The sequence below is a fragment of the Agrobacterium sp. RAC06 genome, from assembly GCF_001713475.1.
Classification (GTDB): Bacteria; Pseudomonadota; Alphaproteobacteria; order Rhizobiales; family Rhizobiaceae; genus Allorhizobium.
On record NZ_CP016499.1, the window covers coordinates 3,882,499 to 3,994,655 of the forward strand.

A 112,157-nucleotide genomic window follows, 5' to 3' on the forward strand; every position below is an offset into this window, starting at 1 on the left:
TGGCGGCCGGCGCATATCCATTTCTCCATCTTCGGCCATGGCTTCTCGCAGCGTCTGATCACCCAGATGTATTTCGAGGGCGATCCAATGATCTGGAAGTGTCCGATCGTGCTGACGATCCCGGATCGTGCGGCGATCGAGCAGCTCGTCGCTGCTCTCGACTGGTCGGCGACCATCCCGATGGATGCGCGGGCCTACAAGTTCGACATCATCTTGCGTGGACGGCGTTCCACCCTGTTTGAAAACCGGATGGAGGGGAACTGATGGTCCAGGATCTCGGTTACCTCAAGGAAAGCGCCTCGCAGACAGCAGGCCCTTACGTCCATATCGGCCTCACGCCGAACTTCGCCGACATCAAGGGCGTCTATGCTGTCGACCTCGGCACTACCATGGTCAATGACAAGACGCGCGGCGAGCGCATCACCTTGACCGGTCGTGTCATCGATGGCTCCGGTACGCCGCTCAGGGATGCGCTCATCGAAATCTGGCAGGCGGATGCCGACGGTCTTTACAACAGCCCGTCCGAGACGCGTGGCAGCGCCGATCCGAACTTCACCGGTTGGGGACGCTGCCCTTGCGATCTCACGACGGGTGAATACCGGTTCGAGACGATCAAGCCGGGCCGCGTGCCATTCCGGGATGGTCGCCTGATGGCGCCGCATATCTCCTTCTGGATCGTCGCGCGCGGCATCAATCTCGGCCTCAACACGCGCCTTTATTTCGGCGACGAAGAGGCGGCCAATGCCGAGGATCCGATCCTCGCGCGCATCGAGCACCGCGTGCGCGTGCCGACGCTGATTGCGCAGCGTGACGGTTCGACCTATCACTTCGACATCCACCTGCAGGGTGAGAAGGAGACGGTCTTCTTCGACATCTGAGAAGGGCCTTGAGATCAGCATGACCGTATCCGTCTTCGACCATCCGATACTATCAGGCCTGTTGGGCGATGAGGAGATCGGCGCCCAGTTTACGGCTTCAGCCGAGCTTTCAGCCATGCTCGGTTTCGAGGTGGCACTTGCCGAGGCGGAGGCTGCAGAGGGTCTGATCCCTGCCGAGGCTTCACACGCAATTGCGGCTCTGCCGGAGGCGTTCCTCGCTGATCTTGATGCCCTGAAACAGTCGATCGGTCGCGATGGGGTGATCATTCCCGATCTCGTGCGGCAATGGCGTGCCGCTCTCGGCGAACACGGCAAATATCTGCATTTCGGTGCCACCAGCCAGGATGCAATCGATACCGGCCTGATGCTGCGACTGACGACGGTGCTTTCGATCCTTGATCAACGACTGGCAGCCGTTGCCACAGCACTCGAGGGTCTGGATACGCGTTTCGGTGCGAAGCCGTTGATGGGCCGCACGCGCATGCAGGCGGCGATCCCGATCACTGTTTCGGACCGCCTGACGAGCTGGAAAGCGCCGGTGGTCGCTCAGAAAGCGGCCGTTCAGGACATGCTGAAATCGAGTTTGCCACTACAATTCGGCGGGGCTGCCGGCACGCTCGAAAAGCTCGGCGACAAGACGCTTGCCGTGCGCGCCCGGCTTGCCGATCGGCTCTCGCTCGCTGACCGCCCGCAATGGCACAGCCAGCGCGGCATCATCGCTGAACTCGGCGGTCTATTGGCTCAAACCACCGGCAGTCTCGGCAAGATCGGACAGGATCTGGCGCTGATGGCGGATAACGGCACGGCTGTGATCGGCGGCGGCGGAGCTTCTTCCGCCATGCCGCACAAGCGCAATCCGGTCAAAGCCGAAGTCCTCGTCACGCTTGCCCGGTTCAACGCCGCGCAGATCTCCGGACTGCATCAGGCGATGGTGCATGAGCAGGAGCGGTCGGGAGCTGCCTGGACACTTGAATGGATGATACTGCCACAGATGGCGATCACGACGGGCGCTGCGACACGACTCGCAACGGATGTCCTTCAGTCGATCGAAGACCTTGGCGATCGCTGATCAGCGTTCATCCGGATCAGAGGCGTCGGTCGCGACATAGCGGCGGGTCGCCTTGCGCATCATCCCGATCTGCCGGACAAAGCCCGAGCAGGCGTCACAGCCGAAGAGATGCAGCCGCAGCCGCAAGGTCTCGCCAATCGACAGGCGTCGATCGAGTTCATCCGAGGCGAGTTTCGTGGCATTTTCGCACATCATGACAGGCTCTCCTCCGGTGCAAACCAGTGCCCTTCGAGGCAATTGCGCAGACGCAGCCTGGCGCGATGCATCAGGACATGCATGTTGGTGGTGGTGATGCCGATCTCGGCACAGATTTCTGGTGTCTCCATCTCGACGAACTCGCGCATCATGAAGACGCGGCCCTGGTCGGGGGGCAAATGATCGAGGCAGGCCTCGAAGACTCGCCAGAAATCCTTGCCCAGCAATTCTACCTCCGGATTGCCCCAATCGCTCGGCCTGTTTTCCGGCACCCAGTGGCCCTTGACGTCGAAATAGCGGGGTTCGTCTTCATCGGGGAAATGCCCGAGCGGCATCGCGATCATCTGCGATTGCTTGCGCTTGAAGCGGATCTGGTCGGCGATCTTGTTGCGCAGGATGGCAAAGACCCAGGTGCGGAAGGCGGAGCGTCCGGCAAAGGCCTTGGCGTTGCGCAGCGCACCCGCCAGCGCCTCCTGTACCGCATCTTCGGCGAGGCCGGGATCGGCAAGCTGAAGGCTCGCAAATTTCAGCATGCGCTGGCGCAGTTCCGCCATGTAAACAGCGTCGGCGAGAAAGGGCGCCGCAGCACCGTATCCGCCGATCACTTCCTCATTACCCATATTCCCCATCATGATCCCCCGGACTTCGTCCGCGCTGCCAAGATCTCGCGCGCCACACCGCACGCCGCCGTTTGTCGCGGCTTCTCGAGAGATCTTACAGCATGATACAAAAAAATCTCATGTCAGGATCATCACCACAGCATAGGCGGCAATCACCAGAAGCGTGACATTGCGCCGAAGCGCCAGATACCAATCGGGTTGGTCGCCTTTGCGGTGTATGGAAAGATCACAGGCAAGGAGCGCGAGAAACACGGCCATATGCAGCGCCATCGTCAGAGCCGGGACATAGCCGTGGAGCAGTAGCGCGCCGATGGCTGCAAGGGCCGCGACATTGCTGACGACGAGCATCAACTGTGGTTTCTCTGCCTTTATCTGTGCCTGGCTCCAGAGCGTTCCGGCCATAAAGCAGGCGATACCCGTGCCGTAGGCGACAAAGGCCTGAGCCGCGAGGGCCGGTTGGAAGCCCAGCACCTGGGCCAGCCCGAGCGCCCAGAAGGGGAGGGCGCCGGCATAGGTCAGAAGTTTGGTGAGCGCGGTGTCGCGGTACATCGGTCAGGCTCCTTGCAGACGGGCGATCAGCATTTCTGACAGGGCTCTTGCACTTTCGGCCGCCGCCTCGACGCGGTTGCCGAGGCACCAGTCGCCGCAGGCGCCGAGGCCAAGGTCATCATCGAAGAGGAAGGGTTCGCCGACTGCTTGTTCGACATTGGCGTAGCGCCAGCGGTGCAGGTCGATCCACGCCTCTGTCGACAGGTCTCGGCCGAGAAGCCGCTTGAGGGACTGGAGCATCTCGGCCTGTACCTCGCCGCGGTCGCGCTCGAGGTTGGCCTCGGCCCAATCGTTTCGGCTGTGGATGGTGAGCGCGGTCTTCTCGGATCGGCCCGGCTTGCTTGCCTCGACGGCAATCCAGCTGAGTACGGAATCTTCGATGCGCGCGGCGTCGAAGCCGAGGTCCAGCGGCACGTCGAGGCCGATCATCAGGGTGAAGCAGCCGCTCATCTCCACGGTCTTCAGGGCGGCATGGGCGGAAAAAGCCTCCGGCATGAGCCGGATGGTCTGGGGAGCGGGGGCGGTTGAGATGACAAGATCGAAACGGCCAAGATCTTTGTCTTCGTTGTCGGTCAGGACCCAGCCATCCCCGGAGGCAGCAAGGCGCGCAACGGTCGCTTCCTTGTGGATCTCAAGCTCCGCGGCCAATCCGTTGGCAAAACCGCTCATGGCGGGGAGGCCGATATAGCGCGGCTCGATCGGGCGGCTGTCTGTCACAAGTCCGTCTGCTTTCAGCGTATGAACTGCCTGTGGCCAGATGCCGGCATGACCCTGTGATACCGCCTGTTCCGCAGCCGCCTTGAAAGACGGCGAGCGGGCGGTAAAATACTGGGCGCCATGGTCGAAGGAAAACCCCTCGCGGCGGCGGTTTGCCATCCGGCCGCCAAGGCCCCGGCTCTTTTCAAACACGGTGATGTCGGCGTGAGCGGCGAGATTGCGGCCGAGCGTGATGCCGGCAATTCCGGCTCCGATTATGGCGATGGATGTCTTCACGCGGTCCCCTTCTCAAATGCTTGATGCGCTTGAGCTTTACGTTGTTCAGGCGCCAGCGGTTTTGCCGTCCTCGCTCGCTTCGAGCAGCGGCCGGATGAGCGGGTTCGGAAAACGCCGCTTCACGGTGACGGCAAAGAAGGATTCGATCATGCCGGGCAGGGCGTCGAACTCCACCAGCGTTCCGGCTTCGAGCTCGCCCTTCACGACAATCGGCGGGAGAACGGCAAGGCCCGCCCCTTCTCGCGCCAGAAGACGCATCATCGCCATGTCATCCACCTCAGCCGCAATCTGCGGCGTGATGCCGAGGCGTGCGACGAGGGCTTCGAATTGCGAGCGCACGCCGCTTTCGAGCGTCGGCAGGATGACGGGGTGCTCGGCCAGCAGGTCGGCGAGCTTCGCGCCCGGTTTGCCATAGGACGGTTTGCCGATCAGGCTGACCCGCTGCTGATAGACATGTTGGGCGATGAAGGGAGTTACGGAATCGGCCATCGGCGCCTGGTTGAGCAGGACGATGTCGAGGTTCAACGTTTCGAGCGCGCCGAGAAGCTCGCTGGTGCTGCCCGAGCGCAAGATCATGTCGACGTCGGAGCGTCCGAGGATCGGGCGCAGGAACTCCATCTGGAAGTTGCGCGACAGGGTGGCGAGCGCGCCGATGCGGATGGCGCGGCGTGTCCTTCCTGTCTCCTTCAAGGTTTCCACAAGTTCTTCGCCGGCTGAAAAGATCGTGTCGGCATGATCGAGCGCGATGCGTCCCGCTTCCGTGAGATAGAGCTGTCGACCACGACGCTCGAAGAGGGAATGGCCCAACCGCTCCTCCAGCTGCTTGATCTGGGTCGAGAGCGCGGATTGCGACAGGTTCAGCCGCTCGGCCGTGCGGGTCAGGTTGCCGTCATGGGCGACGGCGCGGAAATAGCGGAGGTGATGATAGTTCAGTTCGGACATTATTCTATTTTATAGAACGAATTTACAGAAACAATGAATTTTTCTTGCGATCACGCCGCTGATAACAGGTCCGTGAGATCGCCGCTGCCTCCTCCCAAGCAGCGGCCTAGACCGGAGACATCACGTGATCCACATGTTGCCGCTTCTTGCACCGCTGCTACTTGCCGGTGCCTCGCTCTATGCCTTTCAGGCGCCCGGCCTTCGCCCGCGTCAGGCGATCCGCATTGCCGAACTCGCGGCTCTCGGTTCGATCCTCGTCGCCGTGCTTTCCGCTGTCGTGCTGGTGCTGCAGGGGCCGGGCACGAGCCCGGCGATTGGATTTAGCTACTTTGCGCTTGCGTCACGGCTTGACCTTGTCAGCTTGGTGATGCTGCTGCTTGTATCCTTCATCGGCTGGGTGGTGCTGCGTTATGCCGGCACCTTCCTCGACGGGGAAGGGCGGCAGGGCCCGTTCACCGGCTGGATGACGGCAACACTTGGCGCCGTCCTTCTGCTCGTCCAGTCGGGCACGCTGCTGCAGCTCGTCGTCGGCTGGGTCGCCACCAGCCTGCTCCTGCATCAGCTGTTGCTCTTCTATCCTGAGCGGATCGTCGCCCAGCGCGCGGCGCGTAAGAAGTTCATCGTCTCGCGCATCGGTGATGCCGCCCTGATCGGTGCCGTCATTCTTCTCGCCATTTCCTTCGGAACCGGTGACATCGCGACCATTCTCGCCGCGGCCCGCGAGGGCGAGGGGTTGCCGCTGACAATCGCATCCGCCGCCCTGTTCGCCCTTGCTGCGCTTCTGAAGTCTGCGCAGTTCCCGACCCATGGCTGGCTAACCGAAGTGATGGAAACGCCGACCCCGGTTTCGGCTCTGCTGCATGCCGGCGTCGTCAATGCCGGCGGCTTCCTCTTGATCCGCTTTGCCGATGTCATGCTGCAGGCGCCGGTGGTGCTTGCGGTGCTGGTCATGGTCGGCGGCTTCACGGCGCTGTTCGGAAGTCTCGTGATGCTCACCCAGTCGGCGGTTAAGACCTCGCTCGCCTGGTCCACTGTCGCGCAGATGGGCTTCATGATCCTGCAATGTGGCCTGGCACTGTTCCCGATTGCGCTTCTGCACATCGTCGCCCATTCGCTCTACAAGGCACATGCCTTCCTCGCCTCCGGCTCGGCCATCGAAACGGTTGCCTCGATCAAGCGCCCCGGTCCGGTCGCGATCCCCAATGCCAAGGCCGTTGGCCGCGCCTTCCTGCTGGCATTGACGATCTATGCGGTGATCGGTCTGCTTTTCGGCTTTGCCGACAAGCCGCCGCAGGCGCTCGCGCTTGGGGCGATCCTGATCTTCGGCGTCGCTTACTTGATCGCTCAAGGGTTGGCGGATGCGGCTCCCCGGGCTCTGACCTGGCGAACCTCGCTCTACTCGATCTCGGCGGCGACGGCCTACTTCGCCCTGCAGCGCATTTCCGATAGTCTGATGCTTGGCACCTTGCCGGCGACCCCACAGCCCGGGCCGCTTGAGTGGACGCTGATGCTGCTCGCCGTCGTCACCTTCGGCGTGGTGGCGGTCGCCCAGTCGCTCTTCCCGCTCTGGGCCTATCATCCGGCGGCGGCAGGCCTCAGGGTCCATCTGGCCAACGGCCTCTATGTCAATGCCCTCTTCGATCGCCTGCTCGGTGGCTGGACGCTTCCGCGCACCACCTCCGCAACGCCTGCTTCAGTGAAGGAGTGAACCCGATGACCGAGATGACCACAGTGGACACCCTGCATGGTGAAGCACTCGTGCTGGCGGCGGATCAGGCCGTGCGGGCCATCCCGCCGGCCTGGCCGCTGACAGCGACCGTTGCCGTCAACCCCTTCCTAGGCCAGATCACCGAGACGCTCGACCAGACGGCGGCCCGGCTCGCCCGGATCGGCGGCGTCAGGCTGGCATTGCCGCGCAAGCATTATGCCGACCAGATCGCCAAGGGCGAGATCACGGATGAGGATCTGGTTGCAGCGCTCCAGTCGAGCGCGCTTTTCAACCGCATCGACCTGCCGGCGCTCAAGGCTGCCGTTGGTGAGGAGCTGCAGCCGGTTGTGGCACTCCCGACGATCGCGGAGCTTGCCGCGCGGGCCACGGGCAAGGATTGGCCGGGCCTCGTCTCCGAGCGCATCGGCACCTTTGCGGCCGGTTTCTTCGATCAGGGGCAGGCCCTTTGGGCCGCTTCCCGGCGTAACGGGCTCTATGCCGCCTGGCGCGCCTTTGCGACCCACGACCTGACGCCGGAAATCTTGGGCCTGAAAGGCTTCAGCATCCATGTCGACGAAACGCCGGAGACACCATATGCGGCGATCGAACGGGCGGCTGTCTCCCTCGGCCTTGGTGCCGAGCCCGGCACCTATTTCCATCAGCTCCTGTTGACCGTCGGGGGCTGGGCGCAATTCGCGCGCCACATCCAGTTCAAGGCCGAGGTCGAGGGCCGCACGGATACAACGGCGCTTGAACTGCTGGCGATCCGGCTCGTGTTCGAAGAGGCGCTCTATGCGCGTCACAAGACGGATATCGAGAGCGAGTGGCAGCAGGTGCGGCGCGCCCATGTCGAGCCGGTCAGCCCGGATTTCGATACCGTCATCGACGGGTTGCTGCAGGTCGCTGCCGAGCGCGCAGCACAGCGGAAGCTCGCGGCCACGCTTGCTGCACCCTCATCGATCAAGGTTGCCGAGTTGCGGCCAGTCCTGCAGGCGGCCTTCTGCATCGACGTGCGCTCGGAAGTCTTCCGCCGCGCGCTCGAAAGCGTTGATCCTGCTGTTCGCACACTCGGCTTTGCCGGCTTCTTTGGTCTGGGTGCAAGCCACAAGGGCTTTGCCTCCGACGTATCAGAGCATCGCTTGCCGGTTCTCCTGAAGCCTTCCGTCTTCAGCTGCAGCGCCGTCGATCACGATGAGGATGCCGATCAGCAGGCGCGGTTCAGCGCCCGTGCCACTCGCGCCTGGGGCCGTTTCAAGCTGGCCGCCGTTTCCTCTTTCGCCTTCGTCGAGGCGATGGGCCCCGTCTATGCCGGCAAGCTGATGCGCGACGGTCTCGGTTTCGGCAAGGGCAAGGGTCCGGATGCGGCCAAGCCGCGCTTTGCCCCGAGCCTTGATCTCGACACGCGGGCGGTGGTTGCTGAAACCGTGCTCAAGGCCATGTCGCTCACCGAAGGTTTCGGCCGCTTCGTGCTGATCTCCGGTCATGGCGCGAATGTGGTCAACAACCCCTATGCCAGCGCCCTTCACTGCGGCGCCTGTGGCGGCTATGCGGGCGACGTCAACGCGCGTCTTCTGGCCGATCTGCTGAACGACCGGGCCGTGCGCGAGAAGCTGGCGTTGAACGGGATCACCATCCCGACCGATACCGTCTTCCTCGGCGGCCTGCATGATACGACGACTGATACGGTGACGCTGTTCGAAGGCGACCTGGAGAACGACCTCGCAGCGGAGGATATCGTTCGCATCCGGCAGTGGCTTGCCCAGGCCGGCCGCCTGACGCGCGCCGAGCGGGCGCGGCGTCTGCCTCGGGCTTCAGCGGAGAGCGTCATCGAGCGCAGTCGGGATTGGTCTGAAGTCCGGCCCGAGCTCGGGCTCGCGGGCTGCCGCGCCTTCATCGCGGCACCGCGCACAAGGACGGCAGGCCGGTCGCTGGAAGGTCAGGCCTTCCTGCATGACTATGTCTGGAAGAAGGACGAGGGCTTCAAGATCCTCGAACTGATCCTGACGGCCCCCGTCGTCGTTGCGAGCTGGATCAGCCTGCAGTATTTCGGCTCGTCGGTTGCGCCGTCGCTCTTTGGTGCTGGCAACAAGCTGTTGCACAATGTCGTCGGTGGCATCGGCGTCGTCGAGGGCAATGGTGGCAATATGCGGGCTGGGCTCCCCTGGCAGTCGGTCCACGACGGGGAGAATTTCGTCCACGAGCCACTGCGTCTGACGGTTGCCGTCGAGGCGCCCAAGGAGGCGATCGCCGACATCCTTAAGCGGCATGCCCAGGTGCGCGCCCTGTTCGACAATGGCTGGCTGCATCTCTTCACGCTCGACGAGCAGGGTCAGATGGCCTGGCGCTATGCCGGCAATCTCGGTTGGACGGATGTCCGTCCGGGTGCGGCATCGGATGTCGAGCAGAAGGCTGCGAGTTGAGCTTCAAGACAGGACCGTCGGCTCCCCCGCCGGCGGTCCATATGCTCCGCGTCAGACGGCGTTCACCGCCGGCGGTCGCCATCCCTCGCCTTTTTGGGCAAGGGCGGTGCCTTTTGCGAGTAGACGCTCGGCCTCAGCCATCATCAGCGGAGCAACACCCTTGATGTCGTCGGGGCGGATGGCTTCGGTGAGGTAATAGGCAACGCTGCCATCGCGATAGATACCGTGGAAGGGGCCGAGGCCCGCGACACAGCAGACATTCTGCAACTGCCGCCGCCCGCCCTCGACAGGTCTGACTTCGAGATCTGCAAGTGCTTGAAGCGCTGACCGCCCAAGGGCCGCATGTCGGTCGATGCCGAGGCGCTCGGACTTCTGCAGGGCGTAGGCGAACATGGCCGTTGCCGAACTTTCGGGGTAGTTGTCCCTCGTATCTGGCGCATCGATCACCTGCAGCCAGCGATGATCCTTTGTCACCAGGGCGGCGAGCCGATCGTTAAGCGCTGCCAACCGCGCCGACAGGTCGCGGCGTATATCGCCCTCCGGCAGATGCTCGATCACGTCGACAAAGGCCATGGCCAGCCAGCCGATGGAACGGGCCCAATGCGCCGGCGACAGGCCGGTATTGGGATCGGCCCAGTCCTGCAGTCGCGACTCGTCGTAGCCGTGGCGATAGAGGCCGGAGGCTGTGTCGAAAGTCAGGTCGAGCGCCGTGTTGAACTGGGCGATAGCGTCGTCCATGAGGCTTTGATCACCCAATGCCAAGCCAAGCTCGACTTTGAACGGCATGGCCATATAGAGGCCATCCAGCCAGACCTGATGCGGGTAGCGCAGCTTGTGCCAATAGGGGCCGCTTGCGATGCGGGGATGATGAGTCAACTGGCGACCGAGCTGTCGTGCTGCATCCAGATAGCTGGCCTGGCCGGTCAGCCGGTGGAGGTAAAGCAGTGCATGTCCGGGTTGAATGTTGTCGATGTTGAATTCGGTGATCCTGTAGTCAGCAAGACCGCCGTCGGCATCCACCTGGGCGTCGACCAGACGGGTCAGGTGGTCGAGCCAGCGCCGGTCCCCCGTCGCTTCGTGCAGCGTGATGAGGCCACGATAGAGGCAGCCGTCCTCATAACACCAGGCACCTGCCTTGTAGGGTTCGTAGTCGCGGGCGTAGTCGTCGAAATAGGAAATTAGCATCGGTCTTCATGGGTCCGGGTGAATGGAAGCGGGTGAGAGGCGCGTCAGACGACTGAACCTCGTGTTTTCGGCAATGATGCCGGCATGGCGCAGCTCCGGCAGATGACAGGCCATCTCCGGCACGGCGGGTTTTGCATCGGCGCTATAGGCGATGCGCATACCGTCGATCGACACTGCGTCGATCGTCGATTCCGGAAGCCCGTAGAAGACGGCTGCCGCCGTTTCGGCGCCTGAAACCTCGAGATTGCGGATGTCGATCCCCTCGATCTTCGGCGTGGCGGCCGAGACGGGCAGGGCGGCGCGGGATTGGACGTAGTCGGAGCGGCCATCGGCATCGCAGAAGTAGAAGGCGTTGACGGCGATCGGGGTCGCGACATCCTCCATGCGGCAGTCATGGACGCTGATCTTGGAGACGCTACCGCCACGGCCACGCCGGGTCTTGATGCGCAGGCCCCGGTCCGTGCCGATGAAATGGCAGCGACTGATCGTGACGTTGCTGATCCCCTGGCTCATCTCGCTGCCCATGACCACGGCGCCATGGCCGCGCTGCATAAGGCAATTGCGGATCTCGACATTGCGGGTCGGCCGATCCGGGCCACCGCGCGGATCGCGCTTGCCGGCCTTGATTGCCACGCAGTCGTCGCCGACCGAAATGTCGAGGCCGATCAGGCGGATGTTCTGGCTGGATTCAGGGTTCAGCCCGTCGGTATTGGGGGAGTGCGGATGGTTGCGGATCGTCAGTCCCGCCGCGAGAACGTCCTCGCAAAGCACGGGATGGACAGTCCAGGAGGGGGAATTCTGGACGGTGATGCCGGCCATGGTCAGATCACGGCAGCCGGACAGGAAGATCGTGCGCGGGCGCCGGGCTCCGTCGCGGGTTTCCTTCGGCCAGGTCCACCAGTCGCCGCGATCGCCGCCGCCGTCTACGATACCCTTGCCGCAGATCGTCAGGTTGTCGCAATCGATGGCGTTGAGGAGGCTGGCGAAGCAAGCTTCCGCGACCCCTTCCCAGGTGCCGAGCACGCGTCCGTCCGGATGCCGGGCGGATAGAACCGGGCGTCCCTCGCGTGTGCCGATGTCCTGCAGAACCGCGCCGTCCTCGATCAGCAGCGTCATGTCACTCTTCAGGAAAAGCGGGCCTGAAGTCCAGGAGCCGGCGGGCAGCCGGAGTGTTCCACCCGCCGGCACCGCAGCGATCGCGGACTGGATCGCCGAGGTATTGTCGAGGCTGTCAGGGCTTGCGCCGTGGTCGCGGATATCGACCAGGGCCGGCTCGTCGGCTGTTCGGAAGGTCGTCCCACCGATCGCCGTCGAGAAGCGGTACTCGCTCTCCGATTCGAGACCGTCGAGGGACAGCACGACCGAGGTCGCGCTGCCGGTCTTGACCGTCGTGCCGTCTCCCAGCTGCAGCACCCAGGGCAACACCCGGTCGAGAGCGAACAGATGCGCGTCCGCCTCGATCGTGAGGGTTGCTGTCCTAGAAGTCCGGTGCAGCAGCTGGATAGGGCCGTCGGTCAAGATCGTCCTCCTCAGATGCCGGTCAGCGCGCTGTTGATGCCGTCGATGATCTCGGCGGCGGCGTCTTCGGCCGAAGCCTGGCCATAGGCGAAGGCTTCGAAGGTGCTGTCGAAGACATCTGTCACGCGCGGATGCTCGTTGAGCGGCGAGACGCCGACGCCAGCGCCTTCCAGCACGATCTTGTTGGCTTCGACCTGAACCGGCTTGATCGAGCCTGCCTTGGTCAGTTCGTCGAGCGCGATCTTGCTCGAGGGTACGCCACGGGTTGCTCCGAGGATCTTGATGGCTTCCGGATCGTTCAGCAGGCAGTTGACGATTTCGGCTGCCGCCTTCGGCTCCTTGCTGTTCTTCGAGATGGCGAAGAGCATGGAGGGCTTGCGGTAAACACCTTCGGTTGTTGCGCCTTCAACCTGAAGGAGCTTGACCGGCACGAGTTGCTGGCCGTCTTCCATCGGACCGGCGATCTTCCCGTAGGTGCTGTCCCACTGATAGGTGCCGGCGATCTTGCCGCTGGCCCAGGCCGGGTTTTCATGCAGTGGCGCATTGCCTCCGGCGGCGACGTCCTTCCAGGACTTGATGACACCCTGGTCGACCATGGTCTGGTAGAATTTCAGGCCATCGGCCAGCTCTTCTACCGTCCAGGCGACCTGGTTGGTGGCGGGATCGATCAGGTCCTTGCCGGTCTTCTGGGTGGTGCGCAGGATCACGACCAGACGGGCATCGAGGGCTGTGCCTTCGAAGGGATAGTAATCCTGGCCGAGCTTTTCCTTCATGGCCGGGGCTGCGGCGAGCAGTTCGTCCCAGGTGGTGGGGATGGCAAGGCCCGCCTTGTCATAGGTGGTCTTGTTGAACATGAAGACGCGACCGGTGGTCGAGACCGGCAGGCCGTTCAGCTTGCCGTCAACGCTGCCGCTCTTCAGATCCGCCTCTGCCCATTGGCTGAGGTCTATGACGTCCTTGAACTGGTTGAGATCGACGAAACCGTCGCCGTTCTTCGAGAAGATCGGCAGCCAGGGCCAGTTGATCTGCATGATGTCGGCTTCGGTGCGACCGGCGAGCTGGGTGGTGATCTTCTCCTGGTGGCCGGTCCAACCGGTGAATTCCGGCGAGATGGTATGGCCGAACTTGCCGCCGCAGAGCTTCAAGGCTTCCTGCGTTGCGATATGACGATCGTCGCTGCCCCACCAGGACATGCGAAGATCGGCAGCATAGGCAGTGCTCAGGCTGGTTGCCGCAAGAAGTGCGGCGGTCATGATCAAGGTTCTCATTCTGGCTCCTCCCAAGTTAGAACGATGACGGCTTCAGTCGGCGAGCGAGATGTTCTCGCCCGTCATTCGGTTGAAGATGTGCGTGGACCGGATATCCGGGCTCAGCCAGACGCGGTCGTCGCGGATGGCGGACCGGTCATATTGGCTGGAGGGCACGACGGCGATGAGACGTTCGCCGCCGATATCCACGTAGAGATAGACTTCGTGGCCCATGAACTCGACATGGCTGATGCGCCCCGACAGCGTGCCTGCCGTCTCGGGCGGCGCGATCCTCAGATGCTGCGGGCGGATACCGATGGTGACCTCGCGCGGTGCGTCCTGATGCAGCCGTTGCGCAAGGCCATCGATGATCGACAGCGTCTGGCCGGCGGTCACCAGTTCGCCGTTGCCGGAGAGTTCGGCCGCGATCAGGTTCATCTCCGGGCTGCCGATGAAGCCGGCGACGAAGGCGTTGGCCGGGCGGTTATAGAGTGTCACGGGATCGGCCACCTGCATGATGTGCCCGTCCTTCATGACGCAGATCCGGTCGCCCATGGTCATGGCCTCGGTCTGGTCGTGGGTGACGTAGATGACGGTGGCTGCCATGCCGTCGGCCTTCAGCTGCTTGTGCAGATCGGTGATGCGCACGCGCATGGAGGCGCGCAGCTTGGCGTCAAGGTTGGAGAGTGGCTCGTCGAAGAGGAAGACCTGCGGCTTCTTGATCAGCGCACGCCCGACGGCGACGCGCTGGGCCTGGCCGCCGGAGAGCTGCTTCGGCAGGCGGTCGAGCAGGGCGCCGATCTCCAGCGTGCCCGCCACCTTGTCAGTCGCCTCGTCGATTTCCGCCTGCGGGCGGCGCTTGAGGCGCATGGAGAAGGAGAGGTTTTTCTTCACCTTCATATGCGGATAGAGCGCGTAGTTCTGGAAGACCATGGAGATACCCCGATCGCCGGGGGCTCTGTCGTTGACAAGCTCTCCGCCGATGCGGATTTCGCCACCTGTGATCCGTTCGAGGCCGGCGATCATGCGCAGCGTTGTCGACTTGGCGCAGCCGGAGGGGCCGACCAGGACCATGAACTCGCCGTCTTCGACTTCGAGGTTGATGCCATGCACAGCACGGAAGGCGCCATAGTCTTTTTCGAGGTTTTTCAGTTGCAACCGGGCCATGAGCTTATCCCTTGATGCCGCCGGCGGAGATGCCGTCGATGAAGTATTTCTGGGCGAGGAAGAAGACGGTGAGAGCGGGCAGAAGCGTCAGCACCGACATCGCCAGCACCCGGTTCCATTCGAAGGCCTCTGTCGTGTCGATCGAGAGCTTCAGCGCCAGGGAAACGGGGAACTTGTCTACCGAGGATATGTAGATCAGCGGTCCCAGAAAATCGTTCATCGTCCACATGAACTGGAAGAGGCAGACCGAAATCAGGGCCGGCATCAGCAGCGGAATGACGATGAAGACCAGCACCTGCCAGGTATTGGCGCCGTCGACGCGCGCTGCTTCCTCCATGTCACGCGGAATGGCGCGCAGGAACTGCACCAGCATGAAGACGAAGAAGGCGTCGCCGGCGAAGGCGGAGGGGACCCAGAGCGGCAGATAGGTATCCAGCCAGCCTAGATCGCGGAACAGCAGGTACTGCGGAATGCGGGTGACGACATTCGGCAGGAGCAGCGTCGCGATCAGGGTTGCGAAGAGCAGCTTCTTGAACGGAAAATCGAAGCGGGCGAAGCCATAGGCGACAGCGGTGCAGGATATCGCCGTGCCGATGATCTTCGGCAGCACGATCCAGAGCGTGTTCAGGAAGAAGGTACCGAAGGTGTAGGGCGTCGAGGTCTGCCAGCCCCTGATATAGCCATCCGCCGTCGGGTTGTCCGGCCAGAAACCCGGGTTGGCGAAAATCTCCGAATTGGTCTTGAACGAAGCGCCGATCAGCCAGACCAGCGGATAGAGCATGATGAGGCCGACCAGTGTCAAAAGGGCATAACGGAACACGGTAGTCAGCTTCTGTCGGCGCAGATCGCGGCGATTGATTTTGTCGACTTCGTCGATGTCTGCGGTCACGTGGGGGAGGGCGTGGTCTGTCATGATCAGCTCCGCTTGTCGCCGGCGTAGTAGACCCAGTGGCGCGAGGACCAGAAGGCAATAAGGGTGAGCGCCATGATGATGAGGAAGAGCACCCAGGCGATGGCCGAGGCATAGCCCATGTCGAAGCGCAGGAAGGCCTCGTCATAAATGTAGATCGGCAGGAAATAGGTGGCTTTCAGCGGGCCGCCCTGTGTGATGATGTAGGGGCCGTTGAACTCCTGGAAGGCCTGGACCATCTGCATGATCAGGTTGAAGAATATGACAGGCGTGATCAGCGGCAGGGTGATGTAGACGAAGCTCTTCCACTTGCCGGCACCGTCGATCGCGGCGGCCTCGTAAAGGCTCTTGTCGATGCTTTGGAGTGCGGCGAGGAAGATCACCATGGCCGAGCCGAACTGCCATACGCGCAGCAGGGTGATCGTGAACATGGCATTGGTCGGGTCGCCGAACCAGTTGATCGGTTCGATGCCGATTGTTGCGAGGCCCATGTTGATCAGGCCGACATCGGCGAACATGTAGCGCCATAGAACGGCAATGGCGATCGAGCCACCAAGGATCGAGGGCACGTAGAAGGCCGTGCGGTAGAGATTGATGAACTTCAGCTTGTAGTTCAGGATCACCGCAATGAAGAGTGCAAAACACAGCTCCAGCGGCACCGTGACAAAGACATAGAACAGGGTGACGCTGAGCGACTTGATGAAGGTACGATCGCTCGTGAAGAGCCTGATGTAGTTGTCCAGGCCGGTAAAGATCGGCGCGCTCATCAGATTGTAGTCGGTGAAGCTCAGGTAGAGCGAGATGACGAAGGGCAGCGCTGTGAAGATGAGCAACCCGATGATGTAGGGCGCCAGATAGAAGAGCCCGAGATAACGGCTGTCTCCGCTCATGCTGCATCTCCTGCTTTGGCCAAGGTTTCAGGCAGACGATGCTGGGTGGCGGCGACCATTTCGCGGAAGAGGCGGGTTGCCTTTCCCTGTGAAAGAGCGGCGACGAGCGGATCCGAGACAAAGAGCGGCAAGAGCGCGTCGACATCGTCAGCCAGTACCGCCTCGACAAGCGCGGTTTGCCTGTCGGCATGGGGGCGGGCGAGCAGCTCGAGTGCCTGCGGCAATCGTCCGGCAACGATGGGCTGGATGCCAAGTGCACTGAAGCGGGCGTTTGTTTCGACGATCGTGCCCTCTGCAAAGCCGGCGAGTTGCCCGCGGTTCGGCAGGTTGACGTTGCTCACATGCTCGGGGCCGCCCATCAGAGCCTTGATCTGCTCGACGATGGCTTCATCCGAGGCGCGGGCTGGCGGCAGGTCGGCGCCCTTGTCCAGAGCATCGGCATAATCGACCTTTTCCTTTCGCTCGCGCATGCGGAACTCCACCGGGGTCAGGCCGAATTTCCATGCGGCGTGATCATCGAGATACCACGACTGGGGCAGGAACTCGACGAGATGGCGGTCGCCGGCAGCTGCCGCTATGCCGAAGCGAAGCGAGAGATCGAACTTCATGAGGAAGCTGTCGGTGAAGTAGCGATCGTGTTCGTTTGCAGGATCTAGCGGCGACTCCCGCCAGCCGGTCGCATGATGCTCTCTCGCGAAATCGAGATAGGCCGGCATCGTGTCGATACCGCCAACAGCGGCCCGATCAACGAAGGTGAAGTGGTTGATGCCGAGCACGTTCACCTTGGCATCGCGGTAGCCGTAGAGCACTTCGCCTGCCTGGCGGTTGGCGAGGTAGGCCATGATCTTGCGGGTCTTGATGACCTCGTGGCAGGACCCCCAGGCGCGGATCTCCGGAAAGACCGCGTAGAGCGTACCCGTTAACGCGGACATCGGGTTGGTCAGGTTGCAGACATAGGCTTCAGGGCAATGGCGGGCGATGGCGCGGCCGATTTCGGCGATCATCGGGATCGCTCGCATGGCGCGGATGAAGCCGCCGGGGCCGACGGTGTCGCCGACCGACTGGCGGATGCCATAGCGCTCGGGGATCGCAATGTCGTTCGCCATGTCCTCGAAGGAGCCCGGCAGGATCGAGATGATGACGATGTCTGCACCGGTGAGGGCGGCTTCAAGCGTGCGTTCTGCCGTATAGGTGACGGGCGCCCCGGCCTCGCTGCGGGCGGCATAGCGGGTGCCGATACGGGCGTTGCGCTCGGCGGCCGCATGGTCGAGGTCATAGAGCCGGACTGTCGCCGGCACCGTTCCATCCTGGGCGAGGTCGCCCATCAGCTTCGTGGCCCAATTGAGTGAGCCGCCGCCGATATAGGCGATGGTGACGGGGCGCGTGTATTCCGTTTTCTGCATCGCAATATGCAGGGTGGACGATGCGTCGACCGGCTACCTCCGTGGCCCGTCTCGCCGTCTACCCTCCTCCTCCTGATATCCTCCCCGGTCTTCCCAAGTCGACCGGTCCTGTGTCTAATATCTCTTTAGACGTCTCGTGCGGAAATCGACAAATAGGGGAAAAATGATGGACGAAACTGAAGGTAGTGTTCTCAGCGGCATTCCGATGCAGGCGCTGGCGCTCAACCTGACACGTTCGACCATACGCATGCAGCATTCGCAGACCTGGTCGATCGACAAATCGAACCGGGTGCATGATCTCGTGATCTGTCTGAGCGGTCGCGGGATCTATGAAGTCGAGGGGAAGACGGTGGAGATGGAGCCGGGTTCGGCGATGCTTTTGCCGGCCGATACGCGGTTCGTCGGGCGGTCGGCTTCGGTTGAGCCCTATACCGGGGTTGCGCAGCATTTCACGCTGGATCTCTTCGGTCGCCTCGACCTCATCGCCCAGATGGATCTCGCCTTGTCGGTGAAGCTCGCGCGTTGGGACATGCTGGAAAAAGTGGTCCGGCACTTTCGCGAGACGGCGCCGCCCTATTCGACGAGCCTGCAGCAGCAGCATGTCTTCATGTTCCTGCTGATCGAATATATCGAACAGGCCTTCATCGGTTGGCGTGAGCAGTCGGTCGGGACGGTCGCCAATCCCGACCAGCTGTCGCTGGCGATCATGGTCGCCGCCAGCCAGATTGCCGCCGATCCGCTGAACGAGGCGATCACCGTCCAGGTTCTTGCGGCAGCACCCTACAATCCGGATTATTTCAAGCGCGAATTCCGCAAGCGCGTCGGCTGGACCATGGACAAGTTCCAGGAGTTCAAGCGCATGGAGCGCGCCATGGGGTTGCTAGCCGGTGGATGTACGGTGAAGCGGGCGGCCGCTCTCTCCGGCTATGCGGACGCCTATTACTTCTCCCGCATGTTCAAGCGCTATATCGGGATCAGTCCGCAGGGATACAGGGACGCCGAACGGCGCAACCGGGAGGGCGCCTTTCCCAGGGGCGAAGAGGATGGCCAGGTGGCCTATCCGTTGCCGCGTGGCTGACAACCTGTCTTATGACTTTCTCATGGTGCACACACAGTCCGCTGTCGCGTGTCGCCTGATGAACGATTTTCTCCCTTGCCGCGCGATGCACAACATGTATGATAACTTCACATAACATGCATGGGAGGAATGATGTCGCACACCGATTTTACCAATCGCTTCGCCATCGATCCGTTGACCGCTGCCGGTTTCGGCACGGATGAATTGCGTTCGAATTTTTTGCTGCCGCCGCTCTTCGTGCCGGGCCGCATCCAGCTTCACTATACGAACTACGATCGCATGATCGTCGGTGGGGCCGTGCCGCTCGCCTTGGAACTGCCGCTCGAAACGATCAAGCCGGCTGGTACGCCGGAGCTTCTCGCGCGTCGTGAGATGATCGCCGTCAATATCGGCGGGGCAGGCGTCGTGACGGTTGACGGAGAACGGTTCGAAGCCGGCACCCGGGACATGGTGTATGCCGGTATGGGGTCGTCGGTCAGTTTCGCCTCCATCTCGGCTGATGAGCCAGCAAAGTTCTACCTGCTCAGTGCTCCGGCACATACCCGCCATCCGGCCCGCCACATCGGTATCGGTGACGCCAAGCGGCTCGATCTCGGCGCGCAGGAAACCAGCAACGAGCGCTCGATCTTCCAGTTCGTTCATCCCGAAGGCGTGAAGACCTGCCAGTTGGTGGTCGGCATGACGAGTCTGGCCAAGGGATCGGTCTGGAACACCATGCCCTGCCACATCCATGACCGCCGTATGGAGGTCTATCTCTATTTCGACATGGCGGAGAAGACCCGTGTCTTCCATCTGTTCGGCGAACCGGACGAGACGCGGCATATCATCATGAAGTACGAAGAGGCTGTCCTTTCCCCCGGCTGGTCGATCCATTCCGGGGCCGGCACGGCGAATTATTCGTTCATCTGGGCCATGGCCGGCGACAATGTCGACTATACCGATGTCGATGCGGTCGCCATCGAGGATATGCGCTGACATCCTCCTCTTATGGTCGGGAGACAGGCTTAAGTTGGGGCATGCGGGATCGTCCATCTCGTGTGCCCCTCATCGTGTGCGCAATCTCTATTTTTGGTTGTGGTCTGGCGGGTCGTTCGGATCGGTCTCCAGCACTGCCCATGCGCCAATCTGAGCGGTCTTATTAAACTCATATTAGTCTTCCTTGCCCATGCTTCGTCCGATTCAGACATGGACTTCGACGACAGCAAACTTTGCTCGTCGCCGATGTCGGAGGAGACCAAGACCGTGTTCATTGACCGTATATTGTCGCGCTTTAACATCCAGACGAAGGTGCTGATTTTCATTCTGCCTTTCGTCATCAGCATTTCCGCCGTCGGCTTTACCGGGCTCTATGCATCGGGACTGCTGCAGGGCCGCATCGAAATCTCGAACAGCGTACTCCAGTCCTTAAGCGGTTTCCGCGACGTCTCCGCCTCCATGAGCAGCTTTCTCGCCAATACGACCGAAGAGGCCAAGGCTGATCTGACTGGTCGCCTCGAGCAGCAGCGACGTGATCTGGACAGCACGCTTGCGCAGCTTGCTCCCGACGCCGATGGTCGTGGTGAACTCGAAGAGGCCGGCAAGCTGATCGATCAGGTCTTTGTCCATATCGACGATCTCTGGAGGCTCCATGCGTCCGAGACCGCCCTTGTCGAGACCCTGCAGAAGGGTGGCAAACAGGTCGTTGTCGCTCAGGGACGCGTCACGGCCGCCATGGCCACCATGGAGCGCGCTGTGCAGGCGGATGATGCATCGGCCAAGACTATGCTGCGAGACGCCGAAAGCATCCGCAGCACCGGTACCTTTCTGACGGAAACCAATTCCGCATTCACCAAGGCCAAGACGCCGGATGAGAAATTCGCCGTTATCGGGGAGCGTATCGACGAAATTATTGCCCGCCAGCAGGTGCTGGTGGAGGTGCTGCCGAAGGCGAACCTGTCGGCCGCCAAGACGCTGGAAAAGATCGGCGGTGACCTGAAGGCAGCGCTTGCCACCAATGACAAGTCCGAGGATGCTCTCAAGAGAATGGCCGGACAGCTGCGCAATTTCACGCAGCTCAACGCCTATCTCGGCCTCGCAGCACAGCAGAAGATGAAGGAAGCGACGATCAAGTTCGGCGAACTCGATGCGCCGCTTGCCAAGGCCCAGGCCGTCATCGAAGACGGGCGACAGGTCATGGCCGCCGGCTACGCCGTGCAGATCATGATGGCCCGTTTCCTGCTGGAGCCGACCGAGCAGAACCGGATGCTGCTAGAGCAGCAGTTCAACGCGGTGAAGAAGTTCCTTGGCGCACTGGACAAGACCGCTGCGGATCAGCCGATCCTGATGCAGGTGAAGAAGGATCTCGGCCCCGCTGTCGATACGATGATTGGCGCGAGTGCTGAACTCGTAAAGGTGAGCCAGGAACGGAAGGCAAGCTTCGAAGAGGCGGCCGCTGACCTCAACATCATCTGGCAGCAACTCACGACCTTCGCCGAAATGCAGAAGGTTTCGGCTGGGCAGGAACGTCAGGAAGCCAACTCGATTTCCATCAGCGCAACGGCACTCGGCATCCTGATCTCCATCTTCGCCGGCATCGGCCTTGTGATGACCTTCAAGGGGCCGATAGGCCAGATCACTGGCGCCATGCGTCGCCTGGCCGAAGGTGTTCTCGATACGAAGATCAACGGCGAAGCCCGTGTTGACGAGATCGGCGAGATGGCCCGTGCGCTCGGCGTCTTCAAGCAGAACGCACTCTCGAAGATCGAAATCGAGAGCCGCAGCGAAGCCGAGCGCGCTCAGGCGGAGGACGAGCGTCGTCGCAACGATCTCGAAAAGCAGGAGATCGATCGCCAGATCGACTTCGCCGTCAATGCGCTGGCCACCGGTCTCGGCCGTCTCGCCAAGGGCGACATCTCCGAAACCATCGACACGCCGTTCCACGGCCGTCTCGAGCAGTTGCGCAACGATTTCAACCAGTCGCTCGAGCACCTGCAGGATACGATGACGCAGATCCGCTCGAACACCTACATGATCCAGCGCAACGCCGCCGAGATGAGCAGTGCAGCCGACCAACTCGCCAAGCGCACCGAGCAGCAGGCGGCCTCGCTCGAGGAAACGGCCGCTGCCGTCGACGAGATCACGGTGACCGTCAAGTCGTCTGCGGAGCGGGCCGAGGAAGTGAACAACATCGTCGCTGATACCAAGGGCCGCGCGGACACTTCGTCGACGGTTGTCGGAAACGCCATCGACGCCATGGGCCGGATTGAAGATGCCTCGGGCCAGATCGTCCAGATCATCGACGTGATCGACGAGATCGCCTTCCAGACCAACCTGCTGGCGCTCAATGCGGGCATCGAAGCAGCGCGTGCGGGCGAAGCCGGCAAGGGCTTTGCTGTCGTTGCCCAGGAAGTGCGCGAGCTCGCACAGCGATCGGCGGGGGCTGCCCAGCAGATCAAGGACCTGATCCACAAGTCGAGCACGGAAGTCTCTTCCGGCGCCAAGCTGGTCCAGCAGACGGGTTCTGTGCTCGCCGAGATCTCGGCCAACATCATCACCGTCGCCGACCGCGTCTCGGTAATCGCCATGGCCAGCCGCGACCAGTCGAATGCGCTGGCCGAGGTCAACTCTTCCGTCAACGAGATGGACCAGATGACCCAGCGCAATGCCGCGATGGTGGAGGAAACCAATGCCGCGACCCGTCAACTAGCCGACGAGGCGGATGCGCTGATGCAGCTTGTCAACCAGTTCAAGCTGGCTCCCGAAGGCCGCCGTCAGCAGGCCACGCACACGCAGCATCGCGCCGCCTGATTGCCGTCGATCGCTGCAAGATCATGAGCCGCCGTTCCCTGTGGGTCGGCGGCTTTTTTGCGAGCAGACAGTCGCGCGTGCAAGCCGGCTTGGAAAGCTGCAGCCGGGCAGTTATCCTCGGGACGATGAGGAGCGCGCATTTGACGATCGGAATGGTACCACCCGCACGGCGATTGGCTGTGGCCCGGCGCATGATCATTGCGCTTGTCCTCGTACTGCTTGCCGCGAGCCTGGCGCTGATGACTGTCGGCAATCGGTTGATGACGCGCAAGGTCATGGACGAAGCGTCGCTGCAGGCCAACAGTGCGCTGCGCCTGGCGACTTCGGCGCTATCGGGCCATCTCAGCCGCTATGAGACCCTACCAGCGTTGATCGCCGACCATGACGACATGAAGGAGCTTGTGCTGGACCCGGGCAATCCGGCCCTTCGCGATGCGACCAATCGCTATCTCAAGGAGATCAACACGCTACTCGAATCCTCCGATATCTATGTGATGACGATGGATGGAAACACGATCGCGGCCAGCAATTTTGACGGTGAGGCGAGCTTCGTCGGCGAGAATTTCAGTTATCGCCCCTATTTTTTCGAAGCGGCTGCGGGCAAGCAGGCGCGTTTCTACGCGCTTGGCACGACATCGGCCAAACGCGGCTACTATTTCTCCTCGCCGATCGAAGTGAATGGCGTGGTTCGCGGCGTCATCGCCTTCAAGGTCGACATCGAAGATATCGAAACGTCCTGGCGCGGCGGTGAATACAAGATCCTGGTGCATGATCCCGAGGGGATCATCTTCATGACCGGCAATCCAGAATGGCTTTATGCCTCGGTGCTGCCGCTGACACCTGAACGTCTCGAACGCACCTCGGCCTCGCGACGGTATTCGGACGCCGTCCTGCGGGACCTGCCGATCAAGCGTGGCGCACTCGACGATCATGTGTTGATGACCATCAACCAGAGCGATGGAAATCGCGAATATCTCGTCCTGCAACACTATATGCCGGATGCCGACTGGACCGTGAAAGTGCTTTTCGACACCGGCACGATCCACGCCCAGGCGCGAACCATGCTGGTCGCCATCCTGCTGTTTCTCTGCCTCTTCGTTCTGGGGCTCGCCGTTGTCATCCAGCGTCGCGCCCGGCTGCAGGAGCGGATGCACATGCAGATCGAGGCGCAGGCCGAGCTGGAGCGGCGGGTCGAGGAGCGCACGGCCGACCTCGCGCGCGTTAACCTGCAACTGCGTCAGACCCAGGCCGATCTCATCCAGGCTGGCAAGCTCGCCGGTCTCGGCCAGATGTCGGCGGCTCTGTCGCATGAGTTCAACCAGCCGCTCGCGGCCGCCAAGACTTATGCCGACAGCGCAACGATGCTGATCGATCGCGACAGGATATCAGAGGCACGCGACAATCTCGGGCGCATTTCCAGCCTGATCGACCGCATGGCCTCGATCTCGCGTCACCTGCGCAACTTTGCCCGCAAGCCGAACGAGAAGCTTGGCCCGATCTCTATCGAAGAGGTGGTCCGCGAGACGCTTGAGATCGTCTCGGCCCGCCTCGGAACCGCCGATGCCAGCCTGTCTCTCAGTTTCGAGCCCGATCTGCCGGCCGTGCAGGGCGGCCCCGTGCGTCTGCAGCAGGTTCTGGTCAACATCCTCACCAATGCCTGCGATGCCGTGGAGGGGTTGGAGGACCGCAAGATCGAGCTTTCGGCGCGGAGCACACAGGGACGCGTGGTGATCGAGATCGCAGACCGCGGCCCGGGCGTCCCGCCGGCGATCGTCGAGCGCATCTTTGATCCCTTCTTCACCACCAAGGGCGTGGGCAAGGGGCTTGGTCTCGGTCTTTCCATTTCCTACAATATCATCAAGGATTTCGGCGGTAGCCTGACAGTCGGCAAACGGGAAGGCGGCGGCGCGTTGTTTCGGATCGAACTCCTCCAAGCGGAAGCATTGAACGAGGCAGCGGAGTGAATTCAGGACAGGTCTTGCTCGTCGATGACGAGGAGGAGCTGCGCTTCTCCACCAGTCAGGCGCTCGAACTGCACGGCCTGCAGGTCAAGGCCTTCGCCTCCGGAGAGGAAATCCTCTCGCGGGTCGGCTTCGGTTTCGATGGCGTGGTCGTGAGTGACATCCGCATGCCGGGCATGGACGGGATGACGCTTCTCCACCGCATCCGCGAACTCGATCACGAGATCCCCGTCATTCTCGTGACCGGACATGGCGAGGTGCAGCTTGCCGTCAAGGCGATGCGTGAAGGCGCCTATGACTTCATCGAGAAGCCGTTTGCCAGCCAGGCGCTCGCCGGTGTCGTGCGACATGCACTCGACCGCCGGTCGCTGGTGCTTGAGAACCGGCGTCTGAGGGCGGTCGCGGGCAAGCGCGACGATATCGAGACGCGGCTTCCGGGGCGCACGCCCGTCATGGTCGACCTGCGCTACCGTGTCCGCGCCATCGGCGCCACCGAGGCGGATGCACTGATCATTGGCGAGACGGGTGCTGGCAAGGAGGTTGTGGCACGCAGCCTGCACGATGTCAGTGCGCGGTCAAAAGGACCCTTCATTGCGATCAACTGCGCCTCGCTACCAGAGACGCTGATCGAGAGCGAGCTCTTCGGCCATGAGGCGGGAGCCTTTCCAGGCGCGATCCGTGCGCGCTACGGCAAGTTCGAGCATGGTCGCGGCGGGACGATCCTGCTCGACGAAATCGGCTCCATGCCCTTCGACCTGCAGGCGAAGTTCCTGCGTGTCCTGCAGGAGCGGACCATCACGCGGCTCGGGTCCAACGAGACCGTGCCGCTCGACGTCCGCTTCCTGGCCACCAGCAAGGTCGACCTCGAAAGCGAGGTGGCTGCCGGGCGATTTCGCGCCGATCTCTTCTACCGGCTGAACGTCGCGACGCTCAGGGTGCCGTCGCTTTCGCAGCGACGGGCAGATATTCCGCTCCTTTTCCTGCATCTGGTGCGCGAAGCATCCGCGCGGTACGGTCGCGATGACATGGAGGTTGAGCCGGAGATCCTGTCCGAAATCGCCGAGCGCCACTGGCCGGGCAACGTGCGCGAGCTGAGGAATGCTGCCGATCGTCTCGTGCTCGGCATTGAAACCGGGCTCGACGTCGCGACCGATCCTGATGCCGCGGCCACACGTCTTGCCGAGAAGGTGGCAGCCTATGAAAAGCAATTGATCGCCAGCGCGATTGCAGCCCATGGGGGTGCGTTGAAGCCTGTCTATGAACAGCTCGGCATCTCGCGAAAGACGCTCTACGAGAAGATGCAGAAACACGGGTTGGACAAGAATCTGGCTATCGACGGCTGAGGCTGAGGCCAAGATCGGTTCGGTTCCCGTCTGTGGGGACAATCAATGGGTGGCTTTCCACCCATGGACTCTTCGAAATGTTACGATTTCCCCCCATGGGCGGCGTGAAAAGCGTCGGGCGCGGGTGAGGGGCGACCACGCCACGTTGCCTCCGGCTTAAGCCGGCGCTTAGCTCGCGGAAGGTCCGGCCCAGAGGAGGCGTCGGACTCTGTCACGTCATAACATGTAGGGAGGACTTCATGAAAAAGTTCATGATCGCTATGGCTGGGGCCATGGCACTGACGTTTGCTGCATCCGCGTCGGCTCAGGACAAGGCCGATTGGCCAGGTAGCATGACTATTGGCACCGCCAGCCAGGGCGGCACCTACTTCATTTACGGCACGGGTCTTGCCGGCCTGATCACGGAAAAGCTGGGTGTGAACGCATCCGCTGAAGTCACCGGCGGTCCTGTGCAGAATGCAACGCTTATCGAGACCGGCGACCACCTGATGGGTCTCGTGACCATGGGCCCGGCTTATGAAGCCTGGACCGGCAACAGCGAGCTCGCACCGGGCGTCGAACACAAGAACCTGCGCGCCCTGTTCCCGATGTACCAGACCCCGTTCCAGGTCGTTGCACTGAAGTCGTCGGGCATCACCTCCGTGGCTGACCTCGATGGCAAGCGCGTGTCGGTCGGCCCTGCCGGCGGCACTGCCGCGACCTACTGGCCGCGTTACTTCGAAAGCGTTGGCGTGAAGCCGGTCATCTCGTTCTCGGGTGCAAACGATGCGACGAGCCAGGTCAAGGATGGTTTGATCGACGCCTTCGCCTTTGCCGCTGGCGTTCCGATTTCGGCCTTCGCGCAGATCGCGGCTGAAAACGATGTCAACATCTTCGGCTTCAATGCAGACGAGCAGAAGAAGATCCTCGACGCCATGCCGGAACTGGCAGCCTTCGAGGTGCCCGGCGGTCTCTACCAGGGCTTCCCCGATCCGCAGAGCACCGTCAGCCTCTGGAACTTCGCGGTCGCCAATGCCGAAATGCCTGAGACTCTCGCTTACGAGATCACCAAGCTGGTGATGGAAAACAACGAACGCATGGTGCAGATCCATGCCACGGCCTCCGAGACCATTTCCGCGAACATCGAGAAGAACACCTTCTTGCCGTTCCACCCGGGTTCGGTGCGCTACTTCGAAGAAAAAGGCATCACCATTCCCGATGCTCTGAAGGGCCAGTAAAGCCCGGAACCTGCGCCTCGCAGTGCAGGCAATTGGCGGCAGCTCTGGCTGCCGCCGTCCTTCGTGCAAGATCCGGCTTCCTTATCGGGACACATAACCATGACACAAGCTGACAACATCTCAGCGCAGCAAGCCGCTGGGCCCATCGTGGCTCAAAACGTCGATGACGAGCCGGTTGCGAGCAACCAGCGGCTTCATGCAAACTGGACTAACAAGGCGATCATCGTCCTCTGCATCGCTTATACCGCCTTCCATATCGGGGTGATGAACCTCTATCCGCTCGAAACCTGGACCTATCGCCTGATCCATGTCTGCGGCGGACTGCTTCTGGGCTTCCTGATCTACTCGGCCGTGCAATTGCCGGTCACTGTGCCGGACCGGGTGCGGCGCAATCCAATCGAATGGCTGCTTCTTCTGGTGGGTGTCGGTGGCATCGGCTACGGCTTTGCCATGATCGCCTATGCCTGGGGCGCCTACTGGGTTGCCGGCACTGCTCGCCCTCCGGCCTTCGTCTTCTCAACCTATGGTCTGCCGCTCATCGCCGGCACTGCGGCCGCCCTCCTGGCTGCCTGGTTCTTCCCCAGCCGTGACCGTACCCGCGTCGACTGGGCTGACTACGCGCTCGGCATCGCCTCGATCGCGGTCCTTGGTTATATCCTGTTCAACGTCGGGCCGCTTCGTCTGAGGGCCGGGACTGCGATGGCCCAGCCGGCGGACTTCTATGCTGCCCTCGTTGGCGTCATTCTTATCCTTGAGGTGACGCGGCGTGTCGCGGGCCTCGCCCTGGTGGTGATCGCCTCGATCTTCATCCTGTATTCGTTTGCCGGTCCTTACCTGCCTGGCTTCCTGAACCATCGCGGCTACGATGCCAGCCGCTTCTTCACCTATATTTTCACCGACCAGGGCATCTTGAGCGATCCTGTCGCGGTGTCTTCGACCTACATCATCCTGTTCATCACCTTCGCGGCCTTCCTGCAGGCCTCGAAGGTCGGCGACTACTTCGTCAACTTTGCCTTTGCGGCAGCGGGTCGTGCGCGCGGCGGTCCCGCCAAGGTCGCCGTCCTCGCCTCGGGTCTGATGGGGATGATCAACGGCACCTCGGCCGGCAACGTCGTCTCGACGGGCTCGCTGACCATTCCGTTGATGAAGAAGGTCGGCTATCCGCCCAAGACTGCTGCGGCAGTCGAGGCGGCTGCGTCGTCCGGCGGCCAGATCATGCCGCCGATCATGGGGGCCGGTGCCTTCATCATGGCGGAAGTCACGGGCATTCCCTATACGGACATCGTGATTGCGGCGATCATTCCGTCGGTGCTCTACTTCGCATCCGTCTACTTCATGGTCGATCTGCAGGCGACGAAACTCGGCATGAAGGGTCTTCCGAAGGAAGAACTGCCGGTCTTCAAAGAGCTGCTGAAGCAGGCTTACCTGTTCATCCCGATCATCATGCTGATCTACACCCTGTTTGCCGGTTATTCGGTCATCCGCGCCGGCACGGTGTCGATGATGGCCGCGGCCGTGGTCAGCTGGTTGACGCCGCACCGCATGGGACCGCGATTGCTGGCGAAGGCATTCGACATCGCAGCACGCATGTCGGTCCAGCTTGTCGCCGTCTGCGCGTGTGCGGGCATCATCGTCGGCGTCATCGCGCTGACGGGCGTGGGAGCTCGCTTCTCCAGCCTGCTCTTGGGTATTGCCGAGCAGAACCAGCTGCTGGCGCTGTTCTTCGCGATGTGCATTTCCATCGTGCTGGGCATGGGCATGCCGACGACTGCTGCCTATGCCGTTGCTGCAGCCGTGGTGGCACCCGGCCTCGTCAATCTCGGCATTCCGGTCCTCACCGCGCACTTCTTCGTCTTCTACTTTGCGGTGATGTCGGCGATCACGCCACCGGTGGCGCTCGCTGCCTATGCAGGGGCGGCGCTCGCGGGATCCGATCCAATGAAGACCTCCGTCGAGAGCTTCAAGATCGGCCTGGCGGCCTTCGTGGTGCCGTTCATGTTCTTCTATTCCCAGGCCATGCTAATGCAAGGTACCTGGCTGGAAGTCCTGCATGTGTTCGTGTCGGCAAGCCTTGGTATCTACATGCTGGCGGCTGCGGTCCAGGGATGGTTCTTCGGTGCACTCGGGGTGCCGCTGCGACTGCTCCTGCTCGTCGGGGCCCTCAGCATGATCAGTGGAGGACTGATCTCCGATGTCATCGGACTGGTGGTCGGGGGCTCGATCTTTGCTTACCAGCGTCGCTTCGTCACCACGGGCGCCATCGCTCGCGGGGCGGACTGAGCGTTCAGCCAGAAACACCGATTAGAGTTAATGAGGGCGGCGCCGACAAGGCGCCGCCCTTTTCATTGGGATGCTGCTGCTTTCAGGATCAAGGTACACCGGGCGCGAAGAGCGAGCTCCAGTTGCGAATGAACTCTTCCCGGGTCGCCCGATCCTGGGCGGCAAGCAGGGCCGGGCCAACGCGGATCGGTCTGCCAATGCCGGATTCAATCAGCGAGATCGGACCGTCGACGCCCGGGGGCAGGGGGGCATTTTCCGCAAAGTAGAAGGCTTTCTCCCGCGCCACCTTCTGGCCGCGCTCGGAAACCAGATAGTCGACGAAGCGGGCGGCGAGATCCGGCTGGGGCGACTGGGTCGGTATCATTGCGCCGCGGGTCAGGATCAGCGTGTAGTCGCGAGGGACGACCACGCGCATGTCATTGTTGCGCAGATAGCGTGCATAGGCATAGGAGCCGAGGATATTGTAGGCGATCTTCAGCCTGCCTTCCTCGATCAGATCGAGCACTTCCTTGTTGCAGCAGCTGGTCACCACCTGGGCGCGGCTAAAGCTTTCGAGAAGGCGGCCATAGCTCGTCGGTGCCTGCTGGGCATCGTGGAAGGCGAGGAGATAGCCGACGCCTGACAGCTGAACATTGTAGGTGCCGATCCGGGTCCAGTATTCGTCCGGTTTGCGGCGCAAGAGTTCGGCGATCTCGACATGTGAGCGCGGCACGTCCTCCGGTGGCACCTGGGAGGCGTCATAGACGATGACGGCGGGCTCGAAGGCAAAGCCGAAGATTTCGTCGCGCCAGTTGGCCCAGGCCGATACACGCTCTGTTTCCTCCGACTGGTGGGACCTGGCGCAGCCATCGTTGGCGAGCTTGACGAGATGGTCGACCGACGAGGAAATCCAGAGGTCGCCGTGACTCGTTTGCTGCCGACAGGCCAGTTCTGCCTCGCGGAAGAGATCGTTGCTGACATAGTCGTTGAATTCGACGGTCACATCGCGCGCCGTTTCCTGGAAGTCCCGGATCAGCGGCGCAATGACGTCGGCGTCTGTCACCCCGTTGATCACAAGTCTTGTCCGCTCCTGTCCAGGTGCGGGGAAGACAGAGCGCTCCCCCTCAAGAGCGAGAGCCGAGGTCGAAGCCAGGGCCGCCGTGACAAAGCCCGACACCACGGCGTGGAACATCGTCGACAGGTTCATGCGCTTGGCCTCGCATCGATCAGGGGGAGTTCAAGGAAGGTGGTGAAGCCTGTCCCGGGCGTCCGTTCGCGGAAGGCCAGCGCACCGTTCAGCGTTGTGGCCACCTCAGAGGCGATGGCGAAGCCGAGGCCGGAACTGCCTTCGCCTGACTTTGACGAGACGAAGCGTCGGGTAACTTGCGTCCAGTCCTGTGCTGGGATGCCCGGGCCATCGTCTTCCACCTCGACCAGAACGAAATCGCCGCGCCGGATCACCCGCACCGCAAGGCTCGACACCACACCATGGCGCAGCGAATTGTCGATGACGTTGACGATCGCTTCGCGCAGGCTCAAGCCATCGCCGAGCACCATCAGCGGCTCCGGCGGCGCCTCGAAGGAGACGACGATGTCAGGGTCGATGGTGATCGGAACGGCGGCGCGGAAGGCCTTGCGCGCGACATCGACGACGTCTATCGGCGAGAGTTGCACGGAATCGAACCGGTGGATGACCATGGCATGGTTGAGCAATTGCGTGGTGAACCGCGCAAGCTCCGATGCCCGGTTCTTCACCCGGTCGAGGTGACGGCGGTCATTCTCCGAAAGCGCTTCTTCGTTGATCAGGCTGACCTGGGCCGATAATGCCGTAAGTGGCGTGCGGATCTGATGGGCGCTGTCGGCGATGAAGCGCTGCAACAGCTGCAACCGGTCATCCAGTCGGCCCATGAAGTGGTTGATGGACTCCACGAAGGGGGCGAGCTCGCGAGGCACGTCGACGGCGAGCGGTGTTAGGTCCTGGCTGTCGCGGCGGCGAAGCGTGTCGCCGAGTACATCGAGCGGTCGCAGCGAGTAACGCACCGCAAGGATGGTTCCCCCGAGCGCAAGTAGGCTCATGACCCCGACCAGCGCCAGGGCACGCGTGGTCAATTCCGTTGTCAATTGCTGTCTCGCCTCTGTGGTCTGGGCGATGAGAACATTTGCCCAACCACCGATCGAGGGATCTGCAATCGCGCGGCTTGCGGCCACCATGCGCACCGGCTGATCGCGGAAGCGTGACGTCTGGAACAAGGCCTCGGTACGGGCATTGGCGATGTCGACCGGAAACTCCAGGTCTTCGTAGCCGGTGAGTGTCGAGGCGTCGGGTGCCATGACGCGGTAGAAGATCTTGTCCCTCGGTGCGAGGCCGAGCAGTTCGAAAGCGCTCGGCGGCAGGTTGACCGTGATGCGGCCTTCTTCGACCACCAGACCGTCAAGGATTTGGATTGCGGCACCCTGCAGGAGCCGATCATAGGCTTCGTCGGCAGCTGCACGGGCATAAAGCCACGCCGCTGTCATCAGCATCGCTGCGCCCCCCGCGAGCACCACGGCGACGCGGATGACGAGGCGTGCAAACAGTGAACGCCTAGTCCTCTGCATCGGACACCAATTGATACCCCACGCCACGCACGGTCACGATGCGTGCCCTGGCCCCTTCGAGCTTCTTTCTCAGACGTCCGACATAGAGCTCGATGGCATTTGGACCTGCCGGTTCGTCGAAGCCGAAGAGCTGGTCGAGCAATTGATCCTTGCTGAAGACGCGTCCCGGGCGGCTCGCAAGGATTTCGAGCAGGGTCATTTCGCGGCGCTTCAGCTGAACCTCGCGGTTGCCGACCTTGACCGTCCGCTGGGTGCGGTCGAGCAGCACATCGCCGCAGGCGATCACGTTGGTCGCCTCTCCGCCGGCATGTCGCCGCAGCAGCACACGGGCGCGGGCTTCCAGTTCGCGGAAGTCGAAGGGCTTTACCAGGTAATCGTCCGCGCCAAGATCGAGTGCGCCGACGCGATCGTCGATTTCCGAGCGGGCCGTCAACACGAGGACAGGCACGGTCGAGCCCTGGTCACGCATTCGCTTCAGAATTGAGAACCCATCCATGCCCGGCAACATGACATCCAGGATCACCAGATCATATTCGGTAAAATCGAGGATCTCGGAGGCCGCACGGCCGTTCGTCTCCCAATCGACCGTGTGGCCGATGGTTTCAAAGCGGCGAGAGATGGCCTCTCCGACGTCAAGCGTGTCTTCCACGAGCAGAATGCGCATGGCAGGACGCTCGCATGTCTGACTGCTGCGATCAAGGTGAGCCAGCACTTCCGTCGACCTTCGGGAAGCGAACTGAGTACGTTCCCATTCGGCTGCTCGGCCCTCGTCTCAGGCCTGTGCGTCCATGGATGCCATCGCGTCTGCAGACGGCGATTTCCTGGCTTCGATCAGCGATGCCATGATCGCAGTCCGAAGCGCGTAGGTATTTGCGGTAGTCTTCTTGTGGTCCAGTCTCTGCGCCGCGACGACCAGATTTGCGCCGTGCTGCATGACGATCTGTTGAGCCCGGACCATCGCCCAGGTCTCGATATCGGTCTGTTCCCTCATGTCCGCATCCCCAGCTAAGTCATTTAGCTCGTGAGGCTTTTTCGAATCAGCCTCATGTTCGGGGATATTCGATTATCTCGATTGGTTAAATCAGCAATCCAAAAAAGGTCATGAATAACGGAGCAAGACGGTTGCTTCCTCGGAAACTGGTTGCGTAGCAGCTTTCAAGCTTCCTTAAGACGGTTGTGTTTTGGTTGAGAAGCATAATTCAGGAGCCGCGATGACCTGCCAGGGTTGCAAAAATGGGACCGCCTTCGAGTCGCGATTTTCGATGGCATTTCAGCCGATCATCGACACCCGGCGTCGTGAAGTTTTCGCGCATGAGGCACTCGTTCGTGGCCTTGATGGCAGCGGTGCCGTATCGGTGCTCTCGCTGGTCGATCCCGACAATCGTTACGCTTTCGACCAGCAATGTCGGGTACGCGCCATCGAATTGGCCGCGAGCCTTTTTCCTCGGGACCGGATGCCGCATCTGTCGATCAATTTCATGCCGAATGCCGTGTACGAGCCGCGTGCCTGCATTCGCCAGACGCTCGAGACCGCGCGGCGGACGGATTTTCCGCTCGACCGCATCATTTTCGAGTTCACCGAGGTTGAGAAACTCGACACGGCGCATCTGCTCAATATCCTGAGAAGCTATCGCGAGATCGGCTTCAAGACGGCGATCGATGATTTTGGTGCCGGTTATTCCGGCCTCAACCTTCTGACCCGATTCCAGCCCGATCTGGTGAAGCTCGACATGGATCTTATCCGCGGCATCGACACCGATAGCGTGAAGCAGATTGTTGTCAGCCGTACGCTCGACATGCTGCGCGAACTTGGCGTTACCGCCGTCTGTGAGGGGGTGGAGACTGCGGGCGAACTTCAGATGTTGACGGATCTCGGCGTGGATCTGATCCAGGGCTATTATATCGCTCGGCCGACCTTCGAGGGCCTCAGCCCCGTTCCGGCTGCGCTCGCGGCCTGAGCGTTCTCGCCCCAAATACCAAAAGGGCCGCCCTCTGGAGCGGCCCTTCCTCGTTCATAGATCTTCGAAAGCTCAGAAGTCCATGCCGCCTGCCGGCATCGCCGGGGCTGCCTCCTTCTTCGGCTTTTCGGCGATCATCGCCTCCGTGGTGATCAGGAGGCCGGCAACGGAGGCTGCATCCCGCAGCGCGGTACGGACCACCTTGGCCGGGTCGATGACGCCTTGGGCGAAGAGGTCGCCATAGTCGCCGGTCTGGGCATTTCAGTCGTAGGCGAAGTCGGGCTTCTCACGCAGCTTGCCGACGATGATTTCTGGCGGACCAATTTGGATGGCGACCTGCATTCCGTGCGCTTCAGCCACAAGCGGCTGATCGGGCCGAACGAATGGCGCAAGGTGGACGGAGAATTCGACCTCCACTGAGGATCCCGGATCCACTGGGACGGCGGGAACAAGGCAGGCCGGTTGGCGTTGGTCCGGGTCGGACACCCCACCCTCAAGGATGCCAGCATGCCTCTTCCCGTTTCGACCTACCGCTTGCAGTTTCGCGGCGGCATGGATTTCGACCGCGCCATCGGGCTCGTGCCCTATCTGAAGCGTCTCGGCATCACCCATCTCTACGCGTCGCCCGTGTTTGCCGCGACCGATGGATCGACACACGGCTATGACGTCACGAATGCCAATGTCATCGATCCCGTGCTTGGCGGTCGTGAGGGGTTCGAACGTCTGGCTGCCGCGTTGAAGGCCGAAGGTCTCGGCCTGATCCTCGACATCGTGCCAAACCATATGGCGGCCAGTCTCGAAAACGCCTGGTGGCGCAGCGTCATCGAATGGGGCGAGGCAAGTAATTATGGGCACTATTTCGACATCGACTGGAGCCAGCGGCTGACGCTTCCGTTTCTCGGCAAGCCTTTCCAGCAGGCGGTGGTGGATGAAGAGGTCTCGCTCGCGCTCGATGCTGACCAAGGGGTGCTTGCACTCGCCTATTTTGACAGTCTCTACCCGCTGAACCCATCGACCTATCCGGCCGCTCTCGCCAATTGTGAGCATCCGATGGCCGCGCCGCTCTCGGATCTCGGGCGCAAGGCAAAAGCCGGTGAGGAGGCCGAATTCCATCAAGCCGTCGTTTCGCTTTGCCGCGAGCATGGCTGCGATGGGCTGCTTGAGGAGCTCCAGGTGAAGGCTGAGGAGCGAGAGTTTCTGCTCTTTCTCCACGACCTTCAGCCCTTTCGCCTGATGCATTGGACGGAAGCCGCCAAGGGCCTCAGCTATCGGCGTTTCTTCGAAATCGCCGGTCTTGTCGGACTGCGTGTTGAGGCCCTGGATGTCTTTGAGGCTGCCCATCGGACGGTGCTGGATCTGGTGCAATCCGGTCAGGTCGACGGCTTGCGCATCGACCATGTCGATGGTCTCGCAGACCCCGGCCGCTATTTGCAGGAACTGCGCGACGCCGTGGGACACGGTATTCCGATCTATGTCGAGAAGATCCTGGCCCGGGGAGAGGATCTGCCAAAGAGTTGGCCCGTGCAAGGTTCGACCGGCTACGAGTTCATCGCGGCCCAGGTGCCGGTTCTGCTCGATTCTGCGGGCTTCCTAGCCATGCGTCAGGCCTATGCCGCGATCGCGGGGCCACAGACGCCTGTTGCGGACAAGATGCGCGAGGCGAAGCTTCGGATGATCCGGGTGAACTTCGCCGGCGAGGTAAAGGCCCTGGTCGGGCAGGGCGCCGATCTGCTCGGGCTCGACGAGGAGACGATGAGCCGCGCCCTGGAAGAGCTTCTTCTCGCCTTCCCACGCTATCGGACTTATGCGGCCCAGGGAGACATGAGCGCCGAAGATCGGCAACTCGTTGATCAGGTGCTGAGCAAAGCAAAAGCGCGGCTGGACGAGACGGCGGCCGATGCGGCCTGGTCCATCGCCGATCTCCTGAAGGGCGAAGGGCGGTTTGAAGGTGGGGGCGTCGGATCCGATCTCTTCCGTCGCCGCTTCCAGCAGTTAACCGGGCCGCTGATGGCAAAGTCGCTCGAGGACACGCTGTTCTTCCGCCATGTCGAGTTCCTGGCCTTGAACGAGGTCGGCGGAGAACTGGAGCCGGAAGAGGGCGGACTCGAACACTTTCATGCCGAGATGCAGCGGCGTGCGCAGACGCAGCCATCGGGGCTTTCCGCCTCATCGACCCATGACACCAAGCGCGGCGAGGATGCCCGCGCGCGTCTCTTTGCGCTTGCCGAGGATGCGCCCCGCTTTGCAGGCCTGATCGACGGCTGGCGCAAGGCGCATCGGGGTGCCGTCGCAGAGGTCGATGGCAAGCCTGCGCCCGAAGCCGAGGTCGAGTGGATGATCTTCCAGGCATTGATCGGCCACTGGCCGGTCGATCTCACGGCGGACGACCGGGAAGGGATCGCCGATTTCGCCGAGCGTGTCTCGGCCTTCGTGGAGAAATCCCTGCGCGAGGCAAAGCTCAGGACTAATTGGAACGCGGTGAACGAAGCCTATGAGACTGCCGTGAAGGACTATGTCCGGACGCTGCTTCTCGACAGTCCTCAATTCATCAACGAGTTCGTGCGCGACATCCAGCCGCTGATCTGGGCGGGTCTGATCAATGGCCTCACCCAGACCGTGATCAAACTGACCGCGCCGGGCGTTCCCGACATCTATCAGGGAAGCGAAGCGCTCGATTTCAGTTTCGTCGATCCCGACAATCGGCGTCCGCCACATTTCGAAACCCTGTCCGCTTTCGATCCCACGGCGCCGATTTCCTTTGGCGACCCACGCGCACTGGCCGAGGGGTGGCTGAAACAAGCGGTCGTCGGACGCGGTCTGTCGCTTCGCAACCGGTATCCCCAGTTGTTCCTGCAGGGGCGGTATCTGCCGTTGACGATCGCGGGCCCCCGCCAGTCGCAGGCCGTGGCGTTTGCGCGAGTGCATGACGGCGTCGCGGTGATCACCGTCGCCTGTCGTCTACCGGTCGCCATGCTTCAGCAGGGCGAGGGACTGTTATCGGAACAGTTCTGGGGGGATACCGTCGTGCAATTGCCTGAGGCGCTCGCAGGGCATGGCTGGACGGACGTCTTGTCTGATCGGCAGATTGTTGCCGCCGAAGGCATCCTGCTGCGGGAGCTGATGGAAGGGCAGACGATCGCGGTGCTGACCTCGGGAGCCGCCTGAGCGGCTCTCCCCTTCGAAACTTATCCCGAGCGGGGCGGATGCAACTATCCGTCTCGCCCGCGCGCGTCATTCATTTGCTCCGGAATGTCAGGCGACGGCGGGTCTCGCTCTCGGCAGGAAGCTCACCATTTGCTTTTGCGGGTTTGAACACTGCCGCATGCCCGCTTCATCTGCCGCCGCGATGAAGGCGCTGCGTGCCAGCTCGGTTGCACGAGTGCCCCGCAGTGCCTTGCGGCAAAGCCGCAAGGCGCGTTCATAAGCAGGGCCGCGTCTCGTCGGCCACTCCGCATCGAGAAAATCCAGCGCGTCATATGCATTGAGAAAACGGCGCGTCAGCCCACAGGGCAGTTCCAGTTCGACGGGCACGTTCCAGGTGAAATCGGCTTCAGTCATGCCTTCCTCCGTTTGGCGCCCCAGCAACTCGGAGGATGGTCAGGAAGTTCCCGCAGGACGGTCAAATAAAGATGTTATGATATTGATTTTTCTGTTGCAGATCGCGTCTGGGCTTCACGCTTCTCAAGCCATGCGGTTGTCTCGTCGCCGGCAAGCTGGCTCGCCTCAACGGCGTTTTTCCCGCCCAGCAGGGCGTGCATAAGACTGCCGCTGAAGGTGTCGCCGGCACCGATGGTGTCGCGAACGGTGACCCGGCGGCTCAGGAGCACCTGGGTCTCAATTTTTCCGTCAAAGACCGAGATTGCGGCCGGGCCGTCCGTCATCACGAGATGGGTGAGCCGCTCTGTCGCGAGCCTGCGTGCCATGACCCAGACTTCAGCAATTGGGGTGCCGGGCAGGTCTGCTTTCGAACCGACCATGATATCGGCGGGACGGACCTCGCCCTCGCGGAGCGGAAACTGCGAGATGACGAGGGGCGCGCGGTTCAGGGAGGTGAGGATGGCGTCTGGCAGTTTCGGCGCGTTGACGTAGAAGGCATCGGCCTTAATTGCGCGATCGAGCACAAAGGTGCGGGAGAGGCGTCGCTCGCTGGAAAGGATGGTCCGCTCGCCTGTGGGGTCGAGCATGATATCTGCGAAATCGGTTTGGCCGTCACGCCGCGCGATCAGCGTCGTGTCGAAGCCGGCTTCCTTCAATTCGGCAAGCGCTTCCTCCCCATGCGCATCGTCCATCAGGTTCGACAGCAGCGCCACGTCGTGTCCGAGATCGAGCAGCCTGCGAGCGGTGAAATATCCGCCGCCACCGAGGCGTGTCTCCCGCGATGACCAGGCAATCCGTCCACCGGCACGCAGTGGCTCAGTCAGTCGCCAGATGCGGTCATGGTTGATGTGGCCGATGACGACGATCCGTTTGCGGTGAGGACCGGTCATTCGGCTGCATCCTTCGGAACGGGCCGGCTGGTTTCGCGCAGGATCAGTTCCACCGGCCAGAGCTCCTTCACATCCGTTGCCTGGCATCCCGAAAGCATTTGCAGGAGGAGGTCCGTAATTCGACTTCCGGCGGCGCGGATCGATGAGCGGGTTGTCGAGAGAGAAGGGGCCATGTTCTCGGCGGTCAGATACGGAAAGACGTCGTCATGGGCGATGACAGAAATGTCCTGTCCAATGACAAGGTTTCTCGACCGGGCCGCGCGATAAACGCCGAGCGCCGTCATCATCGAACCGGCGACGAAGGCTGTAGGGCGCGGTCGCTGTTCGAGCGCGGAGCGGGCGAAGCGAAAACCGATCTCGTCCGTGAAGCTGCCATGGGTGACGAGCTGCGGATCATAGTCGATGCCGCGTTCGGCGAGGGCGGCTTTATAGCCAGCCAGTCTATCCAGCGTGAACGTCAGGCCCTCTCGACCATTCAGGAGCGCGATGCGCCTGTGGCCGAGGTCAAGCAGGTGTTCCGTGCTCCGCCTGACTGCGCCTTCGTTGTCGATGTCGAGCCAGGCATGCGGGACCTCGGTGGCGGAGCGGCCATGCACGATAAAGGGGAGCTTCAACTGGTGCAGAAGCGCGATGCGGGGATCCTTGGGGCGTGGCGAGTGGATCACGACGGCATCGACCCGACGGCTTTCGGCAAGTCGCCGGTAAAGCTGCAGCTCGTCGCCGGGCGCATGCTCCGCCATGGGCGTAATGAGGATGTCGATGTCCTCGCCACTCAGGCGATCAGCCATGCCGCTGAGGAATTCGGAGAACTGATAGTCACCAGCCTTGGTCATCACTACGCCGATGGCACCGGCGCGGCCGGTCGCAAGGCGCACGGCATTTATGTTCGGCCGATAGCCGAGGCGGGCTGCCTCTTCCATCACCCGTGCGCGTGTCGCCTCGTTGACTTCCGGATAACCGCTCAAGGCGCGACTCACGGTCGTCGGTGACAGGCCGATCTCTTTGGCAAATTCCTTGAGCTTCATCCGTGTCGTTCACACCGTTACGGCAAGATCGCCGTTTGTACGCTTATGTCATGCGATCCTGCATACTGACAATTCTTGCAAGGCAATGTAAAAGCGCTTCCAAAATTCAGCAATCGGAGCGCTGAGCTTCCCCCACGCGTTCTGGCACAAATTGCTCGAAGATACTCATAAATCTCTTTTGACACCGGGCCAAGCGCCTGCAAAAATCGTCGACCAAACCGCTTTCAAATATTCCTGATGCTGCCCTAGTTTTGTTCCGATTCCTTCTTACGTCTGACGGAACGATGGGCCTCGTTGAGGCTTTTCTGAAGGCCGGTTGGCTGGCTCTAACCAAGGAGAATGCAGATGACGATCAGAACGGTTGTCTGGGGCGAAAACATTCATGAGCGGGAAAACGCCATCGTCCGGGAGATCTATCCCGATGGCATGCATGCGACGATTGCCGCCGCGCTGAATACGGATCCGGATATCGAGGCGACGACGGCGACGCTGCAGGAGCCTGAGCACGGGCTTTCCGTCGAGCGGCTGGCCGAGACCGATGTGCTCGTCTGGTGGGGCCACAAGGCGCATGGCGATGTCTCCGACGAGATCGTCGAGCGGGTCGCAAGCCGTGTCTGGGAAGGCATGGGCCTTCTCGTCCTGCATTCCGGTCATTTCGCCAAGCCCTTCAAGCGGCTGATGGGCACGCCCTGCGCGCTCAAATGGCGTGAGGCGGGCGAGCGCGAGCGGATCTGGACCGTCAATCCCGGCCATCCGATCGCAGCCGGCATCCCGGAAAACTTCGTGCTTGAAAACGAAGAGATGTATGGCGAGTTCTTCTCGGTGCCGGAGCCGCTGGAAACGGTCTTCATCTCCTGGTTCGCCGGCGGCGAGATCTTTCGCTCGGGTCTCACCTGGCGACGCGGTGCGGGCAATATCTTCTATTTCCGTCCGGGTCATGAGACCTATCCGACCTATCACGACGCGACCGTTCAGCAGGTGCTTCGCAACGGGGTGAAGTGGGCGTTTAATCCGATGCCGCGCTATGTGGCCGTGCATGATGCACCGAATGTCCCGGTCGAGCAGGCGCTGGAGCCGATTACCGAGCGCGGTCCGCGCCTGCATCAGGCCGGTGAGGAAGGCTACAAATGAGCACTGCCCCCATACGCCTGCTGATCCTCGGCACGGGTGGCATGGCCAATACCCATGCCATGAACTTCTCGATCATCACCGATGTGCAGCTTGTCGCGGCTGTTGATCTCGACATGGCGACGGTGCGCGCCTTTGCCGCCCGGCACAATATCCCCAACACGTTCACCTCGCTCGAAGAGGCGATTGCCTGGGGTGAGTTCGATGCCGTCACGAATGTCACGCCGGACAAGGTCCATTACCCGACGACGTTGAAGCTTCTCGCTGCCGGCAAACATGTCATGTGCGAAAAGCCCCTGGCGGAAAACTATGCCAAGGCCGACGAGATGGCGACGGCTGCGGAAATGTCCGGCCTCGTCAACATGGTCAACCTCACCTACCGGAATGTCGCCCAGGTGCAGAAGGCACGACAGATGGTCATCGGTGGCGAGATCGGCAAGGTCCGCCACATCGAGGCCTCCTACCTGCAGAGCTGGCTCGTCTCCAAGGCCTGGGGTGACTGGTCGACAGAGAGCCAGTGGCTGTGGCGGCTTTCCACCAAGCACGGCTCGAATGGCGTGCTCGGAGATGTCGGCATCCATATCCTGGACTTTGCCGGCTATGGTGCGGCGACCGATATCGATCATGTCTTCGCGCGTCTGAAGACCTTCGAGAAGGCGCCCGGCAACAGGATCGGCGAATACGATCTCGACGCCAATGACAGCTTCACCATGACCGCCGAGTTTACCAACGGCGCGATGGGCGTGGTTCACGCCAGTCGCTGGGCGACAGGTCATCTCAACGAGTTGCGCCTTCGTGTCCATGGCGACAAGGGCGCGTTGGAGGTCATCCACCGCCTCGACGGGTCGAGTCTGAGGGCCTGCCTGCAGGAGGATGTCGAAAAGGCCGTCTGGCGGGAGATCGAGGTCGATCCGGTCGAGACAAACTATCAGAAGTTCATCACGGCGATCCGCTCAGGTTATGGGCAGGAGCCGAGCTTCCGGCATGCCGCAAACCTGCAGAAGATCCTCGATCTGGCGATGTTGACCGAGATCGAGCGGCGCGAGCTGGCGGTCTGAGCCGGTTTTGCTGAATCCATGTCGAAACGGAAAACGCCGCCCGAGGAGGTTCGGGCGGCGTTTCCATTCTGCGCGACCTTTCGGTCCCGCGGGAGCTCTTGATTGTCAGTAGGTAACGGTAACCGCCGACTTGTCCTTGGCGGACTTGACGGCAGCGTCGGCCAGCGCCAGAGCGATCAGGCCGTCTTCGGCCGAGGGCGCCATCGGCGTGCCGTTGTCGAGCGCGTCGATGAAGGCGGAGATTTCGGCTGCATAGGCCGCCGTGTAGCGGGTCATGAAGAAGTCGTGCAGCGGCGGGCGGGTATAACCGTCCTTGTTGGCGACTTCGATCGAGACCGGGCGCTGGTTTTCAGCCGAAACCGAGCCGAGCGAGCCGTGCACTTCGATGCGCTGGTCGTAGCCGTAGGATGCGCGGCGCGAGTTGGAGATGATCGCCTGGCGACCGCTCTTGGTCGTCAGGATCAGTGAGGCGCTGTCATAGTCGCCGAGTTCGCCGATGACAGGATCGACCAGAACCGAGGCCGAGGCCTGGACCGTTTCGATCTCTTCGCCGAGCAGGAAGCGGGCCATGTCGAAGTCATGGATAGTCATGTCGCGGAAGATGCCGCCGGAGACCTTGATGTATTCGGCAGGCGGTGCGCCCGGGTCGCGGCTGGTGATGGTGACCATCTCGACCTTGCCGATCGAGCCCTTGTCGATCTCCTTGCGGACGGCCTGGAAATGTGGGTCGAAGCGGCGGTTGAAGCCGAGCATGACCTTGCCGCCGACGGCGCGGACGGTCTCAAGGCAGGCCTTGGCGCGTGCGACATCCAGATCGATTGGCTTTTCGCAGAAGATCGCCTTGCCGGCCTTGGCGAAACGCTCGATCAGGTCGGCATGGGTGTTGGTCGGCGTGCAGATGATGACGGCGTCGATCTCCTTGTCGGCCTCGATCTCCTCGATCGTCTTTACCGCGCAGCCGGTCTGGGCCGCGATGGCGTTTGCGGCGTCGGCGAAGGCGTCGGCAACGGCGACCAGTTTCGCGCGCTTGTCTTCGGCGATTGCCTTGGCATGCACCTTGCCGATGCGGCCGGCGCCCAGAAGTGCCAGTCTCGTGACCATGTTCGTTTCCTCCCTATGCGCCTTGGTCCCTCGTCAAAGGGCGGCGATTGTGGTGTGCTCCTGACGGAGGCGCCTGATTGATGTTCCATTTCACGCTGGCCAAGGCCATGTTTTGGAATATATGTTCTATTTTGCTAGATCTTGATACGGTTTCTGTCAAGCGGGACAGTGTCACGGGGTAAGGGTAGGAAAACGAATGAACGAAATCGGCGGACCGCAGACGATCAAGGACTTTGAAGATCGGCTGCTGGAAGTTTCCGGCAGCCTGCCCAAGCGGCTCAAGCAATGCGCCGACTATGTCGCCGCCAACAAGGATCGCATTGCGGTCTCTACCGTCGCCGAGATGGCGGAAGGGGCGGGCGTGCAGCCTTCGGCCTTCATGCGCTTCTGCCAGATCATGGGCTTCACAGGCTTTTCAGAGATGCAGAAGCTGTTTCGCGAAAGCTTCGTCGGCGGCTGGCCGGATTATTCGACGCGCCTGCAGCACTTAAGGGAAAAAGCCGAGGGATCGCCCTCCGCCCTTCTCGCCGAATTTGTCGAGGCTGGGCGGCTTTCTCTCGAAAATCTCGTCAAAACCGTTGATCCGCAGGCAATGGAGGTGGCGGTCAGGCAGCTTTCCGAAGCGCGCATGATCCACATCATCGGTCTGCGCCGCTCCTTTCCGGTGGCAAGTTACATGGCCTATGCCTTCGAGAAGATGGGTGTACCGGCGATGCTGCACAGTGTGGTCGGTCGGCTCGACAACCATCATGCGATCCAGGCGGGTGATGCGCTGCTCGCCGTCACCTTTTCTCCCTATTCCGCCGAAACGCTTGAGCTGGTCGAGCAGGTGCGCGCGCGCGGCGTTCCGGTCATTGCGGTCACCGATACGGTGGTCAGTCCACTGCGCCGCATGGGGGCTACTCTGCTCTCCGTTTCGGAAGTCGACTTTGGTGCGTTCCGGTCGCTGTCGGCCACGCTCTGTCTGGCGATCACGCTTTCCGTCGCCGTCGGGACTGCGCGACAGGAAGCCTGAACGTTCGTATTGAAATTCTGAAAAATAGAATTTATAGTCCATTTTTAGACATGGCCGTTCCAAATCGTGGAATGGTTTCGAGGCGGGGCGCTAGATCCCGCATCACAGGGAGGACATCGCTTGGCTTCGCTCGATCTGATCACGATCGGTCGCTCGTCCGTGGACCTGTATGGGGCCCAGGTTGGCGGTCGGCTGGAGGACATGGCCTCCTTCAACAAATATATCGGTGGCTCGCCGACCAATATCGCGGCGGGCACGGCGCGGCTCGGCTTGAAGTCGGCACTGATCACCCGCGTCGGCGACGAGCATATGGGCCGCTTCATCCGCGAGCAGCTGGTGCGCGAGGGCGTCGATGTGCGCGGCGTGAAGACCGACAAGGAACGGCTGACCGCCTTGGTGCTGCTCGGCATCCGGGACGAACACCAGTTCCCGCTGATCTTCTACCGCGAAAACTGCGCCGACATGGCGCTGTCGGAAGAGGATATCGATCCGGATTTCATCGCCGAGGCGCGCTGCGTCTGTGCGACCGGCACGCATCTGTCGCATCCGCGCACGGAAGCTGCCGTGCTCAAGGCGCTGAAGATCGCCCGCGAAAAGGGCGGTCTGACGGCGCTTGACATCGACTACCGCCCGAACCTCTGGGGTCTTGCCGGCCATGGCGATGGCGAAAGCCGCTTTGTCGAGTCCGCTCAGGTCACCGCGAAGCTGCAGTCGACGCTGCATCTCTTCAATCTGATCGTCGGTACGGAAGAGGAGTTCCACATAGCCGGCGGCTCGACCGATACGATCGAGGCGCTGAAGGCGGTTCGCAAGGTCTCCTCCGCGACGCTGGTGTGCAAGCGCGGCCCGATGGGTGCCGTGGTCTTTGATGGCGCGATCCCTGATAGTCTCGATGCCGGCCAGACCGGCCAGGGTTTTCCGATCGAGGTGTTCAATGTGCTGGGCGCCGGTGACGGCTTCATGTCGGGGCTGCTCAAGGGCTGGCTCACCGGCCAGGATTGGCCGACCAGCCTAAAATTCGCCAATGCCTGCGGCGCGTTTGCCGTCTCGCGCCACGGCTGCACGCCGGCCTATCCGAGCTGGGATGAGCTGCAGTATTTCTTCCGCACTGGCATCCAGAACAAGGCGCTGCGCAAGGACGAGGCGCTGGAGCAGGTGCACTGGTCGACGAACCGCAAGAATGACTGGTCGACGATGCGGGTGTTTGCCTTCGATCATCGCATGCAGCTCGAAGCCATGGCCAAGGAATCAGGCGTTGCCGACGAGAAGATCGGTGCCTTCAAGAACCTCTGCCTCGATGCGGCGCTCTCTGTCTCCGGCGGCAATTCCGGTTACGGCCTGCTCTGTGACAGCCGTCTCGGTCGCGAGTCACTCTATCGCGCGGCTGGCACGGGTCTGTGGATCGGTCGTCCTGTCGAATGGCCGGGCTCGCGTCCGCTGACGCTGGAGCCGGAAATCGGCCCCGATTTCGGCGGCCTCGTCGAATGGCCGCTCGAACATGTGGTGAAGGTGCTCTGCTTCTATCACCCCGACGATAGCGCGGAGATGAAGGCCGAGCAGGAAAAGACCGTGCAGCGGCTCTTCCATGCGGCGCGCCGCAATCGGCTCGAATTCCTGCTGGAGGTCATCCCCTCCAAGGTCGGCGCCTGCGATGACGAAACGGTGGCCAAGATCATCGAGCGCTTCTACGAGATCGGCGTCTATCCCGACTGGTGGAAACTGGAGCCGATGAAGACCACGGCGTCCTGGGCGAATGCCTGCAACGCCATCGAACGCAACGACCCGAACACGCGCGGCATCGTGGTGCTCGGTCTTGATGCGCCGCAGGTGGAGCTTGAGGAGAGCTTCCAGCTTGCTGCCGGCTTCGATCTGGTCAAAGGTTTCGCCGTCGGCCGCACCATCTTTGGCGACGCTGCCCGCAAGTGGCTCGCCGGCAGCATCAATGACGCCCAGGCCGTGGAGGACATGGCGGCCCGTTACCAGAGCCTCTGCGCGATCTGGGATGCGGCACGCCAAAAGGCGGTTTCCGCCAAGGGAGGAAAAGCATGAAGACGATCCGGCTGACCGCCGCCCAGGCGATGATGCGCTACCTCGCCAACCAGATGAATGAGGATGGCGTTCCCTATATCGCCGGCATGTGGGCGATCTTCGGCCATGGCAATGTCGCCGGTCTCGGCGAAGCGCTTTACGGCATCCGCGACGAGCTGCCGACCTATCGCGGCCAGAACGAGCAGTCGATGGCGCATGCGGCGATCGCCTATGCCAAGCAGCTCGGCCGCCGTCGCGCCATGGCGGTGACGTCCTCCATCGGCCCCGGCGCGCTCAACATGGTGACGGCGGCGGCGCTCGCCCATGTCAACCGCCTGCCGGTGCTCTTCATCCCCGGCGATGTCTTTGCCAATCGCGGCCCCGATCCGGTTCTGCAGCAGATCGAGGACTTCGGCGACGGCACGATGTCGGCGAATGACTGCTTCCGCCCTGTCTCGCGCTATTTCGACCGGATCATGCGGCCGGAACAACTCCTGACCGCGCTGCCCCGCGCCATGCGTACGCTGACCGATCCCGCCGATTGCGGCCCTGTCACGCTTGCCTTCTGCCAGGATGTGCAGGCCGAGGCCTATGACTATCCCGAGAGCTTCTTTGCAAGCAAGACCTGGCGCTTCCGTCGTCCGGAGCCGGATGTGGTGGAATTCGAAGCGGCTGTTGCGGCGCTGAAGGCGGCGAAGAACCCTGTGATCGTCGCTGGTGGCGGCGTGCATTTTGCGGGGGCCACCGACACGCTGAAGGCCTTTGTCGAGAAGCACCAGATCCCCGTCGTCGAGACGCAGGCCGGCAAGTCGGCACTCGCCTGGGACCATGGTCTGAACTTCGGCCCTGTCGGTGTGACCGGTGCCGAAAGCGCCAATGTGGTCTCGGAAAAGGCGGATCTCGTCATCGGCGTCGGTACGCGCTTCCAGGATTTCACCACGGGGTCCTGGGCGCTGTTCAAGAACCCTGACCGTAAGATCCTGGCGCTCAACGTGCAGCCTTACGATAGCGCCAAGCATGATGCGATCCCGCTGGTGGCTGATGCGAAAATCGGCCTCGAAAAGCTCTCGGCAGCGCTCGGCGATCACACGTATGCCGCACCGGATGCCGGTCTCAAGGCCTCCTGGTTTGCCAAGGCGGATGCCGTGACGGCTGCGCCCAAGGACAGTAATTCGCTGCCGACCGACATGCAGGTGATCGGCGCCGTGCAGCGCGCCTCGCGAGACAATACGGTTGTCATGTGCGCCGCCGGCACCATGCCGGGGGAATTGCATCAGCTGTGGAAGTCGAAGCTGCCGCTCTCCTATCACATGGAATACGGCTTCTCCTGCATGGGCTACGAGATCGCCGGCGGTCTTGGCATCAAGATGGCCGAACCGGACCGCGACGTTATCGTCATGGTCGGCGACGGCTCCTACATGATGATGAATTCGGAGCTGGCAACCGCTGTCGGCATGGGCGTGAAGATCACGCTGGTGATCACCGACAACCGGGGCTACGGCTGCATCAACCGGCTGCAGATGGGCACCGGCGGCGCGCAGTTCAACAATCTTTATGCCCATACCAATGTCAGCCCGATCGGCATCGATTTCGCAGCCCATGCCGCGTCGATGGGGGCAAAGGCGCGCAAGGTGTCGTCGATATCAGAGCTGGAAACGGCACTCGATGCCGCCCGCGAGGCGACCGAGACCACTGTTATCGTCATCGATACCGATCCTTACCCAACCACCGGAGCCGGCGGCTATTGGTGGGATGTCGCGGTGCCGGAAGTCTCCGCCCGCGCCGAAGTCAAACAAGCCCGCGTTGCCTATGAAGCGGCTCTGAAGGAAAGAACCTGATCATGATCCTTTTCGGAACCAACCCGATCGCCTGGTCGAACGACGACGACCGTCGCCTCGGCGCCCATATCAGCCTCGAACAATGCCTGGACGAAACCGCCAAGATCGGTTTCGACGGCATCGAGAAAGGCCACAAGCTGCCGACCGATCCTGCGGGTCTCAAGTCGGTGCTGGAGCCGCGCGGCCTGAAATTCGTCTCCGGTTGGCATTCGCTGAACCTGCTGACCAACTCCATCGAGGAAGAAAAGGCCGCCATGCAGCCCTTCCTCGATGTGCTGAAGGCCATGGGCTGCAAGGTCATCATCGTCTGCGAAACCTCGAACGCCATCCATGGCGCCGATGATGCGGCACTTGCCGATCGTCCTGTCCTCTCCGATGCCGAATGGGCAAAGTTCGGTGCCGGCGTCGAGGCGCTGGCCGAATTTTCGGCGAGCCAGGGCATTTCGCTCGTCTACCACCACCACATGGGAACGGTCGTCGAGACCGAGGCCGAGATCGACAAGCTCATGGAGTTTACCGGCCCGCATGCCAAGCTGCTACTCGATACCGGCCATTGCACTTTCGGTGGCGGCAATCCGGAAGCGGTCGCGAAAAAATACATGCATCGCGTCGGCCATATCCACGCGAAGAATGTTCGTCCCGTCATCGCCGACCAGGTGCGTAACGAAAAACTCTCCTTCCTCGAAGGCGTGCGTCGCGGCGTGTTCACCGTGCCTGGCGACACCGAGGGCGGCGTGAATTTTACCCCGGTTCTGAAGATCGCCGCCGAGCATGGTTATGAAGGCTGGATCGTCATCGAGGCCGAGCAGGATCCGGATGTGCGCAATCCCTTCGAGTATCAGAGCCTCGGCCTGAAATCGCTCAAGGGCTTCGCCAAGGATGCCGGCCTGATCTGAATTGAACACGGGGCGGGGGTTTAATCTTCGCCCCTTGTTTTGACAGCAGGCGGATTTGGGCTCTATTGCATGCGACCCACTCACAAGACTGCCGGGAGCAAAGCCTTGAAGTTCCAGATCCTCGATCCGACTCATCCCTTCTTCAAGCCGCTTTATCGCCGCATCCTCTGCGTCGTGCTGCCGCTGGCCTGGTCCGGGGTGGAGTATTCGAACGGTGCGACCGGCTGGGCGATGGTCTTTATCGTGGCCGGGCTTTATGCCGGTTACGAACTGCTGTTCATGTATGATCACACGATGAAAAAGGCCGAAGCCAAGGCAGAGGCCGAGCGTGCCAGGATTGCAGCCGAAGCCGAACAGGCTGACGCCGACTGAGCGCCAAAATCAGGAGACGAGGAATGGCCGATCTGTTGCGCAAGCCTTCGGGCACATCCGGCAAAGTGCATGACATTACCCCCGCCAGTGCCGGCTGGGGCTATGTCGGCTTCGGGCTCTACCATCTGAAGGCGGGCGAAAGCGCTGCCGAGCAGACGGGTGAGACGGAGGTCATTCTCGTGCTCGTCGAAGGCAAGGCTGAGATCTCTGGTGGAGGCAAGGAGTTCGGTGAACTCGGCCAGCGCATGTCGGTGTTCGAGAAGACCCCGCCGCATTGTGTCTACGTGCCTGCCGGCAGCGATTGGTCGGCCAAGGCCACCACTGACTGCGTGCTCGCCATCTGCACGGCACCTGCCATGCCCGGCCGCGACGCACAGCAGATCGGGCCTGAGGGCATTTCGCTGGTCGATCGCGGCAAGGGCGCCAACACGCGACATATCTACCCGATCGCCATGGAAGATCGCGATGTGGCCGACAGCTTGCTGGTGACCGAAGTCTTCACGCCGTCCGGCAACTGGTCGTCCTATCCGCCGCATCGGCATGACGAGGACAACTTCCCGGAGATGACCTATCTCGAGGAGACCTATTACCACCGCCTCAACCCGGCTCAAGGCTTCGGTTTCCAGCGTGTCTTCACAGAGGACGGCTCGCTGGACGAAACCATGGCGGTGTCTGATGGTGATGTGGTGCTGGTGCCTAGGGGGCATCACCCCTGCGGCGTGCCGCATGGCTACGAGATGTATTATCTCAACGTCATGGCCGGCCCCTTGCGCAAATGGCGTTTCCAGAATCATCCTGACCACGACTGGATCTATCAGCGCGATAACGGCTGAATTCGTTTGAGGCGGTGCCTGGGCTGCCTTCACGAATATGTTTGCCGTGCCGGGAAAAATCCGGCCGTCCATCCGGTGCGTAGTGGTTTGCACAACGCCAATGATGGAGACGCCAATCATGCCGAAGCTCACTTTCGCCCTTGTCGGGCTCGCCATGAGCCTGCTGCCCACCGCTGGTCAGGCGGCGGACAAGTTCACGTTCGAGGACTACTTCGTCGGTCGCACGGAAGCGGTCGGTTCCTTCCGCGCCATCAATGGCGTCAAGCGGACTTTTACGGTGGATCTGACCGGAAACTGGGACGGCAAGACGCTGACGTTGCGCGAAGACTTCGTCTTCGACGACGGCACCAAGGACCGCAAGACCTGGCGCTTCACCAAGACCAGCCCCAACACCTATAGCGGCACCCGCGAGGACGTGATCGGCGAGACCAAGGTGAAGCTCAACGGGGCAGTCGCTCGGTTCAACTATCTCGTCTATCTGAGCCCGGAAACACAGGGCAATAAGGTGCGTTTCTGGGACAAGATGGTGCTGCGTGAGGACGGGACGGTGCTCAATACGGCGCTCGTCACCAAGTTCGGCATCCCGGTTGCCAAGACCACTGTCGAGTTCCGCAAGCCGGGCTCGTCGCACAAGACGGCGAGCCGCTAAGGGTCAGTCGTTTGGTGTCTCCAGCCAGCGGTTGATGCCTTCTGCCGCAGCAATCCCTGTCGCGAAACAGGCGGTCAGCAGATAGCCGCCCGTCGGCGCCTCCCAGTCGAGCATTTCGCCGGCAACGAAAGTGCCGGGGCGCGATGTCAGCATGAAGTGCGCGTCGATTGCGTTCAATGAGACGCCGCCTGCCGTCGAGATTGCCTCGGCAATCGGACGCGGGCGCTTGACGGCGAGCGGCAGGGCCTTGATGCATTTTGCCAGCTCGGTGAGGTCGAGCCGGTTGGCCTCAGGGGTGACCTCTCTGATCAGCGCGATCTTCACGCCGTCGAGATTGGCGGCCTTCTTCAGGCGGGTCGAGAAACTTGCCTTGCGGTCCTGAAGCGCGAAGTCCGTCGCTAGCTTCTCGGTCGTGCGCCCCGGCGTGAGATCGAGGATAAGCTCGCCATGGCCATCCCGGTCGAGCGCGTCCCTCAGCGCTGCCGCATGGGCATAGATCAGGCTGCCTTCGATGCCGCCCTTGCTGATGACGAATTCACCCTGTGTGGTACCGGCTGCCGAGGTGGCCTTCACCGATTTCACCGGTTGGCCAGAGAAGCGCGTGTTGAAGCTTTCCGAGAAATCGCAATCAAAACCGCAATTGGCCGGGCGGAGCTGTGTGATATCGACACCTTCTGCTTCCAGCAGTGGTACCCAGGCCGCATCTGAACCGAGCTTCGGCCAGCTCGCGCCACCAAGGGCGAGGAGTGTGGCGTCGGCGATCACGTGCTTCTGACCCTCTGGTCTCTCGAAAAGCAGGGCATCTCCGTCGAAACCCGTCCAGCGGTGACGGGTGAGGATGGTCACGCCCGTCGCTTCCAGTCGCTTCACCCAGGCGCGCAACAGGGGCGAGGCCTTCATCACTTTCGGGAAGACGCGGCCGGAAGAGCCGACGAAGGTTTCCGTGCCGAGATCGTCTGCCCAGACCCGGATGGCTTCCGGCGTCATCAGGTCGAGCACGGAGCGTAGCCGGTCATTCGCCGCACCATAGCGGGTGACGAAGCGCGCATAGTCTTCGGCATGGGTGATGTTCAGTCCTGATTTTCCGGCAAGCAGGAACTTGCGGCCGACCGTCGGCATGGCGTCGTAGACGGTGACGACATGGCCGTTGCCGGCGAGATGTTCCGCTGCCATCAGGCCCGCCGGGCCACCGCCGATGATCGCCACACTCTTCTTCATCCGTGATCAGTCCAGCTTGAAGGTCGAAAGGCGGGAGACCAGACCTTCGATCGTTGCGCTGTCGGCATTTGCGAAGGCGAAGCGCAGGTAGTCCTGGCAATCGTCGCCGAAATAGGCTCCGGGAATGCAGAGCACGCCGGCCTTCTTCGCCAGCCTTTCCGCCACATAAGCAGAGTCCTGGCCCGCAAAGGGATGGCGGATGAAGGCGAAATAGGCGCCGAGCGAGTCCATCTTCCAGACGGGAAGTTTGGCCATCACGCCCTTCAGCGTTTCGGCGCGCTTGAGGATTTCGAGGCGGTTGTCGTCGCGCCAGGCCTTGAGCGCCGGGATCGCCTTTGCGACGGCCGCCTGCGGTGCGCGCGGCGCGCAGATCTGCAGGTTGTCCATGACCTTGGCGATTTCCGAGACGGCACGCGCGCCGGCGGTGATCGCGCCAAGCCGATGGCCGGGAATGCAGAAGGATTTGGAGAAGGAGTAAAGGAGAATGAGGTTTTCTTCCCAGCCTTTGATCGAAAGCAGATCATGCGGGCGGCCTTCGCCGGGGAGGAAGTCGCGATAGGTCTCGTCGAGAATGAGGAAAGCACCGGCCTTGCGGCAGGCGTCGAAGGCCTGGCGCAGCAGGTCCGCCGGATAGATGGCGCCCGTCGGGTTGTTGGGCGACACCAGTGCCACGGCTTTGACGCCCTTCGCCAGGGCTGCCTCGATGCCTTCGATGGTGGGCACGAAGCCGGTGGCCGGATCGAGCGGAATGAGCTCGCGGCGAATGCCCATCATCGCCAGCGTGGTTTCCTGGTTGAAATAGAAGGGATCCGTCAGCGCCACCGCATCGCCGCTTCCCGCAATCGCTGAGACTGTTGCCATGAAGGCCTGGTTGCAGCCTGCCGTGATGTGGATGTTCTCGGCCGTAACCGGCGCGCCATAAACGGCCGAAACCTCTGCCGCATAGGCCTCGCGCAGCGGCGCTTCGCCTTCGATCGGGCCGTAGCCGGCATTCGCCCGGGCGGAAGCAGCTTCCGCAAGCCAGGCGAAAAGATCGGGATGCGGCGGATAGCCGGGCACGGCCTGGCTCAAGTCGATCATCGGGCCGCTAGCGCCATCATAGGCGCGTGCCCAGGCGAACACCGAGGGGACCGGCGGAGCCGAGAGATCTGCAACGAGCGGATTGAAGGGGGCGGCGGGCATGTCTCTGTCCTCGGTGATATCAGCTCTCTTCCGAAAGCACGGTAGTGGTGTTGGGGTTGCGTTTGCGGGTCGAGGGCAGGCCTCGTCCCGAAGGGCGGCTTGCGGGGCGCGGCTGGGCGGCGCGCTCGGTCTCGATCATGTCGAAGATCCAGTCGATGAAAACCTTGGCGATGGGGGCCGCGCGAACATCATTGCGAGCGGCGACATAGAAGGCGTCAGGTGCGGGCACTGCGAGATCGAAGGGGATGACGAGTTCGCCGGCGGCAATCAGGCTGGACGCCGTGATGCTGTCTCCCAGCGCCACGCCTTGGCCGAAACGGGCAGCCTCGGTCGATAGCCTCGCATCGCCCATGAAGTGTTCCCGCGCTTTTGGCATATCGAGTTGGTCGGCGGCGGCAAGCCAGCTTCGCCATTCGCGGCCGTCGTCACCATGCAGCAGCACATGGTCGCGCAGATCGCGGGTCGAGCGCAGCGGCCTTGTGTTGAGCAGCGTCGGGCTGACGACGGGGAAGAGCTCGAAGGTGCTCCAGAGCCTTGTCCAGCAATCCTTCCAGCCGCCCGCACCATAAAGGATCGCGATGTCGATGTCGGGGGAATAGATCAGGCTGGAATCATTGCTGGAGGTCAACGTAAGGCTGATCTCGGGATAGCGATCGACGAAGGAGCCGAGGCGGGGCACGAGCCAGAGCGAAAGCAGGGCCGGCACGCAGGAGATGCGCAGGCTGCCGCTGGTCGAAGGGCGGTTCATCAGCGCGGTCGCCGCCGCGATGCCGTCGAAGGCCTGAGTGACGGCCGGCAGCAACAGGGCGCCCTGCGGCGTCAGTTTCAATCGCTTGCCGCCGCGCTCAAAAAGAGCCGTCTTCAGCGTTTCTTCGAGGCTGCGGATCTGATGCGAGATGGCGCCATGTGTCACGCTCAGTTCCCGTGCTGCCGCCGAAATCGAGCCACGGCGGGCAGCCGCCTCGAAGGCACGCAGTGGGTTGAGCGGGGGCAGGCGGCTTGCCATGGCGGGTTCAGGATCCGTGAATTTTTCTCACATCGATTGCTATAACATCGTGAATTGATTTTCCAAGTCTGTTGCGGGTTAATGCTCACAATAAAGGCATGCCAAGATCGTGCCGCAAAAATGGACGATGAACTGCTCATCGTTCACTAACAGGGAACGCCAGATGACTTTCGATGAAAAGCGCCTTGCGGCGCTGCGCGAGAAATACGGAAACGACAAAGCCGGCGAGATCTTCGATCCGAAGTTTGCCAAGGTCGGCGAGAAGATCTTCTCGAACGGTACGCGTGCTGCCCCTTATGCCGGCGTGCCGACTTTCGTGTCCGCACCCTATCGCCAGGTTGACCAGCGCAATCCGGATGTCAGCGATCTCGATGTCGCGATCGTCGGCGTGCCCATGGATCTTGGCGTCACTAACCGTCCGGGATCGCGCTTCGGGCCCCGAGCTCTGCGGGCAATCGACCGTACAGGCCCCTACAACCATGTTCTCGAATGCGCCCCGGTCTTCGATCTCAAGGTCGCCGATATCGGTGACGTGCCGTTTTCCAGCCGCTATCGACTGGAGATGAGCCATGACGATATCGAGGCCTATCATACCAAGCTGGTCAGCCAAGGCGTGCTGCCGCTTTCCGTCGGCGGTGACCATTCGATTACCCATCCAATCATGAAGGCGATTGCCAAGAAGCACGGTCCCGTCGGCATGATCCATATCGACGCCCATTGCGATACCGGCGGTGCGTTCGACCAGACGAAGTTCCACCATGGTGGCCCGTTCCGCAACGCGGTGCTTGATGGTGTGCTCGATCCTGTCCGGACGATCCAGATCGGTATCCGCGGACCTGCCGAATATCTCTGGGAGTTCTCCTACGAATCCGGCATGACCGTCATTCACGCCGAGGAAATCAACGGTCTCGGCATCGCGGCGATCATCGAAAAGGCCAAGGCCGTGATCGGTGATGGGCCGACCTACCTCTCTTTCGATATCGACAGTCTCGATCCGAGCGTGGCACCCGGCACCGGTACGCCGGAAGTGGGCGGCCTGACATCGCGCGAAGCGCTGGAACTGATCCGCGGCTTCAAGGGCGTGAACCTTGTTGGTGGTGACGTGGTCGAAGTCGCGCCGCAATATGACGCAAACCACAATACCGCGCATGTCGGCGCACAAATCCTCTTCGAAATCCTCAGCCTGATGGTCTACAGTCCGGCCATCAAGGGGCGCTGAGGGTTGATATCCCGGAGGGCTCCTGCCGTCCGGCAACCGATGCAGACGAACGGGCGAAAACGCCTCAACCACAATAAGGGAACAGGACCATGAAAGACATTCTCTCCACTTCCGTCAGCCGCCGCGGCGTGCTCGCCGGCTCGGCCGCCGTTGCCGGCGCTCTCGCCATGCCGTCGATCCTGCGCGCCCAGGACAAGTCGATCAAGATCGGCGTCTATGGCGGCTACTTCAAGGATTCGTTCGACAAGAACATCTTCCCTGAATTCACCAAGGCGACCGGCATTGCCGTCGAATCCATCGCCGAGCCGACGGGTGAAGCCTGGCTCGTGCAGCTGGAACAGGCCGCCAAGGCCGGCCAGGCACCGGCTGACCTTTCGATGATGTCGCAGGTTGCCATGCTTAAGGGCCAGGCGACCGAGCTCTGGGCGCCGATCGACATGGCGAAGATCAGCAATGCCTCGGGCCTGATCGACCGCTTCGTCAACAAGTATCCGGATGGACGCGTCGCCGGCGTCGGTGCTGTTGCCTGGTACATCACGCTCGTCACCAACACCGATGTCTACAAGGAAGCTCCGACCTCCTGGGAAGCGCTGTGGGATCCGGCAAATGCCGACAAGCTCGGCCTGCTCGCGCTCGTCTCCAACTCCTTCCTGCTGGAAGTGACTGCCAAGACATATATGGGGGGCACCAATGCGCTCGATACCGAAGAGGGTATCCTGAAGGCGCTGGAGAAGCTTGCAGAAGTCAAGCCGAATGTGCGCCTCTGGTATCGTGACGAGGCCCAGTTCGAGCAGTCGCTGAAGTCGGGCGAAATCCCGATGGGCCAGTATTACCACGACGTTACGGGCCTTGCCGCTGCCGATGGCCAGCCGGTCCGCTCGACCTTCCCGAAGGAAGGCGGCATTCAGGACTCAGGCTGCTGGGCTCTGTCACGCGCTTCTGCCAAGACCGAGGAAGCACATGTCTTCATCGATTACATGTGCCAGCCGTCCATCCAGGCGACCCTGTCGCGCAAGGTCGGCACGGCCCCGACGGTCAAGCGCGAACTGCTCGACCTGACCGATGCCGAATTCGCCTCGGTCTCCTCGGATATCGAGCCGATCACGCCGCGCTACGACCTCTACCAGACCAAGTCGGACTGGCTGAACCAGAAGTGGACAGAACTGATCGTCGGTTGATTTTGCAGGGCGGTTGCCCCTCACGCGCCCTGAGTCTGTCGAAGGGCCGGGCACCTTCTCCCCGCACGCGGGGAGAAGGAGACGGCGGCTCGCTCAGCGCCAACATTTCCTCTCCCCCGCTTGCGGGGAGAGGGTAAGGTGAGGTGCGTTTGCGTTAGGATTTTGATGCATCTCCACGCCCGTGATAGGAATACGGTATGCATCTTAGCGGAGACAACCTCATGGCAACGGTCAGCGTGCGCGATGTGAATACCGATCTTTCCGAACTGGTGGATGAGGTGATCAAGGGCGGCAGCGTGACGATCACGCGCGACGGCAAGCCGGTGGCGACGCTGGTGGCGGTGGAGAGTGCTGCTGAACAGGAACCAAAGCACAACTTCCTGGAGCACCTGATGGCCTTTCCAGAGCCGGGTATGGTTTTTGAACGCAATCCCTCCCGTGGACGAGACGTCGATCTTTGACCGGGTATCTCATCGACACCAACGCGTTGTCGCTGCTCTCCAACAGCAAGGCATCGCCGCAATTCATTGACTGGCTTCAGGCGCAACAGCGAAAGAACGCTTTGTATGCCTCGACGATCACGCTTCAGGAGATCGAAAAGGGTATCGTGAAGCTTGAGCGTGTGAAGGGGGGCAGCCTTGATAAAGCACGGCGTCTCCGCGATTGGATCGACATCGTGATGGCAGATTTCCAGGATCGGTTTCTGCCTGTTGATGTTGAGGTCGCGCTCGTGGCTGGAAAGCTTGAAGGCGCAATGCTAGCGCGAGGGCTGAATATCGAACTCGCCGACATTCTCATCGCCGCAACGGCGCAAACCCACGGCCTCACAGTCGTAACCGCCAATATCCGAGACTTCGAGCCCCTGGGCGTCGACTGTCTCGCACCGTTTTGAACAACATTCGTCTGATTGGAAGTCCATGTCCGGCCTCGCTCTCAATTCCATCACCAAGCAGTTCGGTCCCTTCACGGCGGTCGATCAGGTCCAGCTCTCGGTCCCGCACGGCACCTTCGTTTGCCTGCTCGGTCCCTCCGGCTGCGGCAAGACCACGCTGCTCCGGATGATCGCCGGTCTCGACAGCCCGACCGATGGTGCGATTGTTCTCGATGGCCAAGACATTACCCAGGTGCCGACGCATAAGCGGGATCTCGGCATGGTCTTTCAGTCGCTGGCGCTTTTCCCGCATCTGACTGTGGGCCAGAACATCGCCTATCCCTTGCGCATCCGTGGCATCGGTCGTGAGGAGCAGGTGAAGCGCGTCGACGAGTTGCTCGCGATGATCCACCTCACCGGTTATGCCGACCGCCCGGTGCACAAACTCTCTGGCGGCCAGCGGCAGCGCGTGGCGATTGCCCGGGCGCTCGCCATTTCCCCGAAGCTGTTCCTGCTCGACGAGCCGCTGTCGGCGCTCGATGCCAAGCTGCGCGAGGCGATGCAGGTGGAGCTGCGCAAGCTGCAGCAGCAGCTCGGCATCACGACCATCGTCGTCACCCATGACCAGCGCGAGGCGATGACCATGGCCGATACGGTCGTCGTGATGAGCGGCGGCAAGATCCGCCAGGCGGCGAGCCCGATCGAGATCTATCGCAAGCCGGCCGACCGTTTTGTTGCCGACTTCATCGGTTCGACCAACCTCCTGCCGCTGACCGCGCAGGGCGGGGCGGCGCTTGTGCTCGGCCATAGCGTCGCCGGAATTTCTGCACCGTCGGGGCATGGGCAGGCCAGCCTCTCGGTTCGCCCCGAGGACGTGAAGCTCGCGGCCCCCGGCGAGGGTCGCATCACCGGCAAGGTCACCTTCATCCGCGATCTCGGCGGCACGATCGAGACCTTCCTCGATGTGTCCGGTACCGAAGTCGTCGCCGTTTCGACTCCGCGCGAGCGGCCCGTCGTCACCGTCGGCCAAGATGTCGGCATCGTCATCGACCCCGAAACCGCCGTGGTGCTGTCGGCATGAGACGCGAGCCCCCGAAAACCGCGCTCGACTATGCGCCGCTCGCCTTTCCGGCGGGCATGCTGATCCTGTTCTTCGTCGTGCCCTTCGCGACGATGATCGCCGTCTCCTTCTTCAAGCGGGATCCGACCGGCTTCTATTCGCCCGATTTTGTCTTCGACAATTACGCCCGTTTCCTGTCGTTCTTCTTTGGGGGCGTGCTCAGCTTCTCGCTGATGCTGGCGATCGTAGTAGCCGTCGTCTGCGTGACGCTGGCGCTACCCTTCACCTATCTGCTCGCCCGCATGTCGCGCAAAGCACAGGTGCTGTGGCTCGTGGCGCTCCTCTCCATCCTGTCGCTTTCGGAGGTGATCATCGGTTTTGCGTGGTCGACACTGCTTTCGCGCACGGCCGGCATCACCAATCTGCTTGTGATGGTCGGCTTGATGGAAAGCTCCGTGGCATTGATGCCGAATTTCGGCGCGGTGCTGACGGGCATGACCTATCAGGCGCTGCCCTATACGGTCCTCGTGCTCTATCCCGCTCTCGTCAGGCTGGACCCCACACTGACGGAAGCGGCGCGCACGCTTGGTGCCTCGCCGCTCCGCGCCTTCTTCACGGTGGTCGTGCCGGCATTGCGCAACACGCTGATTGCAACGCTGATCATGGTCTTCATCTTCGCGCTCGGCTCCTATCTCCTGCCGCAGATCCTCGGCCGTCCTTCGCATTGGACGCTGTCGGTGCTGATTACCGATCAGGCGATCTACCAGTCCAACATGCCGTTTGCGGCGGCGATGGCGGTGTTCCTCGTGCTCGTCACGCTGGGCATGGTGGCGCTCACGCTGCTCATCGGTCGAAAGGGAGAGGCGGCATGAACAAGGCTCTGACCCGTCTCTACTTCACACTGATCGGCATCTTTCTGGCGGCCCCCATCGTCGTGGTTGCTGGCGTTTCGGTGAATGCCAAGCAGAGCCTCAACTTCCCGCCGCAGGGATTTTCGCTCTCGTGGTATGGCGCGATCTTTACCGATCCCGGCTGGCGTGCGGCTTTGTTCGCCTCGGTCATCCTGGCGCTTTGCGCGGCGGCTCTTGCGGTCGCGATTGCACTGCCGCTTGCGTGGTTCCTCTGGCGGCGCCTTGCGCCCTGGGCGCAGGTCTTCCAGCTGCTCGGCATCGCGCCGTTCACCCTGCCGCCTGTTATCACGGCGCTCGGACTTCTCACCTTCTGGGCGGCAACCGGTTTCTATGGCCAGCCCTGGACGGCCGTCATCAGCCACGCGATCTTCTTCGTGACGCTGCCCCTGGTGACGCTGTCGCTCGGGTTCTCGGCGATCGATCGCTCACTGGTCGAGGCTGCCGCCACCATGGGCGCCGACGACCGGACCATCTTCCGCACCGTCGTGCTGCCGCTGATCGCGCCCTATCTCGTCTCCGGCTATGCCTTCGCTTTCGTCCTCTCGCTCAACGAATACATCGTCGCCTATATGACGGTCGGTTTCGTGATGGAGACGCTGCCGATCAAGATCTTCAACGCGCTGCGCTACGGCTACACGCCGGTCATGGCTTCGGTAACGATCCTGTTCGTGGCGGTCGCGGCCATCATCTTCGGCCTCGTCGCCCGCTTCGGCGACCTGCCGAAACTGCTCGGGGCGAATGCGGACGATCGCAGCTGATGGACTGGTGTCAGCGGTGATCCTCCAGGATCATCGCAGCCGCCTTTTCGGCGATCATCAGGGTCGGAGAACTGGTATTGCCCGAGGTGATCGTCGGCATGACCGAGGCGTCGGCAATGCGCAGGCCCTTCAGTGCGCGTAGCCTCAGGCGCGGGTCCACCACGCTGTCAGGGTCCGCACCCATGCGGCAGGTGCCTACAGGGTGGAAGATCGTCGTGCCGATATCGCCCGCAGCCTTTTCCAGATCTGCATCACTTTCGAGCGCCGGTCCTGGGCGGTACTCCTCGGGACGATAGCGGGCGAAGGCTGGTTGAGCGGCGATCTGGCGGGTAAGCCGGATCGAGCGGACTGCGACATCCCGGTCACCTGCCGTGGACAGATAGTTCGGCGCGATCTTCGGCTGGGCGGCGAAGTCGGGACCAGCAATATGAACCGAGCCGCGGCTTTCGGGTCTGAGATTGCAGACACTCGCCGTCATCGCCGGGAAGGGGTGGACGGGATCGCCGAACTTGTCGAGCGACACCGGCTGGACATGGTATTCTAGGTCGGCGGTCTCCTTGTCCGGGCCCGAACGGGTGAAGATGCCGAGCTGGCTCGGGGCCATCGACATCGGCCCTGAACGGCGCAGCGCATATTCCAGGCCGATCATCGCCTTGCCGTAGAGGCTGGAGGCGCGTTCGTTGAGGGTCGGCACGCCGGTTACCTTGAAGACGAGGCGGAGCTGCAGATGGTCTTGCAGGTTTTCACCGACAGCCGGGACCTCGCGAACAGTCTCGATGCCGGCATTCTGCAAGACCTCACCGCGGCCGATGCCGGAGAGTTCCAGGATCTGCGGAGAGCCGATGGCGCCGGCGGACAGTACCACCTCGCGGCGGGCGGCAAAGCGCTTCAACTCGCCGTCGTGATGCACCTCGGCGCCGGTCACGCGGTCGCCCTCGATCGTCAGCCGCTTCACATGAGCGCGGGTGAGGATCGTCAGGTTCTTGCGGTGCCGGATCGGTTTCAGAAAAGCCTTTGCCGTGTTCCAGCGAATGCCGGAGCGCTGGTTCACCTCGAAGAAGCCGGAGCCTTCGTTGTCGCCACGATTGAAATCATCGGTTTCCGGAATGCCCGCCTGCTTGGCTGCCTCGCGAAACGCTTCCAGTACGTCCCAGCGGAGACGGGCCTTCTCCACGCGCCATTCGCCGCCGGCGCCATGTTTGTCGTCGGCACCCTTGTGAAAGTCCTCGGTCCTTTTAAACAGGGGCAGGACGTCATCCCAGCCCCAGCCTTCGCAGCCCATCTGGCGCCACTGGTCGTAGTCGCGGGCCTGGCCGCGCATATAGATCATACCGTTGATCGAGGAGCAGCCGCCCAGCACCTTACCACGAGGATAGCCGATCGCGCGACCGTTCAGCCCTGGCTCGGCTTGCGTCTTGAAGCACCAGTCGGTGCGCGGATTGTTGATGCAGTAGAGATAACCGACCGGGATGTGGATCCAGTGATAGTTGTCGCTGCCGCCGGCTTCGAGCAACAATACGCGCCTGGACGGATCGGCGGAGAGCCGGTTGGCCAGCAGGCAGCCGGCAGTACCGGCCCCGATGATGATGTAATCGTAGCTTTCCATGCTCCTCCCCGAGCGCTGCCTGCGTCTCAACTGTTTCGCAGGCGACCCTCCAGCAGGTCAAGCACGGAGCGGGCGGCATCCATGACATTCGTGCCCGGACCGAAGACGGCGGAGACACCGTGCTCCAGCAGGAAGTCGTAGTCCTGGCGCGGAATGACTCCGCCGACGACGACGATGACATCATTGGCCCCCTTGGCCTTCAACGCCTCGACCAGCTGCGGGGCGAGCGTCTTGTGGCCGGCGGCTAGCGAGGACAGTCCAACCACGTGCACCCTGTTGGCGACGGCCAAGTCTGCTGCCTCGTCCGGCGTCTGGAAGAGTGGTCCTGCCACGACATCGAAGCCGATATCGCCAAAGGCGGATGCAATCACCTTGGCGCCGCGATCATGGCCATCCTGGCCGAGCTTGGCGATCAGGATACGCGGCTTGGACGCGGCCTTGCCGTAATCCTTGAGGCGGGTCGACAGCGTCTCCATTTCCGGATCGCCTTCATAGGCCTTGCCGTAGATGTCATGCACGACTTCGGGCACGGCAACGTGATCGCCGAAGACGGCGCGCATGGCATCCGAGATCTCACCGACGGTGGCGCGGGCGCGGGCGGCGTCGACGGCGGCTTCGAGGATGTTGCCCTGGCCCGAGCGTGCCACGTCCGTCAGGCGTGCCAGCGTTTCGCTGACCCGCTTCGGATCGCGCTGCCGGCGTGTCTGCTCGATACGCTTGATCTGCGACAGGCGGACAGCTGTGTTGTCGATCTGCAGAATGTCGATCGGTTCCTCGTTTTCGAGGCGGTATTTATTGACGCCGACGATAACCTCTTCGGCCCGGTCGACAGCAGCCTGACGACGGGTCGCCGCCTCCTCGATCAGGCGCTTCGGCAAGCCGTCATCGACGGCCTTGGTCATGCCGCCGAGACGCTCGATCTCCTCGATCAGAGCCCAGGCCTTTTCCGCCATCTCGTTGGTCAGGCTCTCGACATAATAGGAGCCGGCGAGGGGATCGACGACCTTGGTGACACCGGTCTCGTGCTGCAGGATCAGCTGGGTATTGCGGGCAATGCGGGCGGAAAATTCCGTCGGCAGCGCAATCGCCTCGTCAAAGGAGTTTGTGTGCAGCGACTGGGTGCCGCCAAGCACGGCGGACATCGCTTCAAACGCGGTGCGGACGATGTTGTTATAGGGATCCTGTTCGGCCAGCGACACGCCCGAGGTCTGGCAATGGGTGCGCAGCATCAGGCTCGACGCCTTCTTCGGCTCGAATTCCTGCATGATGCGGGTCCAGAGCAGGCGGGCGGCGCGGAGTTTCGCGGCCTCCATGAAGAAGTTCATGCCGATGGCAAAGAAGAAGGAGAGGCGGCCGGCGAATTCGTCGACATTCAGGCCCTTGGCGATGGCGGCGCGGACATATTCGCGCCCGTCGGCCAGCGTGAAGGCAAGCTCCTGCACCAGCGTCGCGCCCGCCTCCTGCATGTGATAGCCGGAGATCGAGATCGAGTTGAACTTCGGCATCTCCTTCGCCGTGTATTCGATGATGTCGGCGATGATCCGCATCGAGGGTTCGGGCGGATAGATATAGGTGTTGCGGACCATGAACTCCTTGAGGATGTCGTTCTGGATGGTGCCGGACAGCTTGTCGCGCGAGACACCCTGTTCCTCGCCGGTGACGATGAAATTGGCGAGGATTGGGATGACGGCGCCATTCATGGTCATCGATACGGAGATGGCTTCAAGTGGAATGCCGTCGAAGAGGATCTTCATGTCCTCGACGCTGTCAATCGCCACACCCGCCTTGCCGACATCGCCCTCGACGCGCGGATGATCCGAGTCATAACCGCGATGGGTGGCTAGATCGAAGGCGACGGAGACGCCCTGCTGGCCGGCGGCAAGCGCCTTGCGGTAGAAGGCATTGCTCTCCTCCGCTGTCGAAAAACCGGCATATTGCCGGATCGTCCATGGACGGCCGGCATACATGGTCGCGCGGGGACCACGGGTGAAGGGGGCAAAGCCCGGCAGGCTGTCGAGATGGTCGATGCCGGTGATGTCCTCTGCCGTATAAAGCGGCTTCACCGGAATGCCCTCGGGCGTCTCCCAGACAAGGCTGTCGGCTGGACGCTTCAATTCCTTCTCGGCAAGCGCCTGCCAGTCGGCGATGGTTTTCTTGGTCATCCGGTCTTCTCCCTGCTCCGCACGGACTGCGGGCCGACGACTAGTATTCCTGTTTGCCCCTCACCCTGCCCTCTCCCCGCAAGCGGGGAGAGGGAGGAGCAAGCGGTGCCATCTCAGCCTTCTCCCCGTTCACGGGGAGAAGGTGCCGGCAGGCGGATGAGGGGCAGTCTCCTGAGGGGAGATGGCTACCCCTCGAACTCCATAATCAACTCATCGACCGCGAGGCTCTGGCCCGGCTTGACGACGATCTTCTTCACGGTGCCGCGGCGCTCGGCCTTCAGGATGTTTTCCATCTTCATCGCCTCGACGGTGGCGAGCGCCTGGCCTGCCTCGACGGTCTCGCCTTCCTTGACAGCGACACCGGTGATGACACCCGGCATGGGGCAGAGCAGCATCTTGGACGTATCCGGCGGCAGCTTTTCCGGCATCAGCTTGGCGAGGGCTGCCACACGTGGCGAGCGGACGCGGGCGGTGACATCCATGCCGCGCCAGCGCAGCCGGATGGCGGGGCCCTTTAGGTCGACCTTCACTGCCAGCGTCTCGCCGCCGATGTCGACATGGGCGAGTGTCTGACCCGGCTGCCAGCCGGTGGCGATCACGAACTCATTGCCGGCCTCGAAGGCGATGCGCGTGTTGCCGGTGCCTTCGGTGACGGCCAGCGCATGGTCGCCACCTGCCAGATTGACGACCCAGTCCTTGCCGAGCTTGCGGGTATGATTGCCAATGGCGCCGGAGATCTGGATCGCGCGCGCCTGCAGGCGGTGGTTGATGACGGTGGCGATGGCGGCGAGCTTTTCCGCCGAGGCCGCATCTGGCGTTACGCCGGTGAAGCCGTCCTTGAACTCTTCGGCGATATAGGCCGTGGTGATCTTGCCGGAGCGGAAACGGTCCTGGTTCATCACGGCCGAGAGGAAGGGCAGGTTGTGGCCGATGCCTTCGACTTCGAAACTGTCGAGCGCCTCCGACATCGCGTCAATTGCAGTGAGACGATCGGGGGCCCAGGTGCAGAGCTTGGCGATCATCGGGTCGTAATACATCGAAATCTCGCCGCCTTCGAAGACGCCGGTGTCGTTGCGAACAACGGTGCCTTCAGCGCTCGTTCCCTCTGCCGGCGGGCGGTAGCGGGAGAGGCGACCGATCGAGGGCAGGAAGTTGCGATAGGGGTCTTCGGCGTAAAGCCGGCTTTCGATCGCCCAGCCGTTCAGCTTCACGTCGTCCTGGCCGAATGAGAGCTTCTCGCCCGCCGCGACACGGATCATCTGCTCGACGAGATCAAGGCCGGTCACCAGTTCAGTGACGGGATGCTCGACCTGCAGGCGGGTGTTCATCTCGAGGAAGTAGAACTTGTTCTGCTTGCCATCGACGATGAACTCGACAGTGCCGGCGGAGTGATAGCCGACGGCCTTTGCCAGTGCCACGGCCTGTTCGCCCATGGCCTTGCGGGTGGCGGCATCGAGGAAGGGCGAGGGAGCCTCTTCGATAACCTTCTGGTTTCGCCGCTGGATCGAGCATTCGCGCTCGCCGAGATAAAGCACGGTGCCGTGTTTGTCGCCGAGCACCTGGATCTCGATATGGCGCGGTTCGGTGACGAATTTTTCGATGAAGATGCGGTCGTCGCCGAAGGAATTCTTCGCCTCGTTCTTCGACGACTGGAAACCTTCGCGGGCCTCTTCGGCATTCCAGGCGATGCGCATACCCTTGCCGCCGCCGCCGGCAGAGGCCTTGATCATGACGGGATAACCGATCTGATCGGAGATCTTCACTGCCTCGTCGGCATCGGCAATGAGGCCCATATGACCCGGAACCGTTGAGACGCCGGCTTCTGCTGCCAGCTTCTTCGAGGTGATCTTGTCGCCCATGGCCTGGATCGCGCCAACCGGTGGGCCGATGAAGGTGACGCCTGCCTTTTCCAGCGCTTCGGCAAAGGCGGCGTTTTCCGAGAGGAAGCCGTAGCCGGGATGAACCGCATCGGCGCCGGTCTGCCTGATGGCATCGAGGATCTTGTCGATGACGATATAGGACTGGTTCGACGGCGCCGGGCCAATATGCACCGCCTCATCGGCCATCGCGACATGCAGCGCATTGCGGTCGGCATCGGAATAGACGGCGACCGTCTTGATGCCGAGCTTCTTCGCGGTCTTGATGACCCGGCAGGCAATTTCGCCACGGTTGGCGATGAGGATTTTCTGGATCATTTATGTTCTCTCCCTGCCGTTTATCATCCGGACACAGCCGCCAGACGCTCAAGCGCTATATCTGCCGACTATTCCTGCACCTTCTTCTTCAAGCCCTTGGCCACGCTCTGCTCGTTCTTCACCTCGCCGAAGGCTTCCGGAAAATTCTTTCGGGCTAGCGCTTCGTTGATCTTCAGCTTGGCGAAATAGGATTGTGGATCAAAGCCGCGTTCGGCGGCGATGACTTCGCGGCCGAAGAGGCGGCAGAGGCGTTCGCCGTCGAGATTACCGCGCTCGAAGGGTTCGGTGCCGAAAAACTGCCAGAGCGCCTGCATGAAGCCGAGGTCGGCGAGTGCCACCGTCTGGTCCATGGTGCGGTGGCGCGGCCAGTTGGTGACGGGCGTGACCTTCGGGTTTGGCCGGCGGATCGTGTATTGCCATTGCGTTCCGGGCAATCCCAAGGGAAAGCCCTGATGTTTCGGCATGAGCGGATCTTTTGCCATTGTCTTAAACCTCGAACACGTCTTCGAAGGATTCCGGGAAGCTCTTGCGCGCCACCCTCTCGTTTATGACAAGCATTTCGTCATAGGAATGAGGGTCGAAGTCCTTGTTCACGGCCACGACCTCGCGACCAAACAACAGGCTGAGGCGGGCTGCATCGAGATTGCCGCGGACGAATGGTTCTGCCCCGAACTGGTGCCAGAGCGCATGCAGAAAGGCAGCGTCGATCCGGTGCTCCTTCGTCCCTGGCCGCGCCTTGCGCGGCAGGGTCTTGATCGGGGTGACACCCTTGTCATTGGCGCGGCGAATGGTGAACTGCACACCGGTCCCCGGCATGCCGGATGGAAAACCCCGATGTTTGATCATGTCGGGCGCTTTGCTCATGGTTTTCTCCTCACGCCTGACCGGCCAGTTTGTCCTGCGTCTTCGTGTCGAAGTCGGAGGCATCGTGGCGTTCATGCAGCTGTTCGGAGAGCGGGCCGGAGGTCTTGTTGACGATCGCGCCGCGCTTCACACCCGGGCGGGCTGCGAGCTGTTTCGTCCAGCGTTGGACATGTTCGTATTCGTCGACCGACAGAAAAGTGCCGGCATCGTCATAGGCGCCGTGCAGAGCGAGACGTCCATACCAGGGCCAGATGGCCATATCGGCGATCGTGTAATCCTTGCCGGCCATGAACTCGTTGTTGGCGAGGTGGCGGTTCAGCACATCCATCTGGCGCTTCACCTCCATGGCGTAGCGGTCGATGGCATATTGGATCTTCATCGGCGCATAGGTGTAGAAATGGCCAAAGCCGCCGCCGAGGAAGGGGGCGGAGCCCATCTGCCAGAACAGCCAGTTCAGCGTCTCGGCCCGGGCGCGGGTCTCGGTCGGCAGGAAGGCGCCGAATTTCTCCGCGAGGTAGGTCATGATCGAGGCTGACTCGAACAGTCGGATCGGCTCTCCGCCATCGACAGGCTGATGGTCCATCAAGGCCGGGATCTTGGAATTCGGGTTAACCTCGACAAAGCCCGAGGAAAACTGGTCGCCATTGCCGATATTGATCAGCCAGGCATCGTATTCAGCACCTTCATGGCCTGATGCCAGCAGCTCCTCGAGCAGGATCGTCACCTTCTGGCCGTTCGGCGTGCCGAGCGAATAGAGCTGCAGCGGATGCTTGCCGACCGGGCGTTCCTTGTCATGCGTCGCGCCTGAAATCGGGCGGTTGATGCTGGCAAAGGCGCCGCCATTGCCGGGCTCCCAGGTCCAGACCTTCGGCGGCTGATAGCCGGCAGGCAGGTTCTTCTCGGGCGGGAATTTTGTCTCGGTCATGAAATCGGGTCCTTTCTCGGTGATGCGCCTCGGGCGCGCCGAGAGTTATATAGGCCTTCCGTGTCGTCCTTGCCCACTCTCAATCGGTCGTTACAACGGGATCGTGTCGTGCTTCTTCCAATGGGTGCCGACCTGCTTGTTGCGGAGGCTGGCAAAGGCCTTGGCAATGCGGCGGCGGGAGGAATGCGGCATGATCACTTCGTCGATGAAGCCGCGTTCGGCCGCCTTGAAGGGATTGGCGAAGTTGACTTCGTATTCCCTAGTTCGCGCCGCGATCTTCTCGGCATCGCCGAGTTCCGAGCGGTAGAGGATTTCGGTGGCCCCCTTGGCGCCCATCACGGCGATTTCGGCAGTCGGCCAGGCATAGTTGATATCGGCGCCGATATGTTTGGAAGCCATGACGTCATAGGCACCGCCATAGGCCTTGCGGGTGATGAGGGTCACCATCGGCACGGTTGCCTGGCTATAGGCGAACAAGAGTTTTGCGCCATGCTTGATGACGCCGCCATATTCCTGGGCGGTGCCGGGCAGGAAGCCGGGCACGTCGACCAGCGTCAGGATCGGGATCGAGAAGGCATCGCAGAAGCGGACGAAGCGCGCAGCCTTGCGCGATGAATCGATGTCCAGGCAGCCGGCGAGCACCATGGGCTGGTTGGCGACGACGCCGACCGTCTGGCCCTCCATGCGGATGAAGCCGGTGATGATGTTCTTCGCAAAGGCCTCCTGGATCTCGAAGAAATCGCCCTCGTCGGCCAGCGCGTAGATCAGCTCCTTCATGTCGTAGGGCTTGTTGGAGCTATCGGGGATCAGCGTGTCCAACCGCATCTCGATGCGGGCGGGATCATCATGGAAGGGGCGGACCGGCGGCTTTTCGCGGTTGTTGAGCGGCAGGAAGTCGAAAAGCAGGCGAACCTGTTCCAGCGCCTCCACGTCGTTTTCATAGGCGCCATCGGCGACGGAGGATTTTTTCGTGTGGGTGGAGGCGCCGCCCAGTTCTTCCGCCGTGACGATCTCGTTGGTGACGGTCTTCACCACGTCGGGGCCGGTGACGAACATGTAGGAGCTGTCCCGCACCATGAAGATGAAATCGGTCATGGCGGGCGAATAGACGGCACCGCCGGCACAGGGGCCCATGATCACGGAGATCTGCGGGATGACGCCTGATGCATCGACATTGCGCTTGAAGACATCGGCATAACCGGCCAGCGAGGCCACACCTTCCTGGATGCGGGCGCCGCCGGAATCATTCAGGCCGATGACTGGCGCGCCTGTTTTCATCGCCATGTCCATGATCTTGCAGATCTTCTGGGCATGGGTTTCCGACAGCGAGCCGCCGAGCACAGTGAAATCTTGGGAGAAGACATAGACCTGGCGGCCGTTGATCGTGCCCCAGCCGGTGACGACGCCATCGCCCGGCACCTTTTGGGTCTCCATGCCGAAATCCACGCAACGGTGCGTGACATACATGTCGTATTCTTCGAACGAGCCTTCGTCGAGCAGGACCTCGATGCGCTCGCGGGCGGTCAGCTTGCCCTTGCCGTGCTGGGCGGCAATGCGCTTTTCGCCGCCGCCGAGGCGGGCCTCCGCGCGTCGCGCTTCGAGCTGGTCCAGGATCGTCGACATGCTTCCTCCCGAATGGTCTTCTGGCTCTTAAGCCTTGCTGTGACACCTATTCCACTGTGCCGCAGAAGAAAACAGTTGAACAGGTGCATCTGTGGATTTATGAATTTGCAAAGTGAAAATTGCGAATTTGCGAAATGGCCATCGGAAAACTCTTCATCGGCCGCAAGGTCCGCGACATCCGCCAGTCCAACGGCGCCACCCAGGCGCAGTTTGCCGATATGGTCGGCATTTCCACCAGCTATCTCAACCAGATTGAAAACAATCAGCGCCCGGTCTCGGCCTCGGTGCTGCTGTCGCTGGCGGAAAAGTTCGGCATTGATATCACCGAGCTTTCCTCCGGCCAGAACGACCGGCTGATGTCGGCGCTGACGGAGGCGCTCTCCGATCCGTTGTTCGAGACCTATTCGCCGAGCCTGCAGGAGCTTAAGCTCGTCACCCAGAATGCACCGGGTTTTGCCCATGCGCTGATTGCAGCCCACCAGGCTTACAGGCGCGGCAACGAGCAGCTGGCCAGCCTCGACGATCGGCTGGGGGCAGCACCCAGCCAGGAGGTGACGCCTTACGACGAGGTGCGCGACTTCTTCCACTTCGTCGACAACTATATCCACGATCTCGACCTTGCCGCCGAGCAACTGGCGACGGAACTGAAGCTCGGGGAGGGGGAGAATTACGCGGCCCTTTCAGGCCATCTCGAGGCGAAACATGGCGTGCGCGTCTTGCGCGGCGAGGCGGGCGATGAGGCCATCCGCCGCTTCGATCCGGTGGGGCGGATCCTGACCGTCAGCCGCTATGCCTCGGCCCCCACCCGCGATTTCCAGATTGCCATCCAGATCGCCCAGCTCGCCGCCGCCACCAAGATCGACCAGGTGCTGAAACAGGCGAATTTCCGCAGCGAAGAGGCGGTCGAGATCTGTCGCATGGGGCTCTACAACTATTTCGCCGGTGCGCTGATCCTGCCCTATCGCAGCTTCCTCACCGCGGCGCGGGATCTCCGCCACGACATCGAACTGCTCGCCGCCCGTTTCGAGGCCTCGCTCGAACAGGTCTGCCACCGCCTCTCGACCTTGCAGCGACCGGGCCTCAAGGGCGTGCCGATCTTCTTTGCCCGCATCGACCGGGCCGGCAATATCACCAAGCGGCATAGTGCGGCCCGCCTGCAATTTGCCCGCTTTGGTGCTGCCTGTCCGCTGTGGAATGCGCATCAGGCCTTCGAGACGCCGGGCCGGATCATCCGTCAGACGGCGGAAACGCCCGATGGCGTGCGCTATCTCTGCATCGCGACGCAAGTTTCAAAAGGCTCCGCCGGCTTCCGCGCCGCCAATCCGCGCTATGCCTTGGCGCTTGGCTGCGAGATCTCCTATGCCGGCGCCTTCGTCTATGCCGACGACCTCGACCTCTCCAACCGCGGCGCGTTTGACCCGATCGGCATTTCCTGCCGCATCTGCGAGCGCGTCAAATGCACCAGCCGCGCCGTGCCGCCGCTGAAAAGGAAGCTTGTGGTGGATCATCGGGTGCGGAACCCGATGCCGTATGAGATTGAGTGAGGGGTATCTTTCTCGTTGGGGCAGGGCGCATCGTTGGCTGCATTCGGCCCAAAACCGACGACCAGCATCAGCGGATTGCCTCGGTTCGGCTTCACCGAACCAGCTGTCAGCGCTTGCTACAGCCTTGCCGGCGGGAGCAGATGCCCCCGAGACGCACTGCCCAAATCAACCGTCATTTGACTTTGGTTCGATGTCGCACTACATAGTTCGATATCGAACCAAAGGGGATGGCGATGAACCTGACACGGCGCAAGATGATTTTCCTTGTTGGCGGCGGGGCTGTTCTGGCAGCCGGCGGTGCCTTCGGATACGCGGCGACACGCATGCCGCAAACGGCTTACCTTCCCTGGGAGCTCGCGGGCAGCTATGAGGACCCGCGGATGCGGGCCCTGTCATGGGCGCTCCTGGCCCCGAACCCGCACAATCGCCAGCCGTGGCTGGCGGATGTGTCCGAGGACGGCGTTATCACGCTGCATGCGGACACTGACCGCCTCTTGCCACACACCGATCCCTTCAACCGACAGATCGTGATCGGGCTGGGGTGTTTTCTGGAAGTCCTGCGCATGGCCGCAGCAGAAGATGGCTACCGCGCCGCCATGACGCTCTTCCCGCTCGGCAGCAGCGCCACGGCCCTCGACCGACGCCCCATCGCGCGCATCACCCTCACAGCTGATCCGACGGTTGCGCGCGATCCCCTATTCGCACTGGTGCCGGCCCGGCGCTCCAACAAGGAACCGTTCGACATGAGCCGCCCGCTCGCACCCGACATGCTTGCGCAGATGGCTGCGGCAGCCAGCAACGGCACGCGGTTCGGAGGCACTATTGACCCGGCGGAAACGGCCAAATTGCGCGCGTTGACGCGCGAAGCGCTGCGAATCGAGGTCGAGACGCCGCACACCTATCAGGAGAGCGTCGATCTCTTCCGTATCGGACGCCGGGAAGTGGATGCCAACCCTGATGGCATCGACTTTTCGGGACCTATGTTCGAAACGATGCACCTGACAGGCATGTTCAGCCGTGAAATCGCGGCCGACCCGACGAGTTTCGCCTTCAAGTCCGGCATGGACGCGATCTACGCCAATGCCGATACCGCGATGGGACATGTCTGGTTGGTCGCCGCCGACAACAGCCGCGAAACGCAGATCGCCACGGGGGCGGACTGGCTGCGCGTCAACCTTGCAGCGACGGATCTGGGCCTTGGGTTCCAGCCCCTCAGCCAGGCCTTGCAGGAGTTTCCGGAGATGGCAGGGCCCTACGGCCAAGTGCATGAACGCCTTGCACCAGATGGGGGCACGGTTCAAATGCTGTCGCGCATCGGCTATGGTCCGGCTGCCGGAAACAGCCCGCGTTGGCCTTTGGAGAGCAGGATCATGAATGTCTGAAAGCGCAATGCCCGACTACTTCCGGCTCTTCAACGAAATCGGCATCATCGGGCAGCTTTCACGCAGCCTGCTGGAAGCCCGGTTGCCGCCGGGCTTCGTTGCAGCGCAATTTTATGTGTTGAACCATTTGGTCCGCGTGGGCGACGGCCGCACGCCTCTTGCCATAGCCAGCGCCTTTCAGGTGCCCAAGACATCGATGACGCACTCGCTGGCCGTTCTGGAACAGGCGGGCCTGATCGAGATCCGCAAGAACCCTGGGGATGGCCGATCAAAACTGGTCCACATTACGGATGCAGGGCGAAAGTTCCGGCAGGATGCGATCGACGCACTCGCGCCAGATCTCAAGCGGATTGCAGCCGCCGTTCCCCCTGACCATGTCGCGCGCTTGCTGCCTGATCTCGAAGTGTTGCGGAAATTCCTCGATACAGACCGTGACGCTTCACCATAGGCTGCGGCACTTTCAATAGGCTGGTCGAACGCCATGAATGCACGGTTCCTGACGATCTTGTCGAAGCAGCCATACCGATCTCCGGAAAGCACAACGAGGACACATTGTCTGAACACGCAAAGGAAGCTCATGTCCGCTTCTGGCGCAAAACGGCAGATCCTTCACGGCTCATGGGTGACGCGATGGTCATTGTTGGTTGCATCCAGTCGGTCGGTACGTTGATGCGCTCAAGTACTACCCAAACAACCGCTCATCCCTCGCAACAAAAAACGCCTCGACGCTCTCCGGCGCCACATCCTCCAGCGTCGCCGGGGACCATTTCGGGTTCCTGTCCTTGTCGATGATCGCAGCCCGGATGCCTTCGTAGAAGTCGGGGACCTTGACCACTTGGCAGGTGCCGGCGAATTCGCGTTCGAGGCAGGTTTCGAGGTCCTTGGAGCGGCGGGCCTCGCGCAGCATCCTGAGCGTCACCTTCAGGCTGGTCGGCGATTTCGCGCGCATGGCGATAAGCGTTCTGTCGGCGAGGTCTCCGCCTTCTTCCTCTAGGGCTGCGACGATCTCCTCCACCGTGTCGAAGGCGAAGCAGCGGTCGATCATGTCGCGGCCTTCGGAGAAGATGCCTTTCGGGCCGTCCACCGTGTAGTCGCGGATCGTCGAGGCGATCGATTGGCCAAGGGCGGGTGCAGGTAGGGCTGCGATCCGCTCCAGCAGTTCCGCTACGCGGTCCTGCGGAACATACCAGTCGGCAAAGCCCGCGGTGATGGCATCCGCGCCGTTCACCGCCTCGCCGGTTAGGCCCATCCAGGTGCCGAGTTCGCCGGGTGCGCGGGAGAGCAGCCAGGTGGCGCCGATATCGGGGAAGAAGCCGATACCGGTTTCGGGCATGGCGAGTTTCGTCGTTTCGGTGACGATGCGGTGGCTGCCATGGCTGGAGACCCCGACGCCGCCGCCCATGGTGATGCCGTCCATCACGACGATGTAAGGTTTCTTGAAGCCAGCGATGCGGGCATTCAGGCGGTATTCGGCCTTGAGGAAGTGGGAGGCCTTGCCATCGCCGGCCTTGCCGCTTTCATAGAACATCCTGATGTCGCCGCCGGCGCAAAGCCCGCGCTCGCCCTCGCCGGTGACGAGCACGGCTGCGACTTGCGGGTCGGCCTCGAAGGCATCGAGCGCCTTGCCGAAATCCAGGATCATGTCGTGGGAGAGACTGTTCAGCACACGTGGTCGGTTGAGTGCCACAAGGCCGAGCGCGCCCTTTTTCGCCGTCAGGATTTCCCCGCCCTGATAGTCCGCCTCCAGATAACGCATGCCGTCCTCCCTTGTCTTTTGAAAGAGTTAGACATGCGTCGCGGCCAAAGGGCAAGGGCTGCCTTGGTTGGATCAGGTCACGAGATTGCGCGGGGTCCCTGCGAGAAAGAGCTCGATGTTCTCGATCAACTGGTCGGCCAGCGCCTGGATCGCCTCGCGACTTGCCCAGGCAACGTGCGGCGTGAGGATGACGTTTTCTCTGTTAGCAATGCGCATCATTGGGCTGTTTTGTGCGGGCGGTTCGCCATCGGTCACGTCGAAGCCGGCGCCGGATATCTGGCCGGCATCGAGCGCCTTTTCCAGCGCCAGTTCGTCGACGAGACCGCCACGGCCGGTGTTGATGAGCAATGGGCGGCGCTCCATCAGGGCGAATTCCCGCTCACCGATCACGCCGCGGGTTTCCGGTGTCAGCGGGCAGTGGAGGGTGATGACGTCAGAGCGCTTCAGGACCTCGTCGAAGGCCGTCTGGCCCGGCTTCAGTTCTGTTGCGCCGCGACGACCGGCGGCCAGCACCGTCATGCCGAAGGCCTCGGCGATCTTTCCCACCGACTGGCCAAGCGTGCCATGGCCGATGATCCCGAGCGTCGAGCCACCGAGGTCGGCGATGGGATAATCGAAATAACAGAATTGCGCGGCCTGCTGCCAGCGTCCCTCGATCACCGACTGGCGATAGGGCAGGATCGACCGACGCAGCGCGAGCATCAGGGCGAAGGTGTGTTCGGGCACCGTGTGCTTGGCGTAGTTCCTGATGTTGCAGACGGCTATGCCACGCGCCTTGGCCTCGGTGAGATCGACAATGTCGGTGCCGGTGGCGGAGACGGCGATCAGCTTCAGCTTCGCGGCGCCGGCGAGCGCCTCGGCACGGACAGGGGCCTTGTTGGTGATCACGACATCGGCGTCGCGGATGCGCTCAGCCACTTCATGCGGGGCGGTGCGGGCATGGACCACCATCTCATGCGGCATCGAGGGCGCGCGGACCACGGTTTCCGGCGACAGCGTGTCGCGGTCGAGAAAGACGATGCGGATCATGGCGAACCTCCCTGCTGGTCCTCCGACCTAGCCGAGGCGTTTTCGGCCAGCAAGGCAGGTCAGTGGTAATCCGGTACGCCCGGCATGGTGATGAAGCCTGAAAGCGCGCGGAAGCGGCGTAGCCAACGGCGAAGGGCCGGGTATTCGTCATGGTCGATGCTGCTGTCGCGCGACAAAGCGAAGCTCGGAAGGAGTGCCAGATCGGCCAGCGTTGGGGTGTTGCCGACGAACCAGTCTGATCCTTCGACCTGCCGCAGCGTCATGTGGTCTTCCATGATGCGGAAGGCTTTGCGGGCTGCCTTGAGATCCGTCTCGCTTGCGCCCTCTGAGGTGAAGAGAGCTGCCTCGCGGGCGTCCACGGCGTGCTTCAGTTCGCGGCCGGAAAAGCCCAGCCATTGCTGGACGCGGCCGAAGTCTGCGGCATCGGCCGGCAGCCAACCACTGTCGGGCGCATGAGCGCGGACGAGATAGGCGAGGATCGCAGCCGTGCCGAAAAGCCTGACGTCGCCGTCCTCAAGAATGGGCAGCGTGCCGGTCGGGTTGAGCGCCAGCATATGCGGCATTTCCTGCTCGCGGCCGGGTGCCTTGTCGACGGCAACCGTCTCAAAGGAAAGGCCGAGCATGGAGAGGAGAAGGCGGACGCGAAAACCGTTTTCGTCGAGGTGGTAATCGTAAAGCCTGATCATCACGCTGCCTCCACCATCTGGGCTTCAACGCGGTTGCGCAGCTCCGTGGCCCAGAGGATCAGGTCGCGGCGAAGGGCTGCGGCGGTGTGTCCGGTCACCGTGATGTGCAAGGCGGTCCGGCCGGCGTTGCGGGGTTGGGCTGCGATCAGGACGGTCACGTCGTTCCCTTGCAATGTCACTGTGCCGGTCTCGCTCTCGACCGGCCGGTACCCCTCGGGTGGGGCTGCCGTCACCGCCAGCAAAGCCGCGTTCGTCGACAGGTCGAGGAAGAGGCTGCGAACGGGTTCAGCCGTCTCGGGTAGTGTCGAGAGCTCGGCCGCATCTGCTCCGTCCGGCGCCATCCAGACAATGCCGGCGCGTTCGGTTGCGGCAAAGGTCGGGACCTTGATGGTCTGGGGTACCTCGAGATCGGGATGGGCCGGGATGTAGCGACATAGGCCTGACGTGTCATAGCGCCAGCCGTGATAGAGGCAGGCGATGTGGTCGCCGCGCACGAAGCCGAAGCTCATGCGCATGCCGCGATGCGGACAGCGGTCCTCCCAGACGTGGATTTCGCCCTCGTCGTCACGCCAGACAACACGTTCCTCGCCGTTAACGAGCGTTCCGGCGGAGGTGCCGGTTTCGATGTCGGCGGAGAGGGCAACGGGGATCCAGGGAGAGGCTGATGTCATGATGCGGCCTTTGCGGGCAGGTCTTCGTCGGTTTGAAATCTTGATACGTCAAGCACGATGCTGTCATAGGGGCCGAGGCTAACAGCCATTTCGAAGGCGTCGATCAGGGCTTCCGGGCCTGATAGTGTCAGGCGACAGCGATCGTGGTCGCAGGCCGCAATCGTCAGCCCGAGCGACAGGCGCGCAGCGCGATGTTCGGCAAACGCAATGAAGCCCTGCGGCTCCAGCCTTCCGGAAAAGGTGAAGCCGACGGTCATATGGTCGGCTTTCGCCGTCATCGGATGGGGATCAGTGTTGCCTTGCAATTGTGCGCGCTCTAATTTTTGGGCAATCTAGCGGCGGGCGAGATCGGGTTTCAAGCGGTTTCTCCCGTGCTCCAGAGGAAAGACAGATTATGCAGAACGGTATCGACAAGGCGTCGCTTGATCAGTGGTATGTGCTCGATACCGAGGCGGTGATCCCGGTTGGTCGATCGCAGAACCGGCTGCTCGGGACGGATCTTACCGTCGTCAAGCAGGCGGATGGGGCGATCGAGGTCTTTGCCCAGGGGCGGGCGGAGCCGCTGCCGCTACGCCATCGCTTCGGCTTTCTCTGGGCGACACTGGGCCAGCCCGAGCGCGAGATCTTTCCGCTGCCGGAGGCCGACGAGCCTGATAGACGCTACGTGCCCTGCGGTGTGGTCACCGTGAAGGCATCAGGTCTTCGCATCGTCGAGAACTTTCTCGACATGGCGCATTTCCCCTTCGTCCATACCGACGTTCTGGGGGCAGAGCCGCATACGGAAGTGCAGAGCTACGATGTCGAGATCCGGCGCGAGGCAGACGAGGTCTGGGCGACCAACTGCACCTTCTTCCAGCCGCAGGCCGCTCTGTCTGCGTCTGACGGTATCACCACGCAATACATGTACCGGGTGATGACGCCGTTCACGACGATCCTCTATAAGACTTGTCCCAACGCCACCAATCGCTGGGATGTCATCGGCCTCTTCGTCCAGCCGCTTGATCCTGGCCGCTGCCGGGCGCATCCGATCATGTATCTGATCGACGATGTCTCGACGACGACGGAGCTTATCCATTTCCAGCAGATGATCTTCCTGCAGGACCGGATTATACTGGAAAACCAGCGGCCCGTGCTTCTGCCGCTGGAACCGCGCAAGGAAGTGCCGACGCGGGCCGACGCGTCCTCGATCGCTTATCGCCGCTGGCTGAAGGAAAAGGGCGTGACTTACGGCGCCAGCACGGTGGCCGCCTGAGGGCCAATGAAAAAAACCCGGAAGCGGGGGGCTTCCGGGTTCCGGGCATTCTAAAACCTGTCAGTCTCAGCTGCGGCTCATCCAGTCGTCGATCTCGCGATCGGCTTCTTCCTGGGTCTTGCCATAGGCAGCCTGGATCTTGCCGGAGAGTTCCGTGCGCTTGCCGGCGATGACGTCGAGATCGTCACCGGTCAGCTTGCCCCACTGGCTCTGGGCCTTGCCCTTGAACTGTTCCCAATTGCCTTCGATCTGATTCCAATTCATCGGATTTCTCCCGTGTTGGTGAAATGTCGAGGCGTGATGTCCTCGGCGCTGAAAACGTCGGCGGCCGGACGGAAGTTCCACTGTCCAGTAAGGGGCGCGTCAAGATTCGGGTCGGCCTTGCCATGGCTAAGAAAAGCCCGGGTACATGATGGAACACTCGCCCTGTCTCGGCGTTCTTGTTGTGAACTGCATTTCATGAACAAGCGAAGGAGAATTCCATGGCCCAGGTACCGAGCGCCTCCAAAAGCAAGATCGAAGCGACGGCAAACGATTTCGCGGACCGCATCGAAGACACGGCGAATACGGCGGGTACCGCAACCAGCGGTGACGTCCAGGCCGACCTCGAGGCCCTGCGCCGCGATATCGCTGCGCTGACCCAGACCGTTGCCTCCTTCGGTGGCGGCAAGATCCGTCAGGCCGGTGAAACCTCGCAGGAGTACATCGACAGCGCGCGCGAGCGCTTCATGAATGCCGAAGAAGACATCGAGGCCTATGTTCGCGCCAAGCCGCTTCAGTCGCTCGCCATGGCAGCCGGCGTCGGCTACGTCCTTGCGCTTCTCAGCCGGCGCTGATCATGCTGCCACTCCTTAGACAACTAGGCATCGTCGCCTTTGGCAAGGTGCGGCCGACCGCCAACAAGGTCGGGCGCTCAGTGATGGCGGGTGCGATCGCCGGTGTGTTGGGGCTGACGACCTATGTCGCGCTGCTTCTGGCGCTCGGATTCTACCTGAGCGGCGTGATCGGTCCAGTCTATGCGGCTCTGGTCATTGCTGGCGTGACGGCGCTTTGCGCCATCATCGTCATTGTCGTGGTTCAGGCGATCAACCGTCGCGCCGAACGGCGCATGGAAGCCCGTCAAAGGGCTGCAAGGGCACGGCTGCCTGATCCGATGACGCTGCAGCTATTGGCCGGTGTGCCGGCGCTGATGAAGGGACGGTCCCTGCTGACTGCCGCGGCGATTGCAGCGGTCGCCTACGGGGTCGCCAAATCGCAAGGTATCGGCAGCGATCGTGATTGACGAGCGCTTTTGATTGCAGGCTGGGCTTTTCGAAGCCCGGCCGTCGACATGTCAGGGTTTCCTGGACCTGGCTTCTGCTTCCGCGTCGTGAAGCCTTTCCAGCAGGTCGAGAAGATGTGACGGAGTGCCTTCTTCCACGATGCTGTCGTAGTATCCACGAAGCTTTGAAGCTATGAGCGCGTTCGTGTTTTGCCGCTTTGCCTCGGACAGTTTCTTCGATTTGTTTCCATCCGGAGGGCCTTCAGCCATGTCTGTCCAGTTCCGTCAGTTTGCCAAGCGAGACGACAATTAACGTGATAAGCCCGAAGAGGCAAAAAAGTTCCAAAGACGATGGAACATTTTTTTCCGAGCCGCGTTTTCTGCCGAGTCCGCACCTTTATCCATTTCGATTGGAGAACTGCATGTCCCTTACTGCCCGCGTCGCTGTCCATCTTCCTTACCTGCGGCGTTATGCTCGCGCCGTCACCGGTTCGCAGACTTCCGGAGATGCCTATGTCGCAGCGGTCCTGGAAGCGCTGATCGCCGACATCTCCATTTTTCCCGACACTGGTGATGACCGTGTCGCTCTCTACAAGCTGTTCGTGACGATCTACGATTCAACCAAGGTCGAGCTTCCGCAGATCACCTCGCCCTTTGCCTGGGAAAAGCGGGCCGCCGCCAACCTTGCATCGGTGCCGACGCGCGCGCGCCACGCCTTCCTTCTGATCACGGTCGAAGGCTTCACCACCTCTGAAGCGGCCAGTGTGCTGAGCGTCGGCGAAGCCGAATTCAACGCGCTCTTCAACGAGGCCTCGATGGAAATCTCCCGCCAGGTGGCCACCGATATCATGATCATCGAAGACGAGCCTCTGATCGCGCTCGACATCGAGCAGATGGTCGAAGACCTCGGTCACCGCGTGACCGGCATCGCCCGTACCCATGCCGAAGCCGTCGATCTCTACAAGCGTACCAGCCCGAAAATGGTCCTCGCCGACATCCAGCTTGCGGATGGAAGCTCGGGCATCGATGCCGTGAACGACATCCTCAAGGTCGATAGTATCCCGGTCATCTTCATCACGGCATTCCCGGAACGTCTGTTGACCGGCGAGCGTCCGGAGCCTGCCTTCCTGGTCACCAAGCCGTTCAACCCCGACATGGTCAAGGCTTTGATCAGCCAAGCGCTTTTCTTCAACGAGCGCGTGACCGAGCAGGCTTGATATAGCTCTTTTGGGGCATAGGTTAGAGCGAGGAATGGACCGGCAGACGGAGCCGGTCCCAGATGCCGATTATGGCGGAGCAGGCAATTGGTACATCGGTTGACATGGTTTGAACCTCAGCGCGGCGACGAACAGCTGCGGGAGTTCTTCATAACCGCGCTCATCGATATGGGCGCCAGCCTCACCCTTCAGGATAAAGATGGTACCTATGTCTGCATCACCTCGCTGCCGGCTCGCTGGCGGCTGGCGGCGGGCGCAACTCCGTCCGACGACACGATCTTCGGGCCGGAGATCGGGCAAAAGCTCGCTGAGCTGAAGTCCGGGCTCGATAAGGCCGGGGATCATGCGGAGCTCGAGATCGAAGCTGGAGACGATACTTTCTTCGAATTCCGCTGCCGCATGGTCGAGATGGCGGATCACGACTTGCATCTGATCACCGTCGTCATCGATCGCACCGAAGACCGGCGTCGTGAAAGGCTTTTGCGCGCACTGCTGCGGGAAGTCAGCCACCGGTCGAAGAACCTTCTCGCCATCATCCAGAGTATCGCATCTCAGACGGCCCGTTATTCCGGGACGCTGGACATGTTCCTCGGAAAATTCCGGGGCCGGCTGCATGCCCTGTCCCAGTCGCAAGACCTGATCACCGACTCCAGCTGGCGGGGGGCCTATTTCCGCGATCTCCTCAAGCAGCAGGTCGATCGCTACGTTCAGGAAAACGCCGATCTGGTCCATGTGTCCGGCGACGACGTTCTTCTGACACCCAATGCTTCGCTGCATATCGGGCTTGCCCTGCATGAGCTGGTTGTCAATGCCGTCAGCCATGGCGATTTCCTGCAGCGGCGTCAGCCGATCGAGGTCTCGTGCCGGAAGCTCGAAACGCCCGCGGGTCCGGTGGTGGTGATCGTCTGGTCCGAACCATTCACCGCGCGCGAAAACGAAGAAGTCAAGGCGGCCCGCTTCGGCAGCACCGTGCTGGAACGCGTTGTTCCATCTTCGGTGAACGGCGAGGCGCATCACGAACTGACAGACGGACAGGTGCGGTACGAGCTGCGCTTTCCGCTGGAGATCTTCGACTGATCCTTTGGCGCCCCCGCGGGTGTCCTTTCATGGAAAGATACGGTCATGCGCCTGTTCAGTTGCAGCAACTGTTCGAACGTCGTGCATTTCGAAAATGACGGCTGCGTCACATGCGGCGCGCGTCTGGCCTTCCGTCCGACAAGTCTCGACATGGTGGCGCTGGATGCTTCTGGCACGCATGCCCTGAACCAGGGTATGACGGCAACTGGTAGCACTCGGCCTTGCGCCAATGCAGCCCTCGGTGGTTGCAACTGGCTCGTTGAAGATGAGGACGACAGCGGCTTTTGTGTCGCCTGCCGGCACAATGTGACGATCCCGGATCTGTCGGTGCCGGAAAACCTGCAAAACTGGCAGAGGATCGAGCTTGCGAAACGCGGGCTGTTCTACTCGCTACTGCGGTTCAGGCTGCCGCTGGTGACGCGTAAAGCCAATCCCGAGCAAGGTCTGGGGTTTGAATTCCTCGCAGACGATCCGGCGGACGGCAGTGACGGACCAGTGCTGACCGGTCATGCCGAGGGCCTGATCACGCTGAACATTGCCGAGGGTTCCGACGCAGAACGTGAGGCACGGCGTGTGGCGCTCGGAGAGCCCTTCCGCACTCTGCTTGGCCATTTCCGCCATGAGGTGGCCCATTATTACTGGAATGTCCTCGTGCGGGACAGGAATGCCTTCGAGGCCTTCCGGAGTGTGTTCGGCGACGAGCGGGCCGATTACGGCGAGGCTCTGAAACGCCACTATGCCGAGGGGCCCCCGCTAGGTTGGGAGAACAGCTTCATCTCGGCCTATGCCGCGAGCCATCCTTGGGAGGATTTCGCCGAGACCTTTGCCCATTACTTCCACATCGTCGATGCACTCGACACGGCGGATGCCTTCGGCCTCAGAACCAATCCCGATGTCGAGGCCGATCTGCCGGCGATCGAGTTGACGCGAACCTTCGACAGCTATGGCATGGGCAGTGCAGGTGCCCTGATCCGCGCCTGGGTGCCGCTGACGCTGGCGATCAATAGTATCAATCGCAGCATGGGGCAGCAGGATCTCTATCCCTTCGTGCTGTCCGAGCCGGTGATTGGCAAACTCCACTACATTCATGGCCTGATTCGCTCATAAACCCCGGCAGAACAGGCGTCTCACGCCGTTGTTCCCGGAACTGTCGTGCAGTCTTCGCGTTAACCTTCAGGTAACACGGAGAACGATCATGAACAGTATGGCTGCCCTAATGGTCATTGTGGCCTGCCATCCGCAAGACACCACCTGTCTGCAGGACCCGGTCGCTGTTATCTCCTATGATACGGACGAGGCTTGCTATGGCGCGCTGCCGAAAGAACTTAAGCGCGCTCGGGCCATGGCCGAGATCATCTATGGGGATTGTTTCCCCGTGAGTGCCGATCTGGTTGCTGGTCGAAACATCCGTCAGACGATCGACCCGAACAAGCTCGCGGTGCTCGGCGCACCTGTGTCAACCGCGGGCCCTGCCGAAGCGCAGGCCTTGGTGCCGCCCGTCCCAGCCGAACGTTATGGAGAATGAAGATGAAGCCCGAAGCCTCGGCGGAACCTAAGTCCGTCAATATCGACTCGCAGAACCGCCATGTCGCACAGCAGGCTGGCCTCGACCAGGACCTCGAATCTCAGGTGCCGCCCCGCTACGGCCCCTTCACCGTCACGACGCTCGGCGTCATTCTCGTCCTGCTATTCGCCGCTGTCGTCTGGATCATGCTCTGAGCTTTGATCCGAATTTGTCCCATGAAAAAAGGCCGCTTCTTAGGAAGCGGCCTTTTTTGCTACGTTAGTTTCCCGTTCACGCCTGACGGAAGAGCCGCATGGCGAGCGAAATGAGGAAGAGAATGATGAAGATACCGAAGAGGATCTTGGCGATACCAGCCGATGCGCCAGCGATTCCACCGAAGCCGAGGACGCCAGCGATCAAGGCGACGACCAGAAATACGAGTGCGTAATAAAGCATATTGGGTTCTCCTGTTTCGATGCCGGTTGAACGTTGGCTACTGGGCTTTGTTCCATCGGGATCACGGTTTCGAGAGCGGCGCAGCGTTGAAATAAAAAATTGCATGTTCGGGAACCTTCTGCGCCCTTTGGCGTTGTCAGGCGACACTGTTTCAAACCCGTTGGACCAAATGACAGAACATTCGAAGAAAGCGCCGGCTACGAACGGGCTGCCTGGAATGGCCGCCTTTCATCCCGGCGTGTCCGCGCAATTGCGCGAATACTATCAGTCGGTACAGGAAGAAGGGATTCCGGATCGGTTCCTCCAGCTCCTGGAGCAACTGGATGTGGCCGAACGCCAGGCCAGTGAGTCCACTCGCATCAAGGACAATGCTCGATGACCGTTGACGAGAAGTCGATCGCCCGCTCCTTCAAGCGCGACCTCTTGGCAGCGCTGCCAAACCTGCGTGCCTTCGCCGTATCGCTGACCGGCCGACATCACGTCGCCGACGATCTGGTGCAGGACACGATCATGAAGGCATGGGCGAAGCAGGATCATTTCGAGCCCGGCACCAACATGAAGGCCTGGCTCTTTACCATTCTTCGCAACGAATTCTATTCTCAGATGCGCAAGCGTGGCCGCGAGGTCTCCGACACCGACGGCATCTTCACGTCGCAGCTCTCCACCCATCCGCAGCAGTATGGTTCACTCGACCTGCAGGACTTCAAGCGTGCACTTGATCAGTTGCCAAGCGATCAGCGTGAGGCGATCATTCTCGTGGGGGCTTCCGGCTTCGCCTATGAAGAAGCCGCCGAGATCTGCGGTTGTGCCGTGGGCACCATCAAGAGCCGCATCAATCGGGCGCGCAACAAGCTTCAGGAGATCCTGGGTGTGAGCGGCGAGGGCGATTACGGCCCCGATGCGCACAGCTCAGCGGTCATCAAGAAGGCCTTCGCCGTCTGAGGGCCCGTGACCATGCGCCGCTTTCAAAACCGCCGCAGCCAGTTCATGGGCCTGCGGCGGCTTTGTGACCAGCGGATGAGCGGTCACGATGCTTGGGATGTCGGTGAAATGGCCGTAGGACGACAGAAAGACCGGCTTCGCGCCGGCTTTCATGATCAGGTCTGCACGTTCCAGATTCAAGGCCTCGTGCAAGACTGCGTCGATGATCACCACATCGAATGCCGTCGTCTGTACGGCCTCCGCCAGGCGGGCCAGCGGGGCGATGGTCACATCGCAAGGCAGATCGTCGAGAAGAATGCGCTCCACCTCCATGGCAATCAGATACTGGTTCTCGGCAACGAGAACGCGGAGCGGCGCAGTCATCATGGAACTTCCTTTTGTCAGGAGCGCGTTATGGGACGTGCCCCGACCAGCGTCATTTAAAAAAGACATGTGCAGCCTTCATTGTTCCAGCCTGGAACAGCATGACGGACAAACGAGGTTATCCCGTGGCAATTGAACCGCGTCACTCTCCCATTCGCATCAGCTGTTTCGAATGTCCCTTGCGGCAGATGAAACGGTTCCGCCCCTTCACTGAAGCGGAACTGGAGTTTGTCTCCACCTTCAAGCGCGGCGAGCTCGCTGCCGATCCCGGGACCACGGTCCTCGTCGAAGGCGCGCGCAGCGCACATCTCTACACCGTGCTTTCCGGTTGGGGCTTTCGCTACAAGATCCTCGAAGACGGCCGACGGCAGATCCTGAACTATATCGTACCCGGTGACATGATCGGCTTGCAGGGCGCAGTGATGGCCGAGATGCAGCATTCGGTGGAAGCATTGACACCTATGACGCTCTGCGTCTTCGAAAGAAGTCGCCTGTTTTCCCTGTTCGAGTTGCATCCGGGGCTGGGCTTTGATCTCACCTGGCTTGCCGCGCGCGAAGAGTCCATTCTCGACGAACATCTGCTCAGCATCGGACGCCGGTCTGCGCTGGAAAGGGCTTCCTACCTCCTCGCTTTCCTGTTCGACCGTGGGATGAATTCCGGCATTCTCGGCGACAATCACCGCCACATTCCCGTGACGCAGATGCATTTTGCCGACACGCTCGGGCTCTCGATTGTCCATACTAACAAGACGCTGAAGAAGCTCGCCGACCGGGGGCTCATTCGCTGGCGCGAGCGGGGCTGCGACATCGTCGACCCGCTCGGCCTGCAGGAAATTTCCGGCTGGACCCCGGACGAGCAAAGGGTCAGGCCCCTGATCTGATCGGGGCGTACAAAAAGGCCCGCATCGCCTGGGTAGCGTGCGGGCCTTTTCACGTCTGGGTAAACTATCGTCAGGCGACGATGAGGACGCCGGTGAAAAGCGCGATGATCATGACGATCAAGACGATGAAAATCAGGATCTTGGCGACGCCGGCCGAGGCGCCGGCCACGCCCCGAAAACCGAGCAGGCTTGCGACGGCGGCGATCAGAAGAAGGATGAGGATCCATTGCAGCATGTGGGTCTCCTTGGTGCGTTGTTCCCTTGGGAAACAGGGCCAGCGGTCAATTGTTCCATTGGGTGTCGGCGGGAGCCGCGCGTGTGCGCTGCAACAAAAATCGGTTTAAGCGGATAAGCCTAGGGACAAAACCGTCATTTGTTCTCGGAGCTGGACTAGACAGGGGGCCTTAGTTCTGGTCGTGTCCGCGATCGGAGAGTCCTTCGACTTTGGGCGAAGGACAGTAGGTAGAACCCGTTCGAACGGAGTTTGGGAGATGGGATTGAAGATCGGATCGCCAAGGGAGATTTATGCCGGTGAGGCCCGCGTCGCGATGACGCCGGACAGCGCCACACAGTTGCAGAAGCTCGGCTATGAATGCGTGATCGAAAGCGGTGCAGGCAAGGCTGCGGGCTTGTCCGACGACGCCTATCGCGCCGCCGGCGTGACAGTGGTCGAGACGGCCGCCGCGCTTTACGAAACGGCCGACATCATCGCCAAGGTGCGTCCCCCGGAAACGGCTGAAGTCGATCGTCTCGGACCTGGCAAGACCCTGATCTCCTTCTTCTATCCGGCCCAGAACACGGCTCTGCTCGAGCAGGCCAAAGACAAGGGCGCGACCGTCGTTGCCATGGACATGGTGCCGCGCATCAGCCGCGCCCAGAAGATGGACGCCCTATCGTCGATGGCCAATATCGCCGGCTATCGCGCCGTGATCGAGGCCGGCAACAATTTCGGCCGCTTCTTCACCGGTCAGGTGACGGCGGCTGGCAAGGTGCCGCCGGCCAAGGTTCTGGTGATCGGTGCAGGCGTCGCCGGTCTGGCCGCGATCGGCACCGCGACTTCGCTCGGCGCCATTACTTATGCCTTCGACGTCCGCCCTGAGGTCGCCGAGCAGATCGAAAGCATGGGCGCGCAGTTCGTCTATCTCGAATTCGAAGCCACACAGGACGGCGCGGCAACGGGCGGCTATGCAGCCCCTTCTTCGCCGGAATTTCGCGAAAAACAGCTGGCCAAGTTTCGCGAACTTGCACCCGAGATCGACATCGTCATCACCACGGCCCTTATCCCGGGCCGGGATGCTCCGAAGCTCTGGCTGGCTGACATGGTCGCCGCAATGAAGCCCGGCTCCGTCGTCGTCGACCTCGCGGCAGAACGCGGCGGCAATTGCGACCTGACCGTGCCGGATCAGAAGATCGTCTCCGAGAACGGTGTCACCATCGTCGGCTATACCGACTTCCCGAGCCGCATGGCCGCGCAGTCGTCGACGCTCTACTCGACCAATATCCGCCATATGATGACCGATCTGACGCCGGCCAAGGACGGCGTTGTCGCGCACAACATGGAAGACGATGTCATCCGGGGCGCCACCGTCACCAAGGACGGCGAGATCACCTATCCGCCACCGCCGCCAAAGATCCAGGCGATCGCGGCTGCGAAGCCCAAGGAAAAGGTGAAGGAGCTCACGCCCGAGGAGAAGCGGGCGCAGGAAATCTTGGCCTTCAAGACCCAGACCCGCAATCAGGTGGCGCTGCTCGCCGGTGGCGGTGCGCTGATCCTGCTTGCCGGTCTTTATGCGCCCGCCAGCTTCATGAGCCACTTCATCGTCTTCGTGCTCGCCTGCTTCGTCGGTTTCCAGGTGATCTGGAATGTCAGCCACTCGCTGCACACGCCGCTGATGGCGATCACCAATGCCATCTCCTCGATCATCATTCTGGGTGCCCTGATGCAGATCGGGTCCGGTAACTTCCTGGTTATCATCCTCGGTGCGCTGTCGGTCCTGATGGCCGGCATCAACATCTTCGGCGGCTTCATGGTGACACGGCGCATGCTTGCCATGTTCCAGAAGTCTTGAGTTAGGGGAGGGGACACACACATGGAATACGGATTCACCACAGCGGCCTATGTCGTCGCAGCCGTTCTCTTCATCCTGTCGCTCGGCGGTCTGTCCGGCCAGGAAAGCGCCAAGCGCGCTGTCTGGTACGGCATCGTCGGCATGGGGCTTGCCGTCGTCGCAACGCTTTATGGTCCTGGTGCGGGCAACTGGTTCGTCTCAGTCGTCATGATTGCCATTGGCGGTGGTATCGGCTGGGTCGTTGCCCAGCGCGTGCAGATGACGGAAATGCCGCAGCTCGTGGCCGCCATGCATTCGCTGGTCGGTCTCGCCGCCGTCTTCATCGGTTTCAATGCCGAGATCGAGATGTGGCGCATCGCCAGCACACTAGCCGACGCCGGGCTCACCGGCTGCGATCCGCTGAGCGCTGCGGCCTGTGCGGCCCAGGCCGGTCAGGCGACGGTGTTTGGCGATTTCGGCGGCTTCGCCCTGAAGATTGCCGAGAAGACCAGTGCCGAGATCGCCGTTCTGAAGATCGAGGTCTTCCTCGGCGTCTTCATCGGTGCCATCACTTTTACTGGCTCTGTGGTCGCTTATGGAAAGTTGGCGGGTAAGGTCAACACGACGGCCAAGCAGCTGCCGGGCGGTCATATGCTCAACGCGGCTGCCGCCCTTGGCTCCCTGATCCTGCTGGTCCTCTACTTCCAGGGCGCCGGCAGCTGGACGCTGATCCTGATGACGCTTCTGGCGCTCTTCATCGGTTACCACCTGATCATGGGCATCGGCGGCGCCGACATGCCGGTCGTCGTCTCCATGCTGAACAGCTATTCCGGCTGGGCGGCAGCGGCCATCGGCTTCTCGCTGTCGAACGATCTCCTGATCGTCGTCGGCGCGCTGGTCGGTTCGTCCGGTGCCATCCTCTCCTACATCATGTGCAAGGCGATGAACCGCAGCTTCGTCTCGGTCATCCTCGGCGGCTTCGGCGGAACCACGGGACCGCAGATGGAAGTCGTGGGCGAGCAGATCGCGATTGACGGCGATGGCGTGGCCAATGCGCTCAATGATGCGGACTCGGTCATCATCATCCCGGGTTACGGCATGGCAGTCGCCCAGGCACAGCAGTCGGTGTCGGAACTGACCCGCAAGCTGCGTGCTTCCGGCAAGACGGTGCGCTTTGCGATCCATCCGGTTGCCGGCCGTCTGCCAGGCCACATGAACGTGCTGCTCGCCGAAGCCAAGGTTCCCTATGACATCGTGCTGGAAATGGACGAGATCAACGAAGACTTCCCCGAAACGGATGTCGCCATCGTCATTGGCTCGAACGACATCGTCAACCCGGCCGCCCAGGAAGACCCGAACTCGCCGATCGCCGGCATGCCGGTTCTGGAAGTCTGGAAGGCAAAGCAGGTGTTTGTCTCCAAACGCGGCCAGGGCACCGGCTATTCCGGCATCGAGAACCCGCTGTTCTACAAGGAGAACACGCGCATGTTCTACGGTGACGCGAAGAAGTCGATCGACAGCATCCTGCCGTTGATCAAGTAAGCTTCGGATCAGATCGAAACTGTAAAGCCGGGTGGTGACGCCCGGCTTTTTTCTTCCATGGGTTGCTAGGAAAACCGGACGTTAACCATAAGCCACTTAGATGGTGGCCAGTGTGATCGCAGGAGTTTTCGTGAGCATCAGGTTGTTTCTTGCCGGTATTTCTGCCGGGTTTATCACAACGGCAGCGACGGCAGCCGACCTTAATTCATCTAATGCACCACTACCGCTGCCGCCACAGGGCGATGTCGCTGATATCATTCACGACTGGGGCGGCGGCTATATCGGTGTTGTCGGCGGTGGCGCCGTCGGCGAAGTGGAAACGCAGACCGGCTCGGGCACGCTGTTTTCCGAAACGCCCTTGCGCGGCGGCCTCGCCGGCGTGACTGCGGGCTATAACATCCAAAACGGCAACATGGTCTATGGTGTCGAGGCGGATGTTTCCTGGGCGAAGATTAAGGGCGACAAGGCCTGTGCAGGCTTCCCCTCCCAGAACTGCTACTACGAGCTGGGCTGGCAAGGTACGGCGCGCGCGCGCGTCGGTGTGGCCATGGACCGCACGCTTCTATATGTGACCGGTGGTCTCGCCGTGGCCGGTGGCAAGGGCGGCGTCGATCCGGTGGTCGGCGCGATCAACGGGCAAGACCAGCAGACCTATTTCGGTTACGTCGCCGGCGTGGGAGCTGAATATGCCATGACCGATGCGCTGAGCTTCAAGGCTGAGTATCTTTATACCGATTACCGTCAGCGCACCTCGCCGCTCGGGACTGTCAGCCCGACGGATAGCTACAAGTCCGACCCGTCGAGTCACCTGATCCGGGTTGGCGTCAATTACAGGTTCTGATTGCGCATCGCCTGAAAACAAAAAGACCCCCGCCACGTTGGCGGGGGTCTTTGTTTTAGAGGTTGATCAAGCATCCGCCTTGAACGTCTGCTTCTGCGTGCCGAGACCCTCGATGCCGAGTTCGACGACGTCGCCGGCCTTCAGGAACTGCGGCGGCTTCATGCCGAGGCCGACGCCCGGAGGCGTGCCGGTGGAGATGATGTCGCCAGGGTGGAGGCTCATGAACTGACTGAGGTAGGAAACGACGTGGGCGACGCCGTAGACCATGGTCTTCGACGAGCCGTCCTGCATCATCTTGCCGTTGACGGAGAGCCACATCTTGAGGTCGTGCGGGTTGGCGATCTCGTCCTTCGTGACAAGCCAGGGGCCGATCGGGCCGAAGGTGTCGCAGGATTTGCCCTTGGTCCATTGGCCTGCACGCTCCGTCTGGAAGGCGCGTTCGGAGACGTCGTGGGAGACGCAGTAGCCGGCGACATAATCCATCGCGTCCGCTTCCGAGACGTATTTTGCGGTCTTGCCGATGACGACGCCAAGCTCGACTTCCCAGTCGGTCTTCTCCGAACCGCGGGGGATGAGCACGTCGTCGTTCGGACCGCAGATGGCCGAGGTCGCCTTCATGAAGATCACCGGCTCCGGCGGCACGGCAGCGCCCGTCTCAGCGGCGTGGTCGGAATAGTTGAGGCCAATGCAGATGAACTTGCCAGTGCCAGCGACGCAGGCGCCGATGCGATCGACGGCAATCTCCGGCAGGGAGGCTGAATCGATGGCTGCGATCTTTGCCAGACCTTCCGGCGAGATGGCGGCGCCGCCGATGTCTGCGACGTGGCCCGAGAGGTCGCGGACCTTGCCGTCCTTGTCGAGTATTGCAGGCTTTTCCTGACCCAACGGGCCGACGCGCATCAGTTTCATTGTCTTCTTCCTTCCTGAAGGTGGCGGCTCAGCCGCTGAGTGTCTTGCTGTTTGCAATGCCGTATGGGCATTGCTCAGATCGTCCAGCCGCCATCAATGGCAAAGGCCTGGCCCGAGGTATAGGTGGCGCCGGCGATGTAGACGGCGAGGTCGGCGATTTCTTCCGGCGTGCCCAGCCTGCCCATGGGTTGACGGGCGATGAAGGCCGCGCGCGCGGCGTCATAGTCCCCTTGTGCGCGCATGCGGTCCTGCAACGAGGGGCTTTCGACGGTGCCGGGGCAGATCGCGTTGCAACGGATGCCCTGCGTCACATAGTCGGCGGCGACTGACTTGGTGAGGCCGATGACGGCTGCCTTGGTGACGGTATAGGCGAAACGGTTCGGCACGCCTTTGATTGAACTCGCGACTGAGGCCATGTTGATGATCGAGCCGTCGCCGCGCTCGAGCATGGCCGGCAAAACGGCGCGGATGGTGCGGATCATCGCGCGGACATTGAGATCGAAGGCAAAGTCGAGATCCTTGTCGGCCATGTCCAGGACCGTTCCGCCATGCACGACACCTGCGCAGTTGAACAGCACGTCGAAGGGCCCGGTCTCGGCCACCACGGCCGTCACCGCCTGCTCATTCAGGACGTCGAGCTGGCGCGTCGTGATCCCAGCTTCGCCTTCGAGCGTCGCCAGGGCGTCCGTGTTGATGTCCGTCGCGACGACGGTCGCACCGGCGCGGGCAAAGGCGATGGCGCTCGCGCGGCCGATGCCCTGGCCGGCGGCCGTCACCAAAACATGCTTGTTCTTCAGGGGCAGGTTCATCCTCGTGGCTCCTCCAGCCGATCCCTCGTCACGCGACCCTTGCATATTCCGGCCGGCGATGCGAGCATCATTCATATGCAAAACATTTATTCATAAAGGTCAAGAGTGGTTCGGGACTGCGAGGAGAGACATGCGTGAATGATGTGGATCAGGACCGTTACCGGGCGCCTGCGCTCGACAAGGGGCTCGACATTCTTGAACTGCTTGCGGGTGTCGATGGCGGCTTGGGCCAGGCAGATATCGCCAAGAAGCTCGACCGTAGCCCAAATGAATTCTACCGGATGCTCGATCGGCTGGTGAAACGCGGTTACGTCGCGCGGCTCGATGGCGATCGCTACGTTCTGACGCTCAAACTGTTTGGCCTTGCGCAGTTACATGCGCCAACGCGGCGGCTCGCTTCGCTCGCCATGCCGCTGATGCGGGAACTGGCGGAAGTGACCCGGCAGGAGAACCATATCGTCGTCTACGACCGCGGCCATCCGGTCGTCATCGCCCAGCTCGAGGCGCCGGGCTATTGGGGCATCTCGATGCGGGTCGGCTCGCGCATGGGCCTTTTCGATACCGGGTCCGGCCATGTGCTTCTTGCCTATCGAAGCCCGGAGGTCCGCGCGATGATGGTGGCGGAGCATGTGGCCAGCGGCGGACCGGAGGGGCGCATGACCGAGGCCTTTGCTCGCCACCTCGACGAAATCCGTGCGCGCGGCTACGAGATGATGCCGAGCGCCCAGACTGCCGGCGTCACCAACCTGTCGGCCCCGATCCTCGGCGCGGACGGCGAGGCACTGGGCGCGCTGACCGTGCCGTATATCGGTATCATCAATGCGCCCGAGGCGCCCGATATCCCCCATACGCTTGAAGCACTGCGGGAAACGGCACGTCGGATTTCCGCACTGGCGGGCGCCGGTCTTGGTGCGGATGCCCCAGATATAACCTGAATCTCTCAAGGCCTTGGGAGGGGCCACACATGATCATCGATACCCATCTGCACCTCATCTACCGCGACAAGCTCAGCTATCTCTGGCTGAAGGATGTCGCCGCGCTCGATGCCGATTTCACCTGGGAGACCTATGCGCGGGAGGCGAAGAGGCTCGGGATTTCCTCGGTGCTGCATATGGAGGTGGATGTCGCGCCCGAGGACATCCCCGGTGAAACGGCCATGGTCCAGGAGTTGTCGCAGGCACCGGATAGCTTCATCCAGGGTGTGATCGCCTCCTGCCGCCCGGAAGATCCAGGATTTGCCGCTTATCTGGAAGCCCAGGTTGCAAATCCCTTCGTCAAAGGCTTCCGTCGCGTGCTGCATGTCGTGCCGGACGATGTGTCGGAGGGCGCACTGTTTCGGGAGAATGTGAAGCGGCTCTCAGGCACGGGTCTCACCTTCGATCTCTGCATGCTGCCGCATCAGATCGACAAGGCGAAGGCCTTGGTCGACCTTGCGCCCGATGTCACTTTCATCCTCGACCATTGCGGTGTGCCCGATATCAAGGGGCATGGCTACGAGACCTGGAAAGCGGGGATCACCGACATTGCCAAGCGCGAGAATGTCCGCGTGAAGATCTCCGGCATCCCGGCCTATGGCGATCTGGAGAATTGGACGCTGGAGGATCTCAAGCCCTATTTCGATCACACGATCGCATGCTTCGGTTTCGATCGCGCGATCTGGGGCTCGGACTGGCCGGTCTGCACGCTCGGAGGCGGGCTCTCGACCTGGGTCGCGACGACGCAAGCGCTGCTGCATGGTTGCACAGGGCAAGAGAAGGACAAGCTCTTCTCCGGCAATGCTCGAGGCATCTGGGGGCTTGCCTAACGGGCCTTGCCTCGCTCGGCCATGAGGCGGCGGAGATATCCGCGCATGGCAATGATGAGCGCCTCGATGTCGTCGTTCGAAGCCGTGAGATCCTGCAGGGCGTAGCTCTGGAGGATGATCCCGTCGATGCTGATCAGCATCTGACGGGCGACGGCGCGGCCGATGCGGCGCAGTTCCTCGTCGCTGTCATCCTCGAAAACGAGATGGCCGTAGAAATCGATATAGGCATTGTATTGCCGCGTCGCGAGCCATTCGGAGCCTTTGGTCCGCAGGGCATAAAGTGTCAGCTCCGTCTGGGCGATCTGCTTGTTGCGGGTGCGCTGGATGTAGCGCCAGCTTGCCCGGATCAGTGCCTCCACCCGGTCCTCTGGCGCCTCCGGCAGGGCAACGTCCTGGCGATACGCTACTTCCATATCGGCAATCAGATCTTCCAGTACGGCGAGCAGCAGACTTTCCTTGCTGTCGAAATAGTAGTGCAGGGTGGCGAGCTTGACGCCCGCAGAGGCGGCGATGCGGCGTGTGGTCAACGCCTCCATGCCGCCCTCTTCGAGCGCTTCGCGGGCACCCTTGATGATGCGGACGCGGGTTTCGAGGCCTTTGCGGGTCGCGCCCGGCGGGCGCCCGCGTGTCGATCCGCCGGTCGATCTGTTGGTGGACGCTTCCGCGATCTCGCTCATCGGCTCCCTCCGCCTTCGAAGGTGACGCGGCCGTCGCAGATCGTGAGAACAGGGGAAAGCGAGGCGATGTTGTCCGGTGACGTCGCCTCGATATCGCCGGAGAGGACGACGACATCCGCAAGGTAGCCGGGCTTCAACACGCCCTTGCGGTCTTCCATGTATTCGACCCAGGCGCTGGTGCGAGTATAGGCGGCAAGCGTCTCGTGCAGGCCAAGACGATGGTCCGGCATGTCGTCTGCCCAGGGCTTTCGGGTCAGGGCATCGCCGATGCAGCTGAGCGGCGGCAGTGGCGAGACTGGCCAGTCGGTCGCAAAGACGATTGTCGCGCCGGCATCAACCAGTGTTTTCCAGGCAAAGGCGTAAGGCCAGCGCTCGCGGCCGATATAGGTCAGATAGGGTTCAAGCGGCAGCCCCGCGGAGCCCGGCGGATGGGTTGGCTGCATCGAGGCGATGGTGCCCGTTTCGGCAAAGCGCTTGATGTCGTCGGGATGAACCACCTCGATATGTTCGATGCGGTTGCGCATGTCCTTTCGGCCATTGGCGTTGATCGAGGCCTCGTAGCCGTCGAGCACCAAACGCACCGCGCCGTCACCGATCGCGTGGACTGCGACCGACAGACCGAGGCGGTTTGCTTCGATCGCGACCGCGTTGAATGCTTCGCCTGAGAACAGCGGCTCGCCCTTCCAGCCGTGCTTGTGGGCGTAGTCGTCGACGAAGACGGCCGTCTCGCCCTCGGTCACACCGTCCATGAACAGCTTGACGAAATTGCAGCGCAGCTTGTCTGTGTCGAAGCGGGTCCTCCAGGTGGCGGCCTTCTCTTCTAGGTCGGAGAGCGGCATGAAGTTCTTCATGTGGAAGGGCATGCGTATGCGCACCGGAAGACTATCGGTCCTCTCGATCTCTTCCAGTATTTCCAGCTGATAGAGATTGCCGTCCATATTCTGGAACGAAGTAATGCCGAGCGAGGCGCAATAGGCGAGGCCCTTCTTCAGGACCGCGATGTCTGCAGCGCGCTCTTCCGGAGTGACATGCTCTGGATCACCGCCGGTGCCGACGCCGAGACCTTCGCGACCGCCGGTCACGCTCATCGACGCGACAGGGCGGATGGCGTTGCTTTCGCGCAGCTCGCCATTGGCGAGACCGTCCTCGCCCATGACGATCTCGTTGCCGACGCCGACATCTCGGCCATGGAGGATACCGGCCTTCTCCAATGCCATCGTGTTGGCCCAGGCCGTATGCCGGTCGGGCGCGACCATCATGAAGGGGCGGTCTGCGATGATACGGTCGAGATGGTGCCGGGTGACGCGCTCAGTTTCCGAGAGGATGGTGTAGTCTGCCGTCTGGGCGACGAGCAGCGGCAGATCCGGGTTGGCGGCGGCGTAGTCCTTAACGGCTTTCGAAAGGGCATCGAAGCCCTTCACGCCGAAGAGCGACAGTTCGCCGAGCGCGACCGAGCCGCCGAAGATATGCATATGGGCTTCGTTGAAACCGGGAAGCACCGTGGCGCCGCCTGCATTCACGACGCGTGTGTGTGGTCCCGCGAGCTCAAGGATCTCGGCATTGCCGCCCACTGCCATGATGCGGTTTCCGGTGAGCGCGATCGCTTCTGCGCGCGGATGCGCGTCATCCATGGTCAGGATGCTGGCATTGTGAATGACGAGATCGGCGCTCATGGGACGGTCTTTCTTCAAGCCTGGAAGGTGATGTGGCCGTCGCAGATGGTGACGGCGGGGCGGACGGTGTCCATGATCGCTTCGGGTGACACGGCTTCGATATCTTTGGTGAGGACCACAACATCGGCGAGATAGCCTGCTTTCAGCATTCCCTTGCGATCTTCCATGAATTCCACCCAGGCGCCGATCGAAGTGTAGGCTTCGAGTGCTTCCATCAGCGAGAAGCGCTGATCTTTCAGACCGTCCTTCCAGGGTTTGCGGGTCAAAGCATCCTGGATGCACTGGAATGGTGAAACCGGAGAAACCGGCCAGTCCGAGGCAAAGACGACATGGGCTCCGGCTTCTTTCATCGTCCGCCATGCATAGGCCTGGTCCCAGCGATCCTCGCCGATCTTGGCCGTTGTCGGTTCTGCCGGGAAGCATGTGCCACCCGGGTAATGCACCGGCTGCATGGAGGCGACGATGCCAAGGGTGGCAAAGCGCGGGATGTCGTCCGGATGGATGATCTCGATATGCTCGATGCGGTGGCGATTGCCGCGTGGGCCGTTGGCATTCAACGCCGCCTCGTAGCCGTCGAGCGTCTGGCGGATGGCGGCACTGCCGATGGCATGAACGGCGACCTGAAGGCCGAGCGCATCGGCCTTGGTGGCGATCGCATTGAAGGCGTCCGGCGTAAACAGCGGCTCATAGGTGTAGCCGGGACGGTCACCGTAGCCGTCGAGCATATAGGCCGTCTGGCTGTCCAGTACGCCGTCCATGAATACCTTGACGAAATCGCCGCGCAGCATGTCGGTGGCGAATTCCTTCTTCCATGCGGCCGCCTTGTCGAGATCCTCCAGCGCCATGAAATTTTTCATGTGATAGGGAATTCGGATGCGGCAGGAGAGCTCGCCTGAAAGCTCCAGATCGCGCATCAGCCGCAACTGGTAATGATTGCCGTCGAAATTCTGGATCGAGGTAACGCCCCATGAGGCGCAGTAGTCGAGGCCGGCCTTCAGGATGGCGCGGTCGAGGGCGAACTGCTCCGGCGTGACATTTTCCGGGTCCATACCGGTGACCATGCCGAGTTCTTCGCGCCCCCCCGTTGAAGCGAGCGCGGAGACTGGGCCGAAGGCATTGCCCTCGCGCAGCTCGCCATTAGCCAGCCCGTCGGCCCCCATGACGATCTCGTTGCCGATGCCGACATCCTTGCCCTGCAGAATGCCCGCCTTCTCCAGTGCTGCCGTGTTCGCCCAGGCGGTGTGATGGTCGGGCGCGAACATCATGAAGGGGCGGTCGGGCAAAATGGCATCAAGGTGGTGGCGGGTGCAGGGTTCGGTCAGCGAGATGATCGAATAATCGGCGGAAAAGCCCATCAGCAGCGGCTCATCCGGGTTCTTCTCTGCATAGTCGAGGATGGCTGCCTTGAGCGCCTCGAAGCCCTGGACCCCATGCAGGTTCAGCTGGCGCAGCGACACGGAGCCGGGGAAGATGTGCATATGAGCTTCGTTGAAGCCCGGCATGATGGTCGCGCCTTTGGCGTCGATGGTCTGCGTCTCGGGTCCTGCCAGCGCCTCGATCTCTGATCGCGTGCCGACTGCGAGGATCCGGTTGCCGGCGAGCGCGACAGCTTCGGCGCGGGGGGCTGCCGGATCGATGGTGAGAACCAGGCCGTTGGTAATGATGATGTCTGCGGTGGTTGCCATCTCAGGCTCCTCTGAAGTCATGCGGTCCACGTGCTGAGCGCGCGGAAGAAGGCGAAGTTGTCGTGTTTCAGCTCGTCATCCAGCGGGTTGGGCTGCGAGGAGAGTTTGACGATGGTGGTCTCAGTTGATGGGTCGACGTAAAGCCACTGGCCATGAATGCCGATGGCGCAGAAGGCACCGTCCGGTTCTCCGGACTGGTACCACTGGCTGCGATAACGACCCTTGGGGAAGAAGTTGGATTTGCCATCGACCCAGGCCTGGTGATCGCCTGCCGTCAGCATGTCGGTGAGCCAGGCTTCGGGGATGAGGCGCTTTCCGTCGACCATGCCGCCGTTGCGCAGCATTTCGCCGACGCGGGAGAGATCGCGGGCGGTGACCGAGATGCCGCCGGCGGCCCGCGCCGTGCCTTCGACATCGACAGTGACGCTGGCATGGTTCTTCGCGCCGAGCGGCTTCCAGAGGCGCGTCGACAGGACATCGGCATAGCGTTCGCCGGTTGCGCGCTCAATCAGGATGCCGAGCAGGTCGGAGTTCGGCGACGCATAGAAATGCGCGCCGCCATGCGGATGGGCATCCTTCTTCAGCGTGAGTAGGAAGGCCAGCAAGGTTTCATCCGGCTGGGACGGATCGGCCGGGTTCCAGAGCGTGGCGCGGCGGTAGCGGGCGTAGGCGCCGTCGGTGTTCAGATAGGCCTCGTCGAAACCGAGGCTGACGCGCATGTCGAGCACGTCACGGATGCTGCAGTCGCCATAGGCGGAGCCAGCTGCTTCGGGCAGCAGGCTGGTGACGGGCGCATCGGGGTCCATAAGCCCGTCGGCTTCCAGCGAGGCGATGACAAGTGCGGTCAGCGACTTGCTGATCGAAAACACAATATGGCGCTGGTCGATGCCGGCATGCGGCGCATAGTGTTCGGCGACGATCGTGCCCGCCTTCATCAGCACGAAGGCGTCGGTATGGGCATAGTCGAGATAAGCGCGGACGTCCGGCTGCCCGGCCAGTCCCTGCGGCAGCGCCAGCGACAGAAGATCGGACGCAACGGGTTCGCCTTCACTCACCTCGGTCCTGGCCGCGATCATGGCGCTCGGTACCACTTCCTCGGCATGGCCAAAGCTGAAGCGGCTAAACGGGGTCGCGCGCCAGTTGGCAAGCGTCACGTTCCGTCTTTCGAAACCATAGGCCTTGGCAAACTGCGTCGTCATCAGGGCATGCTCCTCCTGCGGGAGGGCAATCAAGCCCTCCCGTGTCCGTCTTTTCATTTGTGGTTCAGCGTTACTTCTGCACTTCGGTCCAGATCCGGGTGTAAAGCTGCTGCACGTCGGGTTCGCAGCTCAGCAGGAACTCGCCGGCACTCTCCAGTTCAGCGGGGATCACCAGTTCCGGCGCGCCCTGCATGTCCTTATCCATGAATGCTTCCGAACCCGTGATGCCGTTGGCATACTTGGCAAAGTTCGACAGCATGGCGGCGTTTTCCGGAGCCATGATGAAGTTCATGAAGGCCTTGGCGTTGTCGACGTTCTTGGCATCCTTCAGGATGACGACGCTGTCCATGAAGACAGGATAGCCTTCCTTCGGATAGCCGAACTTGACGTCCGGGTTCTGCAGGCGGGAGCGCATGATGGCGCCGTTCCAGTAGTAGACGCCGGCATAGTCGCCGGTCGGCAGCTTGTCGGTGACGCTGTAGTCCATGGCGAGCCACTTGGTCTTGGCTTCCACCAGCTTGTCGCGCACTTTCTTCAGAACTTCCTTGTCAGTGGTGCACCAGTCGCCGTCAAAATACTTGATTGTCGCGAAGAGGACGTCGTTCATTTCGGGCGTGACGTTGAGCTTGCCGACCAGCTCTTCCGGCGGGTCGAGGAAGATCGCCGAGGTGTTGATGTCGCCATTGTAGAACTTGGTGTTGACGCCGATGCCGGTCACACCCCACTGCCACGGAACCGAGTAACGACGGCCCGGATCCCACTCGACATCGGCCCAGCGCGGATCGACGTTCTTGAAGTTCTCCATTTGGTCCGGACGAGCCTCGAGCAGCAGGCCCTCGTTGATCCAGATCGGCATGTAGTTGGCCGAGGGCACGACGATGTCGAAGCCATGGCCGCCGGCGCGGACCTTGGCGAGCGCCGTGTCATTCGAGTCATAGTCGGTGATCGTCACCTTGACGTCGAACTGCTCCTCGAACTTCTTGATCAGCTCCGGGCTGGTATAGTCGCCCCAGTTGTAGATGTTGAGCTCGCCGGCGGCCGAGGCCGCGCCTGCGAAACTCAGCACCGAGATCGCGGCAATCGCCGTGGTCGTCATCCATTTCATTGTCATTCTCCGTTCCTCTCTGTTGGTTGCTTTTATGCTTGCGGCTTGCGCCGGTTGATGAAGAAGAAGATCACGATCAGCACCGTTGAGGCGGCGAGGAAAATCGTCGCAATCGCGTTGATTTCCGGCGTCGTCTCACGGCGGATCTGGCCGAGCATGTAGGTGGGTAGCGTGTCCTGCCCGCCGGATTTGACGAATTCGGTGATGACGACGTCATCCAGCGAAATCACGAAGGCGAGCATGAAGCCGGCGATGATGGCAGGCCTCAGCAGCGGAAATGTCACGAAGCGGAAGGCCTGCCAGGGCGTGGCATAGAGATCGGCGGCGGCCCGCTCCAGCGTCAGATCCATGCTTTCCAGCCGTGCCCGGATGGGCAGATAGGCGAAGGGTATGCAGAAGGCCGTATGGGCAAGGATCAGGTAGCCGAGGCCGGAATAGCCGGTCCACACCTTGATGCGCGAAAAGACGATTAGGAGGGCCACGGCCGTAACAATTTCCGGGATCATCAGTGGCTGGTTGATAACAGCGTATTTCGCCGTCAGGCCGCGATAGGGCTCGGTGCGGGTGGTGGCGAGTGCTGCCATGGTTGCGGCGATCGTCGCCAGTCCCGCGGCCCAGAGCGCGATGATGACCGAGCGCATTGCAGCGGCCTGCACCGTGCTGTTCTCCAGCGCCGAGGCGAACCAGCGCAGAGAAAATCCGCCCCATGATGAGAGCGAGTCGCTGGCGTTGAAGGAATAGGCGACCAGCGTCGCGATCGGCAAGTAGAGCGCGAAGAAGGTAAAGAGCGCGATAAAGCCGAAGCCGGGTTGTGAGCGGATGTCGAAGCGACGTTCAGCCATGTCGCACCCCCGACTTTGCCGCGTTGCGGACATAGAAGAGCAGGGCGATCATGACGAGCGCCATCAGCGTGATCGACATGGCGGCGCCCAGCGGCCAGTTGCGGCCGGCACCGAACTGCAGCTCGATCAGGTTGCCCAGCATAAGGTTCTTGCCACCGCCGAGCACGCGCGGAATGACATAGGCCCCGAGCGAGGGAATGAAGACCAGGATGGAGCCGGCAATCAGGCCGGGCTTCACCAGCGGAATGACGATCCGCCAGAGCACCTGCAGACGGTTGGCGTAGAGGTCGTATCCGGCCTCGACCAGCCGGAAATCCAGCTTCTCGATCGAGGCATAGAGCGGCAGCACCATCAGCGGCAGATAGACATAGGTCATGCCGAGCAGGGTGGCGGTGTCGGTGTAGATGATCTGCAGCGGCGTATCGATGATGCCGAGCCAGATCAGCAGGTTGTTGAGAATGCCCTCGTTGCGGATGACCTGCTGCATGGCGAAGGTGCGGATCAGGAGGTTGGTCCAGAAGGGAATGGTGATGAGGAAAACCCAGATTTCTCGGGTGCGGGCCGGGCGGGTCGCGATGAAATAGGCGGTCGGGAAGCCCAGGATCAGGGTGAAGAGCGTCGTGTAGAGCGAGAGCTTGATCGAGCGCCAGAAGATCGCCAGATGCGCGTCGGCGATGCCCAGCGTGTCGTCGAAGATATCGCGCTGCATGAAGACCGAGGTCCAGCCTTCGAGCGAAAAGACGCCGAATTTCACATCGCCGTAGTCGCCCTTTTCGAGGAAGGAATAGAGCACCATCACCAGCAGCGGGCCGAGGGCTGCGACGAAGATGATGACAAGCGCCGGGAGGCTCAGGAACCAGCGGTTTCGGATGTCGCGCGATTTGGCATTTTCAGGGGCCGTCTTGATCGCGCTCATGGTCAATCCCTCAGGATTTGCGCGACATCATGGCTGACCATGATGCCGACATGTTGGCCCTCGACCAGCCCGCAACTGCCGCTGCGGCTGTTTTGCTGGCGAACCGTGAAGAGCGAGCCACCTTCGAGGCGGACATTGATATTGGTGTCCGTTCCCAGATAGACGACGCTTTCGATCGAACCCTGCAGGGTCGCTTCATCTGTCGCGTCGACGATGGCGGCGTGTTCGGGTCGGATGACGATCGTCACCTTGCCTGTCGGCGTTGTGTTGTCCGGGAAGGTCGCAGGGATCTCGCGACCGGAGCGCAGCCTGACGCTTGCCCGGTCGCCCTGGACCGAGGCGACTTCAACCTCAAGGAAGTTTGTCTCGCCGATGAAGTCGGCGACGAAGCGTTCGGCGGGGCGATCATAGATGTCCCAGGGCGAGCCGACCTGGCGAAGGCTGCCCATCGACATGACCGCGATGCGGTCCGACATGGTGAGCGCTTCTTCCTGGTCGTGGGTGACGAAGATGAAGGTGATGCCCGTCTCCGCCTGCACCCGCTTCAACTCGATCTGCATTTCCTTGCGCAGTTTGTAATCGAGGGCCGAGAGCGGCTCGTCGAGTAGCAGCACCTTCGGCTTCGGAGCGAGCGCCCGGGCGAGCGCCACGCGCTGCTGCTGGCCGCCGGAGATCTGGCTCACCTGCCGGTCGCGCATCTGGGTCATGTGCACCAGCTCCAACATCTCGTCGACGCGCGCCTTGATCTCGGCGCTCGGCTTGCCGAGCATCTTCAGGCCGAAGCCGATGTTTTCGGCGACGGTCATATGCGGGAAGAGCGCGTAGGACTGGAAAACGGTGTTGACCGGCCGCCTGAAGGGCGGAAGCGGTGCGATGTCTTCGCCATGGAGCAGGATTTCGCCCGTTGTCGGGAAATCGAAGCCGGCGATCAGCCGCAGAAGCGTGGTCTTGCCGCAGCCGGATGGGCCCAGCAGCGTGAAGAACTCGTTTTCCCTGATTTTGAGGAAGATCCCGTCGAGGGCGGTGACCTTGTCGGGTCCGGTTCCGTAGATGCGGCTGACGCCGCGGATTTCGATGGCTGCCTTGTCAGATGCGGAACTCAAGCCGTGCCCCCTGGCGTTCGGGTTATGCGCGTAGTGCTTTGTTCGACCCTGTGCCCGGCGATCGCAGGTGGCAGGGTGGCGCAGAGGGTATCACGCAAGTCACGTGCCAGCTTCTGGGCATGCTGATCTCTCCCCTTATGGCTTGGTCCAGACCGCTGCCGCTTACGGGCAATACGCCGGATTTCGCCTGATTTCGTCGATGTTCCCGTGTTTCGGAGAAGCAGTTCGACGAGGCCTGCTTCTTCCTCTTTTGTGGCATGTTGCCTCTAATTTGGTCGTTTGACCATTTTTATTTTGGGCAGCTTGAAAGTTTTCCGGAGGCGCATGGCTGGCCTGCGTCGGGCGCTCGGCCCGGCGCTTGACAGTGTCGTGTCGAGAAGCCCATCGTCTCTTTCTGCCCGACCAGAGAGCCCATTTGAACGGAGCCCCGCGTGTCCGAACTGACGTCCCTGTCCCTTGCCGACCTCCGGAAAACCCTCGATGCCGGAGGTCTCTCGGCCGAGGAGGTGATGGAAGCCTATCTCGAGCGGATCGAGAGCCTCAATCACCAGATCAATGCGCTTGTCAGTCTTCGTTCGCGCGAGGCGCTACGTGCCGAGGCCCGGGCGAAGGATGCCGAGCGCAAGCATGGCAGATCCCTCGGGGTCCTGCATGGCGTGCCCGTTGCCATCAAGGATCTTAGCGAGGCGAAGGGCATTCTCTGTACCTATGGCTCGCCGCTCTTCCACGATTATGTGCCCGATTTCGACGACATCCAGGTGGAGCGCATCCGGGCCGCCGGGGCGATCATCATCGGCAAGACAAACACGCCGGAATGGGGCTTCGGCTCGCACAGCTACAATCCTGTCTTTGGCGTGACGCGGAACCCGTGGGATGTCAGCCGTTCGGCGGGCGGATCGAGCGGCGGGGCAGGCGCCGCGCTTGCTGCGCGTCTTGTGCCGGTCGCGGATGGCAGCGACATGATGGGCTCTCTGCGCAATCCAGCCGCCTTCAACAATGTCGTCGGCTTCCGCCCGAGCTTCGGGCGCATCCCCACGCTTCCCGGGCGCGATGCCTATCTCAATCAGCTTGCGACTCTGGGGCCGATGGGCCGCTCTGTCCAGGACGTTGTGACGCTTCTCAACGTGCAATCCGGTTTTGATGCGCGCGATCCGTCTTCTTTCGAGAGCCCGCCGATTTCCCTCGATCCGACGATCCCTGGAAAGGGCGGTCGCATCGGCTGGCTCGGGAACTTCGGTGGACATCTCTCCTTCGAAGCCGGCGTGCTCGAGCTGAACGAAAAAGCGCTCGGTGTCTTCGAACGGTTGGGGTTTGCGGTCGAGCCGATGAAGGTCCACTTCGATATGAACAGGCTCTGGTGGGCCTGGACGACGTTGCGCAGCTACTTCACTGCCGGCAGCATGCGGGACTTCTACGAGGATCCCGGTCGACGCGGGTCGCTGAAGCCGGAGATCCTCTACGAGGTTCGCTCCGGGGTGCGCATCCAGGCGGCAGACGTCTACGAGGCTTCGGCGGTCCGGACGGCCTGGTATCAGGCTGTCATGAAAGCCTTCGAGACCTACGACTACCTGATCGCACCCGCTGCACAGGTCTTTCCCTTCGATGCCGACATTCCCTGGCCGCGCGAAATCGCTGGCAAGCACATGGACACCTATCATCGCTGGATGGAGGTCGTTATTGGCCCCAGCATGGCCGGGCTTCCGGTTGCTGCATTGCCCGCCGGTTTCTCCGCGACTGGCCTGCCCAATGGCTTCCAGCTGATCGGGCGACCGAGGGCGGATCAGGCGGTGCTGTCCGTTGCCTCAGCTTATGAGGCGGCGACCGACTGGCTCGCGCGTGTGCCGCCGCTTGTTTCCGGGACCGCGGGATAAATCGCCGTGCCGCTTGAAGCGCGACATGATTTGGTCCAACGATTCCGAAACAGTCGCAGTGTTTGACCTCTTTCCCCGCCCGGGTTTTCTGCCTGGACGCTACTTCTGGATCCTTCTTCATGAACCTAGTTTTTGACGGCCACAACGATGTTCTCCTGCGTCTCTGGCGCAGTCGCAGCGAGGGCCGCAATCCGGTCGCAGAATTCCGCAACGGCACGAGCGCCGGGCATATCGATGCACCGCGCGCGCGGAAGGGCGGGCTCGCCGGCGGCCTCTGCGCCATCTACATCCCGTCGCCGCATGACTTCAATCTGCGCGAACCGGATGCAAACGGGCATTATTCCACGCCACTCGATCCGCCGCTCGATCGGGCCTCGTCCCTCGACATCGCGCTGCAGATGGCGGCAATTGCCCATCGGCTCGATCAGGACGGCAGCTGGCGGTTGTGCCGGACGACGGCCGAAATCCGCCAGGCCATGGCGGACAACGTCTTTGCCGCTGTCCTGCACATGGAGGGCTGTGAGGCGATCGATGCGGATCTCGAGACGCTCGAAGTCTTCTATGCCGCGGGGCTTCGTTCGCTTGGACCGGTCTGGAGCCGCCACAACATCTTCGGGCACGGCGTGCCCTTTGCCTATCCGAGTTCGCCCGATACCGGACCCGGCCTGACCCGCGCTGGTGAAGATCTGATCCGGGCCTGCAACCGGCTCGGCATCCTGATCGATCTCGCCCATATCACCGAGAAGGGTTTCTGGGATGTCGAGCGTTTGAGTGATCAGCCGTTGATCGCCAGCCATTCCAATGTCCATGCGTTGACGCCCGTTGCCCGCAACCTGACGGACCGGCAGATGGATGCGATCAAGGCAAGCCACGGGCTCGTCGGTCTCAACTATGCCGTCACCATGCTCCGGCCTGATGGCCGCGACGATGCGGAGACCTCGCTTGCGACCATGGTCAGCCATATCGACTATCTCGTCGACCGCATGGGGATCGACTGCGTGGCGCTGGGGTCCGATTTCGACGGCGCGACGATCCCGAATGTGATCGGCGACGCTACCGGCAACCAGCGGCTCGTGACGGCGCTTAAGGAGCGCGGCTACGGTCCTTCAGACCTAGACAAGATCTGCCGAGAGAACTGGCTTCGGGTGCTGGCATCTGCCTGGCACGAGTAAGCCAGGTCGTTTCCCTGGTCAGGCGACCCGGTTGCCGGAGCGCCAGGCCGACTTGACGAAGGGCTGCCCGTCCTGCAGGTCGACGCGGATCAGATCGGCCTTCAGCCCGGTTTCGATCGCGCCGCGATCGGGGAGGTTGCCGGCGAGCGCCGGGCTGCGCGTCACCATGGCAACGGCGCTCGGCAGGTCGTAGTCGAGGCCGGGATCAGCCGAAATCATGAAGGCGGCGTCGAGCATCGAGCGCGGCACATAATCCGAGGCGAGGATGTCGACAAGCCGCGCCGCGAGCAGGTCGCGGACCGCTACATTGCCCGACTGCGAGCCGCCGCGCACGAGGTTCGGAGCGCCAGCTACGATCATCATGCCGGCGGACCGTGCCGCTTCGGCCGCTTCCATCGAGCAGGGGAATTCGGAGATCGACACGCCCTCGGCGATGCCCTCCTCGATATGCGCCACATCGGTGTCGTCATGGCTCATCAGCGGCATGGCGCGCGACCGGGCTAGCGCGACAACCTCTGGACGGGTGCTCGCGGCAAACTGGCTTTTCTCGGCAACGAGCACCTTGATCTTCTCGCGCACCAGTTCCGGGCTCTCGCCTGTTGATTTGCAGGCTCGGTGGACATAGGCCTCGATGTCACGGCTCTGGCGAATTCCGGGCAGGTGTTCCATCACCGAGATGACGCGCACGATCTCGCGGTCGATATGCTCGGCCGTCAGTTGCGGGGTGACCAGGTCTGTCAGTTCGCAGCGCAGGTGCACCAGGTGTTCGGCCCTGAACATGCCTGAGTTTTGCGCCTGCTCCAGCGCCTCGATCATCGGCTTCAGGATTTCGGCCCGCTCCGGATTGTCGGTGGTCGCCCCGACGCAAAGGCTGTCGAAGACGGTCGTCACGCCGCCGCCGATAATCTGGGCGTCGTGGGCGAGCGCTGCGCGCATGAAATCCCAGCGCACATGGGCGCGGGGATAGAGGTGCTTCTCGAAATGGTCGGTGTGGATGTCGACAAGGCCGGGCAGGAGATAGTCGCCGGCGAAGTCGAGCGCATCGGTATGGCGCGACGGTCCCTCATGGATTTCGACAATCAGGCCGTTTTCGATGACCACCGAACCATGCAGCACATGGCTTGGGGTCACAACGCGGGCATTGGAGAGGATCAGGGCCTCGCCGCGGGCCGCTTCATGGGCTTCACCCGTCGCATCCGTCTGTCGCAGCATGAGCGTCATCTCCATCCGCTTTCAATCGAAGCGTCTCTAGGCGCGTTTCATGACGCTTTGGTGTCAGCGGCGGCGGATCGTCCTATCCGATGAGCCTGAGGCAGTCGTCGGCAATCACCTGTTCCTCGTCGGTCGCGATGACCCGGATCGTTACCCGGCTTTCCTCGCGCGAGATGACGGCCTCGTTGCGGTCGTTCGCCTCACTGTCCAGGAGCAGGCCGAGGAAGCGCAGGCGCTCGACCACCGAACGGCGGATCGTCGGCTGGTTCTCGCCGATGCCGGCGGTGAAGACCAGCGTATCCAGGCCACCGAGCGAAGCAGCGAGCCTTGCCACCTCCCCTGCGATGCGGAAGGTGAAGACATCGAGTGCCTCGCAGGCTTCCTTCGAAGGGGTCTCCAGCAACACCCGGCTGTCGGCGCTGATGCCGGAGAGACCGAGCAGGCCCGACTGCTTGTAGATCATCTCCTCGACCTGTTTGACGCTCAGCCCATGGGCGTCCATCAGATGGAAGAGCACGCCCGGATCGATCGCGCCGGAGCGGGTCGCCATGGGCACGCCGTCAATGGTGGAAAAGCCCATGGAGGTGTCGCGGCTGATCCCGTGGTCCAGCGCGCAAAGGCTCGCACCGGAGCCGAGATGGGCGACGACGGCGCGGCCGCCTGCCGTTTCCAGTTCGAGCCTCTTCAGGGCACCCGCGACATAGGCATAGGAGAGGCCGTGAAAGCCGTAGCGCTTGACGCCCTTGTCGAACCATTCGCGCGGGATGGCGAAGCGCCTGACGGTGTCGGACTGCGTGCGGTGGAACGCGGTGTCGAAGGAGGCGGTCTGGGGGAGGCCGGGCTTCAGTTCAGCGATGGCGCGGATAAGGCGCAGGTTCTGCGGCTGGTGGAGAGGTGCCAGCGTCACCAGGCTCTCGATTGCGGTGAGGCCCTCCTCGTCGACGATTGCAGCATCTGCGAAGCGATCGCCACCATGGACAACGCGGTGACCGACGGCCGAGACGGCGTCGAGATCGTAGTGTTCTCCGAGCCAGTCAAAGACCTCTTCCAACACGTCGTGCAGCAGGTCATCGGTCTTTGCCACGAGCGGTACGTCGAAGACTTGTGGCCCCTCGACAAGATGGAAGGTCAGCGGCTCTGCGCGGAAGTCGATCACGCCCTTGCCGATGCGTCTGGCGCCTTGGGCCTCGCGGGCGAATATGCCGATCTTCACCGTCGAAGAGCCGGCATTGAAGGTCAGCAACAGTTTCTGCCTCATGCCTTGTCCCCGAGCGCTGCCGCACGCTTGGCAGCGACGAGTTTTGCCAGAGCTGCCGATGCGATGCGGACCCTGAGGCTATCAGAGCGACTGGTCAGGATGATCGGCACGTGCGCGCCGAGCACCAGACCAGCTGCATCGGCATTGGCGAAATAGAGGAGCTGTTTGGCCAGCATGTTGCCGGCTTCGAGATCGGGCACCAGCAGGATGTCGGCGTCGCCGGCGACGGGCGAAATGATGCCCTTGGTGCGGGCGGCTTCCATGCTGATCGCATTGTCGAAGGCGAGCGGACCGTCGACCTTGGCACCCTTGATCTGGCCGCGGGCGGCCATGACGGTCAAGGCCGCGGCCTCAAGCGTTGCCGGCATCTTGTCGTTAACCGTCTCGACCGCAGCGAGGACTGCGACCTTGGGTTCGGCGACGCCGAGCATATGCATGAGATCGACTGCGTTCTGGCAGATGTCGCGCTTGTGTTCGAGGGTGGGGGCGATGTTGATCGCGGCGTCCGTGACGATCAGCAGCTTGGAATAGGCCGGCACATCCATGACATAGACATGGCTGACGCGGCGCTCGGTCCTGAGGCCCGAACCGCCACCGACGACGGCGGCCAGAAGCTCGTCGGAATGCAGGCTGCCTTTCATCACCGAGCCGACCTTGCCGGCAACGGCGAGTTCGACGGCAAGGGCCGCTGCCGCATGGCTGTGTTCAGTCGACATGATCTCGAAGCCATCAATCGAGATGCCGGCCTTTGCGGCGGCCGCGCGGATTTTCGCCTCCGGGCCGATCAGGATCGGGTCGAGCAGACCTTCGTCGCGGATTTCGACGGCACCCTCGATGGCTTCCGGCGAGCAGGGATGCACAAGGGCGGTTCGCACCATCGGCAGGCTGCGGGCCTCGGCCACGATCGCATCGAAGCGGTCGTGGCGCTGCAGCGAGACATCGGGAGCTGCGTTTTCCGACCAGCTGATGCGTTCGACCGGCGCCCGCACACGGGCCTTGCCGGCCAAAACGGGCTCGCCGTTCTGGTTGACGCAGCGGGTGTCGAAGATCAGGGTCCGGCCATCGCTCTCCTTGGTCATCAGGGTCACCGTCGCGGTGATGCGGTCGCCGGTCGCGATGTCCCTCCAGAACTCCAGATCCTGGCCGAGATACACTGTTCCGGGGCCGGGAAGGCGGGTGTCGAGGACAGCCGAGATCATGCCGGCCGGGATCAGTGACTGGCCGAGCGGCACTGGGTTGTTGTCGCCGGAGAGTGCGGCAAAGAGTTCGATATCATCGGGGCCAATCACGCGTGTGATGCTGGCGGCATCGCCGAGCTTCAGCTCGTCGAACATGCGGTTGGTGAGGACTGGTCTTTCCATGTCGCTTTCATCTTCCATTGTCGAACCGTCCTCCCCCGATCCGTTTATCTTGCGGATGATCTGCGTCATGCGCGTGACCAACCTTGGCGGGCAATCTCTGCGGCGAAGGGTGCACTGTCCTTGACTTGGGTCAAGGGCGGGTTCGACGAAGGTGGTGGGAGGGAGATCAGGTCACCTTGTGCTGCGCGGTACCCCTTCTGTCGGCTCTGTCGACATCTCCCCCACACGGGGGGAGAGTGGCCGCTGACCGCTCTGCCAGCCACACTGCTGTCCGCAGGGAGCCGAGATCACCCCCATTTGTCCCGCCAGGCCGGCTGCGCATCCGCGTAAGGCAGGGCGACGGCCTCGAACACGCCGCGCGCGATCGCCCGGGCCGTCACCAGCGTTGCCAGATGGCAGAGCTCCATGAGGTCGGCCTGACTGCTGCGTGCGCGTCTTCCCGTCGAGGCAGTAAGCATCGTGTCGCCGTCGGAGGGTAGATGGGCCGGCAGTACGGCCCGGGCGAGGCCGTCATGGGCGGCGATCGACAGGCGATGAAGCTCGGGCTTCGAGAGCGCGCAATCGGTCACGACGGCGCCGATGGTGGTTGCCGTCAGTCGCAGCCCCTTGATGCGCATGGCCCGATCTTCAACGGTCACATGAGCGGGCTGGCCAAGACCACCGAATTCCTCCCCCTCCTCGAAAGGGGCAGCCCAGAAATGCGGACCGTCACCAACCATGACTGAACCCATCGCATTGACGGCCACCAGCGCGGCGATTGTGTGGCCCGACGACGAAATGGCGCTGGCCGAGCCCAGGCCACCCTTGAAATTGGCCGTCGTCGCACCCGTTCCGGCGCCAATAGTGCCGAGCGGGAAGGCCCCTTTCGCCGCGTTCTCAAAGGCCTTATAGCCGAGATCGCGATAGGGAGCATGCAGGCCCCAGTCCTTAGCTCCGCCATTGAGCAGATCCATCAGGATCGCCTGCGGCACGATTGGCACGCGCACCGACCCGACTGCAAAGCCTCGTCCGGCAGCGCGCAGGCCCGATTGCACGCCGCCCGCCGCATCCAGCCCGAAGGCCGAGCCCCCCGAGAGCACGAAGGCATCGACCTGTTGCACTGTCATGGAGGGATCGAGCAGCGTCACGTCGCGTCCACCGGGCGCGCCGCCGAGCACGGTTCCAGACGCTGTTGCCGGTTCGTCGAAGACAATCACGGTGACGCCGGAGCCGAGGGTGAGGTCTGTCGCATGGCCGACGGCCAGACCGTCGATGTCGGTCAGAAGGTTGAGCGGGCCTTGGGGCATGGGGCATGTCTCCAGATGTGCGGGCGGAGAGTGGCGGGGGTGGGCGACAAGATCAAGGCGGTTTTGGTGAGTAAGCTGATCGGCTCAAAGCCTGTGCCGTGCGGCTATGGCCTCTCATCCGCCTCCTGAACCTGTCGAAGGGCGGCACCTTCTCCCCGCAGGCGGTAGAGAAGACCGAGACGCTAACCGCGCCTGCCTCCCTCTCCCCGCCTGCGGGAAGAGGGTAGGGTGAGGGGCGGTGCCAGGCCCTCGGCGCGAGCGAACCGCCGCTGTCCGGAAAGGGAAGTATGGAACAACTCCGACCCGTCCACATTTGCTTCCCGCGACCCGGTTGACGCACGCGCCTTGCAACGCGATGTAGCCTCAACGCCAACGATCAGGATCTTGCCCATGCAGCGCATCAAGCGCCATCTCACCCGCATCGTCTCGGTCGCCGAAGCCCGCGTCTGGCTGACCGCGCTGGTGGCGGCGCTTGTTGCCTATCTGCTGTTCGAACTGACGGGGGAAGTGCTGGAAGGCGAGACGCGTGCCTTCGACGAGAGCGTGCTGCTGATGTTGCGTGATACATCTGATCTCAGCATGCCGGTCGGTCCCGCCTGGCTCACCAAGGTGATGGTCGACATCACGGCGCTTGGCGGCGTGACCGTGCTGACATTGCTCGTGACCCTGGTCGTCACCTATCTGGCTCTGCGTCGCAAATTCCGCACGGCCGCTTTCGTCACCGTTTCGATCCTCGGCGGGTGGGCCTTGAGCAGCGCGATGAAGCTTGGCATCGCAAGACCACGGCCGGAGGTGGTGCAGCATCTGGTCGAGGTGTCGGACATGAGCTTTCCGAGCGGCCACGCCATGCTGTCGGCGATTACCTACCTGACGCTCGGCGCTATGCTGTCGCGCATAGAAGAGCAGCCGTCGCTGCGTTACTTCTTCCCGCTCGTTGCGGTGTTCCTCACCCTGATCATCGGCCTCAGCCGCATCTATCTCGGGGTGCATTACCCGACTGACGTGCTCGGTGGCTGGGCGGCAGGAACGGTCTGGGCATGTGCCAGCTGGTTTGCGGCGAGAAGGGTGTTGGGAAGGCCAAGTGGGCGCTAATGCGCCCACTTGGGGTTACCCTCAGTGTTTCAGCGCCTTCGGATCGAGCGCATCGCGGATCGCGTCGCCGATATAGTTGACGCTCAGCACCGTCAGCGAGATCGCAAGGCCCGGCCACAAGACGCGGGACGGGTTGATCTGCAGGAAGTTGGCGCCGTCGAACAGTAGACGGCCCCAGGTGGGGAAGTCCGGCGGGAAGCCGAGCCCCAGGAATGAGAGCGCGGACTCGGTGATGATGGCGGTGGCGATGCCGAGCGTCGCCGAGACCATGATCGAAGACATCACGTTGGGCAGGATGTGCTTGATGATGATGCGGTGCTCGCGCATGCCGCTCGATTTCGCCGCCAGGATGAATTCCTGGCTCTTGATCGCCAATACGTCGCCGCGCACGATGCGGGCCGTGTGCATCCAGCTGGTGATGCCGATGACGAAGACGATCAGGATGAAGATGCCGGTTTCCGGGCCGAAGGCGGTGCGCAACGTGTCGCGGAACAACATGATGATCACCAGCAGCAGCGGCAGGAGCGGCAGCGCCAGGAAGAGGTCGGTCAGACGCATCAGAGGGCCGTCGAGCTTGCGGGAGTAGCCTGACAAGACCCCGACCAGCGTGCCGACGACCAGGGCCAGCA

At 62.0% G+C, this 112,157-nt stretch carries 107 protein-coding genes and 2 pseudogenes (2 of these 109 only partly in view); 53 read left to right on the plus strand and 56 right to left on the minus strand.

All coding sequences use genetic code 11. The features are described 5' to 3' along the window. The 3 genes in view from pcaH to BSY240_RS18435 are tightly spaced (at most 19 nt apart) and all read left to right on the plus strand, a layout consistent with a single transcriptional unit that may run on beyond the window. On the plus strand, window positions 1-264 hold the 3' end of the coding sequence (pcaH, locus tag BSY240_RS18425; protein WP_069043279.1) for a protocatechuate 3,4-dioxygenase subunit beta. Its footprint begins 486 nt before the window's first position; only the last 264 of its 750 coding nucleotides appear in the window; its start codon lies beyond the left edge, outside the window; the stop codon is at window positions 262-264. After that, window positions 264-878, plus strand: a complete 615-nt coding sequence (gene pcaG / locus BSY240_RS18430; RefSeq protein ID WP_069043280.1) for a protocatechuate 3,4-dioxygenase subunit alpha — start codon at window positions 264-266, stop codon at window positions 876-878. The genes pcaH and pcaG overlap by 1 nt, the downstream gene beginning before the upstream one ends. Before the next feature lie 19 nt (window positions 879-897). Further along, window positions 898-1,947: a 3-carboxy-cis,cis-muconate cycloisomerase gene (locus BSY240_RS18435; protein ID WP_069043281.1), complete on the plus strand. Its 1,050-nt coding sequence runs from the start codon at window positions 898-900 to the stop codon at window positions 1,945-1,947. Here BSY240_RS18435 and BSY240_RS18440 read toward each other — a convergent pair whose 3' ends face one another. From BSY240_RS18440 to BSY240_RS18460, 5 genes are all read right to left on the minus strand, one after another. Continuing rightward, complete coding sequence (locus tag BSY240_RS18440) at window positions 1,948-2,142, minus strand: zf-HC2 domain-containing protein (protein WP_069043282.1); 195 nt, start codon at window positions 2,140-2,142, stop codon at window positions 1,948-1,950. Then, window positions 2,139-2,762 carry a sigma-70 family RNA polymerase sigma factor gene (locus tag BSY240_RS18445; protein ID WP_171901594.1) on the minus strand — a complete coding sequence of 208 codons (624 nt, stop codon included), beginning with the start codon at window positions 2,760-2,762 and terminating at the stop codon, window positions 2,139-2,141. The genes BSY240_RS18440 and BSY240_RS18445 overlap by 4 nt, the downstream gene beginning before the upstream one ends. 117 nt (window positions 2,763-2,879) lie before the next feature. Further along, complete coding sequence (locus BSY240_RS18450) at window positions 2,880-3,311, minus strand: DUF3429 domain-containing protein (RefSeq protein ID WP_069043283.1); 432 nt, start codon at window positions 3,309-3,311, stop codon at window positions 2,880-2,882. A 3-nt stretch (window positions 3,312-3,314) separates the two neighbouring features. Next, window positions 3,315-4,304: an NAD(P)/FAD-dependent oxidoreductase gene (locus BSY240_RS18455; RefSeq protein WP_069043284.1), complete on the minus strand. Its 990-nt coding sequence runs from the start codon at window positions 4,302-4,304 to the stop codon at window positions 3,315-3,317. A 45-nt stretch (window positions 4,305-4,349) separates the two neighbouring features. Further along, window positions 4,350-5,246: a LysR family transcriptional regulator gene (locus BSY240_RS18460; RefSeq protein WP_054147880.1), complete on the minus strand. Its 897-nt coding sequence runs from the start codon at window positions 5,244-5,246 to the stop codon at window positions 4,350-4,352. Window positions 5,247-5,379: 133 nt separating this feature from the next. On the opposite strand from BSY240_RS18460, the gene BSY240_RS18465 reads away from it, so the two are divergent. Continuing rightward, window positions 5,380-6,954: a proton-conducting transporter transmembrane domain-containing protein gene (locus tag BSY240_RS18465; protein ID WP_171901622.1), complete on the plus strand. Its 1,575-nt coding sequence runs from the start codon at window positions 5,380-5,382 to the stop codon at window positions 6,952-6,954. A gap of 5 nt (window positions 6,955-6,959) precedes the next feature. Continuing rightward, the gene (locus BSY240_RS18470; protein ID WP_150127499.1) at window positions 6,960-9,374 is read left to right on the plus strand and encodes a YbcC family protein; all 2,415 of its coding nucleotides are present in this window, start codon (window positions 6,960-6,962) and stop codon (window positions 9,372-9,374) included. Between the two features lie 51 nt (window positions 9,375-9,425). On the opposite strand, the gene BSY240_RS18475 is transcribed toward BSY240_RS18470, so the two are convergent. The 7 genes from BSY240_RS18475 to BSY240_RS18505 are packed head-to-tail and all read right to left on the minus strand — an operon-like array spanning window position 9,426 to window position 17,694. Beyond that, entirely contained in the window at window positions 9,426-10,559 is a 1,134-nt protein-coding gene (locus BSY240_RS18475; protein WP_069043285.1) for a glycoside hydrolase family 88/105 protein, read from the minus strand. A gap of 6 nt (window positions 10,560-10,565) precedes the next feature. Next, a complete protein-coding gene (gene pglA / locus BSY240_RS18480; protein WP_069043286.1) occupies window positions 10,566-12,077 on the minus strand; it encodes a polygalacturonase PglA in 1,512 nt (503 codons plus the stop codon). Between the two features lie 11 nt (window positions 12,078-12,088). After that, on the minus strand, window positions 12,089-13,345 hold the full coding sequence (locus BSY240_RS18485) for an ABC transporter substrate-binding protein (protein WP_069043287.1): 1,257 nt from the start codon (window positions 13,343-13,345) through the stop codon (window positions 12,089-12,091). 33 nt (window positions 13,346-13,378) lie between these two features. Next, window positions 13,379-14,491, minus strand: a complete 1,113-nt coding sequence (locus BSY240_RS18490; RefSeq protein ID WP_069043288.1) for an ABC transporter ATP-binding protein — start codon at window positions 14,489-14,491, stop codon at window positions 13,379-13,381. Between the two features lie 4 nt (window positions 14,492-14,495). After that, window positions 14,496-15,404, minus strand: coding sequence for a carbohydrate ABC transporter permease (locus BSY240_RS18495; RefSeq protein ID WP_054147886.1), 909 nt, complete (start codon window positions 15,402-15,404; stop codon window positions 14,496-14,498). Window positions 15,405-15,406: 2 nt separating this feature from the next. Continuing rightward, window positions 15,407-16,291: a carbohydrate ABC transporter permease gene (locus tag BSY240_RS18500; protein ID WP_054147887.1), complete on the minus strand. Its 885-nt coding sequence runs from the start codon at window positions 16,289-16,291 to the stop codon at window positions 15,407-15,409. Then, the gene (locus BSY240_RS18505) at window positions 16,288-17,694 is read right to left on the minus strand and encodes a family 4 glycosyl hydrolase (protein WP_069043289.1); all 1,407 of its coding nucleotides are present in this window, start codon (window positions 17,692-17,694) and stop codon (window positions 16,288-16,290) included. Before BSY240_RS18505 ends, BSY240_RS18500 begins: the two co-directional genes overlap by 4 nt. 166 nt (window positions 17,695-17,860) lie before the next feature. Between BSY240_RS18505 and BSY240_RS18510 the strand changes: the two genes are divergently transcribed. From BSY240_RS18510 to BSY240_RS18540, 7 genes are all read left to right on the plus strand, one after another. Further along, window positions 17,861-18,772, plus strand: coding sequence for an AraC family transcriptional regulator (locus BSY240_RS18510; RefSeq protein WP_069043290.1), 912 nt, complete (start codon window positions 17,861-17,863; stop codon window positions 18,770-18,772). Window positions 18,773-18,904: 132 nt separating this feature from the next. Next, window positions 18,905-19,747, plus strand: coding sequence for a 5-dehydro-4-deoxy-D-glucuronate isomerase (kduI, locus tag BSY240_RS18515; RefSeq protein WP_150127500.1), 843 nt, complete (start codon window positions 18,905-18,907; stop codon window positions 19,745-19,747). A gap of 267 nt (window positions 19,748-20,014) precedes the next feature. Then, the gene (locus tag BSY240_RS18520) at window positions 20,015-22,558 is read left to right on the plus strand and encodes a methyl-accepting chemotaxis protein (RefSeq protein ID WP_054148010.1); all 2,544 of its coding nucleotides are present in this window, start codon (window positions 20,015-20,017) and stop codon (window positions 22,556-22,558) included. Window positions 22,559-22,749: 191 nt separating this feature from the next. Next, window positions 22,750-24,522 (plus strand): sensor histidine kinase, encoded by a 1,773-nt coding sequence (locus tag BSY240_RS18525; protein ID WP_069043292.1) that lies wholly within the window; start codon window positions 22,750-22,752, stop codon window positions 24,520-24,522. After that, the gene (locus tag BSY240_RS18530) at window positions 24,519-25,862 is read left to right on the plus strand and encodes a sigma-54-dependent transcriptional regulator (RefSeq protein ID WP_069043293.1); all 1,344 of its coding nucleotides are present in this window, start codon (window positions 24,519-24,521) and stop codon (window positions 25,860-25,862) included. Before BSY240_RS18525 ends, BSY240_RS18530 begins: the two co-directional genes overlap by 4 nt. 239 nt (window positions 25,863-26,101) lie before the next feature. After that, window positions 26,102-27,079, plus strand: coding sequence for a TAXI family TRAP transporter solute-binding subunit (locus tag BSY240_RS18535; protein ID WP_054147892.1), 978 nt, complete (start codon window positions 26,102-26,104; stop codon window positions 27,077-27,079). Between the two features lie 99 nt (window positions 27,080-27,178). Next, window positions 27,179-29,359 (plus strand): TRAP transporter permease, encoded by a 2,181-nt coding sequence (locus tag BSY240_RS18540; RefSeq protein WP_069043294.1) that lies wholly within the window; start codon window positions 27,179-27,181, stop codon window positions 29,357-29,359. 88 nt (window positions 29,360-29,447) lie between these two features. Here BSY240_RS18540 and BSY240_RS18545 read toward each other — a convergent pair whose 3' ends face one another. The 4 genes from BSY240_RS18545 to BSY240_RS18560 form a co-directional block, all read right to left on the minus strand. After that, window positions 29,448-30,545: an ABC transporter substrate-binding protein gene (locus tag BSY240_RS18545; RefSeq protein ID WP_054147894.1), complete on the minus strand. Its 1,098-nt coding sequence runs from the start codon at window positions 30,543-30,545 to the stop codon at window positions 29,448-29,450. Continuing rightward, window positions 30,542-31,936 (minus strand): sensor histidine kinase, encoded by a 1,395-nt coding sequence (locus BSY240_RS18550; RefSeq protein WP_054147895.1) that lies wholly within the window; start codon window positions 31,934-31,936, stop codon window positions 30,542-30,544. The genes BSY240_RS18545 and BSY240_RS18550 overlap by 4 nt, the downstream gene beginning before the upstream one ends. After that, the gene (locus BSY240_RS18555; protein WP_054147896.1) at window positions 31,923-32,600 is read right to left on the minus strand and encodes a response regulator transcription factor; all 678 of its coding nucleotides are present in this window, start codon (window positions 32,598-32,600) and stop codon (window positions 31,923-31,925) included. The genes BSY240_RS18550 and BSY240_RS18555 overlap by 14 nt, the downstream gene beginning before the upstream one ends. 108 nt (window positions 32,601-32,708) lie before the next feature. Continuing rightward, window positions 32,709-32,927 carry a hypothetical protein gene (locus tag BSY240_RS18560; RefSeq protein WP_069043295.1) on the minus strand — a complete coding sequence of 73 codons (219 nt, stop codon included), beginning with the start codon at window positions 32,925-32,927 and terminating at the stop codon, window positions 32,709-32,711. A 271-nt stretch (window positions 32,928-33,198) separates the two neighbouring features. Between BSY240_RS18560 and BSY240_RS18565 the strand changes: the two genes are divergently transcribed. Continuing rightward, window positions 33,199-33,894: an EAL domain-containing protein gene (locus BSY240_RS18565; protein ID WP_335622522.1), complete on the plus strand. Its 696-nt coding sequence runs from the start codon at window positions 33,199-33,201 to the stop codon at window positions 33,892-33,894. Window positions 33,895-33,966: 72 nt separating this feature from the next. On the opposite strand, the pseudogene groEL reads toward BSY240_RS18565, so the two are convergent. Then, window positions 33,967-34,203 (minus strand): annotated as a pseudogene (gene groEL / locus BSY240_RS23760) (chaperonin GroEL); the annotation flags it as partial. Between groEL and BSY240_RS18570 the strand changes: the two are divergent. Then, window positions 34,201-34,314: pseudogene (locus BSY240_RS18570) on the plus strand (aspartate-semialdehyde dehydrogenase); the annotation flags it as partial. The pseudogenes groEL and BSY240_RS18570 sit on opposite strands and share 3 nt — an antisense overlap. A gap of 87 nt (window positions 34,315-34,401) precedes the next feature. Continuing rightward, window positions 34,402-37,059 (plus strand): malto-oligosyltrehalose synthase, encoded by a 2,658-nt coding sequence (gene treY, locus BSY240_RS18575; RefSeq protein ID WP_069043296.1) that lies wholly within the window; start codon window positions 34,402-34,404, stop codon window positions 37,057-37,059. Between the two features lie 87 nt (window positions 37,060-37,146). Here treY and BSY240_RS18580 read toward each other — a convergent pair whose 3' ends face one another. The 3 genes from BSY240_RS18580 to BSY240_RS18590 all read right to left on the minus strand — a co-directional run bounded on the left by BSY240_RS18580 (window position 37,147) and on the right by BSY240_RS18590 (window position 39,406). After that, entirely contained in the window at window positions 37,147-37,452 is a 306-nt protein-coding gene (locus BSY240_RS18580) for a DUF982 domain-containing protein (RefSeq protein ID WP_054147901.1), read from the minus strand. A gap of 74 nt (window positions 37,453-37,526) precedes the next feature. Next, window positions 37,527-38,381 (minus strand): PfkB family carbohydrate kinase, encoded by an 855-nt coding sequence (locus BSY240_RS18585; protein ID WP_069043297.1) that lies wholly within the window; start codon window positions 38,379-38,381, stop codon window positions 37,527-37,529. Further along, complete coding sequence (locus BSY240_RS18590) at window positions 38,378-39,406, minus strand: substrate-binding domain-containing protein (protein ID WP_069043298.1); 1,029 nt, start codon at window positions 39,404-39,406, stop codon at window positions 38,378-38,380. Before BSY240_RS18590 ends, BSY240_RS18585 begins: the two co-directional genes overlap by 4 nt. A 345-nt stretch (window positions 39,407-39,751) precedes the next feature. Between BSY240_RS18590 and BSY240_RS18595 the strand changes: the two genes are divergently transcribed. Further along, entirely contained in the window at window positions 39,752-40,537 is a 786-nt protein-coding gene (locus tag BSY240_RS18595) for a ThuA domain-containing protein (protein WP_069043299.1), read from the plus strand. Further along, window positions 40,534-41,592 (plus strand): Gfo/Idh/MocA family protein, encoded by a 1,059-nt coding sequence (locus tag BSY240_RS18600; protein ID WP_171901595.1) that lies wholly within the window; start codon window positions 40,534-40,536, stop codon window positions 41,590-41,592. The genes BSY240_RS18595 and BSY240_RS18600 overlap by 4 nt, the downstream gene beginning before the upstream one ends. Before the next feature lie 105 nt (window positions 41,593-41,697). On the opposite strand, the gene iolG is transcribed toward BSY240_RS18600, so the two are convergent. Beyond that, window positions 41,698-42,693: an inositol 2-dehydrogenase gene (gene iolG, locus BSY240_RS18605; protein WP_069043300.1), complete on the minus strand. Its 996-nt coding sequence runs from the start codon at window positions 42,691-42,693 to the stop codon at window positions 41,698-41,700. Window positions 42,694-42,889: 196 nt separating this feature from the next. Here iolG and BSY240_RS18610 point away from each other — a divergent pair, with 196 nt between their 5' ends. The 7 genes from BSY240_RS18610 to BSY240_RS18640 all read left to right on the plus strand — a co-directional run bounded on the left by BSY240_RS18610 (window position 42,890) and on the right by BSY240_RS18640 (window position 50,324). Next, window positions 42,890-43,708: a MurR/RpiR family transcriptional regulator gene (locus BSY240_RS18610; protein ID WP_054147906.1), complete on the plus strand. Its 819-nt coding sequence runs from the start codon at window positions 42,890-42,892 to the stop codon at window positions 43,706-43,708. Between the two features lie 120 nt (window positions 43,709-43,828). Beyond that, the gene (locus tag BSY240_RS18615; RefSeq protein WP_069043301.1) at window positions 43,829-45,757 is read left to right on the plus strand and encodes a bifunctional 5-dehydro-2-deoxygluconokinase/5-dehydro-2-deoxyphosphogluconate aldolase; all 1,929 of its coding nucleotides are present in this window, start codon (window positions 43,829-43,831) and stop codon (window positions 45,755-45,757) included. After that, a complete protein-coding gene (gene iolD, locus BSY240_RS18620) occupies window positions 45,754-47,574 on the plus strand; it encodes a 3D-(3,5/4)-trihydroxycyclohexane-1,2-dione acylhydrolase (decyclizing) (protein WP_069043302.1) in 1,821 nt (606 codons plus the stop codon). The genes BSY240_RS18615 and iolD overlap by 4 nt, the downstream gene beginning before the upstream one ends. A gap of 2 nt (window positions 47,575-47,576) precedes the next feature. Next, window positions 47,577-48,470, plus strand: a complete 894-nt coding sequence (iolE, locus tag BSY240_RS18625) for a myo-inosose-2 dehydratase (RefSeq protein ID WP_069043303.1) — start codon at window positions 47,577-47,579, stop codon at window positions 48,468-48,470. 105 nt (window positions 48,471-48,575) lie between these two features. After that, window positions 48,576-48,842, plus strand: a complete 267-nt coding sequence (locus BSY240_RS18630) for a hypothetical protein (RefSeq protein WP_083229676.1) — start codon at window positions 48,576-48,578, stop codon at window positions 48,840-48,842. A 23-nt stretch (window positions 48,843-48,865) separates the two neighbouring features. After that, window positions 48,866-49,675 (plus strand): 5-deoxy-glucuronate isomerase, encoded by an 810-nt coding sequence (gene iolB / locus BSY240_RS18635; protein WP_069043305.1) that lies wholly within the window; start codon window positions 48,866-48,868, stop codon window positions 49,673-49,675. A gap of 118 nt (window positions 49,676-49,793) precedes the next feature. Next, on the plus strand, window positions 49,794-50,324 hold the full coding sequence (locus tag BSY240_RS18640; protein ID WP_171901596.1) for a DUF3833 family protein: 531 nt from the start codon (window positions 49,794-49,796) through the stop codon (window positions 50,322-50,324). Window positions 50,325-50,327: 3 nt separating this feature from the next. On the opposite strand, the gene BSY240_RS18645 is transcribed toward BSY240_RS18640, so the two are convergent. From BSY240_RS18645 to BSY240_RS18655, 3 genes are read right to left on the minus strand one after another with little or no spacing between them, the layout of a single operon-like run. Continuing rightward, entirely contained in the window at window positions 50,328-51,542 is a 1,215-nt protein-coding gene (locus BSY240_RS18645; RefSeq protein ID WP_069043307.1) for a TIGR03862 family flavoprotein, read from the minus strand. Window positions 51,543-51,548: 6 nt separating this feature from the next. Next, window positions 51,549-52,724: an aminotransferase gene (locus BSY240_RS18650; protein ID WP_069043308.1), complete on the minus strand. Its 1,176-nt coding sequence runs from the start codon at window positions 52,722-52,724 to the stop codon at window positions 51,549-51,551. Window positions 52,725-52,743: 19 nt separating this feature from the next. Further along, window positions 52,744-53,730, minus strand: a complete 987-nt coding sequence (locus tag BSY240_RS18655) for a LysR substrate-binding domain-containing protein (RefSeq protein WP_069043309.1) — start codon at window positions 53,728-53,730, stop codon at window positions 52,744-52,746. A 163-nt stretch (window positions 53,731-53,893) separates the two neighbouring features. Here BSY240_RS18655 and speB point away from each other — a divergent pair, with 163 nt between their 5' ends. From speB to BSY240_RS18690, 7 genes are all read left to right on the plus strand, one after another. Then, window positions 53,894-54,949: an agmatinase gene (gene speB / locus BSY240_RS18660; RefSeq protein ID WP_069043310.1), complete on the plus strand. Its 1,056-nt coding sequence runs from the start codon at window positions 53,894-53,896 to the stop codon at window positions 54,947-54,949. 167 nt (window positions 54,950-55,116) lie between these two features. Next, a complete protein-coding gene (locus tag BSY240_RS18665) occupies window positions 55,117-56,127 on the plus strand; it encodes an ABC transporter substrate-binding protein (protein WP_236759389.1) in 1,011 nt (336 codons plus the stop codon). Between the two features lie 221 nt (window positions 56,128-56,348). Beyond that, on the plus strand, window positions 56,349-56,588 hold the full coding sequence (locus BSY240_RS18670; RefSeq protein WP_054147918.1) for a type II toxin-antitoxin system Phd/YefM family antitoxin: 240 nt from the start codon (window positions 56,349-56,351) through the stop codon (window positions 56,586-56,588). After that, window positions 56,585-57,019 (plus strand): type II toxin-antitoxin system VapC family toxin, encoded by a 435-nt coding sequence (locus BSY240_RS18675; RefSeq protein WP_054147919.1) that lies wholly within the window; start codon window positions 56,585-56,587, stop codon window positions 57,017-57,019. Before BSY240_RS18670 ends, BSY240_RS18675 begins: the two co-directional genes overlap by 4 nt. Before the next feature lie 25 nt (window positions 57,020-57,044). After that, the gene (locus tag BSY240_RS18680; protein WP_069043312.1) at window positions 57,045-58,079 is read left to right on the plus strand and encodes an ABC transporter ATP-binding protein; all 1,035 of its coding nucleotides are present in this window, start codon (window positions 57,045-57,047) and stop codon (window positions 58,077-58,079) included. Continuing rightward, a complete protein-coding gene (locus BSY240_RS18685) occupies window positions 58,076-58,930 on the plus strand; it encodes an ABC transporter permease (protein WP_069043313.1) in 855 nt (284 codons plus the stop codon). Before BSY240_RS18680 ends, BSY240_RS18685 begins: the two co-directional genes overlap by 4 nt. Then, window positions 58,927-59,727, plus strand: a complete 801-nt coding sequence (locus BSY240_RS18690; protein WP_054147922.1) for an ABC transporter permease — start codon at window positions 58,927-58,929, stop codon at window positions 59,725-59,727. The genes BSY240_RS18685 and BSY240_RS18690 overlap by 4 nt, the downstream gene beginning before the upstream one ends. 10 nt (window positions 59,728-59,737) lie before the next feature. Here the strand turns inward: BSY240_RS18690 and BSY240_RS18695 are convergent, their stop codons facing one another. The 7 genes from BSY240_RS18695 to BSY240_RS18725 form a co-directional block, all read right to left on the minus strand. After that, window positions 59,738-61,333 carry a GMC family oxidoreductase gene (locus BSY240_RS18695; protein ID WP_069043314.1) on the minus strand — a complete coding sequence of 532 codons (1,596 nt, stop codon included), beginning with the start codon at window positions 61,331-61,333 and terminating at the stop codon, window positions 59,738-59,740. A 26-nt stretch (window positions 61,334-61,359) separates the two neighbouring features. Then, entirely contained in the window at window positions 61,360-63,495 is a 2,136-nt protein-coding gene (scpA, locus tag BSY240_RS18700) for a methylmalonyl-CoA mutase (RefSeq protein WP_069043315.1), read from the minus strand. A 185-nt stretch (window positions 63,496-63,680) separates the two neighbouring features. Next, a complete protein-coding gene (locus BSY240_RS18705; RefSeq protein ID WP_069043316.1) occupies window positions 63,681-65,690 on the minus strand; it encodes an acetyl-CoA carboxylase biotin carboxylase subunit in 2,010 nt (669 codons plus the stop codon). 68 nt (window positions 65,691-65,758) lie between these two features. Continuing rightward, window positions 65,759-66,172, minus strand: a complete 414-nt coding sequence (locus BSY240_RS18710; RefSeq protein ID WP_054147926.1) for a hypothetical protein — start codon at window positions 66,170-66,172, stop codon at window positions 65,759-65,761. A gap of 4 nt (window positions 66,173-66,176) precedes the next feature. Next, window positions 66,177-66,554 (minus strand): hypothetical protein, encoded by a 378-nt coding sequence (locus tag BSY240_RS18715; RefSeq protein WP_069043317.1) that lies wholly within the window; start codon window positions 66,552-66,554, stop codon window positions 66,177-66,179. Window positions 66,555-66,564: 10 nt separating this feature from the next. Then, complete coding sequence (yghU, locus tag BSY240_RS18720; RefSeq protein ID WP_069043318.1) at window positions 66,565-67,479, minus strand: glutathione-dependent disulfide-bond oxidoreductase; 915 nt, start codon at window positions 67,477-67,479, stop codon at window positions 66,565-66,567. 90 nt (window positions 67,480-67,569) lie between these two features. Further along, complete coding sequence (locus BSY240_RS18725) at window positions 67,570-69,102, minus strand: acyl-CoA carboxylase subunit beta (protein WP_069043319.1); 1,533 nt, start codon at window positions 69,100-69,102, stop codon at window positions 67,570-67,572. A 134-nt stretch (window positions 69,103-69,236) separates the two neighbouring features. Between BSY240_RS18725 and BSY240_RS18730 the strand changes: the two genes are divergently transcribed. The 3 genes from BSY240_RS18730 to BSY240_RS18740 all read left to right on the plus strand — a co-directional run bounded on the left by BSY240_RS18730 (window position 69,237) and on the right by BSY240_RS18740 (window position 72,476). Continuing rightward, the gene (locus BSY240_RS18730) at window positions 69,237-70,646 is read left to right on the plus strand and encodes a helix-turn-helix domain-containing protein (RefSeq protein ID WP_069043320.1); all 1,410 of its coding nucleotides are present in this window, start codon (window positions 69,237-69,239) and stop codon (window positions 70,644-70,646) included. A 233-nt stretch (window positions 70,647-70,879) separates the two neighbouring features. Next, on the plus strand, window positions 70,880-72,028 hold the full coding sequence (locus tag BSY240_RS18735) for an Acg family FMN-binding oxidoreductase (protein WP_236759281.1): 1,149 nt from the start codon (window positions 70,880-70,882) through the stop codon (window positions 72,026-72,028). Beyond that, window positions 72,021-72,476: a MarR family winged helix-turn-helix transcriptional regulator gene (locus tag BSY240_RS18740; protein WP_069043321.1), complete on the plus strand. Its 456-nt coding sequence runs from the start codon at window positions 72,021-72,023 to the stop codon at window positions 72,474-72,476. The genes BSY240_RS18735 and BSY240_RS18740 overlap by 8 nt, the downstream gene beginning before the upstream one ends. Window positions 72,477-72,710: 234 nt before the next feature. On the opposite strand, the gene BSY240_RS18745 is transcribed toward BSY240_RS18740, so the two are convergent. From BSY240_RS18745 to BSY240_RS18765, 5 genes are all read right to left on the minus strand, one after another. After that, on the minus strand, window positions 72,711-73,784 hold the full coding sequence (locus tag BSY240_RS18745) for an enoyl-CoA hydratase/isomerase family protein (RefSeq protein WP_069043322.1): 1,074 nt from the start codon (window positions 73,782-73,784) through the stop codon (window positions 72,711-72,713). Between the two features lie 72 nt (window positions 73,785-73,856). Beyond that, complete coding sequence (locus tag BSY240_RS18750) at window positions 73,857-74,813, minus strand: D-2-hydroxyacid dehydrogenase (protein ID WP_069043323.1); 957 nt, start codon at window positions 74,811-74,813, stop codon at window positions 73,857-73,859. A 59-nt stretch (window positions 74,814-74,872) separates the two neighbouring features. Next, window positions 74,873-75,499 (minus strand): glutathione S-transferase family protein, encoded by a 627-nt coding sequence (locus BSY240_RS18755; RefSeq protein WP_069043324.1) that lies wholly within the window; start codon window positions 75,497-75,499, stop codon window positions 74,873-74,875. Beyond that, window positions 75,499-76,170, minus strand: coding sequence for a Rieske (2Fe-2S) protein (locus tag BSY240_RS18760; RefSeq protein ID WP_069043325.1), 672 nt, complete (start codon window positions 76,168-76,170; stop codon window positions 75,499-75,501). The genes BSY240_RS18755 and BSY240_RS18760 overlap by 1 nt, the downstream gene beginning before the upstream one ends. Continuing rightward, on the minus strand, window positions 76,167-76,448 hold the full coding sequence (locus BSY240_RS18765; RefSeq protein WP_171901597.1) for a hypothetical protein: 282 nt from the start codon (window positions 76,446-76,448) through the stop codon (window positions 76,167-76,169). Before BSY240_RS18765 ends, BSY240_RS18760 begins: the two co-directional genes overlap by 4 nt. Window positions 76,449-76,564: 116 nt before the next feature. Here BSY240_RS18765 and BSY240_RS18770 point away from each other — a divergent pair, with 116 nt between their 5' ends. After that, window positions 76,565-77,422 carry an aromatic ring-hydroxylating oxygenase subunit alpha gene (locus BSY240_RS18770; RefSeq protein WP_069043326.1) on the plus strand — a complete coding sequence of 286 codons (858 nt, stop codon included), beginning with the start codon at window positions 76,565-76,567 and terminating at the stop codon, window positions 77,420-77,422. 66 nt (window positions 77,423-77,488) lie between these two features. Here the strand turns inward: BSY240_RS18770 and BSY240_RS18775 are convergent, their stop codons facing one another. Then, window positions 77,489-77,686 (minus strand): CsbD family protein, encoded by a 198-nt coding sequence (locus tag BSY240_RS18775; RefSeq protein ID WP_054147937.1) that lies wholly within the window; start codon window positions 77,684-77,686, stop codon window positions 77,489-77,491. Between the two features lie 218 nt (window positions 77,687-77,904). On the opposite strand from BSY240_RS18775, the gene BSY240_RS18780 reads away from it, so the two are divergent. Further along, window positions 77,905-78,258 (plus strand): DUF883 family protein, encoded by a 354-nt coding sequence (locus BSY240_RS18780; RefSeq protein WP_054147938.1) that lies wholly within the window; start codon window positions 77,905-77,907, stop codon window positions 78,256-78,258. A gap of 2 nt (window positions 78,259-78,260) precedes the next feature. Beyond that, window positions 78,261-78,704 carry a hypothetical protein gene (locus tag BSY240_RS18785; protein WP_054147939.1) on the plus strand — a complete coding sequence of 148 codons (444 nt, stop codon included), beginning with the start codon at window positions 78,261-78,263 and terminating at the stop codon, window positions 78,702-78,704. A gap of 51 nt (window positions 78,705-78,755) precedes the next feature. On the opposite strand, the gene BSY240_RS18790 is transcribed toward BSY240_RS18785, so the two are convergent. Then, on the minus strand, window positions 78,756-78,953 hold the full coding sequence (locus BSY240_RS18790; protein WP_069043327.1) for a NepR family anti-sigma factor: 198 nt from the start codon (window positions 78,951-78,953) through the stop codon (window positions 78,756-78,758). Between the two features lie 152 nt (window positions 78,954-79,105). Here BSY240_RS18790 and BSY240_RS18795 point away from each other — a divergent pair, with 152 nt between their 5' ends. The 5 genes from BSY240_RS18795 to BSY240_RS18815 all read left to right on the plus strand — a co-directional run bounded on the left by BSY240_RS18795 (window position 79,106) and on the right by BSY240_RS18815 (window position 82,696). Then, window positions 79,106-79,900: a response regulator gene (locus tag BSY240_RS18795; RefSeq protein ID WP_069043328.1), complete on the plus strand. Its 795-nt coding sequence runs from the start codon at window positions 79,106-79,108 to the stop codon at window positions 79,898-79,900. A gap of 99 nt (window positions 79,901-79,999) precedes the next feature. Next, window positions 80,000-80,977 carry a sensor histidine kinase gene (locus BSY240_RS18800; RefSeq protein WP_082347547.1) on the plus strand — a complete coding sequence of 326 codons (978 nt, stop codon included), beginning with the start codon at window positions 80,000-80,002 and terminating at the stop codon, window positions 80,975-80,977. 45 nt (window positions 80,978-81,022) lie between these two features. Further along, on the plus strand, window positions 81,023-82,084 hold the full coding sequence (locus tag BSY240_RS18805; RefSeq protein ID WP_054147942.1) for a zinc-binding metallopeptidase family protein: 1,062 nt from the start codon (window positions 81,023-81,025) through the stop codon (window positions 82,082-82,084). An 88-nt stretch (window positions 82,085-82,172) separates the two neighbouring features. Continuing rightward, window positions 82,173-82,502 carry a hypothetical protein gene (locus BSY240_RS18810; RefSeq protein ID WP_236759282.1) on the plus strand — a complete coding sequence of 110 codons (330 nt, stop codon included), beginning with the start codon at window positions 82,173-82,175 and terminating at the stop codon, window positions 82,500-82,502. A gap of 2 nt (window positions 82,503-82,504) precedes the next feature. Then, the gene (locus BSY240_RS18815; RefSeq protein ID WP_054147943.1) at window positions 82,505-82,696 is read left to right on the plus strand and encodes a hypothetical protein; all 192 of its coding nucleotides are present in this window, start codon (window positions 82,505-82,507) and stop codon (window positions 82,694-82,696) included. 76 nt (window positions 82,697-82,772) lie between these two features. Here the strand turns inward: BSY240_RS18815 and BSY240_RS18820 are convergent, their stop codons facing one another. Further along, window positions 82,773-82,937, minus strand: a complete 165-nt coding sequence (locus tag BSY240_RS18820; RefSeq protein WP_069043330.1) for a DUF1328 domain-containing protein — start codon at window positions 82,935-82,937, stop codon at window positions 82,773-82,775. Between the two features lie 103 nt (window positions 82,938-83,040). Between BSY240_RS18820 and BSY240_RS24530 the strand changes: the two genes are divergently transcribed. Continuing rightward, window positions 83,041-83,316, plus strand: coding sequence for a NepR family anti-sigma factor (locus BSY240_RS24530; RefSeq protein ID WP_054147944.1), 276 nt, complete (start codon window positions 83,041-83,043; stop codon window positions 83,314-83,316). Beyond that, on the plus strand, window positions 83,313-83,879 hold the full coding sequence (locus BSY240_RS18830; RefSeq protein WP_054147945.1) for an RNA polymerase sigma factor: 567 nt from the start codon (window positions 83,313-83,315) through the stop codon (window positions 83,877-83,879). Before BSY240_RS24530 ends, BSY240_RS18830 begins: the two co-directional genes overlap by 4 nt. Here the strand turns inward: BSY240_RS18830 and BSY240_RS18835 are convergent. Continuing rightward, the gene (locus BSY240_RS18835) at window positions 83,847-84,245 is read right to left on the minus strand and encodes a response regulator (protein WP_069043331.1); all 399 of its coding nucleotides are present in this window, start codon (window positions 84,243-84,245) and stop codon (window positions 83,847-83,849) included. The two genes, BSY240_RS18830 and BSY240_RS18835, sit on opposite strands and share 33 nt — an antisense overlap. A 122-nt stretch (window positions 84,246-84,367) precedes the next feature. Between BSY240_RS18835 and BSY240_RS18840 the strand changes: the two genes are divergently transcribed. After that, window positions 84,368-85,123, plus strand: coding sequence for a Crp/Fnr family transcriptional regulator (locus BSY240_RS18840; protein ID WP_082347554.1), 756 nt, complete (start codon window positions 84,368-84,370; stop codon window positions 85,121-85,123). Between the two features lie 70 nt (window positions 85,124-85,193). Here BSY240_RS18840 and BSY240_RS18845 read toward each other — a convergent pair whose 3' ends face one another. After that, on the minus strand, window positions 85,194-85,358 hold the full coding sequence (locus tag BSY240_RS18845) for a DUF1328 domain-containing protein (RefSeq protein WP_069043333.1): 165 nt from the start codon (window positions 85,356-85,358) through the stop codon (window positions 85,194-85,196). Window positions 85,359-85,620: 262 nt separating this feature from the next. Here BSY240_RS18845 and BSY240_RS18850 point away from each other — a divergent pair, with 262 nt between their 5' ends. The 3 genes from BSY240_RS18850 (at window position 85,621) to BSY240_RS18860 (ending at window position 89,554) form a co-directional block, all read left to right on the plus strand. After that, a complete protein-coding gene (locus BSY240_RS18850; protein ID WP_054147948.1) occupies window positions 85,621-87,192 on the plus strand; it encodes a Re/Si-specific NAD(P)(+) transhydrogenase subunit alpha in 1,572 nt (523 codons plus the stop codon). Window positions 87,193-87,213: 21 nt separating this feature from the next. Next, complete coding sequence (locus BSY240_RS18855; RefSeq protein WP_054147949.1) at window positions 87,214-88,713, plus strand: NAD(P)(+) transhydrogenase (Re/Si-specific) subunit beta; 1,500 nt, start codon at window positions 87,214-87,216, stop codon at window positions 88,711-88,713. 130 nt (window positions 88,714-88,843) lie between these two features. Continuing rightward, complete coding sequence (locus BSY240_RS18860) at window positions 88,844-89,554, plus strand: outer membrane protein (RefSeq protein WP_171901598.1); 711 nt, start codon at window positions 88,844-88,846, stop codon at window positions 89,552-89,554. A 66-nt stretch (window positions 89,555-89,620) separates the two neighbouring features. Here BSY240_RS18860 and BSY240_RS18865 read toward each other — a convergent pair whose 3' ends face one another. Together BSY240_RS18865 and BSY240_RS18870 are read right to left on the minus strand one after the other, a co-directional pair. After that, window positions 89,621-90,463, minus strand: a complete 843-nt coding sequence (locus tag BSY240_RS18865) for a fumarylacetoacetate hydrolase family protein (protein ID WP_069043335.1) — start codon at window positions 90,461-90,463, stop codon at window positions 89,621-89,623. Between the two features lie 74 nt (window positions 90,464-90,537). Beyond that, on the minus strand, window positions 90,538-91,272 hold the full coding sequence (locus BSY240_RS18870) for an SDR family oxidoreductase (protein WP_069043336.1): 735 nt from the start codon (window positions 91,270-91,272) through the stop codon (window positions 90,538-90,540). Between the two features lie 134 nt (window positions 91,273-91,406). On the opposite strand from BSY240_RS18870, the gene BSY240_RS18875 reads away from it, so the two are divergent. Together BSY240_RS18875 and BSY240_RS18880 are read left to right on the plus strand one after the other, a co-directional pair. Next, entirely contained in the window at window positions 91,407-92,207 is an 801-nt protein-coding gene (locus BSY240_RS18875) for an IclR family transcriptional regulator (protein ID WP_069043337.1), read from the plus strand. A 29-nt stretch (window positions 92,208-92,236) separates the two neighbouring features. Beyond that, window positions 92,237-93,076 (plus strand): amidohydrolase family protein, encoded by an 840-nt coding sequence (locus tag BSY240_RS18880; RefSeq protein WP_069043338.1) that lies wholly within the window; start codon window positions 92,237-92,239, stop codon window positions 93,074-93,076. Here the strand turns inward: BSY240_RS18880 and BSY240_RS18885 are convergent. The 8 genes from BSY240_RS18885 to BSY240_RS18920 form a co-directional block, all read right to left on the minus strand. Beyond that, window positions 93,073-93,753, minus strand: a complete 681-nt coding sequence (locus BSY240_RS18885; RefSeq protein ID WP_069043339.1) for a TetR/AcrR family transcriptional regulator — start codon at window positions 93,751-93,753, stop codon at window positions 93,073-93,075. The two genes, BSY240_RS18880 and BSY240_RS18885, sit on opposite strands and share 4 nt — an antisense overlap. Further along, the gene (locus BSY240_RS18890; RefSeq protein ID WP_069043340.1) at window positions 93,750-95,426 is read right to left on the minus strand and encodes an amidohydrolase; all 1,677 of its coding nucleotides are present in this window, start codon (window positions 95,424-95,426) and stop codon (window positions 93,750-93,752) included. The genes BSY240_RS18885 and BSY240_RS18890 overlap by 4 nt, the downstream gene beginning before the upstream one ends. A gap of 14 nt (window positions 95,427-95,440) precedes the next feature. Next, window positions 95,441-97,111: an amidohydrolase gene (locus BSY240_RS18895; protein ID WP_069043341.1), complete on the minus strand. Its 1,671-nt coding sequence runs from the start codon at window positions 97,109-97,111 to the stop codon at window positions 95,441-95,443. Window positions 97,112-97,128: 17 nt separating this feature from the next. After that, window positions 97,129-98,310, minus strand: coding sequence for a serine hydrolase domain-containing protein (locus BSY240_RS18900; protein ID WP_069044053.1), 1,182 nt, complete (start codon window positions 98,308-98,310; stop codon window positions 97,129-97,131). Between the two features lie 70 nt (window positions 98,311-98,380). Next, on the minus strand, window positions 98,381-99,415 hold the full coding sequence (locus tag BSY240_RS18905) for an ABC transporter substrate-binding protein (protein ID WP_069044054.1): 1,035 nt from the start codon (window positions 99,413-99,415) through the stop codon (window positions 98,381-98,383). Window positions 99,416-99,447: 32 nt separating this feature from the next. Then, window positions 99,448-100,257, minus strand: a complete 810-nt coding sequence (locus BSY240_RS18910; RefSeq protein ID WP_069043342.1) for an ABC transporter permease — start codon at window positions 100,255-100,257, stop codon at window positions 99,448-99,450. Then, entirely contained in the window at window positions 100,250-101,173 is a 924-nt protein-coding gene (locus tag BSY240_RS18915; protein WP_054147960.1) for an ABC transporter permease, read from the minus strand. Before BSY240_RS18915 ends, BSY240_RS18910 begins: the two co-directional genes overlap by 8 nt. 2 nt (window positions 101,174-101,175) lie before the next feature. Beyond that, a complete protein-coding gene (locus tag BSY240_RS18920) occupies window positions 101,176-102,276 on the minus strand; it encodes an ABC transporter ATP-binding protein (RefSeq protein ID WP_069043343.1) in 1,101 nt (366 codons plus the stop codon). Between the two features lie 431 nt (window positions 102,277-102,707). Between BSY240_RS18920 and BSY240_RS18925 the strand changes: the two genes are divergently transcribed. Beyond that, window positions 102,708-104,147: an amidase gene (locus BSY240_RS18925; RefSeq protein ID WP_069043344.1), complete on the plus strand. Its 1,440-nt coding sequence runs from the start codon at window positions 102,708-102,710 to the stop codon at window positions 104,145-104,147. Window positions 104,148-104,266: 119 nt separating this feature from the next. Continuing rightward, window positions 104,267-105,319 carry a dipeptidase gene (locus BSY240_RS18930; protein ID WP_069043345.1) on the plus strand — a complete coding sequence of 351 codons (1,053 nt, stop codon included), beginning with the start codon at window positions 104,267-104,269 and terminating at the stop codon, window positions 105,317-105,319. Window positions 105,320-105,337: 18 nt separating this feature from the next. Here BSY240_RS18930 and BSY240_RS18935 read toward each other — a convergent pair whose 3' ends face one another. The 4 genes from BSY240_RS18935 to BSY240_RS18950 all read right to left on the minus strand — a co-directional run bounded on the left by BSY240_RS18935 (window position 105,338) and on the right by BSY240_RS18950 (window position 110,436). Then, window positions 105,338-106,531: an alpha-D-ribose 1-methylphosphonate 5-triphosphate diphosphatase gene (locus tag BSY240_RS18935; RefSeq protein ID WP_069044055.1), complete on the minus strand. Its 1,194-nt coding sequence runs from the start codon at window positions 106,529-106,531 to the stop codon at window positions 105,338-105,340. A gap of 82 nt (window positions 106,532-106,613) precedes the next feature. Continuing rightward, window positions 106,614-107,789, minus strand: coding sequence for an acetate/propionate family kinase (locus BSY240_RS18940; protein ID WP_069043346.1), 1,176 nt, complete (start codon window positions 107,787-107,789; stop codon window positions 106,614-106,616). Beyond that, a complete protein-coding gene (locus BSY240_RS18945; protein ID WP_069044056.1) occupies window positions 107,786-109,150 on the minus strand; it encodes a bifunctional enoyl-CoA hydratase/phosphate acetyltransferase in 1,365 nt (454 codons plus the stop codon). The genes BSY240_RS18940 and BSY240_RS18945 overlap by 4 nt, the downstream gene beginning before the upstream one ends. Before the next feature lie 287 nt (window positions 109,151-109,437). Further along, a complete protein-coding gene (locus BSY240_RS18950) occupies window positions 109,438-110,436 on the minus strand; it encodes a P1 family peptidase (RefSeq protein WP_069043347.1) in 999 nt (332 codons plus the stop codon). 390 nt (window positions 110,437-110,826) lie between these two features. On the opposite strand from BSY240_RS18950, the gene BSY240_RS18955 reads away from it, so the two are divergent. Beyond that, a complete protein-coding gene (locus BSY240_RS18955; protein ID WP_054147966.1) occupies window positions 110,827-111,528 on the plus strand; it encodes a phosphatase PAP2 family protein in 702 nt (233 codons plus the stop codon). 21 nt (window positions 111,529-111,549) lie between these two features. Here the strand turns inward: BSY240_RS18955 and BSY240_RS18960 are convergent, their stop codons facing one another. Then, a protein-coding gene (locus BSY240_RS18960; RefSeq protein ID WP_069043348.1) for an ABC transporter permease crosses the window boundary here: on the minus strand, window positions 111,550-112,157 show its 3' portion. The gene runs 325 nt beyond the window's last position; 608 of the gene's 933 nt are visible here — the last part of the coding sequence; the start codon falls outside the window, past its right edge; its stop codon occupies window positions 111,550-111,552.

Excerpts from the sequence above, each read along its gene's own strand:
- pcaG (WP_069043280.1), top strand. The coding sequence starts at position 264 with ATGGTCCAGGATCTCGGTTACCTCAAGGAAAGCGCCTCGCAGACAGCA.
- BSY240_RS18435 (WP_069043281.1), top strand. The coding sequence starts at position 898 with ATGACCGTATCCGTCTTCGACCATCCGATACTATCAGGCCTGTTGGGC.
- BSY240_RS18440 (WP_069043282.1), bottom strand. The coding sequence starts at position 2,142 with ATGATGTGCGAAAATGCCACGAAACTCGCCTCGGATGAACTCGATCGA.
- BSY240_RS18445 (WP_171901594.1), bottom strand. The coding sequence starts at position 2,762 with ATGGGTAATGAGGAAGTGATCGGCGGATACGGTGCTGCGGCGCCCTTT.
- BSY240_RS18450 (WP_069043283.1), bottom strand. The coding sequence starts at position 3,311 with ATGTACCGCGACACCGCGCTCACCAAACTTCTGACCTATGCCGGCGCC.
- BSY240_RS18460 (WP_054147880.1), bottom strand. The coding sequence starts at position 5,246 with ATGTCCGAACTGAACTATCATCACCTCCGCTATTTCCGCGCCGTCGCC.
- BSY240_RS18465 (WP_171901622.1), top strand. The coding sequence starts at position 5,380 with ATGTTGCCGCTTCTTGCACCGCTGCTACTTGCCGGTGCCTCGCTCTAT.
- BSY240_RS18470 (WP_150127499.1), top strand. The coding sequence starts at position 6,960 with ATGACCGAGATGACCACAGTGGACACCCTGCATGGTGAAGCACTCGTG.
- BSY240_RS18475 (WP_069043285.1), bottom strand. The coding sequence starts at position 10,559 with ATGCTAATTTCCTATTTCGACGACTACGCCCGCGACTACGAACCCTAC.
- BSY240_RS18485 (WP_069043287.1), bottom strand. The coding sequence starts at position 13,345 with ATGAGAACCTTGATCATGACCGCCGCACTTCTTGCGGCAACCAGCCTG.
- BSY240_RS18490 (WP_069043288.1), bottom strand. The coding sequence starts at position 14,491 with ATGGCCCGGTTGCAACTGAAAAACCTCGAAAAAGACTATGGCGCCTTC.
- BSY240_RS18495 (WP_054147886.1), bottom strand. The coding sequence starts at position 15,404 with ATGACAGACCACGCCCTCCCCCACGTGACCGCAGACATCGACGAAGTC.
- BSY240_RS18500 (WP_054147887.1), bottom strand. The coding sequence starts at position 16,291 with ATGAGCGGAGACAGCCGTTATCTCGGGCTCTTCTATCTGGCGCCCTAC.
- BSY240_RS18505 (WP_069043289.1), bottom strand. The coding sequence starts at position 17,694 with ATGCAGAAAACGGAATACACGCGCCCCGTCACCATCGCCTATATCGGC.
- BSY240_RS18510 (WP_069043290.1), top strand. The coding sequence starts at position 17,861 with ATGGACGAAACTGAAGGTAGTGTTCTCAGCGGCATTCCGATGCAGGCG.
- kduI (WP_150127500.1), top strand. The coding sequence starts at position 18,905 with ATGTCGCACACCGATTTTACCAATCGCTTCGCCATCGATCCGTTGACC.
- BSY240_RS18525 (WP_069043292.1), top strand. The coding sequence starts at position 22,750 with ATGATCATTGCGCTTGTCCTCGTACTGCTTGCCGCGAGCCTGGCGCTG.
- BSY240_RS18535 (WP_054147892.1), top strand. The coding sequence starts at position 26,102 with ATGAAAAAGTTCATGATCGCTATGGCTGGGGCCATGGCACTGACGTTT.
- BSY240_RS18540 (WP_069043294.1), top strand. The coding sequence starts at position 27,179 with ATGACACAAGCTGACAACATCTCAGCGCAGCAAGCCGCTGGGCCCATC.
- BSY240_RS18545 (WP_054147894.1), bottom strand. The coding sequence starts at position 30,545 with ATGAACCTGTCGACGATGTTCCACGCCGTGGTGTCGGGCTTTGTCACG.
- BSY240_RS18550 (WP_054147895.1), bottom strand. The coding sequence starts at position 31,936 with ATGCAGAGGACTAGGCGTTCACTGTTTGCACGCCTCGTCATCCGCGTC.
- BSY240_RS18555 (WP_054147896.1), bottom strand. The coding sequence starts at position 32,600 with ATGCGCATTCTGCTCGTGGAAGACACGCTTGACGTCGGAGAGGCCATC.
- BSY240_RS18560 (WP_069043295.1), bottom strand. The coding sequence starts at position 32,927 with ATGAGGGAACAGACCGATATCGAGACCTGGGCGATGGTCCGGGCTCAA.
- BSY240_RS18565 (WP_335622522.1), top strand. The coding sequence starts at position 33,199 with ATGGCATTTCAGCCGATCATCGACACCCGGCGTCGTGAAGTTTTCGCG.
- treY (WP_069043296.1), top strand. The coding sequence starts at position 34,402 with ATGCCTCTTCCCGTTTCGACCTACCGCTTGCAGTTTCGCGGCGGCATG.
- BSY240_RS18580 (WP_054147901.1), bottom strand. The coding sequence starts at position 37,452 with ATGACTGAAGCCGATTTCACCTGGAACGTGCCCGTCGAACTGGAACTG.
- BSY240_RS18585 (WP_069043297.1), bottom strand. The coding sequence starts at position 38,381 with ATGACCGGTCCTCACCGCAAACGGATCGTCGTCATCGGCCACATCAAC.
- BSY240_RS18590 (WP_069043298.1), bottom strand. The coding sequence starts at position 39,406 with ATGAAGCTCAAGGAATTTGCCAAAGAGATCGGCCTGTCACCGACGACC.
- BSY240_RS18595 (WP_069043299.1), top strand. The coding sequence starts at position 39,752 with ATGACGATCAGAACGGTTGTCTGGGGCGAAAACATTCATGAGCGGGAA.
- BSY240_RS18600 (WP_171901595.1), top strand. The coding sequence starts at position 40,534 with ATGAGCACTGCCCCCATACGCCTGCTGATCCTCGGCACGGGTGGCATG.
- iolG (WP_069043300.1), bottom strand. The coding sequence starts at position 42,693 with ATGGTCACGAGACTGGCACTTCTGGGCGCCGGCCGCATCGGCAAGGTG.
- BSY240_RS18610 (WP_054147906.1), top strand. The coding sequence starts at position 42,890 with ATGAACGAAATCGGCGGACCGCAGACGATCAAGGACTTTGAAGATCGG.
- iolD (WP_069043302.1), top strand. The coding sequence starts at position 45,754 with ATGAAGACGATCCGGCTGACCGCCGCCCAGGCGATGATGCGCTACCTC.
- iolE (WP_069043303.1), top strand. The coding sequence starts at position 47,577 with ATGATCCTTTTCGGAACCAACCCGATCGCCTGGTCGAACGACGACGAC.
- iolB (WP_069043305.1), top strand. The coding sequence starts at position 48,866 with ATGGCCGATCTGTTGCGCAAGCCTTCGGGCACATCCGGCAAAGTGCAT.
- BSY240_RS18640 (WP_171901596.1), top strand. The coding sequence starts at position 49,794 with ATGCCGAAGCTCACTTTCGCCCTTGTCGGGCTCGCCATGAGCCTGCTG.
- BSY240_RS18645 (WP_069043307.1), bottom strand. The coding sequence starts at position 51,542 with ATGAAGAAGAGTGTGGCGATCATCGGCGGTGGCCCGGCGGGCCTGATG.
- BSY240_RS18650 (WP_069043308.1), bottom strand. The coding sequence starts at position 52,724 with ATGCCCGCCGCCCCCTTCAATCCGCTCGTTGCAGATCTCTCGGCTCCG.
- BSY240_RS18655 (WP_069043309.1), bottom strand. The coding sequence starts at position 53,730 with ATGGCAAGCCGCCTGCCCCCGCTCAACCCACTGCGTGCCTTCGAGGCG.
- speB (WP_069043310.1), top strand. The coding sequence starts at position 53,894 with ATGACTTTCGATGAAAAGCGCCTTGCGGCGCTGCGCGAGAAATACGGA.
- BSY240_RS18665 (WP_236759389.1), top strand. The coding sequence starts at position 55,117 with ATGCCGTCGATCCTGCGCGCCCAGGACAAGTCGATCAAGATCGGCGTC.
- BSY240_RS18670 (WP_054147918.1), top strand. The coding sequence starts at position 56,349 with ATGGCAACGGTCAGCGTGCGCGATGTGAATACCGATCTTTCCGAACTG.
- BSY240_RS18680 (WP_069043312.1), top strand. The coding sequence starts at position 57,045 with ATGTCCGGCCTCGCTCTCAATTCCATCACCAAGCAGTTCGGTCCCTTC.
- BSY240_RS18685 (WP_069043313.1), top strand. The coding sequence starts at position 58,076 with ATGAGACGCGAGCCCCCGAAAACCGCGCTCGACTATGCGCCGCTCGCC.
- BSY240_RS18690 (WP_054147922.1), top strand. The coding sequence starts at position 58,927 with ATGAACAAGGCTCTGACCCGTCTCTACTTCACACTGATCGGCATCTTT.
- BSY240_RS18695 (WP_069043314.1), bottom strand. The coding sequence starts at position 61,333 with ATGGAAAGCTACGATTACATCATCATCGGGGCCGGTACTGCCGGCTGC.
- scpA (WP_069043315.1), bottom strand. The coding sequence starts at position 63,495 with ATGACCAAGAAAACCATCGCCGACTGGCAGGCGCTTGCCGAGAAGGAA.
- BSY240_RS18705 (WP_069043316.1), bottom strand. The coding sequence starts at position 65,690 with ATGATCCAGAAAATCCTCATCGCCAACCGTGGCGAAATTGCCTGCCGG.
- BSY240_RS18710 (WP_054147926.1), bottom strand. The coding sequence starts at position 66,172 with ATGGCAAAAGATCCGCTCATGCCGAAACATCAGGGCTTTCCCTTGGGA.
- BSY240_RS18715 (WP_069043317.1), bottom strand. The coding sequence starts at position 66,554 with ATGAGCAAAGCGCCCGACATGATCAAACATCGGGGTTTTCCATCCGGC.
- yghU (WP_069043318.1), bottom strand. The coding sequence starts at position 67,479 with ATGACCGAGACAAAATTCCCGCCCGAGAAGAACCTGCCTGCCGGCTAT.
- BSY240_RS18725 (WP_069043319.1), bottom strand. The coding sequence starts at position 69,102 with ATGTCGACGATCCTGGACCAGCTCGAAGCGCGACGCGCGGAGGCCCGC.
- BSY240_RS18730 (WP_069043320.1), top strand. The coding sequence starts at position 69,237 with ATGGCCATCGGAAAACTCTTCATCGGCCGCAAGGTCCGCGACATCCGC.
- BSY240_RS18735 (WP_236759281.1), top strand. The coding sequence starts at position 70,880 with ATGAACCTGACACGGCGCAAGATGATTTTCCTTGTTGGCGGCGGGGCT.
- BSY240_RS18740 (WP_069043321.1), top strand. The coding sequence starts at position 72,021 with ATGTCTGAAAGCGCAATGCCCGACTACTTCCGGCTCTTCAACGAAATC.
- BSY240_RS18745 (WP_069043322.1), bottom strand. The coding sequence starts at position 73,784 with ATGCGTTATCTGGAGGCGGACTATCAGGGCGGGGAAATCCTGACGGCG.
- BSY240_RS18750 (WP_069043323.1), bottom strand. The coding sequence starts at position 74,813 with ATGATCCGCATCGTCTTTCTCGACCGCGACACGCTGTCGCCGGAAACC.
- BSY240_RS18755 (WP_069043324.1), bottom strand. The coding sequence starts at position 75,499 with ATGATCAGGCTTTACGATTACCACCTCGACGAAAACGGTTTTCGCGTC.
- BSY240_RS18760 (WP_069043325.1), bottom strand. The coding sequence starts at position 76,170 with ATGACATCAGCCTCTCCCTGGATCCCCGTTGCCCTCTCCGCCGACATC.
- BSY240_RS18765 (WP_171901597.1), bottom strand. The coding sequence starts at position 76,448 with ATGACGGCGAAAGCCGACCATATGACCGTCGGCTTCACCTTTTCCGGA.
- BSY240_RS18770 (WP_069043326.1), top strand. The coding sequence starts at position 76,565 with ATGCAGAACGGTATCGACAAGGCGTCGCTTGATCAGTGGTATGTGCTC.
- BSY240_RS18775 (WP_054147937.1), bottom strand. The coding sequence starts at position 77,686 with ATGAATTGGAATCAGATCGAAGGCAATTGGGAACAGTTCAAGGGCAAG.
- BSY240_RS18780 (WP_054147938.1), top strand. The coding sequence starts at position 77,905 with ATGGCCCAGGTACCGAGCGCCTCCAAAAGCAAGATCGAAGCGACGGCA.
- BSY240_RS18785 (WP_054147939.1), top strand. The coding sequence starts at position 78,261 with ATGCTGCCACTCCTTAGACAACTAGGCATCGTCGCCTTTGGCAAGGTG.
- BSY240_RS18790 (WP_069043327.1), bottom strand. The coding sequence starts at position 78,953 with ATGGCTGAAGGCCCTCCGGATGGAAACAAATCGAAGAAACTGTCCGAG.
- BSY240_RS18795 (WP_069043328.1), top strand. The coding sequence starts at position 79,106 with ATGTCCCTTACTGCCCGCGTCGCTGTCCATCTTCCTTACCTGCGGCGT.
- BSY240_RS18805 (WP_054147942.1), top strand. The coding sequence starts at position 81,023 with ATGCGCCTGTTCAGTTGCAGCAACTGTTCGAACGTCGTGCATTTCGAA.
- BSY240_RS18810 (WP_236759282.1), top strand. The coding sequence starts at position 82,173 with ATGAACAGTATGGCTGCCCTAATGGTCATTGTGGCCTGCCATCCGCAA.
- BSY240_RS18815 (WP_054147943.1), top strand. The coding sequence starts at position 82,505 with ATGAAGCCCGAAGCCTCGGCGGAACCTAAGTCCGTCAATATCGACTCG.
- BSY240_RS18820 (WP_069043330.1), bottom strand. The coding sequence starts at position 82,937 with ATGCTTTATTACGCACTCGTATTTCTGGTCGTCGCCTTGATCGCTGGC.
- BSY240_RS24530 (WP_054147944.1), top strand. The coding sequence starts at position 83,041 with ATGTTCGGGAACCTTCTGCGCCCTTTGGCGTTGTCAGGCGACACTGTT.
- BSY240_RS18830 (WP_054147945.1), top strand. The coding sequence starts at position 83,313 with ATGACCGTTGACGAGAAGTCGATCGCCCGCTCCTTCAAGCGCGACCTC.
- BSY240_RS18835 (WP_069043331.1), bottom strand. The coding sequence starts at position 84,245 with ATGATGACTGCGCCGCTCCGCGTTCTCGTTGCCGAGAACCAGTATCTG.
- BSY240_RS18845 (WP_069043333.1), bottom strand. The coding sequence starts at position 85,358 with ATGCTGCAATGGATCCTCATCCTTCTTCTGATCGCCGCCGTCGCAAGC.
- BSY240_RS18855 (WP_054147949.1), top strand. The coding sequence starts at position 87,214 with ATGGAATACGGATTCACCACAGCGGCCTATGTCGTCGCAGCCGTTCTC.
- BSY240_RS18865 (WP_069043335.1), bottom strand. The coding sequence starts at position 90,463 with ATGAAACTGATGCGCGTCGGCCCGTTGGGTCAGGAAAAGCCTGCAATA.
- BSY240_RS18870 (WP_069043336.1), bottom strand. The coding sequence starts at position 91,272 with ATGAACCTGCCCCTGAAGAACAAGCATGTTTTGGTGACGGCCGCCGGC.
- BSY240_RS18880 (WP_069043338.1), top strand. The coding sequence starts at position 92,237 with ATGATCATCGATACCCATCTGCACCTCATCTACCGCGACAAGCTCAGC.
- BSY240_RS18885 (WP_069043339.1), bottom strand. The coding sequence starts at position 93,753 with ATGAGCGAGATCGCGGAAGCGTCCACCAACAGATCGACCGGCGGATCG.
- BSY240_RS18890 (WP_069043340.1), bottom strand. The coding sequence starts at position 95,426 with ATGAGCGCCGATCTCGTCATTCACAATGCCAGCATCCTGACCATGGAT.
- BSY240_RS18895 (WP_069043341.1), bottom strand. The coding sequence starts at position 97,111 with ATGGCAACCACCGCAGACATCATCATTACCAACGGCCTGGTTCTCACC.
- BSY240_RS18900 (WP_069044053.1), bottom strand. The coding sequence starts at position 98,310 with ATGACGACGCAGTTTGCCAAGGCCTATGGTTTCGAAAGACGGAACGTG.
- BSY240_RS18905 (WP_069044054.1), bottom strand. The coding sequence starts at position 99,415 with ATGAAATGGATGACGACCACGGCGATTGCCGCGATCTCGGTGCTGAGT.
- BSY240_RS18910 (WP_069043342.1), bottom strand. The coding sequence starts at position 100,257 with ATGGCTGAACGTCGCTTCGACATCCGCTCACAACCCGGCTTCGGCTTT.
- BSY240_RS18915 (WP_054147960.1), bottom strand. The coding sequence starts at position 101,173 with ATGAGCGCGATCAAGACGGCCCCTGAAAATGCCAAATCGCGCGACATC.
- BSY240_RS18930 (WP_069043345.1), top strand. The coding sequence starts at position 104,267 with ATGAACCTAGTTTTTGACGGCCACAACGATGTTCTCCTGCGTCTCTGG.
- BSY240_RS18935 (WP_069044055.1), bottom strand. The coding sequence starts at position 106,531 with ATGCTGCGACAGACGGATGCGACGGGTGAAGCCCATGAAGCGGCCCGC.
- BSY240_RS18940 (WP_069043346.1), bottom strand. The coding sequence starts at position 107,789 with ATGAGGCAGAAACTGTTGCTGACCTTCAATGCCGGCTCTTCGACGGTG.
- BSY240_RS18945 (WP_069044056.1), bottom strand. The coding sequence starts at position 109,150 with ATGGAAAGACCAGTCCTCACCAACCGCATGTTCGACGAGCTGAAGCTC.
- BSY240_RS18950 (WP_069043347.1), bottom strand. The coding sequence starts at position 110,436 with ATGCCCCAAGGCCCGCTCAACCTTCTGACCGACATCGACGGTCTGGCC.
- BSY240_RS18955 (WP_054147966.1), top strand. The coding sequence starts at position 110,827 with ATGCAGCGCATCAAGCGCCATCTCACCCGCATCGTCTCGGTCGCCGAA.